Origin of the sequence: Micromonospora sp. NPDC005553 (assembly GCF_042871765.1) — a bacterium.
GTDB lineage: Bacteria > Actinomycetota > Actinomycetes > Mycobacteriales > Micromonosporaceae > Micromonospora.
On record NZ_JBIAJD010000003.1, the window covers coordinates 56,231 to 171,573 of the forward strand.

At 71.6% G+C, this 115,343-nt stretch carries 101 protein-coding genes, 1 tRNA gene and 1 pseudogene (1 of these 103 cut by a window edge); 55 read left to right on the forward strand and 48 right to left on the reverse strand.

All coding sequences use genetic code 11. From position 1 onward, the window contains the following. Positions 1-120, reverse strand: the 5' portion of a protein-coding gene (locus tag ACFYPG_RS12720; protein WP_355006026.1) for an HNH endonuclease family protein. 519 nt of this gene lie to the left of the window's left edge; 120 of the gene's 639 nt are visible here — the first part of the coding sequence; the start codon lies at positions 118-120; its stop codon lies off the left edge, out of view. Positions 121-227: 107 nt separating this feature from the next. Here ACFYPG_RS12720 and ACFYPG_RS12725 point away from each other — a divergent pair, with 107 nt between their 5' ends. Continuing rightward, positions 228-1,721: an MFS transporter gene (locus ACFYPG_RS12725; RefSeq protein ID WP_387351926.1), complete on the forward strand. Its 1,494-nt coding sequence runs from the start codon at positions 228-230 to the stop codon at positions 1,719-1,721. A gap of 31 nt (positions 1,722-1,752) precedes the next feature. On the opposite strand, the gene leuA is transcribed toward ACFYPG_RS12725, so the two are convergent. After that, on the reverse strand, positions 1,753-3,504 hold the full coding sequence (gene leuA / locus ACFYPG_RS12730; protein WP_355006024.1) for a 2-isopropylmalate synthase: 1,752 nt from the start codon (positions 3,502-3,504) through the stop codon (positions 1,753-1,755). 237 nt (positions 3,505-3,741) lie between these two features. Beyond that, the gene (locus tag ACFYPG_RS12735) at positions 3,742-5,013 is read right to left on the reverse strand and encodes an MFS transporter (RefSeq protein ID WP_355006023.1); all 1,272 of its coding nucleotides are present in this window, start codon (positions 5,011-5,013) and stop codon (positions 3,742-3,744) included. Between the two features lie 77 nt (positions 5,014-5,090). Between ACFYPG_RS12735 and ACFYPG_RS12740 the strand changes: the two genes are divergently transcribed. Further along, positions 5,091-6,077, forward strand: a complete 987-nt coding sequence (locus ACFYPG_RS12740; protein ID WP_387351929.1) for a DUF5937 family protein — start codon at positions 5,091-5,093, stop codon at positions 6,075-6,077. A gap of 13 nt (positions 6,078-6,090) precedes the next feature. On the opposite strand, the gene ACFYPG_RS12745 is transcribed toward ACFYPG_RS12740, so the two are convergent. Next, positions 6,091-6,624: a nitroreductase family protein gene (locus tag ACFYPG_RS12745; RefSeq protein ID WP_387351931.1), complete on the reverse strand. Its 534-nt coding sequence runs from the start codon at positions 6,622-6,624 to the stop codon at positions 6,091-6,093. A gap of 84 nt (positions 6,625-6,708) precedes the next feature. Further along, on the reverse strand, positions 6,709-7,497 hold the full coding sequence (locus ACFYPG_RS12750) for a hypothetical protein (protein WP_355006020.1): 789 nt from the start codon (positions 7,495-7,497) through the stop codon (positions 6,709-6,711). Positions 7,498-7,756: 259 nt separating this feature from the next. Between ACFYPG_RS12750 and ACFYPG_RS12755 the strand changes: the two genes are divergently transcribed. Next, entirely contained in the window at positions 7,757-9,022 is a 1,266-nt protein-coding gene (locus ACFYPG_RS12755) for an aspartate kinase (protein WP_151491046.1), read from the forward strand. Between the two features lie 5 nt (positions 9,023-9,027). Next, positions 9,028-10,089, forward strand: coding sequence for an aspartate-semialdehyde dehydrogenase (locus ACFYPG_RS12760; RefSeq protein ID WP_355006018.1), 1,062 nt, complete (start codon positions 9,028-9,030; stop codon positions 10,087-10,089). Between the two features lie 342 nt (positions 10,090-10,431). On the opposite strand, the gene ACFYPG_RS12765 is transcribed toward ACFYPG_RS12760, so the two are convergent. Then, positions 10,432-11,841 (reverse strand): sensor domain-containing diguanylate cyclase, encoded by a 1,410-nt coding sequence (locus ACFYPG_RS12765; protein WP_355006017.1) that lies wholly within the window; start codon positions 11,839-11,841, stop codon positions 10,432-10,434. Positions 11,842-12,036: 195 nt separating this feature from the next. Here ACFYPG_RS12765 and ACFYPG_RS12770 point away from each other — a divergent pair, with 195 nt between their 5' ends. Beyond that, a complete protein-coding gene (locus ACFYPG_RS12770; RefSeq protein ID WP_355006016.1) occupies positions 12,037-12,816 on the forward strand; it encodes a phosphodiesterase in 780 nt (259 codons plus the stop codon). Positions 12,817-12,827: 11 nt separating this feature from the next. Then, a complete protein-coding gene (locus ACFYPG_RS12775) occupies positions 12,828-13,478 on the forward strand; it encodes a histone deacetylase (protein WP_387351934.1) in 651 nt (216 codons plus the stop codon). Between the two features lie 30 nt (positions 13,479-13,508). Here the strand turns inward: ACFYPG_RS12775 and ACFYPG_RS12780 are convergent, their stop codons facing one another. Beyond that, entirely contained in the window at positions 13,509-14,306 is a 798-nt protein-coding gene (locus ACFYPG_RS12780) for an alpha/beta fold hydrolase (RefSeq protein WP_387351936.1), read from the reverse strand. Positions 14,307-14,586: 280 nt separating this feature from the next. On the opposite strand from ACFYPG_RS12780, the gene ACFYPG_RS12785 reads away from it, so the two are divergent. Beyond that, on the forward strand, positions 14,587-16,293 hold the full coding sequence (locus tag ACFYPG_RS12785) for a bifunctional metallophosphatase/5'-nucleotidase (RefSeq protein ID WP_387351938.1): 1,707 nt from the start codon (positions 14,587-14,589) through the stop codon (positions 16,291-16,293). Positions 16,294-16,685: 392 nt separating this feature from the next. Here ACFYPG_RS12785 and ACFYPG_RS12790 read toward each other — a convergent pair whose 3' ends face one another. Further along, complete coding sequence (locus tag ACFYPG_RS12790) at positions 16,686-17,969, reverse strand: MFS transporter (protein WP_355006012.1); 1,284 nt, start codon at positions 17,967-17,969, stop codon at positions 16,686-16,688. A gap of 150 nt (positions 17,970-18,119) precedes the next feature. Between ACFYPG_RS12790 and ACFYPG_RS12795 the strand changes: the two genes are divergently transcribed. Next, positions 18,120-18,593: a hypothetical protein gene (locus tag ACFYPG_RS12795; RefSeq protein ID WP_387351939.1), complete on the forward strand. Its 474-nt coding sequence runs from the start codon at positions 18,120-18,122 to the stop codon at positions 18,591-18,593. A gap of 152 nt (positions 18,594-18,745) precedes the next feature. On the opposite strand, the gene ACFYPG_RS12800 is transcribed toward ACFYPG_RS12795, so the two are convergent. The 6 genes from ACFYPG_RS12800 to ACFYPG_RS12825 form a co-directional block, all read right to left on the reverse strand. Further along, positions 18,746-19,570: a class I SAM-dependent methyltransferase gene (locus tag ACFYPG_RS12800; RefSeq protein ID WP_387351941.1), complete on the reverse strand. Its 825-nt coding sequence runs from the start codon at positions 19,568-19,570 to the stop codon at positions 18,746-18,748. Positions 19,571-19,720: 150 nt separating this feature from the next. Next, entirely contained in the window at positions 19,721-21,169 is a 1,449-nt protein-coding gene (locus tag ACFYPG_RS12805) for a hypothetical protein (RefSeq protein ID WP_387351942.1), read from the reverse strand. Further along, positions 21,166-21,684: a SigE family RNA polymerase sigma factor gene (locus tag ACFYPG_RS12810; protein WP_387351944.1), complete on the reverse strand. Its 519-nt coding sequence runs from the start codon at positions 21,682-21,684 to the stop codon at positions 21,166-21,168. The genes ACFYPG_RS12805 and ACFYPG_RS12810 overlap by 4 nt, the downstream gene beginning before the upstream one ends. Before the next feature lie 80 nt (positions 21,685-21,764). Then, positions 21,765-21,977 carry a hypothetical protein gene (locus tag ACFYPG_RS12815; protein ID WP_355006007.1) on the reverse strand — a complete coding sequence of 71 codons (213 nt, stop codon included), beginning with the start codon at positions 21,975-21,977 and terminating at the stop codon, positions 21,765-21,767. Between the two features lie 167 nt (positions 21,978-22,144). Further along, a tRNA-Pro gene (locus tag ACFYPG_RS12820) sits at positions 22,145-22,221 on the reverse strand. A 197-nt stretch (positions 22,222-22,418) separates the two neighbouring features. Next, positions 22,419-23,312 carry a metallophosphoesterase gene (locus tag ACFYPG_RS12825; protein ID WP_355006006.1) on the reverse strand — a complete coding sequence of 298 codons (894 nt, stop codon included), beginning with the start codon at positions 23,310-23,312 and terminating at the stop codon, positions 22,419-22,421. Between the two features lie 25 nt (positions 23,313-23,337). On the opposite strand from ACFYPG_RS12825, the gene ACFYPG_RS12830 reads away from it, so the two are divergent. Then, complete coding sequence (locus ACFYPG_RS12830) at positions 23,338-23,793, forward strand: GatB/YqeY domain-containing protein (protein ID WP_355006005.1); 456 nt, start codon at positions 23,338-23,340, stop codon at positions 23,791-23,793. Positions 23,794-23,906: 113 nt separating this feature from the next. On the opposite strand, the gene ACFYPG_RS12835 is transcribed toward ACFYPG_RS12830, so the two are convergent. After that, a complete protein-coding gene (locus tag ACFYPG_RS12835) occupies positions 23,907-26,324 on the reverse strand; it encodes a transglycosylase domain-containing protein (RefSeq protein WP_387351946.1) in 2,418 nt (805 codons plus the stop codon). Positions 26,325-26,731: 407 nt separating this feature from the next. Between ACFYPG_RS12835 and ACFYPG_RS12840 the strand changes: the two genes are divergently transcribed. Then, a complete protein-coding gene (locus tag ACFYPG_RS12840) occupies positions 26,732-27,052 on the forward strand; it encodes a WhiB family transcriptional regulator (protein WP_210780772.1) in 321 nt (106 codons plus the stop codon). Positions 27,053-27,058: 6 nt separating this feature from the next. On the opposite strand, the gene ACFYPG_RS12845 is transcribed toward ACFYPG_RS12840, so the two are convergent. From ACFYPG_RS12845 to ACFYPG_RS12855, 3 genes and pseudogenes are all read right to left on the reverse strand, one after another. Next, positions 27,059-28,210 (reverse strand): ArsA family ATPase, encoded by a 1,152-nt coding sequence (locus ACFYPG_RS12845; protein ID WP_387351948.1) that lies wholly within the window; start codon positions 28,208-28,210, stop codon positions 27,059-27,061. A gap of 53 nt (positions 28,211-28,263) precedes the next feature. Further along, complete coding sequence (locus tag ACFYPG_RS12850; protein WP_355006002.1) at positions 28,264-29,241, reverse strand: ArsA-related P-loop ATPase; 978 nt, start codon at positions 29,239-29,241, stop codon at positions 28,264-28,266. Positions 29,242-29,267: 26 nt separating this feature from the next. Further along, positions 29,268-29,837 (reverse strand): annotated as a pseudogene (locus tag ACFYPG_RS12855) (hypothetical protein); the annotation flags it as partial. A 656-nt stretch (positions 29,838-30,493) separates the two neighbouring features. Between ACFYPG_RS12855 and ACFYPG_RS12860 the strand changes: the two are divergent. The 7 genes from ACFYPG_RS12860 to ACFYPG_RS12890 all read left to right on the forward strand — a co-directional run bounded on the left by ACFYPG_RS12860 (position 30,494) and on the right by ACFYPG_RS12890 (position 38,429). Further along, entirely contained in the window at positions 30,494-30,976 is a 483-nt protein-coding gene (locus tag ACFYPG_RS12860) for a hypothetical protein (protein ID WP_355006001.1), read from the forward strand. Between the two features lie 44 nt (positions 30,977-31,020). Next, positions 31,021-31,176 (forward strand): DUF4177 domain-containing protein, encoded by a 156-nt coding sequence (locus ACFYPG_RS12865; RefSeq protein WP_007466198.1) that lies wholly within the window; start codon positions 31,021-31,023, stop codon positions 31,174-31,176. Further along, positions 31,173-31,634 (forward strand): RidA family protein, encoded by a 462-nt coding sequence (locus tag ACFYPG_RS12870; protein ID WP_387351950.1) that lies wholly within the window; start codon positions 31,173-31,175, stop codon positions 31,632-31,634. The genes ACFYPG_RS12865 and ACFYPG_RS12870 overlap by 4 nt, the downstream gene beginning before the upstream one ends. Before the next feature lie 113 nt (positions 31,635-31,747). Beyond that, a complete protein-coding gene (locus ACFYPG_RS12875; protein WP_355005999.1) occupies positions 31,748-32,584 on the forward strand; it encodes an MBL fold metallo-hydrolase in 837 nt (278 codons plus the stop codon). Further along, positions 32,581-36,207: an adenylate/guanylate cyclase domain-containing protein gene (locus ACFYPG_RS12880; protein ID WP_355005998.1), complete on the forward strand. Its 3,627-nt coding sequence runs from the start codon at positions 32,581-32,583 to the stop codon at positions 36,205-36,207. The genes ACFYPG_RS12875 and ACFYPG_RS12880 overlap by 4 nt, the downstream gene beginning before the upstream one ends. A 191-nt stretch (positions 36,208-36,398) precedes the next feature. Beyond that, positions 36,399-36,902 carry a hypothetical protein gene (locus ACFYPG_RS12885; protein ID WP_355005997.1) on the forward strand — a complete coding sequence of 168 codons (504 nt, stop codon included), beginning with the start codon at positions 36,399-36,401 and terminating at the stop codon, positions 36,900-36,902. Between the two features lie 30 nt (positions 36,903-36,932). Continuing rightward, complete coding sequence (locus tag ACFYPG_RS12890; RefSeq protein WP_355005996.1) at positions 36,933-38,429, forward strand: serine/threonine-protein kinase; 1,497 nt, start codon at positions 36,933-36,935, stop codon at positions 38,427-38,429. Here the strand turns inward: ACFYPG_RS12890 and ACFYPG_RS12895 are convergent. Further along, positions 38,416-38,757: a hypothetical protein gene (locus ACFYPG_RS12895; RefSeq protein WP_355005995.1), complete on the reverse strand. Its 342-nt coding sequence runs from the start codon at positions 38,755-38,757 to the stop codon at positions 38,416-38,418. The two genes, ACFYPG_RS12890 and ACFYPG_RS12895, sit on opposite strands and share 14 nt — an antisense overlap. Positions 38,758-38,925: 168 nt before the next feature. On the opposite strand from ACFYPG_RS12895, the gene ACFYPG_RS12900 reads away from it, so the two are divergent. Further along, positions 38,926-39,867, forward strand: a complete 942-nt coding sequence (locus ACFYPG_RS12900) for a transporter substrate-binding domain-containing protein (protein ID WP_355005994.1) — start codon at positions 38,926-38,928, stop codon at positions 39,865-39,867. Beyond that, a complete protein-coding gene (locus ACFYPG_RS12905) occupies positions 39,864-41,069 on the forward strand; it encodes a hypothetical protein (RefSeq protein WP_355005993.1) in 1,206 nt (401 codons plus the stop codon). Before ACFYPG_RS12900 ends, ACFYPG_RS12905 begins: the two co-directional genes overlap by 4 nt. A gap of 27 nt (positions 41,070-41,096) precedes the next feature. On the opposite strand, the gene ACFYPG_RS12910 is transcribed toward ACFYPG_RS12905, so the two are convergent. The 10 genes from ACFYPG_RS12910 to ACFYPG_RS12955 all read right to left on the reverse strand — a co-directional run bounded on the left by ACFYPG_RS12910 (position 41,097) and on the right by ACFYPG_RS12955 (position 52,648). Continuing rightward, positions 41,097-42,260: an acyl-CoA dehydrogenase family protein gene (locus tag ACFYPG_RS12910; protein WP_387351954.1), complete on the reverse strand. Its 1,164-nt coding sequence runs from the start codon at positions 42,258-42,260 to the stop codon at positions 41,097-41,099. Beyond that, positions 42,257-44,245 (reverse strand): biotin carboxylase N-terminal domain-containing protein, encoded by a 1,989-nt coding sequence (locus ACFYPG_RS12915; RefSeq protein WP_387351955.1) that lies wholly within the window; start codon positions 44,243-44,245, stop codon positions 42,257-42,259. The genes ACFYPG_RS12910 and ACFYPG_RS12915 overlap by 4 nt, the downstream gene beginning before the upstream one ends. An 11-nt stretch (positions 44,246-44,256) precedes the next feature. Next, on the reverse strand, positions 44,257-45,858 hold the full coding sequence (locus ACFYPG_RS12920; RefSeq protein ID WP_387351956.1) for an acyl-CoA carboxylase subunit beta: 1,602 nt from the start codon (positions 45,856-45,858) through the stop codon (positions 44,257-44,259). After that, positions 45,855-47,051 (reverse strand): acyl-CoA dehydrogenase family protein, encoded by a 1,197-nt coding sequence (locus tag ACFYPG_RS12925; protein ID WP_355005989.1) that lies wholly within the window; start codon positions 47,049-47,051, stop codon positions 45,855-45,857. Before ACFYPG_RS12925 ends, ACFYPG_RS12920 begins: the two co-directional genes overlap by 4 nt. 55 nt (positions 47,052-47,106) lie before the next feature. After that, positions 47,107-48,783 (reverse strand): acyclic terpene utilization AtuA family protein, encoded by a 1,677-nt coding sequence (locus ACFYPG_RS12930; RefSeq protein WP_387351959.1) that lies wholly within the window; start codon positions 48,781-48,783, stop codon positions 47,107-47,109. Then, positions 48,780-49,577 carry a TIGR03084 family metal-binding protein gene (locus ACFYPG_RS12935; protein ID WP_387351960.1) on the reverse strand — a complete coding sequence of 266 codons (798 nt, stop codon included), beginning with the start codon at positions 49,575-49,577 and terminating at the stop codon, positions 48,780-48,782. The genes ACFYPG_RS12930 and ACFYPG_RS12935 overlap by 4 nt, the downstream gene beginning before the upstream one ends. A gap of 37 nt (positions 49,578-49,614) precedes the next feature. Further along, positions 49,615-50,220, reverse strand: coding sequence for a TetR/AcrR family transcriptional regulator (locus ACFYPG_RS12940; RefSeq protein WP_387351962.1), 606 nt, complete (start codon positions 50,218-50,220; stop codon positions 49,615-49,617). 175 nt (positions 50,221-50,395) lie between these two features. Further along, positions 50,396-51,004, reverse strand: coding sequence for an AAA family ATPase (locus tag ACFYPG_RS12945; protein WP_387351964.1), 609 nt, complete (start codon positions 51,002-51,004; stop codon positions 50,396-50,398). 112 nt (positions 51,005-51,116) lie between these two features. Beyond that, positions 51,117-51,860 (reverse strand): metallophosphoesterase family protein, encoded by a 744-nt coding sequence (locus ACFYPG_RS12950; RefSeq protein WP_387351965.1) that lies wholly within the window; start codon positions 51,858-51,860, stop codon positions 51,117-51,119. Positions 51,861-51,970: 110 nt separating this feature from the next. Further along, entirely contained in the window at positions 51,971-52,648 is a 678-nt protein-coding gene (locus ACFYPG_RS12955; protein WP_007466162.1) for a Crp/Fnr family transcriptional regulator, read from the reverse strand. A gap of 143 nt (positions 52,649-52,791) precedes the next feature. On the opposite strand from ACFYPG_RS12955, the gene ACFYPG_RS12960 reads away from it, so the two are divergent. The 6 genes from ACFYPG_RS12960 (at position 52,792) to ACFYPG_RS12985 (ending at position 58,139) form a co-directional block, all read left to right on the forward strand. Continuing rightward, the gene (locus ACFYPG_RS12960; RefSeq protein WP_387351967.1) at positions 52,792-53,499 is read left to right on the forward strand and encodes an adenosylcobinamide amidohydrolase; all 708 of its coding nucleotides are present in this window, start codon (positions 52,792-52,794) and stop codon (positions 53,497-53,499) included. 11 nt (positions 53,500-53,510) lie between these two features. Next, positions 53,511-54,689, forward strand: coding sequence for a CapA family protein (locus ACFYPG_RS12965; RefSeq protein ID WP_355005982.1), 1,179 nt, complete (start codon positions 53,511-53,513; stop codon positions 54,687-54,689). Positions 54,690-54,730: 41 nt separating this feature from the next. Further along, positions 54,731-55,519 carry an endonuclease III gene (nth, locus tag ACFYPG_RS12970; RefSeq protein ID WP_387351969.1) on the forward strand — a complete coding sequence of 263 codons (789 nt, stop codon included), beginning with the start codon at positions 54,731-54,733 and terminating at the stop codon, positions 55,517-55,519. Beyond that, a complete protein-coding gene (locus ACFYPG_RS12975; protein ID WP_387351970.1) occupies positions 55,516-56,208 on the forward strand; it encodes a redoxin family protein in 693 nt (230 codons plus the stop codon). The genes nth and ACFYPG_RS12975 overlap by 4 nt, the downstream gene beginning before the upstream one ends. Further along, positions 56,205-56,897, forward strand: a complete 693-nt coding sequence (locus ACFYPG_RS12980; RefSeq protein ID WP_355005979.1) for a CoA pyrophosphatase — start codon at positions 56,205-56,207, stop codon at positions 56,895-56,897. Before ACFYPG_RS12975 ends, ACFYPG_RS12980 begins: the two co-directional genes overlap by 4 nt. Positions 56,898-56,960: 63 nt before the next feature. After that, positions 56,961-58,139 carry a MarP family serine protease gene (locus ACFYPG_RS12985; RefSeq protein ID WP_355005978.1) on the forward strand — a complete coding sequence of 393 codons (1,179 nt, stop codon included), beginning with the start codon at positions 56,961-56,963 and terminating at the stop codon, positions 58,137-58,139. Positions 58,140-58,158: 19 nt separating this feature from the next. Here ACFYPG_RS12985 and ACFYPG_RS12990 read toward each other — a convergent pair whose 3' ends face one another. The 4 genes from ACFYPG_RS12990 to eccCa all read right to left on the reverse strand — a co-directional run bounded on the left by ACFYPG_RS12990 (position 58,159) and on the right by eccCa (position 65,146). After that, complete coding sequence (locus ACFYPG_RS12990) at positions 58,159-58,863, reverse strand: phosphatase PAP2 family protein (RefSeq protein ID WP_355005977.1); 705 nt, start codon at positions 58,861-58,863, stop codon at positions 58,159-58,161. A gap of 37 nt (positions 58,864-58,900) precedes the next feature. Next, the gene (locus tag ACFYPG_RS12995; RefSeq protein ID WP_387351972.1) at positions 58,901-59,692 is read right to left on the reverse strand and encodes a phosphatase PAP2 family protein; all 792 of its coding nucleotides are present in this window, start codon (positions 59,690-59,692) and stop codon (positions 58,901-58,903) included. A gap of 52 nt (positions 59,693-59,744) precedes the next feature. Continuing rightward, positions 59,745-61,085 (reverse strand): type VII secretion-associated serine protease mycosin, encoded by a 1,341-nt coding sequence (gene mycP, locus ACFYPG_RS13000; RefSeq protein WP_387351974.1) that lies wholly within the window; start codon positions 61,083-61,085, stop codon positions 59,745-59,747. Positions 61,086-61,159: 74 nt separating this feature from the next. Continuing rightward, positions 61,160-65,146 (reverse strand): type VII secretion protein EccCa, encoded by a 3,987-nt coding sequence (eccCa, locus tag ACFYPG_RS13005; protein ID WP_387351976.1) that lies wholly within the window; start codon positions 65,144-65,146, stop codon positions 61,160-61,162. 101 nt (positions 65,147-65,247) lie between these two features. Between eccCa and eccD the strand changes: the two genes are divergently transcribed. Continuing rightward, a complete protein-coding gene (gene eccD, locus ACFYPG_RS13010; protein ID WP_387351977.1) occupies positions 65,248-66,651 on the forward strand; it encodes a type VII secretion integral membrane protein EccD in 1,404 nt (467 codons plus the stop codon). A 31-nt stretch (positions 66,652-66,682) separates the two neighbouring features. Here eccD and ACFYPG_RS13015 read toward each other — a convergent pair whose 3' ends face one another. Beyond that, positions 66,683-67,189: an inorganic diphosphatase gene (locus ACFYPG_RS13015; protein WP_099849144.1), complete on the reverse strand. Its 507-nt coding sequence runs from the start codon at positions 67,187-67,189 to the stop codon at positions 66,683-66,685. 548 nt (positions 67,190-67,737) lie between these two features. Here ACFYPG_RS13015 and dacB point away from each other — a divergent pair. From dacB to tilS, 3 genes are all read left to right on the forward strand, one after another. Then, positions 67,738-69,216: a D-alanyl-D-alanine carboxypeptidase/D-alanyl-D-alanine-endopeptidase gene (dacB, locus tag ACFYPG_RS13020; protein ID WP_387352686.1), complete on the forward strand. Its 1,479-nt coding sequence runs from the start codon at positions 67,738-67,740 to the stop codon at positions 69,214-69,216. 93 nt (positions 69,217-69,309) lie between these two features. Continuing rightward, positions 69,310-70,380 carry a zinc-dependent metalloprotease gene (locus tag ACFYPG_RS13025; protein WP_091403614.1) on the forward strand — a complete coding sequence of 357 codons (1,071 nt, stop codon included), beginning with the start codon at positions 69,310-69,312 and terminating at the stop codon, positions 70,378-70,380. A gap of 10 nt (positions 70,381-70,390) precedes the next feature. After that, a complete protein-coding gene (tilS, locus tag ACFYPG_RS13030; RefSeq protein WP_387351979.1) occupies positions 70,391-71,383 on the forward strand; it encodes a tRNA lysidine(34) synthetase TilS in 993 nt (330 codons plus the stop codon). Between the two features lie 15 nt (positions 71,384-71,398). On the opposite strand, the gene ACFYPG_RS13035 is transcribed toward tilS, so the two are convergent. Further along, positions 71,399-72,361: a GlxA family transcriptional regulator gene (locus ACFYPG_RS13035; RefSeq protein ID WP_387351981.1), complete on the reverse strand. Its 963-nt coding sequence runs from the start codon at positions 72,359-72,361 to the stop codon at positions 71,399-71,401. 99 nt (positions 72,362-72,460) lie between these two features. On the opposite strand from ACFYPG_RS13035, the gene ACFYPG_RS13040 reads away from it, so the two are divergent. From ACFYPG_RS13040 to folE, 4 genes are all read left to right on the forward strand, one after another. After that, positions 72,461-72,649: a hypothetical protein gene (locus ACFYPG_RS13040; protein WP_355006099.1), complete on the forward strand. Its 189-nt coding sequence runs from the start codon at positions 72,461-72,463 to the stop codon at positions 72,647-72,649. A 100-nt stretch (positions 72,650-72,749) separates the two neighbouring features. After that, complete coding sequence (hpt, locus tag ACFYPG_RS13045) at positions 72,750-73,325, forward strand: hypoxanthine phosphoribosyltransferase (RefSeq protein WP_091403272.1); 576 nt, start codon at positions 72,750-72,752, stop codon at positions 73,323-73,325. 529 nt (positions 73,326-73,854) lie between these two features. Continuing rightward, a complete protein-coding gene (ftsH, locus tag ACFYPG_RS13050) occupies positions 73,855-75,873 on the forward strand; it encodes an ATP-dependent zinc metalloprotease FtsH (RefSeq protein ID WP_355005970.1) in 2,019 nt (672 codons plus the stop codon). A gap of 35 nt (positions 75,874-75,908) precedes the next feature. Beyond that, complete coding sequence (gene folE, locus ACFYPG_RS13055; protein WP_091403265.1) at positions 75,909-76,574, forward strand: GTP cyclohydrolase I FolE; 666 nt, start codon at positions 75,909-75,911, stop codon at positions 76,572-76,574. A 102-nt stretch (positions 76,575-76,676) separates the two neighbouring features. Here folE and ACFYPG_RS13060 read toward each other — a convergent pair whose 3' ends face one another. Together ACFYPG_RS13060 and ACFYPG_RS13065 are read right to left on the reverse strand one after the other, a co-directional pair. Then, positions 76,677-77,396, reverse strand: coding sequence for a hypothetical protein (locus ACFYPG_RS13060; protein WP_387352688.1), 720 nt, complete (start codon positions 77,394-77,396; stop codon positions 76,677-76,679). A gap of 28 nt (positions 77,397-77,424) precedes the next feature. Beyond that, the gene (locus ACFYPG_RS13065; RefSeq protein ID WP_387351983.1) at positions 77,425-79,986 is read right to left on the reverse strand and encodes an FtsK/SpoIIIE domain-containing protein; all 2,562 of its coding nucleotides are present in this window, start codon (positions 79,984-79,986) and stop codon (positions 77,425-77,427) included. 336 nt (positions 79,987-80,322) lie between these two features. On the opposite strand from ACFYPG_RS13065, the gene ACFYPG_RS13070 reads away from it, so the two are divergent. Then, the gene (locus ACFYPG_RS13070; RefSeq protein WP_387351985.1) at positions 80,323-80,736 is read left to right on the forward strand and encodes a hypothetical protein; all 414 of its coding nucleotides are present in this window, start codon (positions 80,323-80,325) and stop codon (positions 80,734-80,736) included. Positions 80,737-80,739: 3 nt separating this feature from the next. On the opposite strand, the gene ACFYPG_RS13075 is transcribed toward ACFYPG_RS13070, so the two are convergent. From ACFYPG_RS13075 to ACFYPG_RS13105, 7 genes are all read right to left on the reverse strand, one after another. Then, the gene (locus tag ACFYPG_RS13075) at positions 80,740-81,339 is read right to left on the reverse strand and encodes a hypothetical protein (RefSeq protein WP_387351987.1); all 600 of its coding nucleotides are present in this window, start codon (positions 81,337-81,339) and stop codon (positions 80,740-80,742) included. A gap of 13 nt (positions 81,340-81,352) precedes the next feature. Beyond that, entirely contained in the window at positions 81,353-82,531 is a 1,179-nt protein-coding gene (locus tag ACFYPG_RS13080) for a M23 family metallopeptidase (protein WP_387351989.1), read from the reverse strand. Continuing rightward, positions 82,528-83,085, reverse strand: coding sequence for a hypothetical protein (locus tag ACFYPG_RS13085; RefSeq protein WP_387351991.1), 558 nt, complete (start codon positions 83,083-83,085; stop codon positions 82,528-82,530). Before ACFYPG_RS13085 ends, ACFYPG_RS13080 begins: the two co-directional genes overlap by 4 nt. Next, on the reverse strand, positions 83,082-85,031 hold the full coding sequence (locus tag ACFYPG_RS13090) for an MFS transporter (RefSeq protein ID WP_387351992.1): 1,950 nt from the start codon (positions 85,029-85,031) through the stop codon (positions 83,082-83,084). Before ACFYPG_RS13090 ends, ACFYPG_RS13085 begins: the two co-directional genes overlap by 4 nt. 1 nt (position 85,032) lies before the next feature. Next, the gene (locus ACFYPG_RS13095) at positions 85,033-88,467 is read right to left on the reverse strand and encodes an ATP-binding protein (RefSeq protein ID WP_387351993.1); all 3,435 of its coding nucleotides are present in this window, start codon (positions 88,465-88,467) and stop codon (positions 85,033-85,035) included. Positions 88,468-88,537: 70 nt separating this feature from the next. Continuing rightward, a complete protein-coding gene (locus ACFYPG_RS13100; RefSeq protein ID WP_053654782.1) occupies positions 88,538-88,900 on the reverse strand; it encodes a hypothetical protein in 363 nt (120 codons plus the stop codon). A 13-nt stretch (positions 88,901-88,913) separates the two neighbouring features. Next, the gene (locus ACFYPG_RS13105) at positions 88,914-89,228 is read right to left on the reverse strand and encodes a hypothetical protein (RefSeq protein WP_355005962.1); all 315 of its coding nucleotides are present in this window, start codon (positions 89,226-89,228) and stop codon (positions 88,914-88,916) included. Positions 89,229-89,584: 356 nt separating this feature from the next. On the opposite strand from ACFYPG_RS13105, the gene folP reads away from it, so the two are divergent. The 7 genes from folP to ACFYPG_RS13140 all read left to right on the forward strand — a co-directional run bounded on the left by folP (position 89,585) and on the right by ACFYPG_RS13140 (position 94,179). Further along, positions 89,585-90,481, forward strand: a complete 897-nt coding sequence (gene folP, locus ACFYPG_RS13110; RefSeq protein ID WP_387351994.1) for a dihydropteroate synthase — start codon at positions 89,585-89,587, stop codon at positions 90,479-90,481. Further along, complete coding sequence (gene folB, locus ACFYPG_RS13115; protein ID WP_355005960.1) at positions 90,478-90,846, forward strand: dihydroneopterin aldolase; 369 nt, start codon at positions 90,478-90,480, stop codon at positions 90,844-90,846. Before folP ends, folB begins: the two co-directional genes overlap by 4 nt. Further along, complete coding sequence (gene folK, locus ACFYPG_RS13120; RefSeq protein ID WP_387351996.1) at positions 90,843-91,370, forward strand: 2-amino-4-hydroxy-6-hydroxymethyldihydropteridine diphosphokinase; 528 nt, start codon at positions 90,843-90,845, stop codon at positions 91,368-91,370. Before folB ends, folK begins: the two co-directional genes overlap by 4 nt. A gap of 19 nt (positions 91,371-91,389) precedes the next feature. Beyond that, positions 91,390-91,926 carry a DUF3180 domain-containing protein gene (locus tag ACFYPG_RS13125; protein WP_355005958.1) on the forward strand — a complete coding sequence of 179 codons (537 nt, stop codon included), beginning with the start codon at positions 91,390-91,392 and terminating at the stop codon, positions 91,924-91,926. Between the two features lie 119 nt (positions 91,927-92,045). Next, positions 92,046-93,260 carry an ABC transporter permease gene (locus tag ACFYPG_RS13130; protein ID WP_387351997.1) on the forward strand — a complete coding sequence of 405 codons (1,215 nt, stop codon included), beginning with the start codon at positions 92,046-92,048 and terminating at the stop codon, positions 93,258-93,260. A 53-nt stretch (positions 93,261-93,313) separates the two neighbouring features. Further along, a complete protein-coding gene (locus ACFYPG_RS13135; protein WP_355005956.1) occupies positions 93,314-93,622 on the forward strand; it encodes a hypothetical protein in 309 nt (102 codons plus the stop codon). Between the two features lie 125 nt (positions 93,623-93,747). Further along, a complete protein-coding gene (locus ACFYPG_RS13140; RefSeq protein ID WP_372493575.1) occupies positions 93,748-94,179 on the forward strand; it encodes a hypothetical protein in 432 nt (143 codons plus the stop codon). Between the two features lie 73 nt (positions 94,180-94,252). Here ACFYPG_RS13140 and ACFYPG_RS13145 read toward each other — a convergent pair whose 3' ends face one another. Continuing rightward, positions 94,253-95,257, reverse strand: coding sequence for an ABC transporter ATP-binding protein (locus ACFYPG_RS13145; protein ID WP_387351998.1), 1,005 nt, complete (start codon positions 95,255-95,257; stop codon positions 94,253-94,255). A gap of 2 nt (positions 95,258-95,259) precedes the next feature. Between ACFYPG_RS13145 and ACFYPG_RS13150 the strand changes: the two genes are divergently transcribed. The 4 genes from ACFYPG_RS13150 (at position 95,260) to ACFYPG_RS13165 (ending at position 99,629) form a co-directional block, all read left to right on the forward strand. Then, the gene (locus ACFYPG_RS13150; protein ID WP_091403225.1) at positions 95,260-95,946 is read left to right on the forward strand and encodes an ABC transporter permease; all 687 of its coding nucleotides are present in this window, start codon (positions 95,260-95,262) and stop codon (positions 95,944-95,946) included. After that, on the forward strand, positions 95,943-96,683 hold the full coding sequence (locus ACFYPG_RS13155) for an ABC transporter permease (RefSeq protein WP_387352000.1): 741 nt from the start codon (positions 95,943-95,945) through the stop codon (positions 96,681-96,683). The genes ACFYPG_RS13150 and ACFYPG_RS13155 overlap by 4 nt, the downstream gene beginning before the upstream one ends. A 200-nt stretch (positions 96,684-96,883) precedes the next feature. Further along, on the forward strand, positions 96,884-97,888 hold the full coding sequence (locus ACFYPG_RS13160) for a glycine betaine ABC transporter substrate-binding protein (RefSeq protein ID WP_355005953.1): 1,005 nt from the start codon (positions 96,884-96,886) through the stop codon (positions 97,886-97,888). Positions 97,889-97,997: 109 nt separating this feature from the next. Then, entirely contained in the window at positions 97,998-99,629 is a 1,632-nt protein-coding gene (locus ACFYPG_RS13165) for a hypothetical protein (protein WP_387352002.1), read from the forward strand. A gap of 18 nt (positions 99,630-99,647) precedes the next feature. Here the strand turns inward: ACFYPG_RS13165 and ACFYPG_RS13170 are convergent, their stop codons facing one another. Both ACFYPG_RS13170 and ACFYPG_RS13175 read right to left on the reverse strand, forming a co-directional pair. Continuing rightward, complete coding sequence (locus ACFYPG_RS13170) at positions 99,648-100,835, reverse strand: NADH-quinone oxidoreductase subunit D (protein WP_355005951.1); 1,188 nt, start codon at positions 100,833-100,835, stop codon at positions 99,648-99,650. Beyond that, a complete protein-coding gene (locus ACFYPG_RS13175) occupies positions 100,832-102,130 on the reverse strand; it encodes an SAM-dependent methyltransferase (RefSeq protein WP_387352004.1) in 1,299 nt (432 codons plus the stop codon). The genes ACFYPG_RS13170 and ACFYPG_RS13175 overlap by 4 nt, the downstream gene beginning before the upstream one ends. 280 nt (positions 102,131-102,410) lie before the next feature. On the opposite strand from ACFYPG_RS13175, the gene ACFYPG_RS13180 reads away from it, so the two are divergent. The 7 genes from ACFYPG_RS13180 (at position 102,411) to ACFYPG_RS13210 (ending at position 109,398) form a co-directional block, all read left to right on the forward strand. Continuing rightward, a complete protein-coding gene (locus ACFYPG_RS13180; RefSeq protein ID WP_387352006.1) occupies positions 102,411-103,376 on the forward strand; it encodes a Rossmann-like and DUF2520 domain-containing protein in 966 nt (321 codons plus the stop codon). Positions 103,377-103,549: 173 nt separating this feature from the next. Continuing rightward, complete coding sequence (gene panC / locus ACFYPG_RS13185) at positions 103,550-104,398, forward strand: pantoate--beta-alanine ligase (protein ID WP_387352008.1); 849 nt, start codon at positions 103,550-103,552, stop codon at positions 104,396-104,398. 47 nt (positions 104,399-104,445) lie between these two features. Next, positions 104,446-104,874, forward strand: coding sequence for an aspartate 1-decarboxylase (gene panD, locus ACFYPG_RS13190; RefSeq protein WP_355005947.1), 429 nt, complete (start codon positions 104,446-104,448; stop codon positions 104,872-104,874). Positions 104,875-104,970: 96 nt separating this feature from the next. After that, positions 104,971-105,867: a septum formation family protein gene (locus tag ACFYPG_RS13195; RefSeq protein WP_387352010.1), complete on the forward strand. Its 897-nt coding sequence runs from the start codon at positions 104,971-104,973 to the stop codon at positions 105,865-105,867. A 108-nt stretch (positions 105,868-105,975) separates the two neighbouring features. Then, a complete protein-coding gene (locus ACFYPG_RS13200) occupies positions 105,976-107,685 on the forward strand; it encodes an L-aspartate oxidase (RefSeq protein WP_387352012.1) in 1,710 nt (569 codons plus the stop codon). Between the two features lie 34 nt (positions 107,686-107,719). Continuing rightward, positions 107,720-108,622 (forward strand): carboxylating nicotinate-nucleotide diphosphorylase, encoded by a 903-nt coding sequence (gene nadC, locus ACFYPG_RS13205; protein WP_387352013.1) that lies wholly within the window; start codon positions 107,720-107,722, stop codon positions 108,620-108,622. A gap of 17 nt (positions 108,623-108,639) precedes the next feature. Continuing rightward, on the forward strand, positions 108,640-109,398 hold the full coding sequence (locus ACFYPG_RS13210) for a type III pantothenate kinase (RefSeq protein ID WP_355005943.1): 759 nt from the start codon (positions 108,640-108,642) through the stop codon (positions 109,396-109,398). Positions 109,399-109,433: 35 nt separating this feature from the next. On the opposite strand, the gene ACFYPG_RS13215 is transcribed toward ACFYPG_RS13210, so the two are convergent. Continuing rightward, positions 109,434-110,174 carry a class I SAM-dependent methyltransferase gene (locus ACFYPG_RS13215; RefSeq protein ID WP_355005942.1) on the reverse strand — a complete coding sequence of 247 codons (741 nt, stop codon included), beginning with the start codon at positions 110,172-110,174 and terminating at the stop codon, positions 109,434-109,436. Between the two features lie 88 nt (positions 110,175-110,262). Between ACFYPG_RS13215 and lysS the strand changes: the two genes are divergently transcribed. From lysS to ACFYPG_RS13230, 3 genes are all read left to right on the forward strand, one after another. Beyond that, positions 110,263-111,771: a lysine--tRNA ligase gene (gene lysS / locus ACFYPG_RS13220; protein WP_355005941.1), complete on the forward strand. Its 1,509-nt coding sequence runs from the start codon at positions 110,263-110,265 to the stop codon at positions 111,769-111,771. Between the two features lie 112 nt (positions 111,772-111,883). Continuing rightward, positions 111,884-112,228: an Lsr2 family protein gene (locus tag ACFYPG_RS13225; RefSeq protein WP_036392792.1), complete on the forward strand. Its 345-nt coding sequence runs from the start codon at positions 111,884-111,886 to the stop codon at positions 112,226-112,228. A 513-nt stretch (positions 112,229-112,741) separates the two neighbouring features. Beyond that, positions 112,742-115,285: an ATP-dependent Clp protease ATP-binding subunit gene (locus ACFYPG_RS13230; protein WP_355005940.1), complete on the forward strand. Its 2,544-nt coding sequence runs from the start codon at positions 112,742-112,744 to the stop codon at positions 115,283-115,285. The last annotated feature ends 58 nt before the right edge of the window (positions 115,286-115,343 follow it).

Sequence of the window (115,343 nt, forward strand, 5' to 3'; positions counted from 1 at the left end):
GCCGCCGTCGCTCGACGGCGGTGTGGTCGGTTCATCCTGCGGGACGCAACCGGCCACGCCGAGCGCCAGCGCCGCGGTGAGCACGGCCACCGCCGCTCGCGGTCCTGATCTGGTACGCACAGACGACACCTCTCCAGCTTGGGGGCTCCCGGCGATTGCGCACAGTACCCGGGCACGGTTTCGGCGTTTCGTGGCGTCTCCCACATGATGCAAGGCAGATTGGTGGGATGACCGCACCCGTACCGGCGACCGCCCTCCGGATGGGCACCACCGCCGGCCGGGGCACGCTGCTCGCCGCCGTACTCGCCTCTGGAATGGTCTTCCTCGACAGCACCGTCGTCAACGTGGCGCTGCCGAAACTTGGGCAGGACCTCGGCGCGAACGTGGCCGATCTCCAGTGGACCATCAACGGCTACCTGCTGATGCTGGCGGCGTTCGTGCTGCTCGGCGGCGCGCTGGGCGACCGCTTCGGCCGGCGACGCATATTCCTCATCGGCGTGGTCTGGTTCACCGCCGCCTCCGTGCTCTGTGGGCTTGCCCAGGACACCGGCATGCTGATCGCCGCCCGGTTCCTCCAGGGCGCCGGTGGCGCGCTGCTCACGCCCGGGTCGCTGTCGGTGCTCCAGGCGAGCTTCCATCCCGATGACCGGGGTCGGGCGATCGGTGCCTGGGCCGGACTGTCCGGGGTCTCCACCGCGCTGGGGCCGTTCATCGGGGGCTGGCTGATCGACGCGCTCTCCTGGCGCTGGATCTTCTTCCTCAACCTGCCGATCGCCGTGCTCGTGCTACTGGCCGCCCTGCGCTGGGTGCCGGAGAGCCGGGACGAGAGTGCCTCCCGCACGGAGGAGCGGGGTCGGACCCGACGACGGTTCGACGTCGCCGGAGCCCTGCTCGGAGCGCTCGCGCTCGCCGGCGTCACCTACGCCCTGATCGACGCGCCGGCCCGCGGGTTCGACTCCGCCGAGGTGCTGATCGCCGCCCTGGTCGGGGTGCTCTCCGCAGTGGCCTTCGTCCTGCTGGAACGGCGGCGTGGCGACACCGCGATGCTGCCCACCGGCCTGTTCAGCAGCCGACTCTTCTCGGTGCTGAACATCTTCACCGTTGTCGTCTACGCGGCGCTCGGCGGCTTCACCTTCTTCTTCGCCGTCTACCTCCAGAACGTGGTCGGCTGGTCGGCCTTCCGCACCGGCATCGCGTTGCTGCCGATGACCCTGCTGCTGCTGGTCGGCTCCGCGCGCGCCGGTGCGCTGTCCGCCCGGATCGGCCCACGACTGCCGCTGGCCATCGGACCGGTGGTCGCCGCGGTCGGCCTGCTGCTGCTGCGCGGCGTCGGACCGGGCGCGTCGTACTGGCGGGACGTGCTGCCCGGGGTGCTGCTCTTCGGCATCGGGCTGACCCTGGTGGTGGCACCGCTCACCGCGTCGGTGCTGGCCGCCGTGCAGGACCGGTTCTCCGGGGTGGCCAGCGGGTTCAACAACGCCGCATCCCGCGCCGGCGGCCTGCTCGCGGTGGCGGCGCTGCCGCTGCTGGTCGGGCTCTCCGGCGGCGGGTACGAGCAGAAGGCCGAGCTGACCGACGCGTTCCGGGGCGCGATGGAGTGGTGTGCGGGGCTGCTCGTGGCCGGCGCGCTGCTGGCCCTCGTGCTGGTCCACCGACCGCCCCGGAAAGCCCTGCCGTCCCAGCCCTGCCACTCAATGCCCGCCGCGACACCCCCGAAGTAGGAAGCCACTTCGGGGGTGTCGCGCGCCAAGGTCAGCGGCGGGCGCGGTTGACGGCGCTGGTGACCGCCTTGATCGACGCGGTGACGATGTTGGCGTCGGTGCCGACACCCCAGACCGTCCTGCCGTCCACCTCACACTCCACGTACGCGGCGGCCTGCGCGTCACCACCGGAGGAGAGCGCGTGCTCGTGGTAGTCGAGCACCCGTACGCCCACCCCGACCGACTGGAGCGCGTTGACGTACGCGTCGATCGGGCCGTTGCCGACAGCGGCGAGCGAGCGCTGCTCGCCGCCCACACCGACCTGGGCCTCGATCTCGACCTTGCCGTCCACCGTGCCGATCGTGTAGCCGGCCAGCCGGACCGCCGGGTCGGGCTGGTGGTCGAGCAGGTAGTGCGTCGCGAAGATCTCCCACATGGCGGCCGGGTCGACCTCGCCGCCGTCGTGGTCGGTGACCTGCTGCACCACCCCGGAGAACTCGATCTGGAGCCGGCGCGGCAGGTCCAGTTGGTGCTCGCTCTTCATGATGTACGCGACGCCGCCCTTACCGGACTGCGAGTTGACCCGGATGACCGCCTCGTAGGTGCGGCCCAGGTCCTTCGGGTCGATCGGCAGGTACGGCACCGCCCAGGTGTGCTCGTCCACCGGCACGCCGGCCGCCTTCGCGTCGGCGGCGAGGGCGTCGAAGCCCTTCTTGATCGCGTCCTGGTGGGAACCGGAGAAGGCGGTGTAGACCAGGTCGCCCGCGTACGGGTGGCGCTCGTGCACCGGCAGTTGGTTGCAGTATTCAACCGCTCGCCGGACCTCGTCGATGTTCGAGAAGTCGATCATCGGGTCGATGCCCTGGGAGAAGATGTTGAGCCCCAGGGTCACCAGGTCGACGTTGCCGGTGCGCTCACCGTTGCCGAACAGGCAGCCCTCGATGCGATCCGCGCCGGCGAGCAGGCCCAGCTCGGCGGCGGCCACACCGGTGCCCCGGTCGTTGTGCGGGTGCAGGCTCAACACCACGCTGTCCCGGCGCGGCAGGTGCCTGTGCATCCACTCGATCGAGTCGGCGTACACGTTGGGGGTGGCCATCTCGACGGTGGCCGGCAGGTTGATGATCAGCGGCCGGTCCGGGGTCGGGTCGATCACGTCGATCACCCGGGAGCAGACCTCCAGCGCGTACTCCAGCTCGGTGCCCGTGTACGACTCCGGCGAGTACTCGTAGAAGATCTCCGTGTCCGGGGTGTGGATCTCGGCGTACTTCTGGCAGAGCCGCGCCCCGGTGGTGGCGATGTCGGCGATGCCGTCCCTGTCCAGGCCGAAGACCACCCGCCGCTGGAGGGTGGAGGTCGAGTTGTAGAAGTGCACGATGGCCCGCTTCGCGCCGCGCAGCGACTCGAACGTCCGGTCGATCAGGTGCTCCCGGCACTGCGTGAGCACCTGGATGGTGACGTCGTCCGGGATCATCTCGTCTTCGATGAGCTGCCGGACGAAGTCGAAGTCGGTCTGGCTGGCCGACGGGAAACCGACCTCGATCTCCTTGTAGCCCATCTGGACCAGCAGCTGGAACATCCGGCGCTTGCGCTCGGGCGACATCGGGTCGATCAGTGCCTGGTTGCCGTCGCGGAGATCCACGGCGCACCAGCGGGGGGCGGCCTCGACGGTGCGGGTGGGCCAGGTGCGGTCCGGGAGTTCGACCCGGAACTGCTCCCCGTACGGCTGGTAGCGGTGGTACGGCATCCGGCTCGGGCGTTGCCGGGCGATCGGATCGGTTTCAGCGTCGGTGACAGGTTGAGCCATCTCGGAGTGCTCCCTGGAACATGTGGCGTCAGCAGATCGGAAGGTGTCGGCGAGATGCCGGGCGACGGTGCGCGGCGGTGCCGAGAAGAAAATCGGATGTGCTGGACGGCGCGATGCAACTCCGCGACGAGGTGCCGGCCGGTCAGGCCTCGTCGCGGCGGCTAAGGAGGAGCAGCGCCTGCCACATGACCAAGTCACCCTACGTGATGGAACGGTGGGTGGAAAGACAGGTCCGGACTATGGGACCGGGGTCATGGCCGGCGCTGCGGCCTCGGCACCCAGCCGCGGCGTGCGTCCGGCCCAGGCCACCGCAGGCACGATCGCCAGCCCGACCAGCACGAAGATCGCTGCCGTCGGTAACCAACCCCACCCGCCGGTGGTCACGCCGAGCACGGTCAGTCCGGCCGGCGCGATCAGGTACTGCACCTGCACGCCGAGTTCGAGCGCCCCCACGTACGCGCCGCGCTGGTTGGCCGGTGGCAGGGTGGCGGTGAGCCCCCAGGTGCCGGCTGACTCGATCAGCTCGGCCAGGATGAGTACCGTCGCCGCGGTCACCAGCACCACGATGGTGAGCCAGCCCCGGGTGAACCCGGAAATCGGCAGGACCAGACAGAACAGGGCGATCAGCAGTCCACCCCGACGGGAGGCCCGCGCCGCGTCCGTGGCGGTGTCCGCGCCCCGGCTCACACGTACCTGGAGCAGCACGATCAGGACCGTGTTGAGCAGCACCAGAGCGGCGATGACCGTCTTCGGGGCGTCGGTGTGGGTGAGGATCCAGAGCGGCATGACCGTCAGGTAGAGCGCCTGGTGTGCGGTGAGCAGCCCGGAGAGCAGGGACACCGTCATGAACGGGCGGTCCCGCAGCACGGCGAGCCGACTCATCGGCTCCACCGGCCTGCGCACCTGCGGCAGTCGAGGCAGTCGGCGCACGAAGAGGGCCGTCACCAGGAAGACCGTAGAGATGAACCAGACCATCCCCCGGTACGCCTCGATCGTGTCCACCGCCAGCACCAGGCCGCTGATCACCGCGCCGAGCCCGAAGCCGACGTTCAGTGACGAGCGCTGGTACGCCATCGCCGTGACCCGTTCGGCCGGCGCGAGCGCGTTGATCGAGTAGACCTGCCGGGCCACGCCGACGGCGGCGTCCACGGCGGCCAGCGCCACCACCACGGCGAGGAACCCCGCGAAGCCACCCACGAAGGGGTAGGTCGCGAACAGCGCCGCGTTCAGCACCAGCCCCACCACCCAGACCCGCTGCGGTCCGTACCGGTCGGTGAGCCCACCCAGCGACACCGTGCCCAGCAACGTCACCCCCGCCGCGATGGAGAGCCCCAACCCCACCTGGGCGGCGCTGAGCCCGAGCGCCCGGGTGAAGAAGACGGCGCTACCGGCGTGGAACAGGCCGCTGCCGACGGCGTAGACCATGGCCTGCACGGCCAGGGCGCGGGTCAGCCCGGCCGGCGGTACGACATCTCGAACGGCGGTACGGATGGTTTCTCTGGTCCCCATGTTCGAGGAGTGAAGCGGGTCCCCATGACCTCGGTCGAATCTTTTAGGCTGGACCGAATCCTGCTCCTGGGGGGCGTGTGTCCGAGTTGCGGTTCAGCCTGGCCGACGTGGCGGGAGTGCGGCTCGCCGTGTCACCGGTCAACGAGACGGTCATGAGCATGTGGGCGCTGGCCAACCCGGTCCGCTACGCGGTGCACCTGCCCTGGATCGACCGGGCCCGGGTGACGTTGCATCGTCCCGAGGTGGCCGACCGGGTCCGGCCTCTGGTGGGGTTGGTCGTGCCGGGTCGCTGGCTGCCCGACTTCCTCACCCCGGCGGCCCGACCGAACGTGGAGATGGCCGAACAGCTCGACCAGATCGCCGCGACACCGCCGGCCGTGGTGGTCCAGGACCTGCTGGCGACGACCTGGCAGAAGCCGCTGAGCCCGTTCGGGCGGGCGCTGCTCGCCGACCCCGGCGGGCTGCTGCCGCAGGTCGTCGACGCGGTGCGGGTCTGGTACGACGAGGCGATCGCCCCGGACTGGCCGCGGATGCGGGCGCTGCTCGACGGCGATGTGGCGTATCGGGCCGCCCAGCTCGCCGAGAGCGGGGCCGGCCGGTTCTTCGAGCACCTCCACCCGAGCCTGCGCTGGCACGGCGACCGGGTGATCAGCGACGACACGTTCGAGCGGGACTTCGACCTCCGCGGTCGTGGGCTGGCGCTGATCCCGACGGTGTTCACCGAGCAGCACGTGCTGTGGAACCTGCTCGAGGATTCGCTGCCGGCCGGCGCGTACCCGGTCCGTGCCGTCGGGACGCTCTGGGAGGCGACCGCGTCGCCGCCCGGCGACCCGCTGGCACGGGTGATCGGGCCGGGTCGGACCACGCTGCTGTACCTGCTCGAGACGGCGCTGACCACCAGCGACCTGGCCCGACTCACCGGGATGTCCGCCGGAAACGTCTCCCAACACCTGGCCGCGTTGCACGGTGCCGGCCTGGTGTCCCGGTCCCGCGAGGGCCGGCACGTGCGCTACCGCAACACCGATGCCGCGGCGGTCCTGCTCCGGGCCAGCCGGGGCGAGTGAGCCCAGCGCCCGATCAACGCAGCAGCAGCAGCTCGGCGACCGGGTGGCGGTGCCGCAGGCCGGTCTCCCGGGCGTGCAGGTCGGCCGGGAGGTCGAACGGGTTGCCGAGTCGTCCGACGGCGGCGACCACCAACGGGCGGACGTCGCCGGGCAGGTCGAGTTCGGTGGCGAGGCCGGCCCGGTCGAACCGGGTGAGCTGGTGTACGTGCAGGCCGAGCGCTGTGGCCTGCACTGTCAGGTGGGCGATCGCCTGCCCCAGGTCGTACGCCGCCTGCTCGGTGTTCAGGCCGGTGTGGGCGCCGACCACCAGGGTCGCGGCGTGCCGGATCCAGATCTGGTCGTCGACCGGGAGGCTGATCAGGATCCGTTTCCAGGTCTCGTCGTCGCGGTGGCCGAGGGCGAACCGCCAGGGCTGCCCGTTCTCCGCCGACGGGGCCCAACGCGCGGCCTCAAGCAGCAAGGCGGACTCCTCCGGGGTCAGCTCGGCGCCCGGGTCGAAGGCTCGTGGACTCCAGCGGTAGGCGAGCAGCGGGGTGAGGTCGGCCATACACCGGATCGTCCTGTATGGGTGATTCGCCCCTCAGGATGGGGTGGCTGAATGTGGGCAAGAGCACCCGTAACGGGACGAAGATCAGGGCGTTCCCGCGCCCGGGCTCTCCGACGGATCCGGGGTCGGCGGCGCGGCGGTGTCGAGCGGCTCCCGGTCGATCACCACCGGGCCGGCCAGCTGCACGGTGGCCGGTGCCGGGCCGGGTGCGGCGGCCAGCCTCAGCATCCCGGCCCCGGTCTGGACGCCGGTGGGCGTGCCGTCCTGGTCGTAGCAGTAGATGCCCACATCCAGCGGGGCGTTCAGCGACGCCGAGGTGGAATCCACCGAGTAGCAGGTGCCGGTGAGGCCGTCGGGCGTCCTGGCCGGGGCGACGGCCAGGGGCGCGCGTCGGTCGGTGAGCACGTCCAGCCAGTCGGTGAGCAGGTGCTGGACCCGGGGGTCCGACCGGCGTGGAACCGCGTCGTCGCGATCACCCAGGCGTACGCAACTCGCCGACTCGGCCCGACCTGCCGCCGGCAGGGCGCACTGGAACAGCCCGTCGGCCGTGCTGGCCATCGAGACGTCGGCGGTGCCACCCAGGGCGCCCCCCGGCACGTCCACCCGCCAGCTGCCGTCGTTCGCGCTGGTGAACACGATGGTGCGATCCGATTGACCCGTCTGGCTGTAGACGTACTGGGCCACCAGGTGACGGTCCTGAGCCGCCGCGGCCAGCGCGGCCAGCTCGTCCCGTGCGGCGTCCACCTCGACCGGCCCCGGGTCGGCCGGCGGCGGAGGCGGAGGCTGCTCGCTGGTGCAGGCGACCAGGAGGGCTGGCAGGGCGAGGACGAGCGGCCCGATCACGCGGCCGGCCGAGCGGATGAGGACGGGCACCGGCCCATTCTGGTGGGTGCGGGCGGTTGGCGGGTGCCGGCGCGTACCTGGCCCGTCCCGGCGTGTCGGGCGGGGCGGCCCGGCGTACCCATCCGACCTGGTGGGACCGCCCCGGCCGGTCCCGGCCGGGCCGGATGGTGGGATCACCTGACCCGGCTTCGTTATCCGCCGGATACCCTCATGAGGTCTGACACGCGCCGCCGGCCCCGGTTCCGGCGGCGTCGGCACGCTCAGGGTCGCTGGGAGGGAGTGCACCGTCGTGGCACTCGTGGTGCAGAAGTACGGCGGGTCCTCCGTCGCCAACGCCGAGCGGATCAAGCGGGTGGCCGAGCGCATCGTCGCCGCCCGCAAGGCCGGCGACGACGTGGTGGTGGTGGTCTCCGCGATGGGTGACACCACCGACGAGCTGCTCGACCTGGCCAACCAGGTCAGCCCGCTGCCGCCGGGCCGCGAGCTGGACATGCTGCTCACCGCCGGGGAGCGGATCTCCATGGCCCTGCTGGCCATGGCCATCCACAACCTGGGGTACGAAGCCCGCTCGTTCACCGGTTCGCAGGCCGGCGTGATCACCACCTCGGTGCACGGCCGCGCCCGGATCATCGACGTCACCCCCGGGCGGCTCAAGGGAGCGCTCGACGAGGGTTCGGTGGTCATCGTGGCCGGCTTCCAGGGCGTCTCGCAGGACACCAAGGACGTCACCACGCTGGGTCGCGGTGGTTCGGACACCACCGCCGTGGCGCTCGCCGCCGCCCTGCACGCCGACGTCTGCGAGATCTACACCGATGTGGACGGCATCTTCACCGCCGACCCGCGGATCGTGCCCAACGCCCGACACATCCGGCACATCACCTACGAGGAGATGTTGGAGCTGGCCGCGTGCGGCGCGAAGGTGCTGCACCTGCGTAGCGTGGAGTACGCCCGGCGGGCGGGGTTGCCGATCCACGTCCGTTCGTCATACTCGACCAACACCGGCACGATGGTCACCGGATCGATGGAGGACCTTTCCGTGGAGCAGGCACTGATCACCGGGGTCGCGCACGACCGCAGCGAGGCCAAGATCACGATCGTCGGGGTGCCCGACGAGCCGGGTGCCGCCGCGCGGATCTTCGACACCGTCGCCGGCGCCGAGATCAACATCGACATGATCGTGCAGAACGTCTCCACCGAGGGCACCGGCCGGACGGACATCTCGTTCACCCTGCCCAAGGCCGACGGCCCCACCGCGATGGCCGCGCTCAGCAAGATCCAGGAGCCGGTCAAGTTCAAGGGCCTGCTCTACGACGACCACGTCGGCAAGGTCTCGCTGATCGGCGCGGGCATGCGCTCGCACCCCGGGGTGGCGGCCGGCTTCTTCGCCGCCCTCGGCGCGGCCGGGGTCAACATCGAGATGATCTCCACCTCCGAGATCCGGGTCTCCGTGGTCTGCCGGGACACCGACCTCGACGCCGCCGTCCGCGCCATCCACGACGCGTTCGAGCTGGGCGGCGACACCGAAGCCGTGGTCTACGCGGGGACGGGTAGGTAGCGCCGATGACGGCGCTGCCCACCCTCGCCGTGGTCGGAGCGACAGGTGCCGTCGGCACGGTGATGTGTGAGCTGCTCACCGGGCGACGCAACGTCTGGGGCGAGATCCGGCTGCTCGCCTCCGAGCGCTCCGTCGGCCGCCGGGTGCGCTGCCGGGGCGAGGAACTCGTCGTCCAGGCGCTGACCCCCGAGGCGTTCGACGGGGTCCAGGTGGCCATGTTCGACGTGCCCGACGAGGTCTCCGCCGAGTGGGCACCGATCGCCGTCGCCCGCGGCGCGATCGCTGTCGACAACTCCGGCGCGTTCCGGATGGACCGCGACGTCCCGCTGGTCGTTCCGGAGATCAACCCCGAGCAGGTCCGCAACCGGCCCCGGGGTATCATCGCCAACGCCAACTGCACAACCCTCGCGATGATCGTCGCCGTCGCGCCGCTGCACCGCGAGTACGGCCTACGAGAGCTGGTGCTCGCCTCCTACCAGGCGGTCTCCGGAGCCGGTCAGTCCGGCGTCGACATCCTGCACGACCAACTCACCAAGGTCGCCGGTGATCGGGCGCTCGGCTCGCGCACCGGCGACGTACGTCAGGCGGTCGGCGACGACCTGGGCCCGTTCCCGGCACCCATGGCGCTCAATGTGGTCCCGTGGGCCGGCTCCCCGGCGGACAGCGGCTGGTCATCGGAAGAGATGAAGATCCGCAACGAGTCGCGGAAGATCCTCGGCCTCCCCGACCTCAAGGTCTCCGCCACCTGCGTCCGGGTGCCGGTGGTCACCGCCCACTCGGTAGCGGTGCACGCGGTCTTCGCCAGTGAGGTCGACGCCGAGGGCGCCCGCGAGGCACTGCGCAACGCACCCGGGGTGATCCTGGTCGACGACCCCGCAGCCGGTGAGTTCCCGATGCCGATCGACGCCGTCGGCACCGATCCGTCCTGGGTCGGCCGGATCCGCCGCGCCCTGGACGACCCCCGCGCCCTCGACTTCTTCGTCACCGGCGACAACCTCCGCAAGGGCGCGGCCCTCAACACGGCCCAGATCGCCGAACTCCTGGCCAAAGAACTCCGCACTCCCTAACCCCCGCTGCCTCCCTGCCCCGCCCCGCTGCCTCCCTGCCCCGCCCCGCTGCCTCCCTGCCCCGCCGTGCGCCGCCCCTGCTCGCGGCGCGGTTGCCCCCTGCCGCGGCCCTGCCCTCTGACCCGCGTCGATCATGGACTTGTGGTGGGGGGCGTTCACCCCTTCCGGGGCTAAAGCGCCCACCCCAAGTCCATGATCGATCTGGTCCTGAGGCTCGGGGCCCTCCGCTGCGGCGATCTTGCAGTTTCTGTGGCGGCGTAAAGGACTAGAGCGACAAAACGACAACCGAAAGTGCAAGATCGTGGGGCGTGGGGCGTGGGGCGTGGGGCGTGGGGCTTGGGGTTAGGCGGCGGAGAGGAGGACGCCGTCTCGGCCTTGGCGTTTGACCGCGTAGAGGGCCTGGTCGGCTCGCTTCAAGGTGCGGTCGGGGGTTTCGCCGGGGCGGGGTAGTGCGACGCCCACGCTGATCGTGCGGCCGATGCGGCGGGCCGCCTCGGTGAGTCGCTCGGCGATCCGGACCGCCTCCTCCGGGCGGCTCACCTCGATCACCGCAACGAACTCGTCGCCGCCGATCCGGTACAACTCGTCGCCGTGCCGCAGCGCCCCCTCCAGCGCCCGGGCCAACCCGACCAGCACCCGGTCACCGGCCTGGTGGCCGTACGTGTCGTTCACAATCTTGAAGCCGTCCACGTCGATCGCCAGCAGGGCCGTACGGCCGGGGGTGGCCGCAGCGATCCGCTGCCCGAACGGGCCGGTGTGCTGCAACCCGGTCAGCGGGTCGGAGCTGGCCTGCTCCCGCAGCCGGGACAGCGTGCGCAGCCGGTCCACGCTCGTCCAGGCCTGCCCGGCGAGCAACTCCATCAGGCTGACCGTGGTCGGGTCCGGGCGCAGTGCGCGTTCGTCGGCGACCAGCAGCACCCCACCGGCGTCCGTGGGCCCGACCGGCACGGCGACCAGTGTGCGTACCCCCGCCTGGGTCAGCGGGCGGTAGTCCTCGGTCGGGGGATGCCCGGCCTCGCCCAGCGTGTACCCGGCGCCGTACCGGTGCGCCCGCTCAACCATCCGGTCCAGGGCGGCCGGACCCGCAGTGGTCAACTCGGCGCGGATCCGGGTCTCCAGGTCGCTCGGCGTCGCCGGGGACGGGCCGAGCTGGCCGCCGATCAACAGCAGTGCGGTGGAGAGCGTGGAGACCTCCCGGGCGGCGCGGGCGGCTGCCCCCATCACCTCCCCCTCGGTCGGCGCGGAAGAGAGCGCGGACGCGTGCCGGAGCAGCTTCTCGCTGCGGCTCTCCACCGGTGGGCCACCGAGGGCGGCGATCCGCGCACCGAGCCCGTCGGCCAGCCGCTGTGCGGTCTCCCGCCACGGCTCCAGGTCCGTCGGCTCGCTCCACTGCAGGTCGAGTACGCCGATCGCCCGGCCCGTCGGGTCCAGCACCGGTACGCACAGCTCGGCGGTCACGTCCGGGCGTACCGGCAGGTAGTCCGGGTCGACCGTGACGTCCGGGACGACGGCGGGGGAGCCGGTCGCGTACACCCGGCCGACGATGCCGATCCGCGCCGGAACCGTGGCGAAGACCTGCCACGCCCCGGTCGCCGCGACGCAGCGCAGACGGTCGTGGACCGCGAGGAGTACGGAGATTGTCGCCGGGGTGTGGCGGGACAGCGCGGTGACAGTCCACCGACACGCCTCCGGTGTGCTCGACGCCATCGGCAGGCGGACGGTGACGTCACGGATGACTCGCTGATGATCCACTCGCACGTCGTTCCAGGTAGGGGAGGGGTCCGGCTGACGCCGAACCGCTCGATCAAGCGTACTCACGGTGGCGGGCCGGCGACCTTCGTACACACGTGCTATCCACAGGCTGTGGACGCGGCCTGTGGACGCCTGCCCCCGGGATGCCGCGCCCGGCGATAGCCTGAAGCACCCCGGCGTCGAGGAGGCGAGCCCGTGCTCATCGCCCAGCTCAGTGACCCGCACCTGACCACCGGCCTGCTCGCCGCGGAACCCGCCGCCGGGTTGCACCGGGCGCTCGGTCGGGTGCTGGCGTTGCGACCCCGCCCGGAATGCGTGGTGATCACCGGCGACCTGGCCGACCACGGGAAACCCGAGGAGTACGCGGCGCTGCGCGAGGTGATCGGCGCATTCCCGCTGCCGGTGCACCTGGCCACCGGTAACCATGACGACCGGGAGTCGCTGCTCGACGCGTTCGGGGGCACGCCGTGGCTCGGCGGCGGCTTCTCGGCCTACTACCACGTCGACCACGAAGCGGTGTCGGTCGTGGTGCTCGACTCGCTCGTCCCCGGCAGCGACGGCGGCCAACTCGGCGAGGAGCAGCTCAGCTGGCTCGACGGGGTGCTGGCCGGGCGGCCCGAGGTGCCCGCCGTGCTCTTCCTGCACCACCCGCCGGTCGCGGTCGGCATTCCGGTGGCGGACACCATCCGGCTCGCCGACGGTGATGCCCTCGCCGAGGTCATCGGGCGGCACCGGCACGTCGTCCGGGTCGCCGCCGGCCACCTGCACCGCCCGGTCACCACGGCGTACGCGGGCACGGTCCTCACCGTGGCCCCCAGCACCTGGAAGCAGAGCACGCTCACCATGAGCGCCGACGAGCAGATCGGTTGGGTCCACGAGCCCACCGCCTTCCTGCTGCACTCGGTCGAGTCTGGCGGCTGCGTGACCCACACCGTGCAGGTCAGTCACTCCACCGGGCAGACCTGCGGCTTCTGAAGGGCTACGTCGTGCTGGCCTGGTACGTCTCGTACGGCTCGAACATGCACGCCGCCCGGCTGGCCTGGTACATCGGTGGCGGCTGCCCGCCCGGCGGAAAGCGGACGTACCCGGGCTGCCGCGACCGGCGCCCACCCAGCCGGTCGACGCCCGTGTCGCTGCCCGGCGGCATCTACTTCGCCGGCGAGTCCGGTGCCTGGACCGGCGGTATGGCCTTCTACGACCCGCACCTGCCGGGCGAGGCCGCGGCCCGCGCCTACCTGGTCACCCTGGAGCAGTTCACCGACATCGCGGCCCAGGAGATGTACCGCCCGCCGGGCGACACGACCGAGCTGATCCCGGCGACCGGCGCGGCCATCGCCGCCGCCGTCGCCAACGGACGGGCCACGCTCGGCCCGGGGCGGTACGAGACGCTGATCTGCCCGGGCAGCCGCGACGGTGTTCCGATGCTCACCTTCACCGCCCCCGAGGGGGCGTCAGCCGTGCCGTGCCGACCTCCGGCGTCGATCTACCTCGGCATGATCGCCCGAGGGCTGCGCGAGTCGCACGGCTGGCCCGCCGAGCGGATCGCCACCTACCTGGCGGCCCGGCCGGGCGTGGCGGGCGCCTGGCCAGCGGACGCCGTCACTGCAGTGGTCGACAAGGCGCTGGCCGACGGCTGACCCGCCGGCTCGCGCCTCCGCAGCCGCTGGTCAACCGAGCAGGAACTCGCGCAGCGCGGGGGCCAGCGTCGTCGGGGGCACGTCGTGGTAGCCGCCGTCGAGGCTCACGGACCGGCCGCCCGGCACGGCCTCGGCCGCCGCCCGACTCGCATCCCGCAACCACTGTGGACTGCCGGTGCTGTCCACTGCGAGGGTCGGCGCGGTGATGGTCGCCAGCCGGTCGGCGGGGAGTCGCCCGCCGGCCGTGACGATCGCGTCGTACACCAGGGTGTGCGCGATCGCCGTCAGCCCACCCCACATCGGTTGCGACCGCATCCCGCTGATCTGCTCGGCCGGCAGCCCCACCGAGGAGCTGAGGAAGGTCTCCACCGCGCCGTCCCGGTCGTCGGCGGCGATCAGCTCGATGAGCTGCGGTGTGATGTCCTTGCCGACGCCCACGTGCGGACCGACCCGGAACGGTGGCTCGAACATGACCAACCTGGTCACCGGTAGACCCTGTGCGGTGGCGAGGGCGGCCAGGACGGCCCCGGAGGAGATGCCGTAGACGGCGGCGGAACCACCCGCCGCCGCGATCAGGGCGGCCAGGTCGTCGATCTCGCGGCCGACCTCGTACGGTGCGGTGTCACCGCTGTAGCCCCGACCGCGACGGTCATAACTGAAGACGGTGAAATCCGGTGCCAACGCGGCACCCAGGTCGCGGGTCGCGCCGCGATCGCTGAACGCGCCCCCGACGAGGACGACCGCCGGCCCGGCACCGGACCGCTCGAACGCGATGGGCGTGCCGTCGACCGATCGCACCTGCTCCGCCACGGGTGTCGTTCCGCTCACGATGCCGTCCCCTATTCCTCGTAGGCTGCCCTGTCCTTTCTAGACCCTGGGTCTGACGTTGTCCGGCAGACCGCGTTAAACGATGATCGATAACGGCCTCGGCGTACGCGCTGCTCCGATGCGCTGCCCGGGTCGACCGGTGGGCGTCCGGATGAGAGGCTGTCGGGGCGGGGGCCATGCTCAACCACCGTCATCCGCGACCCTTTCGACGGCGTCCGTCGGCGGCCCCGGTCGACCCAGAGGCCAGGCACCGTACGCGCCGATTCTCACGAGGAGATCCATGTTCATACCCGGGATGCGTCGGGCCGCTGTCGGCCTGACCGCGCTCGCGGTGGCCGCTTTCGGCGCGGTCGCCACCAGCCCTGAACAAGCCGACGCGCGGCCGAAGCCGGTCGACGTCACCCTGCTCGCCCTCAACGACTTCCACGGCAACCTCGAACCGCCGAGCGGGTCCAGCGGCACCATCGCCGGGCAGACCGCTGGTGGCGTCGAGTTCCTGGCCACCCACCTTGCCGAGCTGCGCGCCGCAGCCAAGAAGAAGAACACCATCACCGTCGCCGCCGGCGACCTGATCGGTGCGTCCCCGCTGCTCTCGGCCGCGTTCCACGACGAGCCGACCATCGAGGCGCTGAGCATGGCCGGGCTGGACTACGCCAGCGTCGGCAACCACGAGTTCGACGAGGGAGCCGCCGAGCTCCTGCGGATCCAGAACGGCGGCTGCCACCCGGTGGACGGCTGCATCGACGGCACCCCCTACCGGGGAGCCGGCTTCCAGTACCTGTCCGCGAACGCCTTCAAGACCGCCACCGGCAAGCCGCTGATGGCGCCGTACGCGATCCACAAGGTGCAGGGCGTCAAGGTCGGCTTCATCGGCATGACCCTGGAAGGCACCCCGCAGATCGTCAGCCAGCAGGGCGTCGCCGGCCTCAGCTTCGCCGATGAGGCGGACACCGCCAACCGGTACGCGCGCGAGCTGCGCCGCAAGGGCGTACAGGCGATCGTCGTCCTGCTGCACGAGGGCGGCACTCAGGCCGCGACCGGCGGGATCAACGACTGCGTCGGCATGACCGGCCCCATCGTGGACATCACCAACCGGATGGACCCGTCGATCGACGTGGTGGTCAGCGGGCACACCCACCAGGCGTACAACTGCGACATCAACGGCAAGCTGGTCACCAGCGCCAGCTCGTTCGGTCGCCTGGTCACCGACATCGACCTGAAGATCGATCGCCGGAGCGGGGACGTGATCTCCGCCGCCGCGAACAACGTAGTGGTCACCCGCGACGTCGCCAAGGACCCGAAGCAGACCGCGCTGATCAACCGGTACAAGACAGTGCTCGGCCCGGTCGCCGGACGCCAGGTCGGCGTGACCAACCAGGCGATCACCCGGAGCCAGGAAACCCTCTTCGGTACGAGTCTAGGCGAATCGCCACTGGGCAACCTGATCGCCGACGCGCAGCTCGCCGCCACCGACGACGAACAGAACGCCGTCGCCGCCTTCATGAACCCGGGCGGGGTCCGAGCCGACCTCGACGCGGGCCCGGTCACCTACGAGGAGGCGTTCACGGTGCAGCCGTTCGCCAACAACCTGGTGACACTGGACCTCACCGGTCAGCAGCTCTACTGCGTACTGGAGCAGCAGTTCGTCACCGGTCGGACCCTGTACCCGTCGGCCACAGTGGGCTACGTGGTCGACCCGAACGGCACCACCGGTACGGTCGCCGACCCGTGCGCCGGCACCCGCGTGGTCCGGGGCAGCCTCACCCTCGGCGGCACCACCGTCGACACCGCCGCCACCTACCGGGTGACGGTGAACAACTTCCTGGCCGGCGGAGGCGACGGCTTCAGCGCCCTCACCGGCGGCACGAACCTGGTCACCGGCCAGATCGACCTGGACGCCTTCGTCGACTACCTGACCGCCCAGTCGCCGGTCTCCGCACCGACGCTGGACCGGATCCGCACCACCGCCGAGGTCCCCGCCGCCTGACGGCCGACTTTCGCGACATCGGGCCCCGGAGCACCAGCTCCGGGGCCCGACCCGTCCCAGCCCTCGCGGGGCCGCGCTTGTGCTTGCCTGCGCCTGTCTGCCCTCCCGTGCTGCCCGCGCGCGCCCCTTTTAGGGCAAGATCGCGCTCGAACATGGATGTAGTGGCATCGGTGCCGCGGGATGCCACTGCATCCAGGATTTAGCGCGATCTTGGTCCGCGACAAGATCATTGGCGGGTTCAATCAGGTAGATCCGCGCAACTTCTCCGATGTTGCTGTCTCCCGGGCGCCCGAGGCACCAACTTCCGGGAAGTTGTGCGGATCTTGGTGCAAGGGGCGGGGCGGGGCAGCGTGCTTGGTGAGGTCGGGGGCGGGGCGGAGGGTGCGTTGGGGTCAGGCGGAGGCGGGCGTGGGGGTGGGGGATGCCGGGGTGGTCGTCGCGAGACCGTCCTGCTCCGTGGTGAGCAGCCGGCGCAGGGAGAGCGCGACCAGCGAGGCGACCAGGCAGCCGCCGACCACCGTCGCCACCCAGACCATGCCGTTGGCGGCGCCGATGAGTGGGCCGGCGGTCACTGGGCCGATCACACCGCTGATTCCGAAGATCATCGAACTCATGGCGTTGTACCGGCCGCGCAGCTCGTCGGTGGCCAGCGCGTTGGTCAGTGCGGGCATCACCGGGGACAGCATCGTCTCGCCGAAGCCGAAGATCGCCGAGCAGAGCACCACGCACAGGGCGGCCAGTACGGCGTTCTCGGCACTGACCAGGCCGGCCACGCCGAGGACCAGCCAGGCGGCGGCGAACACCGCTCCCACCACTGCCAACGCCCGGGTGCGGCTGCGCCCCTCGATCCGGCGGATGACCACCAGTTGCGCGAGCACGATCATCACCGTGTTGGCCGCGAGTGCCCAGGCCACGACCCGGGGGTTCACCTCCGCCACGCGCACCGCGTACGCGGCGAAGCCCACCTCCACCTGCGCGTAGCCGCAGGTGGTGAGGATCAGCCCGAAGATCACCAGCCGTCGGAACGGGCGGTCGCGGAGCACCGTCAGGTAGCCGCCGGGCGACGGTTCGTCGACGCCTCGACGTTTGCCGAGTCGGTGGCCCACCCCGGGCAGCGTGAGCAGGATCAGCGCCGGCATCAGGTACGTCACCGCATCAAGCAGGTAGAGCGCCTGGAAGGTGCCGGGCCGGGCGGTGTCGACGATCGCGCCGGAGGTCATGCCCCCGATGCCGATGCCGAGGTTGAGCAGGGCGAAGTTCAACCCGAAGACGCGTTGCCGTTCATCGTCGTCGGTCAGCGACGCGAGGATGGTGTTCTGCCCGGACCAGATCGCCGAGCTGCCGATGGCGACCACGGTCATCACCAGCAGGGCCGAGCCGGTCGAGTGGACCAGCGCCAACGAGCCGGTGCCGATCGCTTCGATCAGCAGGCAGGGCACCACCACCCGGCGGGCGCCGATCCGGTCGATCAGCGTCCCGCCCAGCGGCGACAGGGCCAGGGTGACCACGCCGTACCAGCCGATGACGAGCCCGGCACGGGTGTCGGTGAGCCCGCGCACGTCGGTCAGGTAGATGAACAGGAACGGCAGGGTCAGACCCCGCCCGATCGCCGACAGCAGTGTGCCGAGGAGGATCCGGCGAGCTTCCGAACGGCGGGGCAGGGCACGACGCAGCATGCCGGCATTCTGTTCGGTGGGTCTGACGCCGCGCGAACCGTTTTGGCCACGACTCGCGGTCACCGGGACCATTCGGTGACCAATCCCACGTTGATCCACTCGCTGTGATCGCGGTCGGTCGGTGTCCGTCGGGTCTGCGATGCTGGCGCGATGACCGGCACCTGGCGACATCTGCCCGCTACCGCCCGCGCCATCGCGTTGACCGCGACGACGGCAGTCGCCGCCGCCCAGGCGCGCGACGGCCAGGCGTACGACGAGGCGGTCGGCGGTCTCGCCGCGGACGAGCGTTCCGGCCTGGTGCTCGGCGCCGTGGTCCGGTTGCTGCTGGAGGAGAGCCATCCGGACGGGTTGACCGGCGACGACATCCGCCAGGTGTTGACCCGCTGCGTGCAGGAGTCGACGCGGTGGCGAACGGATGTCGACCCGCACGTGGTGCTCGTCCTGCTGGCCGGCGCGTTGGGCGTGTACGACCCCGACAGCGACGAGTCACCGCCGGACGCGTCGGCGCTGGCCCGACATGCCCCGCTGCTGGTGGCCGACCTGTTGACGGCGACCAGCGTGCCGTTGGACGACTACCTGGCAGCCGCGTTCGCAGAGATCGAGCGCACCGAACGGCAGGACTGAGCGCACCGAACGGCAGGACTGAGCGCACCGCGCCGGCAGGACTGAGCGCGCCGGGCGGCAGGACTGAGCGCACCGGAGGCGGCAGGACTGAGCGCACCGAACGGCAGGACTGACCGGCCGCGCCACCTCGAACGGGGTGGCGCGGATGGGCATCAGGCCGGGTCGGGGGTCCGCCGTGCGACGACCTCCAGGTACTCCGCCGGGATGCGGACAGTGGCGTCGGTGGCACGGTTGTGGGTGCGGACCAGTTCCACCAGATCGGCGTGCAGGTCCGGGCGTCGCTCCTCGGGCAGTGCTTCGAACGCCTTCAACGTCGGCCCGTAGTTGACCCGGAAGAAGTCGGCGAACTCCTCCGGTGTGCCGAAGCGGAAGACGAACTCCTTGCGTACCGCCCGCAGTTCACTCACTGCCGCGCCGAGCAGCTCGCGGACCCGGCCCTCGTCGCCCCACTCGACCGGCGGGCGCAGCCCCGCCGGTGGCGGCACATGCCGCCCCACCGTCCGGAACAGGTCGCCGATGAAGCCCTGCGGTGTCCACGACGCCAGCGCCACCGTGCCGCCGGGCCGGCAGACCCGGGCCAACTCCGCCGCCGCCCGCTCCTGGTCCGGCGCGAACATCACCCCGACGACGGAGAGGACCGCGTCGAAGGACCCGTCGGCGTACGCCAGGCGCTCCGCGTCGCCGGTCACGAACGTGACCGGAAGTCGTTCCGCGGCGGCGCGGGCCTGGCCGCGTTCCAGCAGTTCGGGTACGTAGTCGACGCCGGTCACGACGCAGCCGCAGCGGGCTGCGGCGATGGCGGCGTTGCCGGACCCGGTCGCCACGTCGAGTACGCGGGCGCCGGCGGAAAGGTCGGCGGCGGTCACCAGAAGCTCGGAGATCGGGTGGATGAGAGCGGCGACCGCGCCGTAGTCACCGCTGGCCCACGTCACCTGCTGGCGTGCCTTCACGGCGATGAGATCGGGTGCGATGGTCATCGGTGGTCTCCCTCGGACAGTGTGGTGTGCCACTGACGTTAGGGGCGGCAGCCCCTGCGGGGATCGGTAGAAACACCTATACGAGCAGCTCAAGGCTGTTGGCGAGGTGTCCGATAGGCGTCACCGTGCCGGCGGTCCACTCGGACGCGATCACTCCTGGTTCCAGGTGTCGGTCTCAGTTGTCCGCTGGGCGCCCTGCTTGGACACCGGACCGCTGGCAATCGTCCCGCCGGAGGCGTCGAGCGCCTCCACGACAAGGCCCGCGGTGGGGCGGGGCACCTGCATGGCCGTCCCGGAGCCGCTGACGGCGCTTCTCGCCACCTCCTGCCCGTCGCGCAGGACGCGCACCGTGGTGGCGGCTGCCGGCGTCACCACGAGCAGGAACTGCTGACCCTCGCCACCGCCGTCGTCATCGTCGATGGACACGGCCAGCACGCTGTCGGGATCGGTCGGGTCGGCCGTAGCGGTGAAGGAGGTGCCAGTGCTGAGCACGCCGTCGGCCCGTGGCCGATCGAGGGCGATCGACACCTCGCCGACCCAGCCGCCGCCCACATTGGGCGCAGCCAGGACCGTCACCTTGCCGTCCTGCACCGTCGGCTCTCCAGCGGCCGGCGACGTGTCGGCTGGACCGATAGGGAGGCCAGCAACGTGCCCGCCCCACACCACGCTCGGAAGGGCGGTCAGTCGGTAACCCTCTGACTGGGCCCACTGGTACGTCAACTCCCGGGCGCGTTGCTGCTCGACACTGCCGCGTACGCGGGACATCGCCGTTGCGAGCTGGGCGTCGGTGATCGGCTTGGAGGCCAACGACCCCGGTCCGGGCATCATCTGACGGGTCACCGCGCCGCAGTCGACCCGCCACCACTCGGGTCGGTGGGTCTTCGCCGTACGAACCAGGTAGGACCCGGTCGGCTCCAGGGCCCACCGGAAGGTGTCGCCGTCGGGCAACGGTGAGCTGAGGAAGACACATCCGGCCGGGGCGATCGCCACGTGTGCCGCCTCCGGACCGTCCACGGCCAGGCTCTCGTAGGGTTCCAGGGCGTCGCTGACCGACCGGATGGCGGCGGTGCCGGCCAGTTCCCGGGCGCTGGCACCTTTGTCGGCGACCAGCCACACAGCGGCGCTCGGCCAGCCGGTGCCCGGATCGGGTTGGTTGCGGACGAAGGCGGCGAGCGCGACCCGGTGGTCGTCCACGTCGTCGGCGAAGAGGACCCTCACCCCGCTCACCGGCACCTTCAAGCGGGAGAATTCGCCCCGGGTTTGGGCGGCCAACAACTGTTCGGAGAGCTGACGGACGTAGCTGTCGTCCCCGGCGACGGCACCGCGCGGCGGCGACTGGAGAAGTCGGTCCGACCACGCCAGGACGGGCGCGATGGACTCGGACGGGTCCGCCGGTGGTGGCTGCGTGGTGCGACCCGGGCTGGCGATGGCGAAGGCCGTGCTCCCCAGGGAGACCACGAGGGCCAGAACCAGCCCGCCGAGGCGTCGCTGCCGGCTCCGTCGGAATCGCGCCCTCGCTCGGCCGTACGGGTCCGGCTGCGGGGTCAGCGTCCTGCTCAACTCGGCCAGGGCCTGGCTCAGCTCATCGTCGACAGTCATGGTGCCACCCCCGTCATCTTCGTCGTCCCGGTCGGTGCTGGATCCGCTGCCAGCGTCAGACGCAGGCGAGCCAAGCCTCGTGATGCGCGACTCTTGACCGACCCGACGGAGCAGCCGAGAGCGGCCGCGACCTCCGCCTCCGGCAGGTCGACCACGTACCGAAGCACGATCACCGCACGGGTACGAGGTGTCAGCTCCCGCATCGCCTCGTAGAGAGCGCGCCGTTCGGCAACCGTCTCAGTCATGTCCCGGGTGGGCCGCTCAGGGAAGAAGGCCGTAACCACCTCGTGCATCCGATGGCGGCGCCAGACGCTGATGTGCTGGTTGATCATGACTCGCCGCAGGTAGGCCATCGGATCGTCGACCCGCCGCCACCGACGCATCACCTTCACCAGCGCGGCCTGCACCAGGTCCTCGGCATCCTGGGCCGAGCCGGTGAGGTGGTACGCCACGCGCAAGAGATCCACGTAGCGCGTCTCGACGAACTCTCGAAAATGCTCGTCGTCAGCTGCCATGAGCCCCCGCCTTGATTGGTTACCTCTCACGACTCCGACGAGGGTCGAAAGGTTGAAGGCGAGAGCTCGGTTACCGGTCGCTACGGGTAGGTACTCCCGGTCGTTGAAACCCAGACCAGGAACACGATCGTCGCGACGACCCCGGTGACCGCGACCAGACCGGCCGCCAGGGCCGCGCGAGGTGAGTTGCGCCCGCGCAGCTCGAAAGCAGCGGTGATGGTGAACAGCAACGCGAACACGTCACACGCGGCGAGACCCAGCAGTCCGATGAAGCTCAGCAGCCCTTCGACCACGGGGTGCCCCTGCCGTGCCGTCGGGCTGGATCCACGGCGCAGGCGTCTGAGGGTGGGTCATACGCGGACGCTAGCCAAGCGGCCGTAGCGCGGGAATCGGTCGAGAGGGCTTGCCGGGGCAGACAAAAAGGCCAGGTGAGAGAAGATCTCACCTGGCCTTTTACCTCTGGTCGGGGTGGCCGGATTCGAACCGACGACCTCTTCGTCCCGAACGAAGCGCGCTACCAAGCTGCGCCACACCCCGAGGCGTGCCGACAAATAGTAGCCCACCCGCCCCGATGGTCAAACTCGGTACCCCCGCCGCCCTGACCCTGCCCAAAGAGGCCAAGATCCGCACAACTTCCGGGATGTTGCTGCCTCACGACGCGCCGAGCCAGCAACATCCCTGATGGTGCGCGAATCTCGAAGCCGCGAAGAGGCGGGGCGGCAGCGCGGCGGCGGTCAGCGGGGGATGAGGGTCAGGATGCTGGCCTCCGGGGGGCAGGCGAAGCGGATCGGGGCAGTCGGGTGGGTGCCGAGGCCGGCGGAGACGTGCAGCCAGGAGTCCGAGCCCGGCCACCGGTGCAGGCCGCGCGCCATCGAGCGGGGCAGGCCGCAGTTGGTCACGAGCGCCCCGTAGCCCGGTACGCAGACCTGACCGCCGTGGGTGTGCCCGGCCAGCAGCAGCCCGAAGCCGTCCGCCGCCATCTGGTCGAGCACCCGTGGCTCGGGTGAGTGCGTCACCGCGATGGAGAGGTCCGCCGAGGACGACACCGCGCCGGCAACGGAGGGGTAGTCGTCCCGGTCGATGTGCGGGTCGTCGACGCCGACCAGGTCGAGCTGTCGACCGCCGGCCTTCAGCATGGTCCGGGCGTTGTTGAGGTCCGCCCAGCCGGCGCCGGTGAAGACCTGACGCAACTCCTCGTACGGCAGCTCGACGCCCTCGGTGTACTCCCGGTCGGGCAGGAAGTAGGTGAAGGGGTTCTTCAGCACCGGCCCGGTGTAGTCGTTGGAGCCGAACACGAACGCGCCCGGGTAGTCCAGCAGTGGTTGCAGGGCCCGCAGCACCCCGGGCACCGCGCCAGGGTGCGCCATGTTGTCGCCGGTGACCACCACCAGGTCGGGGTCGAGGGCGGCCAGCGATGCCACCCAGCGCTGCTTGCGCGCCTGGTCGGGCATCATGTGCAGGTCCGACAGGTGCAGCACGCGCAGCGGCTCCGCGTCGGCCGGGAGCACCGGCACGTCGTACCGCCGCAGGGTGAACATGTTGCGCTCGACGAGCGACGCGTACGCGAGGGTGGCCGCGCCGATCGTGGCGGTTCCGGCGGCGAGCCGGAATAGTGTGCGCTTTCGCATGGCGTTCAGGGTAGTTTGACCGTCCATGAGCACGCTGAAGGACCGCCTCACTGCCGACATGCGTACCGCGCTCAAGGCGCGCGACGAGCTGACCACCTCCACGCTGCGGATGGCCCTGGCCGCCGTCGGCACCGCCGAGGTCGCCGGCAAGGCCAAGCGCGAGCTCACCGATGACGAGGTGCTCGCGGTGTTGACCAAGGAAGCCAAGAAGCGTCGGGAGGCGGCCACCGCCTTCGCCGACGCCGGGCGCGCCGAGCAGGCCGCGAAGGAGAGCGCCGAGGGCGAGGTGTTGGACCGCTACCTGCCCAAGCAGCTCTCGGACGCCGAGCTGACCGAGCTGGTGTCGGGGGCGCTCGCCGCGGGCGGCTTCACCGGCAAGTCCCAGATGGGCCCGGCGATGAAGGCGGCCCAGGCCGCGGTGGCCGGCCAGGCCGAGGGTGGTCGGGTGGCCGCCGAGGTACGCCGACAGCTCGGTCTCTGACCCGGCAGGGTCAGCGGCGCGGCAGGACGTGTCGTAGCTACCCGCTGGTCCGGACAGATGGAACGGGCGGGCACCCTTCAAGGGTGCCCGCCCGTTGTGTCCTACCCGTCGGTTCAGCCGCCGGGGCGACCACCTGGTCGGCCCCCGGGCTGGCCGCCCGGAGTTCCGTCGGTGTTGCCCGGCGTGCCGCCACCGCTGCTGACCTCGATGGTGACCACGCCACCCTTGATGGTGCGTCCGTCCGGGCTGGTGCCGGCCGCTTCGCCCGCCTTGCAGGAGGACGGCACCTTGGCGCTGGAGACGACCGGTTCGAAGCCGGCGCCCTTGAGCCGGGACTTCGCGGTGTCCACCGAAACGCACTTCACGTCGGGGATGCTGCGCTGGTCACCCAGGGAGATCTTCTGACCCGGCGCCTCAAAGTCGATCTTCGGCTTGCCCTTCATGGCGTCCCGCAGCGTCTCCCAGACCGGCGGGTTGATGCCGTCCTTCTCCGCGTGCTTCATCTGCACGTTGGTCTGCGGCCAGTCCGGGTCGGCCATGATGCCGGCGACCGCGTACTGCTTGGTCATCGCGACCAGCGCGGCGGTCTTCTCCGAGTCGGTGGTGCCCGACTTGCCGGCCACCGGGTAACCGACGTCGCCGCGCACGTTTCCGGCGGTCGCCCCCGCGCACCGGGAGGACGACGACTTGTCACCGACCGGGCAGCGGGCCGCGTCCACGGCGGCGCGGGCCACCTCGGTGCTGAACCGCTTCTCGCAGCGCGGGTTGGCGATGTCCAGCTTGTTGCCCTCCGGGTCGCGGATCTCCTGCACCGGGATCGGTTCGCAGTACTTGCCGTCCGCGGCCAGGGTGGCGTAGGCGTTGGCCAGGTCCAGCGGGGTGGTCTGCGAGACGCCCAGGGTGAACGCACCCCACTGGTGCGCCCCCTTCTCCAGAGTCAGATCTTCCTCGGACCGGAAGTTGATGCCCAGCCGCTTGGCGGCCTTGACCACGTTCTCGGCGCCAACCTGCTGTTGCAGCGGCACGAAGTAGGTGTTCACCGACCGGCCGAAGGCGGTCCACATGTTCTGTGGGCCGGCCATGCTCTCGGTCGAGTTGGTGGGGCAGTAGAAACTGGTCCCCGGGCAGGCTGCCGGGCCGGGGCGGATGATGTATTCCGACTTGAACTGCTTCGGTGCGTTGATCGAGTAGCTGAGCGGGATGCCCTTCTCCAGCGCCGCGACGATGGTGAACATCTTGAACGTCGACCCGGCCTGGTAGCCGGTGATGCCGTCGCCACCGGTGAGCAGCGGGTTGACAGTCGCCGGGTAGTTGCCCCGAATCTTCTTCTTGCTCTTCGCCGGATCGCTGGAGATCTTGTTCTTCGGGTTCTTCGGGTCGTCGAGCTTGAACTGCCGGTTGACCGCGAGCGCCCGCACCCGGCCGGTGCCCGGCTCGACGACCGCGACCATCGCGGCTTCCTTGCTGTTGATGCTCTTGGCCTTACGGACCGCCTTGTCCGCGGCGCTCTGCGCCTTGACGTCGATCGAGGTCACGACGGTGTAGCCACCGCTCTTGAGCCGGCGCTCCCGGTCGTACCTGGTCGAACCGAACGTCTCCTGATCCATCCACCAGCGGTAGAAGTAGTCGCAGAAGAAGCCCCAGCTGTTGACGTTGGCGGCGACGCAGCCGTTCGGGGTGCGCTTGTCCTTCACCACCAGCTTGGTCGCCTTGGCGGCGTCCGCCTCCTGCTGGGTGATGGCCTTGATGTCGACCATGTTCTGGATGACGTAGTCGCGGCGATCCAGCGCGAGCGGGTAGCCGAGCTCGGTGGTCGGGTCGTTCGTCGTGGGCGCCTTGACCATGCCGGCCAGCAGCGCCGCTTCCTCGATCTTCAGCTTGCTCGGCGGCTTACCGAAGTAGACCTGGCTGGCGGCGTAGATGCCGTACGCGCCGTTGCCGAACGAGGCGAGGTTGAGATAGCGGGTGAGGATCTCGTCCTTGGAGAATTCCTTGTCGACCTGGAGGGCCAACCGCATCTCGCGCAGCTTGCGGGCGCTGGTGTCCTCGGTCGCCGCGACGACGTCCGCCGGGTGGGTGGCCGAGTACGCGATGGCCAGCCGGACGTACTGCATGGTCAGCGTCGAGGCGCCCTGTCGGCCGGAGCCTTCGCTCTGGTTGTTGACGAACGCACGGGCGACACCGTTGATGTCGACGCCGTTGTGCTTGTAGAAGTCATGGTCCTCGGCCGCGATGATGGCCTTCTGCATGAACGGCGAGATGTCGGCGAGCTTGACGTCCCGTCGGTTCTCGTCGTACATCGTCGCGAGCGGTGTCTTGCCGTCCGATGCCATCAGGTAGCTGATCTGTGGCGCGCGGGCCACCGTCAGCTCCGTGGGTAGGGCACCGAATGTCTCGGCGCCGGCCTTCGCGGCCAGGCCGGACATCGCTACCGCGGGGAAGGCCGCCGCAGCGACCACCACGCCGGCCAGCAGGCCACACACCAGTAGCGATGCGGCGTTGGTCAGCACATTGTGGTCACGTTTCCGCATCCAGGTCACCTCAGCAGGGTACGCGAGTAGGGAACGAGGGGCGCTGGGGCGTTCTTTCCCCATTTCCTGCGCGCGCTGCCCTCGTTGTGCTAAACGCACGACCCCCGCTACTTGGTTGCGTGTGACCTGGCGTGAGTCTCCTCCGATTCAGTGGGGCGGCGCAGCGTTATCGCTGACCTCGGCGGGGTAACCGGCGGTCGAAGGCCCGGGAAGCCGGGACTGTCCGAAATGATGGATTTCGTCGACAACGTTGCGTAATCAGTCGACTACAGAGCATGATGGGGGCGGCGACAGCGCCAGATGTCGTCCGCGCCGCCTTGGGGAAGGCAGGCCGGGCGATCGGGGGGAATTGCCGGCTGACGTGCATCGACGAGGTCGGTAGGTACTGCAAGGGGGGACGTGTACACATGGGCATGATCACTGACTGGCCGTCACTGGCGGCATGTCAGAACGGGGACCCGGACGCGTTGTTCGTACAGGGCGCCGAACAGAACGTGGCGAAGCGGATCTGCCGGAGCTGCCCTGTTCGGTACGAGTGCCTGGCCGACGCCCTGGACAACCGGATCGAGTTCGGTGTGTGGGGCGGCATGACCGAACGCGAACGGCGGGCGCTGCTGCGTCGTCACCCCCAGGTGACGAGCTGGCGCAAGATGTTCGAGGCCGCGATGAAGAAGAACAGCAAGGACAAGACCGGCAAGGACAAGATTCTCGTCAGCGCGGCCAACTGACGCCGGTCACGACCGGCTGATCGCCGCGCCGATCGTCCGTAGCCCGTCGACGTCGTGCACGTCGGCGGGCTGCGCCGTGACCGAAACCGCCGGCACGGCCGGGAAGGCCTCCGTGAAGCGCGCGGCGACCTGCTGCTCGCGTACCGCCTGACGAGCCAACGCCGCGTGCGCCCGCAACACCTCGGCGGTGGCCTCATGCCCACCCAGCTGGGTCAGCCGCTCGGCGGCGACCTGGCTCTGCTCGGCGTCCAGCGCCGGGACCGCCGGGCGGTGCACCCGGTTGAGCACCAGGCCGGCCAGCGGCATCCGCTCGTCGCGCAGCCGGCCCGCGAAGTAGGCGGCCTCCCGGACCGCGTCCGGCTCCGGCGTCGCGACCAGCAGAAAGGCCGTCTCCCCAGCCTGGAGGATGCGGTACGTCTGCTCGGCGCGCTGCCGGAAACCACCGAACATCGAATCAAGTGCCGCCACGAAGCCGGACAGGTCGGTGAGCAGCTGCGCGCCGAGCACCTTCTGCACCACCTTCGAGAACATCCCGAACGAGGCCGTGACCAGGCTGAACATGCTCCGTCCGCCGCTGCGTGCCGGGGCCAGCAGCAGTCGCAGCATCCGGCCGTCGAGGAAACGGGAGAGCCGAGCCGGCGCATCCAGGAAGTCCAGTGCCGAGCGGGACGGCGGAGTGTCCACCACGATCAGGTCCCACTCGCCCCGGGCGTGCAACTGACCCAGCTTCTCCATCGCCATGTATTCCTGCGTGCCGGCGAAGGTCGAGCTCATCGCCTGGTAGAACGGGTTCGCGAAGATCTCCGCGGCCTTCGTCGGGTCGGTGTGCTGCAACACCACGTCGTCGAAGGTGCGCTTCATGTCCAGCATCATGGCGTGCAACTCGCCGCCGCTGCTCTCGACGTCGATCCCCTTGACCTGGCGAGGGGTGTTGTCCAGCTCGGTCAGGCCCAGCGACTGGGCCAGCCGGCGGGCCGGGTCGATGGTGAGCACCACAGTGCGTCGGCCGTGGTGCTCGGCGGCCCGCAGCGCCAGCGCCGCGGCCGTGGTCGTCTTTCCCACTCCGCCGGCACCGCAGCACACGATGATCCGCACGCCTGGGTCGGCGAGGATCTGGTCGACGTCCAGCTGCGGCGCCGCGTCTTCGGAAGGCACCAATCGAGCGTATCGGGCCGGTGGGTCCGCGCGCCCGTGCTGCGCTCAGGTGTGAGTCATTCGGCGCGGACGAGGGCCTGGGCCAGCGTCGAGAGCCCCGCCCGATCCACCCCGTCGGGCAGCAACGGCAGCTCGATCATCGGCAGCCCCAGCTCCACCAGGTCGGCGCGGAGCGAATCTTCCAGTTCGCGCCGGATGAGCTGGTCGCGCGCCTCATCGTGCAACCCGGCCACGGTGTCCCGATCGGCCGGCAGCCCGGCGGCGACCAGCCCGCGCTTCAACTCGGCGGCGGTGACCGCCGCTCCGGCGGGCAGCGGCGGTCGGACTCCGTTGACGAGCACCTTCCCGACGCCGAAGCCGAGGGCGGTCAGGTCGGCGATCGCGTCGACCGTCTCCTGGATCGGCATCTCCTCCAGCAGCGTGACCACGTGCACCGCTGTCATCGGGGACCGCAGCAACGCGGCGACCCCCTCGCTCTGGGTCTTGATCGGGCCCACCTTGGCCAGCCGGGCCGTCTCCGCCGTCACGTTGAGGAACCGGCCGATCCGCCCGGTCGGCGGGGCGTCCAGCACCACCGCGTCGTACGCGCGCCGCTGCCCGGTCTTGCGGGTGGTGGCCTCCTTCACCTTGCCGGTGAGGAGGACGTCCCGCAGGCCGGGCGCGATGGTGGTGGCGAAGTCGATGGCGCCGAGCTTGCGCAGTGCCCGGCCCGCCGCGCCTAGTTTGTAGAACATGTCCAGGTACTCGAGCAACGCCTCCTCGGCGTCCACGGCGAGCGCGCGCACCTCACCGCCGTCCGGCGCGTCGGCGAGGTGCCGTTCCTCGTAGGGCAGCGGCTCGATGCCGAACAGTTGGGCGATGCCCTGCCGCCCCTCGACCTCGACCAGCAGGGTGCGCCGGCCGCCAGCGGCGAGCGCCATGGCCAGCGCCGCCGCCACGCTGGTCTTACCGGTGCCGCCCTTGCCGGTCACCACGTGGAGACGGGCGGGCCACCCGGTACCGGCCGGGTCGATCGGACGCTCAGCTGCACACACCCGTCGAGCCTATCCAGGCCGGGCGGTCAGGCGACCTCGCAGACCCACCAACCCGTCTTCTGCACCACAGTGAAGCGCAACTCCTGGTCGGCCACCTTCTCGTCGGCGGTGGTCATGGTGAGCCGGGTGGAGACGGTGGCCCGTTCCCCGGTCTGGTTGTCCACCTTCGGGGTGGTCCACCGGAAGCGCGGGTTCTGGTAGGTGGAGGCGTACTTCTCCACCTCGGCCACCTTGGCGGCGATCTTGTCGTCGTCGCGGGAAGCGGCGCAGACGTGACCGGCCGCCTTGGTCGCGTCGCGATCCTTGTAGACCGCGGTGAGGAACTCGTCGACGGCGACCGCCGGCTCCTTGGCGCCCTCGCCGGTCTCGGTATCGCGCAGGGTCAGGAAGGCCACCACGCCACCCCCGACGCAGAGCACCATGATCACGACCAGGGCGATCGCCGCGATCAGCAGACCGCGCTTCTTCTTCGGCGCGGGCGTGCCCTGGTAGGGCGGATAGGCCGGCGGGGCCGGGGGGATCGACGAGGAGTTCGGAGCACCCGGCTGCGTCGGTGCGGCCGCCGAGGTGGGGCCGCCAGGCCCGTCCGGCTGCCCGGCGCCGCCGAGTTGCCCGGGGAAGGCCGGCTGCCCGGTGCCGCTGGGTTGCCCGGGGAAGGCCGGCTGCCCGGGGAAGGCCGGCTGGCTGGGGCCGCTGGGCTGCCCGGGGAAGGCTGGTGAGGTGGGGGCGGCGGGGAGTGCCGGCTGGGCGGGGGAGGCGGGGAGAGCGAGCTGCCCGGGCGGCGGCGCGGGGCTCGGCTGGCTGGGGATGGTCGGTGCGCCGGGCTGACCGGCGGGATCCGGGTGGGCCGGCGGGTGAGCGGGTGTGCCGGCCTGGTCGCCGCTGGGCGGGTGGGTCATGTCGTTCCCCCAGGGGTGCGGCGCCCGCCGCCACCCCTGGCGCCGAGCGTGATCGAGCGGGCGGCCGGGCGCTGCGCGACCGTCCGACCGGAAGGGTAGCGGTCGATGACGGGATCGGTGTCGCCCCTGCCTGTCGAGCGGGCCGGCGATCCGGTGAGCGGTACCCGCGCCGGTTTCGGTGTCGGGCCTCCGACCTGCGGTGTGTCGCATATGTGACTGTTGATGACCTCTTGTGCGCGTCCTGTTGGCGGGACCGCGGCCACAGACCTACCTTCGTCCCCGTGCGGGGGCCGGAACGGACGAATGGGTCCGGGCCGGAAGCATGGTCCGAGAGGTACGACCGGAGGCAGTGCATGCGCGACGCGGACAACATCCCTCGCACCCAGTTCCCGACGAACGAGCGGCCCCGCCGGCTCGGGTCCGTGGTCGAGGCCGGCGGGCAGGTCACCAACCAGCCGATCAACGAACGGTCGTACCGCCGGATGCCGGAGCAGGCGGAGACGGCCCGGGTGCCGAGCCAGCCCGCCGAGCGGACCCGCGAGGACGACGAGCCGGGCTTCGTCATCCACCTGCCGATCCGGGTGCCGAATCTGGCGGCGGCGACAGTGCTGGCCGGCCGGGTCGCGGTGTCCCTTGGCTTCCTGCCCGAGTTGGACGCCGGCGAGACCACCGTCTCCAACGCCGACGATCAGAACAACCGGCACCGGGTCTTCTGCGACCTGCTGCTGCCCGACCGGTCCCGCTGCCCCCAGGGGTACGAGCACGAAGGGTGCTGCGGGGAGCTGCCGGCCGCGCCGGAGCAGCGTCCCGTACCTCGTCCGGCCAGCGGACCGTAGGCTGTCCCTCGAACAATTCCGCACCGAGAGGGAGCCCTTCAGCGATGCAGAAGTGGGAATACTCCACGGTCCCGCTGCTGGTCCACGCGACCAAGCAGATCCTCGACAACTGGGGCGAGGACGGGTGGGAGCTCGTCGCCGTGGTCCCCGGCCCGAACCCGGACCAGCTGGTCGCCTACCTGAAGCGGCCCAAGGCGTGAGCAACGGTCCGCACGCGAAGCTCGCCGAGCTGGGTCTCGAACTGCCCGAGGTCGTGCCGCCGGTAGCCAGTTACGTCCCGGCCGTGCAGTCCGGGCAGCACGTGTACGTTTCCGGCCAGTTGCCGATGGCCGAGGGCAAGTTGCTGGCGACCGGCAAGGTCGGTGCCGGGATCTCCGCCGAGCAGGCGAAGGATCTGGCCCAGCGGTGCGGGCTCAACGCGCTGGCCGCTGTCGACTCGCTGGTCGGCCTGGAGAACGTGGTCAAGGTGGTCAAGGTGACCGGGTTCGTGGCCTCCGCGCCCGGCTTCACCGGTCAGCCCGCCGTGATCAACGGTGCCTCGGATCTGTTCGGCACCGTCTTCGGGGAGGCCGGCCGGCACGCGCGCAGCGCGGTGGGCGTGGCCGAGTTGCCCCTGGACGCCCCGGTGGAGATCGAGCTGATCGTCGAGGTCGGCTGAGCTAACCGCGATCTTGCACTTGCTGTCGTGACGAAAGCCGTGAAGAGGCATAAATCAGCAGCAGCAAGTGCAAGATCGCGGGGTGTGGCGAGCGGGGTCGTACGATCGCAGCCATGAGCGGGCACGTGACGGGGGCGGTGGCGGCGCTTGCCGACGAGTTGCCCCGCTGGGTTTCACTGCTGCGTGCGCCGAACCCGGGGCCGATGACCCTCGACGGCACCAACACCTGGGTGCTGCGCGCCCCGGCGGCCGAGTCCGGCATCGTTGTCGACCCGGGGCCGGCGGACGAGGGGCACCTGACCCGGATCGCCGAGCACGGCCCTGTCGGGCTGATCCTGATCACCCACGGCCACCCCGACCACACCGAGGGCGCGGCCCGGCTGAGTGAGCTGCTCGGCGGCGTGCACGTGCTCGCCGCCGACCCGGCGCACACCATCGGTGGTGAGTCGCTGACCGAGCCGGGCGAGCACTTCGGCGGCTTCGGTCTGCACATCAGGCTGTTGCAGACGCCAGGGCACACCGCCGACTCGGTCTGCTTCCTGGTCGAGCACGGCGACGAGCGGGTGGTGCTCACCGGTGACACCATCCTCGGCCGGGGCACCACCGTGGTCGCCCATCCCGACGGTCACCTCGGTGACTATCTGAGCAGCCTGGGGCTGCTGTCCGCGTACCGGGGAATCCCGGCGCTGCCGGGACACGGCCCGGCGCTGGCCGACTGCGCCGCCGCCGCCGACTTCTACCTCGCGCACCGCCGGGCCCGGCTCGACCAGGTCCGGGCGGCGGTCGCCGCCGGCGCCCACACCCCCGCTGACGTGGTGGCGACGGTCTACGCGGACGTGGACCGCTCACTCTGGTGGGCGGCCGAATGGTCGGTCCGGGCCCAGTTGGAGTATCTGGGCGTCGACGCCGGGGAATCCGCGCCCGGGGTCAGTGGGTTGGAGCACATGTGACCTGCCCCGTGTGTGGAACCGTTGCCGTTCCCGGCGCGCGGTTCTGCCACAACTGTGGCGCCGCGCTGCCGGCCGCCGCCACGTTGCCGGCGGCCGAGCGCCGGGTGGTGACAGTGCTCTTCGGCGACCTCTCCGAGTTCACCTCCTGGTCGGAGGATCTCGACCCGGAACGCGTCGGCGCCGTCACCGACCGGGTGCTCGCCGCGCTCGCCGGTGCCGTGAAGACGTTCGGCGGGCACGTCGACAAGCTGACCGGTGACGGCATCATGGCGGTCTTCGGTGCCCCGGTGGCGCACGAGGACGACGCCGAACGCGCCGTCCGGGCCGCCCTGTCCATGCAACGGGCCGTCCGCCGGGTGCTCGACGACGAGCGGGGCGGCGGCGCGCCGCTCGGGCTGCGGGTCGGGTTGAACACCGGCGACGTCATCGCGGGCATCCAGGCCGCGATCGAATACACGGTCATCGGCGACACCGTGAACACAGCGGCCCGGCTCGCCGACGCCGCCGCCGTCGGGGCCGTCTACGCCGGCGGACGCACCGCTGCGGCCACCCGGCACGTCTCCTCCTGGCGGGCGCTGCGCCCGCTGCGGCTCAAGGGCAAGCGTGAGCCGGTCGAGGCGTACGAGCTGCTGGGTCTGCTGGACGCGCCGGGCACCCGCTCGGGGCTCGGCGACGAGGCGCCGTACGTCGGCCGGGAGACGGAGGTCGGCCGGGTCGCCGGCCGGCTCGCCGAGGTGATCGACCAGGGCGACCCGCGGGTGCTGTTGATGACCGCCGAGGCGGGCATCGGCAAGTCCCGGTTCGCCGCCGAGGTGGAACGCCTCGCCGCCGGCTACGACGTCGGTGCCGGTCGGTACGCGGCGCACACCGGGGCCCGGGTGCTCTCGGTGCGCTGTGCGGCGTTCGGGGAGCGGCGACGGCTCGCGCCCCTGGCCGATCTGGTGCGGGCCGCCGTCGGTCTGCCCAGCGACGCGTCCACCGCGTTGACCCGCCCGGCGGTCGAGGAGCGGCTGCGCCGGCTCGGGCAGCGGCTCGCCCGCTCCGGTGCGGAGACACCGCCGATCGCCACGGAGCAGCTGCTGGCCCTGCTCGGCTACGCCGAACTCCCGGCGCACACCGGCGGCGACAGCGGCGAGTGGGGCGGCTCGGGCACTCCGGCCGCAGACGCCGAGGTGGTGCCGAACGCGGTCGCCGACCTGCTCAGTGGGCTCGCCTCGGAGGCGCCGCTGGTGATCGTGGTGGACGACCTGCACGATGCCACCGCCGAGACGATCAAGGTCCTCGGGTTGACCCTGTCCAAGCTCACCGGCCCGGTGCTGGTGCTGCTGCTCGGCCGCCCCGAGTTGGTGCGTACCGCTGGGGCGCTGACCCGGGTCGCGGACGCCGAGGTGCACTCGCTGCCGCCGCTGCGCGGTGCCGACGCGGCCCGGCTGCTGACGAGTTACCTCAGCGGCGGCAAGCTGCCGCAGGCCGACACCGACCGGTTGCTCGCCACCGCGCAGGGCAATCCGTTCTACCTGGCTGAGCTGGTCACCCTGCTTATCGAACGGGGCGCGCTGACCACGGAATCTGTCCGTGCCGCCGCTGATCGGCCAGGCTCCGGCGATCGGGACCAGAGTGGGGCGAACGGCTGGCGGTTGGTGCCGGGGTCGCTGGGCAGCCGGCTGCTCTCCCGGGACCTCGCCGCCGTGCTCGCGGCCCGGATCGACGCGTTGCCGCCGGACGCCCGGTCGGTGCTTCGCGACGCGGCGGTCACCGGCGACACGGTGCCGACCGGCGCGCTGGAGGCGATGCGGGAGCTGCGCGGTGGCCGCGACGGCAGGCCGTCGGCCGTGGTCGCCGTCGAGCTCGACCGAGCGGTCGAGGAGTTGCTGCAACGCCGCATGCTGCACCGTTCTCGTACCGGCTACTCGTTCGCGACGCCGCTCATGCGGGAGGCCGCGTACGCCGGGGTGAGCAAGGCCGAGTTGGCCGAGCGGCACGCCGCGCTGGCCCGGTGGGCGGCGCCGGCGGACGAGGCCACCGTCAGCACTGTGGGCGGGTTCACCGACGAGGCCCGGGACGACTTCGTGGCGATGCACGTCGAGCGGGCCGCCACGCTCGCTGACGCGGTGAAGCTGCGCCCGGACGCGCCGGCCCGTGCGGTTGTCCCGCTCGGCGTGGCCGCGCTCGGACGCGCCGCCCGCCGGTCGATCGCCGCCGGTGAGCCGGCCATGGCCGTCGAGTACGCCGAGCGCGCCACCGAACTGGCCCGCGACGGGGTGCCGGCAGCCGACCGGGTGGTGCACGCGCGGGCGTTGCTCCAGGTCGGCCGGGTCTCCGACGCGTTGGCGTACGCCGAGAAGATCGCCGCGAACGCGGGGGACGAGGTCACCCGGGTCAGTGCTCTCCTGCTGGCGGGGCAGGCCCAGGAGACCCTCGGCGATCAGGGCCGGGCGGTGACCGCCTGGCAGGAGGCGTTGCAGGTGGCCACCGAAGGCCGACTGCCCACGCAGCGCGCCACGGCGATGCGCCGGCTCGGCATGGCCGACTTCGTGGCGGGGCGGCTGAGTCAGGCGAGCAGTCGGTTGGCGGCCGCGTACCAGGTCAGCCTCGGTGCCCAGGACCGACGCGGGCAGGCGTGGTCCCTGCAGAACCTGGCCTGGGTGACCACCACCCGGGGTGACTTCGCCGGGACCGACGCGGTGCTCGGCCGCGCCGCCCGACTCTTCGCCGAGCTGAAGGACCCGTACGGGCGGGCCTGGCTGCGCGGCACCACGGCGTTCGCCCGGCTGCTCGCCGGCCGGCTGCGCGAGGCGTGTCGGATGGCGCAGGTGTTCCTGCCGTTCGGCGAGCGGGTCGGTGAGGCGTGGGCCGTGGGCACGTTGCGGGCGGTGGCGGCGTTCGCCACTGCCGAGCTGGGGGACCTGGCCGAGGCGGACCGGGAGGCGCGGCGGGCGTACCGGGAGTTCGCCGCAGCGTCCGACGACTGGGGGCGCGGGTTCGCCCTGGTGGTCCGGGCGGTGGTGGCGCGCGGCCTGGGCGAGCCGGAGCACGCGGCGGACCTGCTCACCGACGCCCTGGCGTACGCGGAGCGCACCTCGCATCCGCTGCTCACCGGAATGGCCGGCACGCTGCGCGGCTTCGTCGCGTTGGACATGGGCGACTGCGAGACGGCCGAGCGGGTTGCCCGCGCGGTGCTGATGGCTGTCGAGCCGCACAACCCGCAGGCCCCGGCGCAGGTGGCGCCCCGGGTGTTGCTGGCGACGGCCCGTCTCGCCGCCGGCGACTCGGCGACAGCGGTCGGGCTGCTCGCCCCGGTGGCCACGGCCGCCGCGAACGCACCCTCGCTGCTGTTCTCCCGCCGTCAGACGATGGCTCAGTACGCTGCGGCGCTACTCGCTCACGGTCAGCGGGAGCAGGCGTTGGACTGGGCTCGTCGAGCGGTCACCGCGCCGGCCGAGGACGTGCGCAGCCAGGTGATCGCGGCGAGTGTGCTGGCCGAGGCGTTGGCTGCCTGCGGTCGTCCGGCGGAGGCGCTGTCCTGCGCGCAGGAGGCGGTCCGCCTGGCGTACGCCACCGAGCAGCGCAGCGAACGAGCCGCAGCCGACGCCCTGCATACCCGCCTGTCCGCCCTGGTCTGACCTACTGTTGATCAAGAGGTTTCGGTCAGAGTCCGGCCCGCCGGTGACCGGAAGCTCTTGATCAACGCGACCCCGGGGGGTGCCGGGTTCTGCCGGTTCTGGGGATGTGGTGGTCGGGGGGAGCGGCTAGCGTGTCACCACCGCGTACGGGTCCACAGTGGTGACCCTCGCCGTGCCTGGGGAGGCCCTTCATGAAGCTGCCGCGATCCATCGCGGGCTGGACCATCGCGGTCTTCGGCGTGTTGGCGCTGGTGATGGGCGCGGTCGGGCTGCTCTGGCCGGAGGCGCAGCTGCGCATGCTCGGGTTCGAGGTGCCAGCGACGCGGGCCGTCGGTGATCACACCGGGACGTTCCTGCTGGCGTCCTCGATGGCGGCCTTCAACATGGGCGTCTACTACCTGCTGGCCACGGTGACCGAGTGGCGGGCGTTCTACCGGTTCACTGTGGTCTTCCGGCTGGTCACGTTCACCGTGTTCACCATCGCGGTGCTGGCCGACATAGCTCCCGACCGGTTCTTCGGGGTGGCGGCGTGGGAAGGGCTGGGCGCCGTGGCCACCGCCGTCGGTCTGCGTCTGGACGCCCGGCGGGGCATCCCGGCCGGCGGGGTCGGATCGTCCGAGGGTGCCGGGACGACTGCGGTCGCCGAGGAGGGTACCGGTCCCGCCGGTGCGGCTCCGGCGGACGCGGTGCGCTGAGCCATCGGTCGGGTTGGGTATTTTCGAGCGGTGACCGACACCCCGACCGGCGGCGTGCCAGTGCCGATCGTGCCCGGCCTGACTGATTTGCGGGTCTTTGCCCGGGGCGGGTACGCGACCGTCTACCGGGCCACTCAGATCTCCGTGGGTCGCGAGGTCGCCGTCAAAGTGGAGAACCGGACGCTGGACAGCGAGCGCGATCAGGCCCGCTTCCTGCGCGAGGCGCGGGCGGCCGGTCGGATGTCGTCCCACCCGCACGTGGTGGACCTCTTCGACGTGGGGGTCACAGTCGATCAGCACCCCTACCTGATCATGGAGCTCTGCGACGGCTCGTACGCCGAACGGATGCGCACCTCACCGCTCGGCCCGGTGGAGGCCCGCGACCTCGGCATCAAGATCGCGGACGCGCTGGCCCACTCGCACGCCGCCGGGGTGCTGCACCGGGACGTGAAACCGGCGAACATCCTCCACTCGCACTTCAACTCGGCGGTGCTCGCCGACTTCGGGCTCGCCGTCCTCGCCGAGCACCGGGACGCCTCGGTCACCCTGGAGGTGCTCACCCCGGCGTACGCGCCGCCGGAGATGTTCAGCCACAGCCCGCCGTCCCCGGCCGTCGACGTGTACGCGCTCTGCGCCACCCTCTACGCGGTGATGCACGGCCGACCGCCGCGCTGGCAGTCCGAGCGCAACCCGAGCCTGGTCACCGTGCTGGAGATGTTCAACCAGCCGCTCCCCGCGCTGCCCGGAGTGCCGGACGAGCTGATCGACGTGCTGCGCGTAGGCATGGCCAACGATCCGGGCGAGCGTCCCTCCGCCCTGGAGTTGCACGACCTGCTCAACAACCTCCCACTCGGCTCGCCGGCGGCACCCGTCAGCGGCGCTCCGGTCAGCGGTGCCGCGACGCTCTCCGGCCCGTACGCGGCCAACCAGCCGGTGCCCCGATCGCCCATCGAGGACACCCAGCGGGCGGGCCCCACCGGTCGGCGTTGGCGGCGCTGGCTCTTCGGCGGCGCCGGGGTGCTCGCGCTCGCCGCCTCCGCGACCGCCGGTGCCTGGGTCGCTGACCGGGCACCGCCACCCACCCCGTACCCGTCGGCCACCCAGATCGCCGCACCGGCGACCGGGCCGCTGCCCGGCTGCTCCACCGGCACCGGCGCGCCCACCGCCCTGCCCGAGGGTGCCCGGTGTCTGCCCGAGCTGGAGTGCTTCGGCCCGATGCGGATCCGCGGCAGCCGCGCCGAGGCGGCTCGGCTGTCCTGCGCCGGCCGACACACCTGGGAGACGTACGCCGAGGGCATCCTGCCGGTGTCGCTGGTCGGCGCCGACTACGACGAGGTGACCGCCGCTGAGCCGGTGCGGCAGGTGTGCAGCGCCACGACGTTCCGGTTGACCACCGGGATCGGCGAGGCGACCGGCTGGCACCTGGAGGTGCTACCGCCGATCGACGGCAGCATCGACCGGACCTACCGGTGTCTGGCGGGGCGCGGCGTGGACGGGCTCACCGCACCCACGCTCACCGGCCGCTGAGCCCGTTCGACCCGCGTCGGCGGTCACGCACCGCACGCAACGCGTCCCTGGGGTCGAGGGCATCGAGGGTGTCCGCGTCGATCCCGTACGGCATCAGCTCGGGCGGCCCGAAGGCTGCCGACCGGTCCGCCGGCTCCGGATCGTCGACCTGACGGGCGGCCGAGACCGCGACCCCGGCGACCATGGTCATTAGCACGCAGAGCAGCGCGAGAACCACGCCGAGGAGGTCCTGTCGGCGCCACACGACCAGCATGACCAGCGGCGCAAGGGCTCCCAGCGCCGCGAGCACCGCCACCGTGCGCGCATCGGGTCTGGACAATCGGCTCACGTGTCCAGCATGTCGCGACCTGGCCGGCTGTCAACCGCAGAGCCGACCGCCGCGCCGATCGACGTCGATCCGAGCCGTCCACTGGACAGGGCCCACCGCGCGCACACGGATTGGACAAGAACCGCTACTCTCGGTGGTCCGCAGGCCCTTCCGGTAGCGAGGTCGCCCATGAACTCAGGCAGTTCGCAGTCCCGGCTCCGCCCGATCGCGTCGACGCTGGCGGTCGCTCTCACTCTCGTGCTCGCCGCAGCGGCCGGTTGCGACAGCCGGAAGGAGCCAGACCTGCCCTCCGTGCAGGAGAAGATGCGCGAGACGCACATCTACGGTCAGTCGAAGCTGCGGATCGGTGTCGCCACCAACGAGCCGCTGATGGGTGAGTTGCGAAACGGCCAGCACGTCGGGTTCGACGTCGAGATCGCCCGGTACATCGCGGCCTCCCTCGGCTACGAGGGGGACCAGCGGCTGGAGTTCGTCTCGGTCGCGACCGAGGACCGGATCCCGTCGCTGCAAGGTGGCACCGTCGACCTGGTGGTGTCCAGCTTCTCCATGACGGAGGACCGTAAGCAGCTGGTCAGCTTCGCCGGGCCGTACTTCGTCACCACGCAGGAGGTGATGGTGCCGATCCGACTCAAGGACAGGATCCGCACCATCGAGGATCTGCGCGACCCGGCGTACAAGGTCTGCACCAGCGGCGGCTCCACCACCGAGGCCGAGTTGGAGAAGCACCAGGTCAAGACGTTCGTGGTCAAGGACGTCGGCGACTGCGTCGACGGCATCCGGAAGGGGCGGTACGACGCGGTCAGCTCCGACGAGTCGATCCTCGCCGGTTTCCTGGCCAGCTTCCCCAAGGAGTTCGAGATCGTGGACATGCCGTTCGGCACCAGCGAGTTGCTGGGCATCGGCGTGCCGATCGGTGATCCCGCGCTGCGCGACCTGGTCGCGTTCTTCCTGCAGAAGAGCTACGTACAGGGCCGCGACGGAGATGCCAGCCCCTGGCAGACCGCGTACAACCGGACCCTGGGCCCCTGGCTGAAGGCTGAGAAGCGCCAGCCGCAGCCGCTGGAGGTGCCGAAGCTTGTCGACTTCGACGACAAGGCGCCCGCGAAGTGAGCGCGGCGCCGACCGCCACCGGCGGCGACGGGCCGGTCCCGCCGCCCCGCACGTCAGTGCCCGGCGGCGACGCGTCGCCGATCGACGGTACGGCCACAGCGCCGCCGGCCGTGGATCGTCCGGTCGGCGCGGAAGGTGACGTTGCCTGGCCGGCCGCGGTGCCGGTCGCCGAACCGGCCGAGCCGGTCGTCGCCGCGGTTGAGCCGGGGCGGGTCCGCTGGGATCCGGCGGAGCGGCGTGCCCGCGCCAGCCAGTCGTTCTGGACGGCGGTGGTGGGCGTGCCGGCGATCTTCTCGGTGCTCCGCCTCGGCGTGGAGGCCGGCGGGGAGCTCCAGACCACGCTGCTGCTGGTGGCCAACGTCGGGCCGGTGAACCTGCTCGCCGGTTTCCTGACCACGGCGGCGCGGCTGCTCTCCACCGGGCTGGTCGCCGTCTTCGCGCTCGGCGCGGTACTGGCCGTCAGCGCGGACCGGCTTCCGCCCGGCACCCGTCGCCGCCCGCTCTTCGCCCGCTGGGCCGACATCACCCCGGCCTGGGTGGTGCTGGCCAGCTTCCTGCTCGCCCTGATCACCTGGCCGTTGCTCTATCTGCCGTTGCTGTTGCCGGCGTTCGTGGCCGCGTTCCAACTGAGCCCGGCGCGGCTGCACGAGCGGGTCGCGCCTCGGTTGCTGCTGATCGGCGCGCTGCTCGCCGGGTACGGCTGGCTGATGCTGCCCACGATGCGCGACGCGATGCGGCAGGGCGACGAGTGGCTGGTGCTGGCGCTCATCGTGGTGCCCCCGCTGCTCGCGCTCTTCGTCGCGGGGCCGCTGCCGGGCCTGGTGATCCGGCCGCTGGCGTCGGTGACCGAGGTGGCGGTGCTCGCCACCCTGGTCTGGGCGGCGGTGCCGGTGATCACCACACCGGTGCTGCCGCTCACCGTCACCACGGTGGGCGCGGAGAGTGGGCCCACCGAGGACGTTCGCGGGCACGTGATCACCACCGACGACGTCAACATGGTGATCCTTCAGGAACGGGGCGGGGTCCGGTATGTTCCGGTCGGTCTGGTCCGTGCCCAGGTGCTCTGCCCGAGCGAAGAGGAGCTGCCCCGCCACCAACTGCGCATTCACGACTTCCACGTCGAGGATTCGCTGTTGGAGGGCATGGGTCGACGGGTCCGCCCGGTCCACCGCATCGACGCCGCCTGCCGTACCCCGGCCTGAACCCCGCCCCGCCCGCCCAGTGCGCCGTCAGTAGGACTTGTCCTGGCCGAGGACGTGTTGGGCCACGAAGTTGAGGATCATCTCGCGGCTGACCGGGGCGATCCGGCCGGCCCGGACGGCGCCGAGCAGGGTCGCCACGCCGTACTCGGTGGTCATTCCGGCCCCGCCGAGCACCTGTACGGCAGTGTCCACGGCGAGCGCGGCGGCCTCCCCGGCCGCGTACTTGGCCATGTTGCCGGACACCCCGGCCTCCAGGTCGCGGCCGGCGTCGTACAGGGTGGCCGCCTTCTGAATCATGAGGCGGGCCAGCTCCACCTGCACCGCCGCGTGGGCCAGCGGATGCGACACCCCCTGGTGCGAGCCGATGCTCCGACCACCCCAGACCTTGCGGGTGGCGGTGTACTCACTGGCCCGCTCGATGGCGTACCGACCGGTGCCGGCACCCATCGCGGCCACCGTGATCCGCTCCGGGTTGAGCCCGGCGAAGAGCGCCGGAAGCCCGGCGTCCAACGACTCACCCAGCAGCGCCTCGGCGGGCACCCGCACGTCGTCCAGGTAGAGCAGGAACTGGTTCTCCGGAGACACGATCTCCATGTCCAACTTGGAGCGGGTCAGCCCGGCCGCGTCGGTCGGCACCAGGAACAGCGCCGGCTTCAGCTTGCCGGTGGAGGAATCCTCGGTACGCGCCACCACCAGCACATGACCGGCCTCGTCGACCCCGGAGATGTAGCACTTGCGACCGTTGAGCACCCAGTCGTCGCCGTCGCGCCGGGCCACGGTGCCGAGCCGGTGGAAGTTGGAACCGGCCTCCGGCTCGGTGATCGCGAAAACGATCTTCTGGGAGCCGTCGGCGAGGCCCGGCAGGTGCCGCTTGCGCTGCTCCTCGGTGCCGTGCCGACTGAGCACCGTCGCCGCGATGGCGGGGGAGACCACCAGCAGCAGCAGCGGGCAACCCGCCGCCGCCAACTCCTCGCAGACGATGGCCAGCTCGGTGATGCCGCCGCCCCCGCCGCCGTACTCGGTGGGGATGTTGACCCCCAGGTAGCCGAGCCGTCCGGCCTCCGCCCAGAGCTCGGTGGTGTGTTCGCCAGTCCTCGCCTTCTCGACGAAGTAGGAGTGGCCGTACCGGCGGCCGAGCGCCCGCACGGCGTCGCGCAACTGGTCCTGCTCGGGGGTGAGGTCGAAGGTCATCGGGGGTCCTTTTCGTCGACAACGGCCAACACGGCGCCCGTCTGCACCTGACCGCCGGTTGGCACCGGCAACTCGGCCACCACGCCGTCGATCGGGGCGAGCACGGGATGTTCCAGCTTCATCGCTTCCAGCGTGAGCAGCGGATCACCGGCGGCGACCCGCTGGCCGACCTTGACGTGCACCCGGGTCACCACGCCGGGCAGCGGCGCGAGCAGCGACCCGGCCGCCACCGCCGCGGTGGGCAGCGGGAGACGCGGCAGCTCGGCCAGGCTCGCCGCCCCGTCCGGGCCGTCCACGAAGACATCCGCCCCCACCCGGTGCACGCGGTACGCGCGGCGGACCCCGTCGACGTCGAGCACTGCCCGGTCCGCTGTGGCCTCGACCAGCGCCACCGTCGGTCGCTCGGTCGACTCCTCCGTCGCCGACGTGCTGGACCAGTCGGTGAGCCGGCCGACCCGGTCCAGCCGGTAGCGGATCTCGATCTCGTCGCCGTCCAGCCCGACGAAGCGGGTGGTCTGGGGAACGGCGGGCACGTTGCGCCAGCCGGAGGGGAGCCCGGAGAGCACCGGTGCTGTCGCCCGGCGCTGGGCGGCCGTGGCCAGCGCCGCGGCGAGGGCGGTGACCGGCAGCCGGTCGGCGGGCAGCAGCGGGGTGAAGACCTCCGGGTGCCGGTCCAGGAAACCCGTGTCGATCTCCACGGCGGCGAACGCGGGGCTGCGCAGCACCCGGACCAGCAGATCCCGGTTGGTGGTCACCCCGTGCAGCTCGGCCCGGGCCAACGCGCTGGCCAGCAGCCGGGTCGCCTCCGCGCGGGTACGACCCCAGGCGACCACCTTCGCGAGCATCGAGTCGTAGTGCACCCCGACCACCGAGCCGGCCAGCACACCCGAGTCGAGCCGCAGGCCTGGCCCGGCCAGCCCACCGAACTCGGTCGCCACATCGCCGACGCTGAACCGGTGCAGGGTCCCGGTGGCCGGCCGCCAACCCGCCGCCGCGTCCTCGGCGCAGAGGCGCACCTCGATCGCGTGCCCGGTGCTCGCCGGCAGGGCCGCCGGCAACGGCTCACCCTCGGCGACGAGCAGTTGCAGACCCACCAGGTCCAGTCCGGTGCACAACTCGGTGACCGGATGCTCGACCTGAAGGCGGGTGTTCATCTCCAGGAAGAAGAACTCACCGCCCGGGGCGAGCAGGAACTCCACAGTGCCCGCGCCCAGGTAGTCGACAGCGCGCCCGGCGGCCACCGCCGCCTCGTGCAACGCCGTCCGCACCCGGTCCGACACAACCGCCGGCGCCTCCTCGACGATCTTCTGGTGCCGCCGCTGGATCGAGCACTCCCGGTCGCCGAGGGCCACCACCCGACCGTGGGCGTCACCGAAGATCTGCACCTCGACGTGCCGGCCGCGCTCGACGTACCGCTCGATGAAGACAGTGCCGTCGCCGAACGCGGCAGCCGCCTCGCGGCGCGCGGAGGCCACGGCCTCGGCCAGTTCGTCGGCGGTCCGGACGATCCGCATGCCCCGGCCACCACCGCCGGCGGACGCCTTCACCAACACCGGGAAGTCGGTGATCCCGTCGGTGTCGGTCCAGCTCGGCAGCATCGGCACGCCCGCCTCGGCGAGCAACGCCTTCGCCGCCAGTTTGTCGCCCATCGCGGCGATCACCTTGGCCGGCGGGCCGACCCAGGTCAGGCCGGCGTCGGTCACCGCCGCCGCGAACTCGGCGTTCTCGGCGAGGAACCCGTAACCGGGGTGGACGGCGTCCGCGCCGCTGCGCCGGGCCGCCTCCAGGATCAGGTCGACCCGCAGGTACGTCTCGGCAGGCGTTCTCCCCGGCAGGCGTACGGCCTGGTCGGCCTCGGCCACGAACGGCGCGTCGGCGTCCGCGTCCGAGTGCACGGCAACGGTCTGCACGCCCACTGCGCGGCAGGTGGCGAAGACCCGACGGGCGATCTCGCCCCGGTTGGCCACGAGCAGTCTGTTGATCATAAGTGGCCCTTCTACATCCGGAAGACGCCGAAACCGTCGGCGCCCTTCACCGGTCCGTTGTGGATCGCCGAGAGGCAGAGCCCGAGGATGGTCCGGGTGTCCCGGGGGTCGATCACCCCGTCGTCGTAGAGCCGGCCGGAGAGGAAGAGCGCGCCGGACTGCGACTCGATCTGCTGCTCGACCATCAAACGCATCGCCGCGTCGGAATCCTCGTCGTAGTCGCGCCCTCGCGCGGCAGCCGCCTGCCGGGCCACGATCGACAGCACCCCCGCGAGCTGCGCCGGGCCCATCACCGCCGACTTCGCGTTCGGCCAGGTGAACAGGAACCTCGGCTCGTACGCCCGGCCGCACATGCCGTAGTTGCCGGCGCCGTAGGAGGCGCCCATGTTCACCGTCAGGTGCGGCACCGTCGAGTTCGACACCGCGTTGACCATCAACGCGCCGTGCTTGATGATGCCGCGCTGCTCGTACTCGGTGCCGACCATGTAGCCGGTGGTGTTCTGCAAGAAGATCAACGGGGTGTCCGAGGCGTTCGCGAGCTGGATGAACTGGGCCGCCTTCTGCGCCTCCGCGCTGAACAGCACCCCCCGGGCGTTCGCCAGCACCCCCACCGGGTATCCGTGCAGCTCGCCCCAACCGGTGACCAGCGCGTCCCCGTACGCCGGCTTGAACTCGTCGAAGTCGCTGCCGTCAAGTACCCGGGCCAGCACCTCCCGGGGGTCGAACGGCACCTTCAGGTCGGCGCTGGTGATGCCGAGCAGTTCCTCCGGGTCGTACTTCGGCGGCTGTGGCACCGCCGTCCGCGGCGACGGGCCCTGCTTTCGCCAGTTCAACCGGCGGACGCACTGCCGGGCCAGCCGGATGCCGTCCCGCTCGTCAACGGCCAGGTAGTCGGCGAGCCCGGACGTGCCGGCGTGCATCGCCGCGCCACCCAGCGACTCGTCGTCGGTGACCTCGCCGGTCGCCATCTTCACCAGCGGCGGACCGGCCAGGTAGACCTGTGACCGGTCCCGAATCATGATCACGTGGTCGGACATCCCCGGCACGTACGCACCGCCGGCCGTGGCGTTGCCGAAAACCACGCTGACAGTGGGGATGCCGGCCGCCGAGAGCCGGGTGAGGTCACGGAACACCCGACCGCCGGGAATGAAGATCTCCGCCTGGGTGGGCAGGTCCGCCCCCGCCGACTCCACCAGATTGATCATGGGTAGCCGGTTGGTCAGGGCGATCTCGCCGGCCCGCCGGGTCTTCGCCAGTGACCACGGGTTGACAGCGCCGCCGCGTACCGTCGGGTCGTTGGCGACGATCAGGCACTCCACGCCCTCGATGACCCCGATGCCGGTGACCACGCTGGCCCCGACCGGGAAGTCCGAGCCGTACGCGGCTACCGGCGACAGCTCCAGGAACGGGCTGTCGGCGTCCACCAGCAGCTCGATCCGCTCGCGGGGGAGCAGTTTGCCGCGGGCGTGGTGCCGGGTCACGTACTTCTCGCCGCCACCCGCCCGCGCCTGGTCCAGCGCGGCGTCCAACTCGGTCAACCGCTCCAGCAACGCGGCCCGGTTCGCCAGGTACGAGGGCGAGGACGGGTCGACGGTGCTGTCCAATGTGGTCATAGGCCCATGCCTTTCGCGATGATCTCGTTCATGATCTCGGTGGTGCCGCCGCCGATGCCGAGGATCCGCGCGTCGCGGTAGTGCCGCTCCACCTCGGCGTCGCGCAGGTAGCCAAACCCGCCGTGCAGCTGCAACGCCTGGTCGACGACGTGGTCGCAGGCGGCCACCGCCACGTTCTTCGCCATCGCCACCTCGGTCACCACTGGCTCGCCGGCAGCGACCCGACCTGCGACCTCGTGCACGTACGACCGGGCGGCCTCGGCCCGGGTGTGCATCTCGGCCAACCGGTGCCGGATCAGCTGCCGGCTGGCCAGCGGACGCCCGAAGGTCTCCCGGTCCCGGCACCAGCGCACCGCCAACTCGACGCAGCGCTGCGCTGTCGCGTACGCCTGGGTCGCCAGCGACAGCCGTTCCGCCGCGAAGTTCTGCATGATCGCCAGGAAGCCGGTGTCCTCCGCGCCGATCCGGTTGGCGACCGGCACCCGCACGTCAGCGAAGGACAGCTCGGCGGTGTCAGAGCAGTGCCAGCCCAGCTTCTCCAACCGGCGTCCCACTGTGAACCCGGGCGACCCCTTGTCGATGACCAGCAGGGTGAGCGAGCCGCTGCCGGGGAAGTCGGTACACACCGCAGTGGTCACGAAGTCGGCCCGGTGCCCGCTGGTGATGTACGTCTTCGACCCGTTCACCACGTAGTGGTCGCCGTCGCGGCGGGCGGTGGTGCGGATGCCGGCGACGTCCGAACCGCCGTCCGGCTCGGTGATGGCCAGCGCGCCGATCATCGTGCCGGACAGAGTGGGCCGCACGTACCGCTCGATCAGACTGTCGTCGGCCGGGGACGCGGTGCCGCCGAGCCGGCCGCCCAGCGAGCCACCGGTGCGGGCACCGGCCGCCGTGACCATGTGCGGCAACGCGATCCCGTGCGTGAACAGGGCCGCCACCAGCCCCGACGAGCCGCCGGAGCGGATCAGCTCCTCGGTCACGATGATCGAGTCGAGCAGGTCACCGCCGCTGCCACCCACCGACTCCGGAAAGCCGATGCCGAGCAGGCCGAGCTTCGCGGCGGTCGCGTGCAGCGCCCGGGGCACCTCGCCGGCCCGCTCCCAGTCGTCCAGGTGCGGCAACACCTCCCGGGTCACGAACGCCCGGGTCAGCTCGCGTAGTTGCCGGCGCTCCGGGGTGTCCACGATGCTCACCACGCCTCCTTCGTTCGCGACTGCGGGGCTCGCAGGACCGGCTCACTCCTCGCGCTCACCCGGAGGCCCCCGTCGGAAGGTCGGCCGGCAGGTCGACGATTCGGGCGCGCAGCAGCTCGCCGAGCGCCTTGGCCTGCGGGTCGAACCGCGTGGACGCGGCCACCCCGGCGCCGAGCAGGCCCTCGATCACGAAGTTGACAGCCCGCAGGTTCGACAACTCGTAGCGCCGCACCGACAGCGGGGCGGTCTCCGGCACCAGCTCGGCCAGCCGGTCGACTGTCAACCAGGTCCGCAGCCACGCGTACCCGGCGTCGGAACGCGCCCAGACACCGAGGTTGGCGTCCCCGGCCTTGTCCCCGGAGCGTGCGCCCACCACCTCGCCGAGCGCCCCGCGTCGGGTCGGGCCGTCGATGGCCGCCTCGCCACCCGGGGCCGATTCGTCCGGCGAGGTGGGGGCGGTGCGGGTCGGTGGGGCGATCGGCACCCGCTCGCCACCGGGCAGCACAGCGACGTGCGCCACCGTGTCCTGCGGCACCGCGTCGGCGGTGAAGACGCCGTACGGTGTCGCGTCACCGGGCAGTGTGGTCAGCGTGCAGCCCGGGTACGAGGCCAGGGCCAACTCCACGGCGGCGGCCGAGAACGCCCGCCCGGCCCGCGCCTTGTCGCCGTCGCGCAGGTGTACGTGCAGCAGGGCGCTGGCCGCCTCGGTGTCGACGGCGTCCGGATGGTCGGTCCGAGCGAGGGTGAACTCCAGCCCGTCCTTGCCCACCGTCTCCTCGACCTGCCCCCGGACCAGTGCCGCCTTCTCCTCGATCTGCAGGCCGCACAGGACGAACGTCATCGAGTTGCGGAAGCCGCCGAGGTTGTTGACGCCCACCTTCAGCGTGGGCGGGGGCGGGGTTCCCCGTACGCCTGCGACCCGGACCCGGTCCGCCCCGTCGGGGTGCAGCGTCACAGTGTCCAGTCGGGTGACCACGTCCGGCCCGAGGTAGGACGGCCCGCCGATCTCGTAGAGCAGTTGGGCGGTGACAGTTTCCACTGTGACCGCGCCGCCGGTGCCCGGATGCTTGGTGAGCACCGACGAGCCGTCGGGGTGCACCTCGGCGATCGGGAACCCGGGCCGGTGGCCGCCGTCGGGCAGCTCGGTGAAGAAGCTGAAGTTGCCGCCGGTGACCTGCGCGCCGCACTCGACGAGGTGCCCCGCGACGGTGGCCCCGGCCAGCTCGTCGAGGTCGTCGCGGCCCCACCCGTACCGGGCGATGGCCGGGCCGACCACCAGCGACGCGTCGGTGACCCGGCCGGTGACCACCACGTCCGCGCCCGCGTCGAGGCAGGCGGCGATCCCGAACGCGCCGAGGTAGGCGTTGGCGCTCAACGCGTCCGGTCGCTGGATCGTGTCGCCCTCGACGTACCCGACCTGAGTCGGTAGCCCGAGCCGGTCGGCGAGCTTCCCGATCGCGGCGGCCAGGCCGGCCGGGTTCAACCCGCCGGCGTTCGTCACGATCCGCACCCCTCGGTCGAGGGCGGTGCCGAGGCAGGTCTCCAGTTGCCGCAGGAACGTCTTCGCGTAGCCCAGGTCGGGGTCGCGCATACGGTCCCGGGCCAGGATCAGCATGGTCAACTCAGCGAGGTAGTCGCCGGTCAGCACGTCCAGCTCACCGCCGTCGAGCATCTCCCGCCAGGCGGTGAACCGGTCGCCGTAAAAGCCGGAGGCGTTGCCGATGCGGATCATGCCGGTACCCCGATCCCGCCGGCCGGCTGCCGGCCGTCACCTGGCGGCCCGGCGAAGGCCTGCGCCACGTCGAGCCATTCGTCGGCGACCGGCCCGGTGGCGACCAGAGCGAGGTCCGCGCGGTGCCGGCGCTGGGTGACCAGCAGGCAGAAGTCCCGAGCCGGGCCGGTGACCCGGTCGGCGGCGTCCGCCGGACCCCAGCTCCAGGTGTCGCCGCCGGGCCCGACCAGCTCGACCCGGACCGGCGCCGCCGGTGCCTCCCGGCCGTGCGCGGCGAAACCGTGCCCGAGGGTACGCACGCCCAGGTGCGCCACGTGCCGGAGTCGGTCGCTGTCGGGGCGGACCACGCCGAGGGCGTCGGCCACGTCCGCGCCGTGCGCCCAGGTCTCCATGATCCGGGCGGTGGCCATCGAGGTGGCCGACATCCGCGTGCCGTACCAGGGCAGTTTGCCGCCGGCCGGAACGGCGGCCAGTGCGTCGACGAGCGCGGTGCGCCCGGCCCGCCAGCGGGGGAGCAGCTCGGCCGGCGGGGCGAGGAACTCCTCAGCGCCGACGTCGACGAGTCGGGTCACGTCCGGCGCGGCGGTGACCGTCGCGTAGAACGCCTCGGGATCGGTCGCGGCCAACAGCGCGACGTGGTCGGTCCAGGCGAGGTGGGCGATCTGATGCCCGATGCTCCAGCCCGGCGCGGGGGTCGGCCTCGCCCAGTCGGCCACGGGCAGTGGCGCCACCAGGGCGTCCAGTTGGGCGGACTCGTCGGCCAGGTCCGTGAGCAGGTCGCTGAGGTCGACCATGGTGCCTCCGGTCGGTGGTGGCCGCTGCGGCCGGCGGTCAGGGCGTGAGCAGGGTGGCGAGCTGGCGCTTCCAGGTGGTCAGAAGAGCGGCCCGGCGGGCGGAGTCGTCGCTGAGCAGGTTGGCCACCCCGAGCCCGCGGAGCAGGTCGAGCGTGGCCTGCACCGCTTCGCGGACACCCGGTCGACGCTCGTCGACACCGAGCAGGGCGACGGTGAGCCGGTGCATTTCCCGCCCCACCCTCGCCTCCAGCGGCACCAGGGCGTCCCGCAGCTCCCGATCGGTGCGGGCGGCGACCCAGAGCTCAAGCGCGGCCACGAACAGCGGCCCGGTGAACGCCACGGCGAGCAGGTCGACGACCCGGTCCAACCGCTGCGGGCCAGCCGGCAGCGCCTCGGCCTCGGTGCGCAACTCGTCGGCCCGGCGCTCGGCCAAGTGGGCCACGGCGGCCGTCACCAGCGCCGCCTTCGTCGGGTAGTGGTGCAGCTGCGCCCCACGCGAAACACCGGCCCGCGCCGCGACGACTGTGGTCGTGGTGCCGGACCAGCCGTGCTCGATCAGGCAGTCGACGGTCGCCTCCAGCAGCCGGGCCTGGGTGGCGCGGCTGCGTTCCTGCTGGGGGACACGCGTCGATGCGGCGGGCACGGAGACAGCCTGCTGCCTACGAAACAAACAGTCAAGCCTGACTTTTTCTCGAGAGCCGTCTCCCGGCGCCCGGCGCCCCCGGGTCGATCATGCAGTTGTGGTGGTTGACAAAAGCCATTTTATAACTCGTAACGGGCACCACAACTCCATGATCCACCGGGACGGAGCGGCCTCGTCAGGGGGTGCTGCTCTGCGGACGTTCGTGGGGGCCGGGGGAAGGCGAGTCTGGAGGCGTCGGGTGCCAGGTGAATGGGAAGTGGGCCGCGGCCTCGGCGGGCGTGGCGCCCTCCCGGCGTCCGGGGACGTCGTGGACGGCGTCCGCGCCCTCGAAACGCAGATGGTTGGCGTCGGCGTGCCGGGCCATGACAGCGGCGTAAGCGCGGACGTCTGCGGCGGTGACGTCGGTGCGGCCTCGCTCGGTGTACTGGTGGAGGAGGTCGGCGACGTCCGGATTGAATCGCAGCATGGTCACCGGGGCGTCGAACCGTCTGGCGATGGCGATGAGTCGAGCACGCGCCTGCGGCGTGACGTTCGTTGACTCGGCGACCGCGCTGCGCCCGGCGGCGAGCCGGGCGACGATCCTGCGGTCGCGTTCCTCGAAGATTCGAGCGTCCGCCGCGTCGGAGTTCACGGCGGTGGGTGAGGTGCCGAATAACTCCGCGCGAATCTCGTCGCTGGAGACCACGGCATCCGCGTCGATCTGGCCGAGCGCGATCAGTGCCCGCAGGAGGCTGGTCTTGCCGGAGGCCGGCGGGCCGACGAGGAGCACGAGTCCCGCTGACACTCGGATCGGGCCGGACCCGCCCGGCGGGTGAGGTTGCTGCACGGACTCGGGCGGGTTCTTCGGCACGGCCCTATCCTGCCGTCCCTGACCGGTCCGCTGCCGTACGTAGGGCTCAGCGGCCGTCGCGGGGGCCGAAGACGGTCAGCGCGTCCGCGTCGCTGTGCTGGGAGCGCAGGTACTCGTCGGCCCAGGCGGCAGCGGCGGGGAAGGCCGACTCGGCCGCCACCCGGGCGCAGGCCGCGTCCACGTCGAAGGCGGTGCGGCGTAGCTGGACGCCCGGCCCGAGCAGCGCCCACCACGCGCCCGCGCCCCCGTACGGCATGCCGATGCTGCCCGGATTGACCACCAGGCGCCGATCGACCAACCGGGTGAAGGGCATGTGCGTGTGGCCGCAGACGACAGTGGAAACCTCGGCGGGAAGACCGTCGAACACGTCCGCCCAGCGCGCCATCCGGGAGTCGACGAGCACGACCTCCTCGTCGTCGCGGGGCGTCGCGTGGCAGAACAGCGTCCGCCCGAGGCCGTCGATGTCCAGCGTCGCCGTCGTCGGCAGTGCGGCGAGCCGGGCCACCTGGTCGTCGCGTAGCTGCCCGGCGGCCCAGTTCGACACCTCGATCGACGCCGGGCGACCGGCCCGGGCCTCGACCAGCTCGCGCTCGCAATTGCCGCCGACCCAGCACACCCGCTCGCCCAAACCGGCGAGCACGTCCAGCGCCTCGACCGGTTGCGGGCCGGCGGCGATGTCACCGGTGAGCACGATCAGATCGGCGGCGGCCACGTCCGGCTCGGCCAGGACGGCCTCCAACGCCGGCAGGACGCCGTGGATGTCGGAGAGCACCGCAACACGATTCACCATGGCCCCACCATCACCGCTGACATCCATCGAGGCCAGCGATTCTGCGCCAGGCAGACGGCAGACGTCCCCGCCTGCGGCCGGTGACGGCAGGCGGGGACGCGTTGTACTGCTCAGACGCGGGCGCGGCGGGCCAGGCGCTCCGGGTCCAGGATGATGATGCTCTTGCCGTCCAACCGCAGCCAGCCGCGCGAGGCGAAGTCGGCCAGCGCCTTGTTGACGGTCTCCCGGGAGGCGCCGACGAGCTGGGCGATCTCCTCCTGGGTGAGGTCGTGGGTCACCCGCAGAACGCCGCCGTCGCGGGTGCCGAAGCGGCCCGCCATCTGGAGCAGGTTCTTGGCGACCCGACCCGGCACGTCCGTGAAGATCAGGTCGGCGAGCGAGTCGTTGGTCCGACGCAGCCGTCGGGCGAGCACCCGCAGCAGCTGCTCGGCGATCTCCGGGCGGTTGTTGAGCCACGGCCGCAGCGCCTGCTTACGCAGCCGCACCAGCCGGGTGTCGGTCACCGCGGTGGCGGTCGCCGTACGCGGACCCGGGTCGAAGAGCGACAGCTCACCGACCATGTCCGACGGCCCCATCACCGCGATGAGGTTCTGCCGGCCGTCCGCTGCGCGGCGACCAACCTTGATCTTCCCGGACAGCAGGATGTAGAGGCTGTCACCGGGCTCGCCCTCATTGAAGACGATCTCGCCCTTGCGGACCTCGATCGTCTCCATCTCCTTGGCAAGCGCCTCGGCAGCTTCCGGGTCAACACCCTGGAAGATCCCGCTGCGGGCCAGTACCTCGTCCATTGCGCACCTCCGGTTGCGCGTGCCGTCCGTCGGCCGGGGCCGCCGTCCGCTGATCCCCTCGCGCGCCGCCAAGTCTAGGCGCACGTGAGCACGAATCAGAGGTCGCCCCTGGAATCTTGATCGGTGGGCGTAACCTGCCGGACGTGCTGAGCGAGCCGACTCTGACCAGCCGCGCCGAGGACGGGCGGCACGTACCGCTGCTCGTCTGGCGTGCGGACGTGCCCCTGCGGGCGGCCAGCAGTGCCCCGCTGGGCGGTGGCATCGGGGTCCGGGGGTGGGTGTTGAACGCGACGGTCCCGATGTCGTACGACCGGGAGGACCCCGCGGCGCACCTGGCCTCGCTCGCCGCCGAGCTGACCCTCGACGGGCCCGGGATCGGCCTGCTGACCGGCGTCGATGTGGCCGAGGTGGTGGCGCGTAGCGACGCCGGGGTGCGGGCCTGGGCGACGGTCGGGCTCGGCACACCGGTGCCCGCTGCCGCGCCGACGCCGGCCGCGCTCGGCCCCCGCGTCGGCACTGTCAACATCGTGGTGTACGTGCCGGCCCGGCTCGCCGACTCCGCGCTGGTCAACGCGGTGTCCACCGCGACCGAGGCGAAGACCCAGGCGATCGCCGAGCTGGGGTTGCCGGGGACCGGCACGCCCACCGACGCGGTCACGGTGCTCTGCCCGGTGGGCGGGCCGGAGGCCGCGTACGGCGGGCCGCGCTCCACCTGGGGCGCCCCGCTCGCCCGAGCGGTGCACGCTGCGGTGCTCGCCGGCGGTTCCCGGCCGGTGGTGCCGTGGTCCGACCAGCTCAGGGGCCCAAAGTCCAACCGATCGGCTGTCGTTGGCGCGTTTAACGACCGGTAGGGTCGCGGGCGATGTATGCTCCCGCCCCCCTCGCGTCCCGCCCGCGCCGCCGCGTCGCCCTCGGCCTCGCCGCGCTGCTGGCCGCCCTCCTCGTGGCCGGCTGTGCCGACCCCGGTGGTGAGGCACCCGTCTGGCAGCCCGGCGCGGGAGGTGGTGGGACCGGCGCGCCGGTCTCCACGACCGGCCCGAAGGCCACCGGGCCCGCGTCGTCCGGTCAGGGTGGCGCGATCTCGCTCTCCGCCACCGGCGACATCATCATGGGCAACGCGCCCAGTCGGCTGCCCGCCGCCGGCGGTAAGGGCTTCTTCAACTCGGTCACCGACGCGCTCAAGGCCGACCTGGTGATGGGCAACCTGGAGGAGCCGCTGACTGTCGACACGGGCACCGGCAAGTGCGGGGCGAACTCCACCCGCTGCTTCCAGTTCCGCGCCCCGCCGGAGTACGCCGCCCACCTGCGTGACGCCGGCTTCGACGTGCTCAACCAGGCCAACAACCATGGCTACGACTACGGGCCCAAGGGCTACGAGAACACCCAGAAGGCGCTGAAGAAGTACGACCTGGAGCACACCGGCGCGCCGAACGAGATCACCGTGGTCGACGTCAAGGGCGTCAAGGTCGCCGTCGCCGGCTTCTCGTCGTACGTCTGGTCCAACAGCCTCGTCGACATCGACAAGGCCAAGGCGGTGGTCGCCAAGGCCGCCACCATGGCCGACCTGGTCGTGGTGCAGGTGCACATGGGTGGCGAGGGTGTCGACAAGACCCGGGTGAAGCCGGGCACCGAGATGTTCCTGGGCGAGAACCGGGGCGATCCGGTGAAGTTCTCGCACGCGATGATCGACGCTGGCGCCGACCTGATCGTCGGGCACGGCCCGCACGTGTTGCGCGGGATGGAGTTCTACAAGGGGCGCCTGATCGCGTACAGCCTGGGCAACTTCGCCGGCGGCGGCAACTCGCTGAGCAACGACGGTCGCCTCGGCTGGGGCGGGGTGCTGAAGGTGTCGCTCAAGCCGGACGGCAGCTGGGCCGGCGGCTCGTTCACCTCCACGTACATGAACTCCGCGGGCAAGCCGACCATGGACCCGGACGACCGGGGCCTGGGCCTGGTCACCGAGTTGAGTCGCGCCGACTTCCCGAAGGGCGGCGCTCGCCTCGACGGGCAGGGGAAGATCACGGCGCCGACCGCCGGCTGACCCGACGGGGAACGTCCGGGGTGCGACGTAGGCTGACCGTCGTGACCAGTAGCCCTCCCGGTGCCAGCGAGACCGATCTCGGGCGCAAACGCCGTGCTCGCAAGATCGGCCGGGTGCTGGCCGAGACGCATCCCGACGCGCATTGTGAGCTGGACCACTCCAACGCCCTGGAGTTGGCCGTCGCCACGATCCTGTCCGCCCAGTGCACGGACAAGAAGGTCAACGAGGTCACCCCGAAGCTCTTCGCCCGCTACCCGAGCGCTGCCGCGTACGCCGGCGCCGACCGGGGCGAGATGGAGGAGTTGATCCGGCCCACCGGCTTCTACCGCAACAAGACCGACTCACTGCTCAAGCTCGGTCAGGCCCTTCTCGACCGGTACGACGGCAGGGTTCCGGGGCGGCTCGTCGACCTGGTGACGCTCCCGGGCATCGGCCGCAAGACCGCCAACGTGATCCTGGGCAACGCCTTCGATGTCCCGGGCATCACCGTCGACACGCACTTTCAGCGGCTGGTCCACCGGTGGCGGCTGACCACCGAGACCGACCCGGTCAAGATCGAGCACGCGATCGGCGCGCTGTACGACAAGCGCGACTGGACCATGCTCTCGCACCGGATCATCTTCCACGGGCGACGGGTCTGCCACGCCCGCAAGCCGGCCTGCGGCGCCTGCACGCTCGCGAAGCTCTGCCCTTCGTACGGCACCGGCCCGACCGAGCCGGCGGCCGCCGCCAAGCTGCTCAAGGGCCCTCGGGCGCGCGACCTCGCGGTGGCTGCCGGGGTCGACCCGGGTCTGGTGCCCGCGCAGGCGGTCGCTGCGGAGGTGCCGTGAACCGCCGCCTCGCCCTCGCCGTCCTGCCGCTGCTGCTGGCGGTCACCGGTTGCACCAGCGGCACTGCCGACGACGAGCCAGCTCCCCGCCCGGCCGCCGCTGAGCGACCATCGCCGTTCCGGGACTGTTCGACGCTGAGCACGGCGCCCACGGCACCGTCGCCCGGCTCCGGCGCGGCGACCCCGGCAACGGCGATTCCGCCGTCGCCCGGCTCGGGCCCGACGGCCTCCGGTACGCCTGGCACGACGGCCCCCGCCGCTGGCGGGTCGGCGCTGCCGGAGCTGACGCTCTCCTGCTTCACCGGCGGGGCCCCCGTCGTGCTGCGGGAGGTGGCCGGGCCGGCGGTGATCAACGTGTGGGCCTCCTGGTGCCCGCCGTGCCGCAAGGAGCTGCCCGCCTTCCAACGCCTCAGCGAGCGGGCCACCGGTCAGCTCCAGGTGATCGGGGTCAACAGTCGGGACAGCCGGGGCGGCGCCCAGTCCATCGGTGAGGACTTCGGCGTCCGGTTCCCGATCCTGGTGGACCAGGGCGAGGCGCTACAGCGCGAGCTGAAGCGCAACGCCATTCCGCTGACCCTCTTCGTCGACGGCGACGGTCAGGTCCGGCACATCGACGCCAGCGGCGCTCTCGACGACACCAAGCTCGCCGAGCTGGTCCGCCAGCACCTCGGCCTGGCGGTGCCGGCGTGACCCGTCGGCCACCCGGATGGATCGATCCGTTGCTGACCCGGCTGGGCACCGCCCGCGCCGAGGACTTCACCCGGCTGACCACGCCGACCGAGGGCGGTCGGGAGAGCGCCGTGCTGGTGCTGCTCGGTGAGCAGCCCGGCGCGGGTCCCGACGTGCTGGTCCTGCAACGCGCCGCCACCCTGCGCAACCACGCCGGCCAGCCTGCCTTTCCCGGGGGTGCGGCCGACCCGGAGGACGCCGACGTCCGCGCCACCGCCCTGCGTGAGGCGAACGAGGAGGTCGGTCTCGACCCGGCCAGCGTGACAGTGCTGGCCGAGCTGCCGAAACTGTGGATCCCGGTCAGCGACTTCGTGGTCACGCCGGTGCTGGCCTGGTGGCACGACCCGCACCCGGTGCACCCACGGGAGCCGGCCGAGGTGGCGCACGTCGCCCGCCTGCCGGTCAGCGAGCTGGTCGACCCGGCCAACCGACTGCGGGTCCGGCACCCGAGCGGCTGGATCGGGCCGGCGTTCTCGGCGCGCGGGATGCTCGTCTGGGGCTTCACCGCCGGGGTGCTCGCCACCCTGCTCGAGATGGGCGGCTGGGCTCGCCCGTGGTCGCTCGACCGGGTAGTGGAGCTTCCGCCGACCAGGGCGACACCGGCCCCGTCCGCCGGCACCGACGAGGCTGACGAGAACGCCCTGCGCTGACCGCGCGGTCACCATCCGCAAGCGATGGTCATCCGGCGGGCACACTGCCCGTACGCTTGACCCGTGTCCGTCGTGGATCTCGTCCTGCTGCTGCTCATGCTCGTGTTCGCGATCAGCGGATACCGCCAGGGTTTCGTCATCGGCGTCACGTCGTTGTCCGGCTTCTTCCTGGGTCTGCTGCTGGGTCTCCAGCTCGGGCCGCTGTTCGCCAGACAGTTCGTGGACGCCGGCACCCGTGTGCTGATCTCGCTGGTGGCCATCTTCGGGCTGGCAGTGGTCGGGCAGGCACTCGCCGGTTGGCTCGGCTCGCACCTGCGCAAGACGATCACCAGCGACGTGGGCAAACGGGCCGACGACGTCGGTGGGGCGCTCGTCTCGCTGTTCGCGGTGCTCCTGCTCGCCTGGCTGGTCGCCGTGCCGCTCGGCTCGTCCTCGGTGCCCTGGCTCGCCGCCTCGGTCCGCAACAGCGCGTTGATCACGGTGGTCAACCAGGTCCTGCCGGAGCAGGCCCACCAGCTGTCCACGGCGCTGGAGGACACCGTCGACACCGACGGGTTCCCGGACGTCTTCGGTGACCTCGCGCCCACCCGGGCCCGGCAGGTCGACCCGCCGGACCCGGCACTGGCCGGCTCGCAGGTGGTGGTCAGCGGTCGGCAGTCGGTCGTGAAGGTGCTCGGCTCCGCGCCCAGCTGCTCACGCCGGATCGAGGGTTCCGGCTTCGTGTACGCGGACGACCGGGTGATGACCAACGCGCACGTGGTGGCCGGCACCCGTTCGGTCGCCGTGGAGCTGGGCGGCGAGCGGTACGACGGCAAGGTGGTGGTCTACGACCCGAGCCGGGATCTGGCGGTGCTGCTCGTGCCCGGGCTGCCCGGGCCGTCCCTGCGGTTCGCCGCCGGCAACGCGGGCAGTGGCTCCGACGCGATAGTGCTCGGCTTCCCGCTCGACGGCCCGTACAACGCGCAGTCGGCGCGGGTCCGGGACGTCGACCGGATCAAGGGCCCGGACATCTACTCGTCCAACGAGGTGACCCGGGAGATCTACACGATCCGGGCGCTGGTCCGCAGCGGTAACTCGGGGGGTCCGCTGCTCTCCGCCAATGGCCTGGTGCTCGGTGTCATCTTCGCGGCGGCGTCCGACGACCCGAACACCGGCTTCGCCGTGACGGCGGCCGAGGCCCGCCCGGTGGCGTTGGCCGGTGCCGAACGCAACAGGCAGGTCGGCACCGGCGAGTGCACCTGAGCGTCGCCGCGAGGTCGGCTCAGCTTTGAGCCGGGGCGGGACGCCTGACGGCCGGTAGCTTCGCCCGGCCCCACCGCAGCCCCCGGTCCAGCACGGCACGGGCCATGATCGCGACGCACGTGCCGCCGTTGACGAAGGACGCCACCACGTCGCTCGGGTGGTGCATGCCCCGGTACATCCGGGTCAGCGCCACGCCCAGCGGCACCATCAGCAGCAGCGTCCACCAGGCGACCTTCGCGCCGGTGCTCCGTGCCCGCAGCGCCAGCAGCACGGCGATGCCGACGTAGAGCGCCACCGCCGCCGAGGTGTGCCCGGACGGGAAGCTCGACGTGGGTGGCGAGACGTCCATGTGCTCCACCGCCGGCCGCCGCCGGTCGATCGCCAGCGTGGTCAGAAGGAACACCAGTGCCTGGGCGGTCACCGCCGCGCACAGGAACAGCGGCTCGCGCCAGCGCTTCAGCCAGAGCCGTAGCGCCAACGCCACCAGCACTGTGACCACGACGATCATCTGGGTGCTGGCCAGCGTGCTGAACACCAGCGAGACGTTGTTCCAGCCGCCGGTGCGGTCGGCGGCCAACTCTCGGTTCACCGCGTCCTCGACGGTGAACGGCCAGGTACGGGAGAACACCCGGGTGACCAGCACCCCGAGCAGCACCATGAGCCCCAGCAGGAGGGACACCGGCAGCAGCACCCGCCGGAGGATCTGGACCACGGTCTCGGACATGGGTCGCCCAGTACCCGGCCGAGCTCGTCGTCACTCCTCAGGCCGCTCCCGGGTGCCGTTCGACCTCGGGAGCAACGCCGTCGCGGGTCGGCCGGACCGGCCGAAGACCGGTGTGTGCGCGCCAACTGGTGAACGCGGCGGTGGTGGCAGCGACCACCGCCACACCGAGCAACCATCCACCCACCACGTCGCTGGTGAAGTGCACGCCCAGCGTCACCCTGCTCAGCCCGGTCACCACTGTGAGCAGGACCGCCGCCACCCAGAGCGCGGCCCGCGCCACCCCACGCCGGGCGTAGGGCAGGAGCACCAGCAGCAGCACCCCGGCGGTCAGGGTGGCGTTCAGCGCGTGCCCGGAGGGGAACGAGTAGCCGGCGGCCCGGGCCACCGGGTCCAGCAACTCCGGTCGGTCCCGGCCGACCAGCAACTTGAGCAGCGGACCGACCAACCCGCCGACGACCATTGTGGTGGCCGCCCAGAGGGCCAGCCGACGGGCTCCCCGGCGCAGCAACCAGACCACCAGGAGCAGGACCACGGCGCGCAGTGGCATCGGTGCGAACACCTCGGTCCAGCCTCGCATCAGCGCGACCCAGGCCGGGTGATCCTGGGCGTAGCCGTGCAGCGCGTCGGTGACCGCCGCGTCCAGCCGGTGCAGCGGTGCCCAGGCACCGAGCACCAGCAGGGTGAGCAGCGCGAACGGCACCAGCACCAGGAACGCCGCTGTCGCGGCGAGAGTGAGCCGCAGACCCAGCGCATGGTCCGGGTCGAATCGGCGGCGCCGCCAGGACGGCTGGCCGGTGGGAGCGAGGGTGGGCGGCCGGTGCGTACTCATGGGTCCGTTCTACCCGGCCGGGCAGCCGCTCAGGCCTGCCGGCCGGTCGCGATCAACGGGTCCGCTGACGCAACCGGCGCACCATCAGGGCCGCACCGCCGACCAGAGCGGCGAGGAGCACGACAGTGACCCACATCTGCTCCGGCGCTGACGTGTCCTGACCGCCCGCCGCCCGAGCCGTCCAGCGGCTCTGCTGACCGGCTGCGGCGAGACCGAGTGGATCGGCGCCCGCTCCGGCCACCGGATCATCATCGACCGAGCCGGGCGCCGGGCCGAACCCGGTCACGCCCGGCGACGTCTGGTCGTCCAACGGGTTGGCGGTCACCGGCGGCACCTGAGCGGTCAACGCGGCGACCGGGTCGACCACCCCGTACCCGAAGCGGTCGTCCCGCCCGGTCGGGCCCAGGTCCCGGGCGGTGGCCAACAACCGGTTGACCACCTCACCGGCGGGCATCCGCGGATAGCGGGACCGGACCAGTGCGGCGGTCGCCGCCACCAGTGGCGCGGCGAAGCTGGTGCCCTGCACCCGCCAGTACCCGCCCGGAGGCTTGGCGCCGACCAGGCCGCTGGCGGGAGCGGTGAGCACCGTCGCCCGGCCGGTGATCGAGCCGGACCACAGGTTGTCGCTGCTGCGTTCGAGACCGGACACCGCGATCACACCCGGCTCCCGAGCCGGGTACCAGACCTTGGTGCTGGTGGAGGTGGCCAGGTTGCCGGTGCAGGCGATCACGACCACGTCCCGGACGAACGCGTAGTCCAGAGCGGCGGCCAGGGCCGGGCTGTCACCGCTGCCGCCCAGCGACAGGTTGATCACACGCGCGCCGTTGTCGACCGCCCAGCGGACCCCCTGGGCGACGATCAGCGCGTCGTCGTAACGGTTCTCCTCGTCCAGCACGCGGACCGGCAGGATCCGGGCGTCCGGTGCGAGGCCGACCACGCCCCGCTTGTCGTCGTTGCGCCCGGCGATCAGGCCGGCGACGGTGGTGCCGTGACCCACCGGATCCGGGCCCGGCGCACCACCGGGGCCGACCAGGTCCTTGCCAGGAAGCACCTGACCAACCAGGTCGGGGTGGTTGCCGTCCACTCCGGAGTCGACCACCGCCACTGTCACGCCCCGGCCGGTCGAGCTGCGCCACGCCGTTTCGGCCTGCAACTCGTCGAGCTGCCACTGCTCGTCGCGAACCTGGTCGGTGCGGGCGACGGCGTCACCGGGGGCGAACGCCATCGGCGCGCCGGCGAGCTGTCCACCGTTCGTGGGCGCGGCGACCGGCACGACTGCCGCGGTCGGAGCCACGACAGCAAGCGCCGCGGCCACGCCGAGCAGCGCCCTGCTGGTCGCTCGTCGGGCCGCCGACGGACCGCTGTGCCGCACCCCAGTCACATACCCAGCCATTCATCCCGACGGAACCATGACGATCGGAGATTACCGGTTTCCCCACCCGTCACGGGAAGAACCGGCGAGTCAGGTCATTGCGGCGGCAGTTGTGCCAGCTGAACAAGGCGTACGCCCTCCCGTCGGGTGACCAGCCGACCACGCCCCGGCGGCAGCGGTCCGGGTCGCACCGCCCCGACGAGTGCGCCCTCCTCGGGGCTGCCCGCCATCACCAGGCCGGCGGTGGACAGCTCCCGCAGGCGCTGCACGATCGGCTCGTACTGGGCCCGGCTCGCCCCACCGGACCGGCGGGCCAGCACCAGGTGCAGCCCGATGTCCCGGGCGTGCGGCAGGTGCTCCTCCAGTGCGCGTAACGGGTTCGCCGGCCCGGCCGCCACCAGGTCGTAGTCGTCCACCAGCACGAACAGCTCCGGCCCGGACCACCAGGACCGGTCCCGCAACTGCTGCGGGGTGACCTCCGGCCCGGGAGCCCGCCGCTCCAGGTACCCGGCGGCCGACTCGACCAGGTCGGCGGTGTGAGCCGCCGCGGTGCCGTACCCGATCAGGTGTGGCGTCTCGATGGCACCGAGCAGGCTGCGCCGGTAGTCCACGAGGATCACCCGGGCCTGCTCGGGAGTGAACCGGGCGATGATCGACGTGGCCAGCGCGCGCAGGAACGACGACTTGCCGCACTCCGAGTCCCCGAAGACCACGAAGTGCGGCTCGGTGGCGAAGTCGATCGACACCGGGCGCAGGTCCGCCTCCGCGATCCCGATCGGCAGCCGCAGCCCGGTCGTCGAGGTGAGGTCCAGATCGGCGTACGGCAGCACCGGCGGGAGCAGCCGCACCCGGGGCGCCCGAGCACCCGCCCACCCGTCGGCGGCCCTCTTGACCAGGTCGGCGGTGTCTCCGCCGGCGGTACCAAGCTGCGGCAGCGCGGTGAGGAAGTGCAGGCCCTCCGCGGTCACCCCTCGGCCGGAGCGCTCCGGCACGTTGGCGGCCGCACGCCGGGCCACCAACGAGTCGGCCGGGTCACCGAGGCGCAGCTCCAGCCGGGAGCCGAACAGGTCCCGGATCGCCGGGCGGAAGTCCAGCCACCGCAGCCCGGTGGCGACCACGTGCAGCCCGTACGACAGGCCCCGGGTGGCCAGGTCGGTGACGAGTGGCTCCAGGTCGTCGTACTCGCCGCGGATGGTGGTCCACCCGTCGATCACCAGGAACACGTCGCCGTACGGGTCGGTGCCCGGCTGGCCCACGGTCCCCGCTGCCGCTCGACGCTGCCGGTACGCGGCCATCGACTCCACGCCCAGCTCGGCGAAGCGGCGTTCCCGGTCGACCAGCAGGGTGGTCATCTCGCCGACGGTGCGTCGTACGGCGGTCGGGTCGGCGCGGCTGGTCACCCCGCCGACGTGCGGAAGGTCGCGCAGCGCGGCCAACCCGCCGCCGCCGAAGTCGAGACAGTAGACCTGCACCTCGGCCGGTGTGTGGGTGAGCGCCAGCGCGCAGATCAGCGTGCGCAGGGCGGTGGACTTGCCGCTCTGCGGCGCGCCGACCACCGCGACGTGGCCGGCAGCGCCGTCCAGCGCCAGCCAGAGCAGGTCCCGGCGCTGCTCCAATGGTTTGTCCACCACCGCCATCGGCACACCGAGTGCCCCGTGCAGCTCAGGGTTGCCCACTGTCAGCCCGCGTTTCGGGTGCACCTCGACCGGACCGAGCAACTCGTCCAGGGCGGGCGGCTGGCCGAGCGGCGGAAGCCAGACCTGGTGCGCCGGCGGGCCCTGCCCGACGAGCCGGTCCACCAGCAGGTCGAGCAGCGTCCTGGTGCCCTCCTCCTCCGCCACGACGGGCAGGGCCGGGGTCGCCGGCTCGGGCACCGGTACGACGTGGGTGCTGAAGGTGAGCAGCCGTGCGCCTCCCTCGGTGGCGACGCCGCCCGGCGCGGGCCGACGGCGGACGGCACCGGAGACGTACGCGGCCTTGAAGCGGGCCAGCGGGTCGGTGCCGGCACGCAGGTAGCCGTGGCCCGGTGAGCGGGGCAGCTCGTGCGCGTCGGCCACGCCGAGCACCGTCCGGGACTCCAACGCCGAGAAGGTGCGCAACCCGATCCGGTACGAGAGGTGGGTGTCCAACCCGCGGAGCCGGCCCTCCTCCAGGCGCTGGCTGGCGAGCAGCAGGTGCACGCCGAGCGACCGGCCCAGCCGGCCGATCTGCACGAACAGGTCGATGAAGTCGGGCTTGGCGGAAAGCAGCTCCGAGAATTCGTCGCAGATCAGCAGCAACGACGGCAGCGGGGCGAGGGGACTGCCGGCCGCCCTGGCCCGCTCGTAGTCGCGCACGCTGGCGAAGTTGCCCGCCCTCCGCAGCAGCTCCTGGCGGCGGACCAACTCCCCGTTGATCGCGTCCACCATGCGATCGACAAGGGGCAACGCGTCGGCCAGGTTGGTGATCACGGCCGCGGTGTGCGGCAGCCGGTCGAACGAGGTGAAGGTGGCGCCACCCTTGAAGTCGACGAGCACGAAGTTGAGCTGCTCGGAGCTGTGCGTGGCGGCGAGCCCCAGCACCAGCGTGCGGAGCAGCTCGGACTTGCCGGAGCCGGTCGCCCCGATGAGCAGGCCGTGCGGGCCCATGCCGTCCTGGGCGGACTCTTTGAGGTCCAGCTCGATGGCGCCGCCGTCCGCGCCCACACCGATCGGCACCCGCAACCGGTCCCGTGCCGAGCGCGGCAACCAGCCCTGTTCCGCGCTGAAGCTCTCCGGGTCACCGAGGCCGAGCAGCTCGGGGAGGCCCAGGTCGGCCTGGAGTGGGGAGTCCGGCCCGCGGGCCGCGCCGGCGAGCCGCAGCGGTGCCAACCGTCGGGCGACCGCCTCGGCGTCGGCCAGGTCCAACTGGTCGGCGGTGCCCACCTCGGCATGCCCGTCGGACGACCGCGAGTGCAGCCGCCGGCCGTGCAACTCCAGCAGCAGCGCGTACCGGTCCAGCAGTCGGGGCGGCGGGGTGTCCAGGTCCAGCACTGTGACCGCGTCGATGCCGCCGTCGCCGGTCAGGTCACTGGCACCGGTCAGGTCGCCGCCGTCGAGGACCACCACCACGTGCTGGCCGTCGGTGGCCGGGCCGGCCGGGCTGAACCGGGACCGGGTGGCCAGGACATCGGCCAGCAGCGACTCCAACTCGGCGGCCGAGCTGGTGACCAGGCGTACCGGGCCGAGCGCGTCGGCGCGGCCGGGATGGTGGGCGTGCGGGAGCCACTTCACCCACTCCCAGCAGGCGCGGCGCTCCGGCCCGGCACAGACCGCGACGAGCAGCTCGTCGGGGGCGTGGAAGACGGCCAACTGGGTCAGCACGGCCCGGACCAGCGCCTGCGCCGCCGGGTCGCCGGTGGGTGGCCCGCCGGTGGTCGGAGTGGTCGCGGCCCGGCCACGGGCGGCGGAACGCACGTGCACCCGGGCGAAGCTGCGCAGCGACAGCGCCACCGGCAGATCCGGCACCACTGAGTACGCGTCCAGGAAGCGGCGCAGCGCGCCGGCGGTCATCGGCTCGAGCTCCTCCAGCGGCCGGGTGACCGGTGGGACCAGTGGGGTGGCCAGGGTCTGCGGCCCGACGGCGACCCGCACCACAGCGAAGTCGGGGTCGGCGGGGCGCCGTTCCCAGACCCGGTGGCTGTCCACCGTCGACCACAGCCGGCCCGGATCCGGGTGCCGGTAGTAGAGCCCGGCCCGTTGCTGGCCCGCGGTCCGCCGTACCCGCCGCCGCAGTGTGGCCAGGTGGCGCAGGTACTCCCTGCGGGCGGCCATCATCTCGGACTTCTTCGGGGTGCCGGAGGCGCTGCCCCAGGACGTCACCAGCATCGCCAACGAGGAGAGCCCGAACATCCCGCCCACCACGTACGAGTAGGCGCCGCCGCCCCGGCCGAACATCATCGCCATCGCCACGGTGCCGCCGAGCATGGGCAGCAGCATGAGCAGTTGCTGCCACCGCCCGCCGGTCACCACGGGGATCTCCGGTGGCGCGTCGACCGACAGCTCACCGGCGGGAATCTCCGGCGCTGGTCGGCGCGGTGGGCGCTTGATGACGACGGTGGACACTCGGCCTCCTGACAGCGCTCGGTAACCCGAGCCTGGCTCATGGTAGGTAAAGTCCTGTCGTCCGCGCAGCCTCCGATCCCAGTCGATATGGAGACCAGTCGATGACTACCGGGCTGGCACGCGTCACCATCAGCGCGCCGCAACGACGGGTGGACGTCGCCCTGCCGGAGCAGGTGCCCCTGGCTGAGCTGCTGCCCGACGTGCTCCGGCACGCCGGTGTCGGGCTCGCCGACGACGGCGAGCAGCACGGCGGTTGGGTCCTCCGCCGCACCGACGGGGCGCTGCTGGTGACCGCACAGGCCCTGCTGCCGCAGGGGGTCCGCGACGGTGAGGTGCTGCACCTCGTGCCGGCCCGCGCGCACTGGCCCGAGTTGGAGTACGACGACGTCATCGAGGCCATCGCCGACGGTGCTCGCCGCCGCGGCGGCGCCTGGTCGCCCACCGCCACCCGGGCCGCCGGTCTGGCCGGTGCCGCCGTACCGCTCGCGGTCGGACTGCTCGCGCTGCTCGCCGGCGGTCCGACGCACCGGGCCGGCTGGCTGGCGGCCGTCGCGGTGGCGCTGGTGCTCACCGTGGCCGGCACGGTGGCCTCCCGCGCCAACGGCGACGGCACCGCCGGGGCGACGCTCGGCGGCTACGCCCTGCCCTACGCTTTCACGGCCGGTGCCCTGGCCGTCGGCTCCGGTGATCCGGTCGGGCCGATCGGACCGGCCCGCTGGGTGGGCGCTCCCGAACTGCTGGCCGGCTCGGTAGCGCTGCTGCTGGTGGCGTTGATCGGTCTCCTCGGAGTGGCCAGTCGGCTGCGGATCTTCGTGGCCGGCGTCACTGTCGGCCTGATCGGCGCGGGGGCCGCGCTCGGTGGGCTGCTGACGACCACTGCCGGTACGGCGGCGGTGCTGCTCAGCGCACTGGTCTTCGCCGTCGGCGTCATCCCGCTGCTGGCCATCCGGCTGGGCAAGCTGCCGCTGCCGCCGATCACCCTGCCGGCCGCCACCCCCGCCGAGGAGCCGGAGCGGGTCCGGGATCTGCCGGACCGGGGCCGGGTGCTCGCCGCGGTGATCCGCACCGAGGAGATGCTCACCGGGATGCTCATCGGCCACGCGCTGCTGGTGGTGGCCACAGCGGTGGTCCTCGTGGTCGCCGGTGGCACGGCGGGCCGGGTGCTGGTGGCGGTCACCTCGGCTGTGCTGCTGCTGCGGTCGCGGCTGTTCGTGGCGCTGCGACACCGGGTGCCGACGGTGCTCGCCGGGCTGGCCGGCTACGCGGCGCTGGGCGCCGTGCTGGTCGGTCCGGCCGACGAGACATGGCGACTGGTGCTGGTTCTGGGCGGGGCGGCGCTGGCCCTGGTGGCGGTCGCCAGCGGCACCGGGTACGCCCGCCGGCCGGTCTCGCCGTACCTCGGGAGGGTCGCGGACCTCACCGACACGGCCCTGGTGGTCGCCGTGGTGCCGATCGCCTGCGCGGTGCTCGACCTGTACGACAGGGCCCGAGGGCTGCTCGGTTGAGCGACCCTCGGGCCCTGTGCGTCAGTGATCGTCAGTGCATGGATTCGCCGCGCGCCTCGGCGTCGCGGGCCCGCTTGTAGGAGGCGTGGATCTCGGCCTCGGCCTCGGTGCGGCCGACCCAGGTCGCGCCCTCCACCGACTTGCCGGGCTCCAGGTCCTTGTAGACCTCGAAGAAGTGCTGGATCTCCAGGCGGTCGAACTCGCCCAGGTGGTGGATGTCGCGCAGGTGCTCCTGGCGAGGGTCCTCGTAGGGCACGCAGAGGACCTTGTCGTCCCCGCCCTTCTCGTCGGTCATCCGGAACATGCCGATGGTGCGGCAGCGGATCAGACAGCCCGGGAAGGTCGGCTCGGGGACCAGCACGAGGGCGTCCAGCGGGTCGCCGTCCTCGCCCAGGGTGCCCTCGATGAACCCGTAGTCGGCCGGGTACTGGGTGGAGGTGAAGAGGGTGCGGTCCAACCGGATCCGGCCGGTCTTGTGGTCCACCTCGTACTTGTTCCGGTGACCCTTGGGGATCTCAACCGTCACGTCGAAATCCATCTGCACGCTCCCTCGTCTGCCCACGCTGGCTAACGGAACCACTGGCGGCCCTCCGGACAGGTGAATGCCCACCCGCCGACTCCGGCCGCCGCATAGTCTTCGGACCGAAGTAGTGTCACCCAAGCCGATTTTCGCTGGGGGAGGAGGGGGTCGTGGGGAGGGAAGATTCACACTACCGCCCGGATGGGGGCTCCGCGCACGGTACCGGACGATCCGGCTCCGGCAGCGCCAAGGGGCGGGTCCCGGTGCCGGAGGCGCACCTCCCACGGGCTCCCGAAGTAACGACCCCGGCACCGGACGAAGTAACGACCCCGGCACCGGAGACGGTGCCCGAGCGGCCCCCGCCGCTGCCCTGGCGCCCACCCGTGGGGCCGGCGTCGCCCGCTCCGAACGCGGGTCGGTTCCCGGTAGCCGGTGGTGACCAACCGGTGAGCGGCCCACCGCGCGGCAGTGCCACGGTCCCGGTGAGCCCTGCGCCGGTCAGCCCGTCGTTCGGTCCCGGGCCGACCGCCCCCGACCCAGGTGAGGTCCCCCCGGTGGGGCCGCCGATCTCCGCGTTGCCGGCACCCGCCGACGCCGCGCCAGCGCCCGTACCTGCCGCGCCGCGCCGCCGGAGGCGGCTGCCGGTGGTGCTGGCCGCTGTGCTCCTGCTGGTGCTCGCCAGCGTCGGAGTCGTGATCACCCGTCCCGGCCCGGTCGCCGGGTGGCTGGGCGACGATGCCGGGTCCGGGCCGAACGCGGTCGGCGTGACTCCGGAACCCGCCCCGTCGGACGTGCTGGGCGGCCCGGATTCGAACGCCCCGGTGCCCACCCCGGACGGGGTTCGGGCAGTGCTCGATCCACTGGTCGGCGTCGCCGCCCTGGGCGACCGGGTGAACGTCTCGGTCGCCGACGTGATCACCGGTCAGACGTTGTTCGCCAAGGGGGCGGACGACGGCACAGTGCCCGCCTCGGTGACGAAGCTGGCGACCGCGGTGACGGTGCTGGCGGCCCGGGGTCCCGGCTACCGGATTCCCACTCGTGCCGTGGCCGGCGCGAAGGCTGGCGAGGTGGTGATCATCGGGGGTGGTGACCCGACCCTCGCGATCAACAAGAAGGGTTACTACCCGGGCGCGGCGCGCCTCGACGATCTGGCCGCCCAGGTGCGTACCGCGCTCGGCGGCACGCCCCCGACCAGTGTCACCGTCGACGGTTCGGTCTACTCCGGCCCGGTCTACGGCCCCGGCTGGGACGACGACATCCCCACCGGCGGTTCGGGGGGCGCGGTGACCGCGCTGATGACCGACGGCGCGCGTACCGACCCGGGCGTCGAGCACGGGTCCGCCCCGCGGTTCGCCGAGCCGGACCTGGCCGCCGGCAAGGCGTTCGCCCGGTTGCTCGGGGTGCCGACCGACTCCGTGAAGCGGGGCGCGGCCCCGCCCCAGGCGGCGGCCGGTGCCAGCCCGGCACCGGGCACCGAACTGGGCGTGGTGCAGTCCCCGCCGCTGATCAGGCTGGTCGACGTCATGATCAGCGAGAGTGACAACCTGGTGGCCGAGGCGCTCGCCCGGCAGGTCGCGTTGGCCCGCGGTCAACCCGCCTCGTTCGACGGCGGCGCCGCCGCCATGGACGCCGAGGTGGCTGAGCTTGGCCTGCCCGCCGACGAGATCAGCGTCTCCGACGGCAGCGGCCTGTCCCGGCTCAACCGGATCAGCCCGTCGCTGCTGACCGATCTGATCCGCCTGGCTGCCAGTCCGGACCATCCGGACCTGGCCGGCGTCTTCGGTGGTCTGCCGGTGGGCGGTTGGTCCGGGACTCTGAACGAGCGCTACCGCACCGCTGCGGGCACGGCCGCGGGCGCGGGCAGCGTCCGGGCCAAGACCGGCACCCTGACTGGCGTGCACTCCGTCGCGGGCCTGGTCACCACCGCCGACGGTCGGCTGTTGACCTTCGCGGTGCTCACCGACAAGGTGCCGGGGGACCGGGACACCGCCCAGCCGGCACTGGATCGGATCGCCGCTGCGCTGGCCGGTTGCGGCTGCGGCTGACCGTCGCCGGTTCGGGGGCGACGGGGTCGTCATCGGCGTCGATCGAGGGCGCGAGCCCGGGCCGGGGTGTCGCGGCGCGGGTACGGTGGGTTCATGGCGCAGTTCGTGGACTGGGATCTGGCCGCCGCCACTGCGGGGGCGTTGAGCAAGTCTGGCCCCCGCGTGTCGTACGCGGAAGCCACCGACGTGGTCGGCGACCTGCGTCGGCTGACCGACGAGGCGGCCGGGCACGTGGCCGACTACACGGGGTTGCGGGCGCAGGTGTCGCATCCGCCGGTCCGGGTGGTCGACCGCCGCGACTGGGCCGCGACCAACATCGCCGGTCTCCGCGAGGTGATCACACCGCTGGTGAGTCGGCTCTCCGGCGACAAACAACCGGGCGCGTTGACCGAGGCGATCGGGTCCCGGCTCACCGGGGTGCAGGCCGGGACGGTGCTGGCCTACCTCTCCGGCCGGGTGCTCGGCCAGTACGAGGTCTTCTCGGCCGACCCGGGCCAGCTGCTGCTGGTCGCGCCGAACATCGTCGAGGTGGAGCGCAAGCTCGGCGCCGACCCTCGGGACTTCCGGCTCTGGGTGTGTCTGCACGAGGTCACCCACCGCACCCAGTTCACGGCGGTGCCGTGGATGCGGGCCTACTTCCTCAGCGAGGTGCAGGCGTTCGTCGACGCCTCGTCCAGCGGAAGCGAGCACCTGGTCGAGCGGTTGCGGCGCGGGGTGGCCACGTTGTCCGACGCGGTCCGTGATCCGGAGAGCCGCACCAGCGTGCTGGACATCGTGCAGACCCCGGCGCAGCGGGCCGTACTGGACCGGCTCACCGCGTTGATGACCCTGCTGGAGGGGCACGCCGAGTTCGTGATGGACGGCGTCGGCCCGCAGGTGATCCCGAGCGTGGAGCGGATCCGGGCGTCGTTCAACCGACGCCGGGAGGCGGGCAACCCGCTGGAGAAGGCGATCCGCCGGCTGCTCGGCGTGGACGTCAAGATGCGCCAGTACGCCGAGGGGCGCAAGTTCGTGCACGGGGTGGTGGAACGCGTCGGAATGGACGGCTTCAACTCGATCTTCAACTCGCCGCTGACCCTGCCTCGGCTGTCGGAGTTGGGTGACCCGGACGCCTGGGTCGCCCGGGTGCACGGCCCCGCCGGCACCATTCCGGCCGCTGGCTGACCACCCGCCGGTGGCCGCGCTCGCTCCGCCGGTGGCCGCGATCCGGGTGGCGGTTCGCCGCGCCCTGACCGGCCTGCCGTCCGGCGGGCCGGTGCTGGTCGCCTGCTCCGGTGGTGCCGACTCGCTCGCGCTCGCGGCGGCCACCGCCTTCGTGGCACCACGGCTGGGCCGCGTCGCGGGGCTCGTCACCGTCGACCACGGCTTGCAGGACGGCTCCGCGGAGCGCGCCGAGGCGGTAGCCACGTGGGGGCGAGGGGTCGGCTTCGTGTCGGCGACGGTGGCCCGGGTGGAGGTGGCCGGGCGTCCCGGCGGGCCGGAGGCGGCCGCCCGGGAGGCCCGCTACCAGGCGCTGACCGAGGCGGCCCGGCAACAGAACGCCGTCGCGGTGCTCACCGGGCACACCCGTGACGACCAGGCGGAAACGGTGCTGCTCGCGCTCGCCCGGGGCGCCGGCCCACGGGGGCTGGCCGGAATGCCCGCCCGCCGCGACCTGGGCGGGGTGCCACTGCTGCGTCCGCTGCTGGAGATCGGTCGGGACCAGACCCGCGCCGCCTGCGCCGTCCTCGGGCTGAGCCCGTGGCAGGACCCGCACAACCGCGACCCGTCGTACGCCCGGTCGAGGGTGCGGGGCGACCTCCTGCCGGCGCTGGTGCGGGCGCTCGGGCCAGGTGTGGTGGACAACCTGGCGCGTACCGCCCGGCTGGTGGCCGCCGACAACGCCGCGCTCGACGAGTTGGCGGGGACGGCTCTGGCGGCGGCCCGGTGCCCCGACGGAGGGCTGTCCGTACCGGCCCTGCTCGGCCTGGTTCCCGCCGTACGCGGCCGGGTGCTGCACTCCTGGGCCCGCGAGTTGGGTGCGCTGCCCGGTGCCCTGTCGCACCGGCACGTGGCCGCTCTGGACGCCCTGGTGACCGATTGGCACGGTCAGGGCCCGACCGACCTGCCCGGCGGTGTCCGGGTGCTCCGCCGCGACGGCCGGCTGGCATCGGTGCGCCCCGCCTGACCTGACCGGCCGGTCTCAGCCGCTGTGTGCCCGGTCCCGGAAGGTGGTCCGGTAACTGTGTGGGGTGGCACCGACCCGGCGACTGAAGTGGTGGCGCAACGCGGCCGCGTCGCCGAAGCCGGCCTGGTCGGCGACCGCCTCCACGCTCAACGGGGTCTCCTCCAGCAGCCGCCGGGCGAGTAGCACCCGCTGGTTGGTGAGCCAGTCGTGCGGGGTGGTGCCGGTCTCGGCGCGGAACCGGCGGGCGAACGTGCGGGGCGCCATATCGGCGCGGGCGGCCAACTCCTCTACGGTGATCGTCCGGTCCAGGTGGCCCATCAGCCACTCCAGCACCGGTTCGAGGGTGGGTGCCTCGGGCGCCTTCGGGATGGGCGCCTCGACGTACTGGGACTGGCCACCGTCGCGGTGCGGTGGGACCACCATCCGCCGGGCCAGCCGGGTCGCGGTGGCCGAGCCGTGCTCCTGGCGGATCAGGTGCAGGCACGCGTCGATGCCGGCCGCCGTGCCTGCGCTGGTGAGCAACCGACCGTCCTGGACGTAGAGCGAGTTGCACCGCACCCGGGCGCGCGGGTGCCGGCGTTGCAGTTCGTCCACGTACCGCCAGTGGGTAGTGCACTCGCGGTCGTCGAGCAGCCCGGCCTCGCCGAGCAGGAAGGCTCCGGAGCAGACGCTGAACAGGTGCGCTCCGCGGGCGTCGGCCCGACGGAGCGCGTCGAGCACCGGGCCGGGGACCGTGGTGCCCTGGCTGTGCGCGGGGATGGCCACCAGGTCGGCCTCGTCGACCGGGCCGAGGTCGGCGTGTGGGGTGAGGTGGAAGCCGGACGAGGTACGCACGGGAGCGCCGTCCGGGCTGCACACCTGGAAGCGGTAGGCGGGGAAACCGTCGGCTGTCCGGTCGGTGCCGAACACCTCGGCGAGCACGCCGAGCTCGAAGGGAGCGACCTGGTCGAGGGCGAGGACGGCAACGGACCGCAGCATGTGACGAGGGTAACCCGACAGGTGGCAGTAAATCGATGACCACTGGCATTCCTGCCACTGTCCGATCGCTTCGCGAGGTCGCAGACTTGTCTCAGTCCGGTGCGCACCGGCGGCGAAACCGACAGCAATCATGCGAAAGCGAGCGCCGCCATGGAGTTCCTGTTCATCCTCCTGTTCCTCGTCCTCCTCGCCACCGCCTCGGCGGCCGGCCTCACCGTCGACAGCCACGATTCGGCCGACTGGAAGCCGAGCGACGATGGCCGCCGCTGGCGGTCACGCACCAACTGATGTGATTAGCGTTGTTTGCGCAGAAAATCCTCGGCGGGACTGCGCCAAAAGGTGCGGCCCCGCCGACGGAGGCCATCCGACGTACGGCAGGCTAGGAGTCATGGCTGACGGCTCCTGGTACGACGCCGACATCGACCACGTGATCATCTCTGAGGCGCAGATCCGCGAGAAGACGGCGGAGCTGGCCAAGCAGGTCTCCGCCGACTACTCCCACGTGGGCGACGGGCTGCTGCTGGTGTGCGTACTCAAGGGCGCGGTGATGTTCATGGCGGACTTCGCCCGGGCGCTGGGCCGCAACGGCCCGCCGGCGGAGCTCGACTTCATGGCCATCTCGTCCTACGGCCAGGGCACCACCTCCTCCGGGGTGGTCCGCATCCTCAAGGATCTGGACCGGGACATCGCCGGTCGGCACGTGATCGTCGTCGAGGACATCGTCGACTCCGGGCTCACGCTCTCCTGGCTGCTGCGCTACCTCGAGTCGCGCTCGGCGGCGAGCGTCGAGGTGGTCGCCCTGTTCCGCAAGCCGGACGCGGTGAAGGTGCCGGTACCGGTGAAGTACGTCGGCTTCGACATCCCCACCGAGTTCGTGGTCGGGTACGGCCTCGACTTCGCTGAGCGCTACCGGGAGCTGCCGTACGTCGGGGTGCTCAAGCCCGAGGTCTACGCCCGCTCCTGACGCCGGGCCGACCCGTCGCGGGCGGCCCGCGGGTCGACATGAGCCCGACTTCTATCGGCATCCATCAAGCCGACGTTCAGCGCGCTCTCAGCTGATGCGGTTACCGTGTAGCACGGTGGCCCGGAGGTTCCTCCGCGCTCGACCCACTCGATCGCGTGACCGGGCGCTCGGGTGGCCGAGCCGGACTCCCCGCCACGCCGGCTTCCACCCGGACTCGCCGTACGTTGGCTGCGGGGCTGGTGGGCCTGCCCACGGTGCGTGTCGTCGATGTCGAAGGCGCGTGAAGTGCGGAGGCTCGCAGGTTCGCTGCTGGCGTACACGGTCTTTTGATGGTGCACGACTGCGGGGCTCGCAAGCTCACGCCTCGCGTACACGGTGTACCGTCGAATGACCGCGGCGCGGTAGTTTTCGCGCCTCGGGGTCGAGTCGGCCCGCACGGCGGCTCCGGCCGCCGCTCAATGCGGCGACACCATCAGACGGTCAGGACGTCGATCAGGAGGATGCGGGCGCCCCGGCGCTCGACAACAGTATGGAACGTACGCGTTTCTTCCGCCGACCGGTGGTCTGGATCATCCTGGTCATCCTCGGCGCCGTTGTGCTCAGTCAGCTGTTCACCAGTGGTCCCAGCTACCACCGCGTGGACACTTCCGTTGCGCTCGATCAACTGCACACCGCCAAGATCAACAAGGTGGTCTTCCAGGACAAGGAGCAGACGCTCCAGCTGGACCTGGCCCAGAAGACCAAGTTCGGCAAGACCGAGACCAACAAGATCGAGGCCCAGTTCCCGTACCAGGCTGGCGACCAGATCTGGAACGAGGTGCTGGACGCCAAGGCGAACAACCGGGTCACCGGCCCGGCCGACGCCAAGGTCTCCTCGGACAGCATCTGGGTGAGCCTGCTGGTCAACCTGCTGCCGATCGCGCTGCTCGTGCTCCTGCTGCTGTTCTTCATGTCGCAGATGCAGGGCGGCGGCTCCCGGGTGCTCAACTTCGGCAAGTCCAAGGCCAAGATGATCACCAAGGACACTCCGAAGACGACCTTCGCGGACGTCGCGGGTTCCGAGGAGGCCGTCGAAGAGCTGTACGAGATCAAGGACTTCCTGCAGAACCCGGCCAAGTACCAGGCCCTGGGCGCCAAGATCCCGAAGGGCGTGCTGCTGTTCGGCCCGCCCGGCACCGGCAAGACGCTGCTGGCCCGCGCGGTCGCCGGCGAGGCCGGGGTGCCCTTCTACTCCATCTCCGGCTCCGACTTCGTGGAGATGTTCGTCGGCGTCGGCGCCAGCCGGGTCCGTGACCTGTTCGAGCAGGCCAAGACGAACGCCCCGGCGATCGTCTTCGTCGACGAGATCGACGCCGTCGGCCGGCACCGTGGCGCCGGCATGGGTGGCGGCCACGACGAGCGGGAGCAGACGCTCAACCAGCTGCTCGTCGAGATGGACGGCTTCGACACCAAGGGCGGCGTCATCCTGATCGCGGCCACCAACCGGCCGGACATCCTCGACCCGGCGCTGCTGCGCCCGGGCCGGTTCGACCGGCAGATCCCGGTGGACGCCCCCGACATGGAGGGCCGCAAGGCCATCCTGCGGGTGCACGCCAAGGGCAAGCCGTTCACGCCCGACGTCGACCTCGACGCGGTGGCCCGTCGCACGCCGGGCTTCAGCGGTGCCGACCTGGCCAACGTGATCAACGAGTCGGCCCTGCTCACCGCTCGTAAGGAGCAGCGCGCGATCTCCAACGACTCGCTCGAAGAGTCGATCGACCGGGTGGTCGCCGGTCCGCAGCGGCGGACCCGCGTCATGAGCGACAACGAAAAGAAGATCACCGCGTACCACGAGGGTGGCCACGCGTTGGTCGCCTGGGCGCTGCCGCACGCCGCGCCGGTGCACAAGGTGACGATCCTGTCCCGTGGCCGCTCGCTGGGCCACACCCTGGTGCTCCCCACCGAAGACAAGTACACGCAGACCCGCGCCGAAATGATCGACACCCTGGCGTACGCGCTGGGCGGTCGCGCTGCCGAGGAACTGGTCTTCCACGAGCCGACCACCGGCGCCGGCAACGACATCGAGAAGGCCACCCAACTGGCCCGCGCGATGATCACCCAGTACGGCATGAGCTCCAAGCTCGGCGCGATCAAGTACGGCACCAGCGGGGACGAGCCGTTCCTCGGCCGCAACATGGGCCACGAGCGGGACTACTCGGACTCGGTGGCCGCCGAGATCGACGGCGAGATGCGGGCACTGGTCGAGCTGGCGCACGACGAGGCCTGGGAGATCCTGGTGGAATACCGGGACGTCCTGGACAACATCGTGCTCGAGCTGATGGAGAAGGAAACCCTCTCCACGGCCGACATGGCGCGGATCTGCTCCCGGGTGGTCAAGCGCCCGCCGCTGGCGCCGTACAACGGCTTCGGCAAGCGTCAGCCCTCCACCGAGCCGCCCGTGCTCACCCCTGCGGAGAAGGACAAGCTCAAGGCGCAGGCCCAGGCCGACGGCGCGCAGGCGTCGGTTGGGGGCGTGGCGCCGTCCAACAACTCGGACGGCACGCACTGAGCAACGACCCGACGGCCAGCTCCCCACACCGGGAGCTGGCCGTCTCCGCGACCGAACCCGACGGCGACGACGAGCTGGACTACGTGGCCGCGCGGCTGATCAGCGGCAAACTGACCGGCCGGCCCGTCGAGGACGCCGTCGACCTCGGCCGGATCGAGAAGGCCGTCCGCGAGATCCTGATCGCCGTCGGCGAGGACCCGGACCGCGACGGACTCCAGCAGACCCCTGCCCGGGTCGCCCGTGCGTACGCCGAACTCTTCGCCGGCCTTCGGGTCGACCCGGCCCAGGTGCTCAGCACCACCTTCGAGGCCAACCACGAAGAGCTGGTCATCGTCCGGGACATCGACGTGATGAGCCTCTGTGAGCACCACCTGCTGCCCTTCCGGGGCAGCGCGCACATCGGCTACATCCCGGGCCCCGACGGGCGGATCACCGGCCTGTCCAAGTTGGCCCGACTCGTCGAGGTCTTCGCCCGTCGTCCGCAGGTGCAGGAACGGCTCACCTCACAGGTCGCCGACCTGCTGATGAGCAAACTCGCGCCCCGCGGCGTCGTCGTCGTGCTCGAATGCGAACACATGTGCATGGCGATGCGCGGCATCCAGAAGTCCGGTGCCAAGACCATCACGTCGGCAGTACGCGGCATCCTGCAGTCGGACTCCAAGTCGCGGGCCGAGGCGATGGCGCTGATCATCCCCCGCTGAGATCCCGTCGCACCACGGCCGGCCGCCACCCCAACCGGGACGGCCGGCCGTCGCGTTTCCGCACCAGCTCGGGCAGTGCCCCGGCCGAGCGGGTCCCGCCCGTCAGCCAGCGAGCAGGGCCAGCAGCAGCCCGGCCGTGGCCAGCACCGCCGGCACCAGGCACACCAACGCGCCGAAACGCACCGTACGGTCCAGCCGCTCGGTGGGGCTGACCCGGAACAACCGGCCAATGCCGATCCAACCGGCGACGAACGCGACCGCCGGCATCGGCAGCCCGCAGATCAACGCCGCCACGGTGGCCGGTCCCACCCCCGTCGCCGCCAGAACCACGACCTGGATCAGCGGCACCAACAGCGCGAACGGCCCGTACACCAGGAGGTTGCGCGCCCTCGCGGGCCAGGACCCCGGCCGGAACCGGCGGCGCGCGGCCAGCGCCCCTTCCGCCGCCTCGGCCCAGCCACGCGCGGTCCGCAGCGCCGCCAACACGGCCGCCGGGCCGCCCGCCATCGACCGGGCCGCCTCGGTCAGCTCCGGCGGTGACGGCACCAGGGAGATCGCCGGTACGCCCAACTCGCGCAACCGTTCCTGCTGACTCGCCAGCCCGGTACGGAGCACCGTCAACTCCTCCCGGGCGGCCTCCGCCGACCGGGCCTGCTCACCGGCGGCGGCAGCCGCACCCCGGCGTACCCCGTCCAGCTGGCGGGCGGCCGCAAGATACTCAGTCCAGGCATTGCCGGGCTCGACCGCCCCCGGCGTGGCGTCCCCGATCACCGCAGCTGCCCGCTGCCGCCCCGGCCCGGTCACCGTCGCGATCGAATCCACCTCGACACCCTCCACGTGCGCCACCCGATCAGCCGGCCACGTCGGCGAACGGCACCAGGACCGTGCCCCGCTCGTCCGGGCCGTCCCAGAGCACCGCCCGGTCGGGGCGCACCTGCCACTCGACCGGCCGACCGAAGACCGCCGTGAGCTGCGCGACCGGCACGTCCAGCACGGCCACCGCAGCCAGCTTGTCGACCTCACCCGCCGGCTCGAACAACGCGGCGAACGGCGGCACCGCACGCCACCAGCCCAGCAGATGCCGCCCCGCCGGCGGCCCGTCCCGTAGGAGCGACCGCAGCCGGTCCAGCGGCAGCTCCCGGGGCCCCGGCCGGTCCAGCCCGAAGACCACCAGATACGTCGGCAGGTCGTGGGCCGCGTCCGCGAGCAGCATCGGCAGATCCACCAACTCGGCCGAATGCCGGGCCGCCAGATCGGCCGTCAACGCCTCCGCCAGGACCCGGGCCCCGGGATCCGGCGCCGCCACCAGGAAGCGGGCACTGCCCGGCGCGTGATGAGCCGACGTGCTCCGCGCCGCCGTCGCCAACAGCCCGCCCGCCGCGGTGCCCGACCCCAACACCGCGAGGTTGCGCCCAGCCGCCGGCCCCAACGGCACGGCGACCGTCGAGCGGGCCACGTCCACCGCCCGGCCCAACAGGGCGGCCGGCCCGTGAGCCTGTCCCGCCAGGGCCGCCCGGTGGCGCGGATCATTGCCCAGCAGCGGGCGGGCGTAACCCGCGAAGACCACCGGCGGCACCGACCCCGCCGGACGGGCCTCCCACAACTCGTGCCGCAGCTTCTCCACGACCTCCGGATGATCCTGCGGGTCCGGGTGACGGATCAACCGCTCGTGACCCCGGATCGCGCCCCGTGGGCCGCCGAGCCCGCCGGCCGTGTTCACCACCGCGCTGCCCACCGGCAGGCCGGCCGCCGAGTCGTTTGTCGGCTCCAACACCGGACTGCCACCCGGCAGCGCCACCCGCACCGGGAACTGCCCGAGCACCGAATCCCGATGACCAGCATCCGCCCGCGCACTCAGCCCCAACTCGCCAGCACCCGCCAGGACCAGATGCACGCCGTACGCCCGACCCGCCCGGGCCAGCCCGTCCAACTGGGCGGCCACCTCGGCGGCCAGCCGGTCCCGCTCGGCGAAGAGCAGCGGAACATTGTCCACCACACAGACGATCCGGGGCAGCGACTGGTGCTGACGCAGCTCCGCGAAGCGTTGCCCCCCGGCCCGAGCACCCGCCTCCGTGCGGCGATGGACCTCGGCCGCCAACTCGTCCAGCAGATCCCGGACGTACTCCCGGTCGGCGGCCATCGCCGCCGCGCGCACCTGCGGAACCCACGACCTGTCCCGCTCGGTCTGCAGGAACTCCACGAAGGACTCGCCGTCGCCGAGATCCGCCAGGTAGAACGCCACGTCGTCCGGGCCGTACCGGGCGGCCAGGCCGAGCAACGCGGTGGTCAGGAACGCCGCCCGGCCCGCCGCGGACCGGCCGCTCACCAGCCAGTGCGGGGTCAACTCGGTGAAGCCCAACGGCACCGACCGGCCTCCGGCATCGCCGACGGTCGTGGTCAGCCCGTCGGCCGAGTCCGATTCCCACAGTCGCTCACCCGTCGGCGGTAGCAGCGCACCCAACGCCAACCGGGAGCCCGCCTCCACCTGCTCGGCGAGCCGCCGACAAACCGCGTCGACCAGCTCGGCCGGCGGGTCCGACTCGACGAAGACCGGCGAGTTCAAACCGCCCGGCGGATCAGCGCCCGGCCCGGCGAACGACGCCCCCGGCGGATCGCCGAGCAGCGCGTACGCATTCCGCAACGCCAGTGCAGTGGTGTGCGGCAGCGGTGCCCGGGCCGAGTACGGGCCGGCGGGCGGCCAACCCGCCACCACCAGGTGCAGCCCAGCGGCCGGCCCCTGCTCGGCCAACGTCTCGATACGCGCCAGATCGGTCGGGCCTGTCGACTCCGGAAGCGCGGCCACCACCAGCAACAGCGTCCGATCGTGGCGGCGTCGCCCACTCGCCCCCGGCGTCACCCACTGCTCCGCCTCGGTCAGCACCGCGCGCAGACCCACCACGTCCACCGCCGGTGGCGGCAACAGGCCAGCATCCGCGAGTGCCCCGAACGGTGTCAGCACAGCCCCGGTGGCATCCACAGCGCGAATCAGCAGGGCACCCGCCGGGGCCGCACCCAACAACCGCAGGAGTACGGCCCGGAGCAACCCCGCAACCCGTGGCTCCCGTGCGTCAGCGTCCACGCTGAGGTGACCGGTGCCGACAAGTGGCACCAACGCGGGGAAACGAGCGTCGTCCAACGGCGCCGCAGTACCGACCCGAACGAACGGTGGCGGACCATCACCGGCCGGCGAGTCCACGGTGAGTGAGTCCAGTGCAGCACCCGACCAGCCCGGCGCCAGCAAGGCCGCAGATGTCCGCAACCGGTCGGCCACCTCGTACTGGCGGCGCTGATCGGCCGGAGCCGGCCGCGTCTCGTCCAGGATCCCGGCAGCCGCGGTCGCGACGGCCGACGCCCGACGGTGCAGGGCTGCGGCGCGGTTCGTGCGAGCCTTCGGACCGGCCACCGCGTCCACCCCCTCTACCCGAGGTTGGCAACCCCTCCCCGAGCAGAGACGGTATCCCAGCCGACGGTCCTCCTCCGGGAGGTGCCTCGGCGCTGCGCCGGTGTTGTCGTGGATCTCACCGGTGGGGAGGGGTCCGTCACGATCCGCTGGATCTGAGGCATTGGCTCCGGAGCGTCCAGCCGATAACTTCAGGAGGTGGAATCAGTGCAGCCCCCCGCCGGTTCCCAGGTCTCCCGCGTACCGGCCCAGCGGACACCGTCCGAGCAGCTGCCGCCCGCCCCGGCAACGCCGGCACCGCAGCCGCCACGCCGCCGAACGCGGACGGTGCTCACAGTCGTCGCTGGCGTGCTCGCCCTGCTCTGCCTCGGAGGCATCGCCACCGCCGTGGTCTGGTACAACCGCGCCTCGACACCCGACCGCAGCACCCCCGACGTCGCGGTGATCAATTACCTTCAGGCGACGCTCGTCTCTCGCGACCCGAACCGAGCGGGGTTGTTCACCTGCGAGGGCGCGGTCCCCTCGGTCGATGAGTTCGCTGCGGATGTTGCCGGACGTGAGCGGGAACTTGGCGTCTCTTTTTCGATCAACATCGAGGACGTTGCCGTTACTGAGACTGCCGGCGCCGACGCCACCGTTGTCGCTGTCATCCGGCGGAGCGCCGCAATTGACGGAATTCATCAGAGCTTGGCAGACACGTGGCAGTTCGATTTGAACAACCGGGACGGCTGGCGTGTTTGTGCTGGCTCCCGGATTAGTTAACTTTCATTCAATCCACAAGAGATGAACCGGCACCTCCAGCGTGGTGGGTGACTGGCCTCGCCAGGCCCAGCGGTACCACTCCACCTCGGGTGTGACTCGCACGCAGATGTCCCCTTCGGCGCCTGAGTAGGTCTCGGTGACCGCTCGAAGGTCACGGTGCTCCAGGCCGCCCTCGACGTGCACCACCCGTCGACCGGTGACCGCGTCCGCTTCGAAGACCGGCGTGGGGGTCCGGTGTGCCGGGCCGTCCAGCGAGACCAACCGGATGCCCGTGTCACGGGCGTCGTCCACTGCCGGACGGCTGCCGACCGTCTCCACCCAGACCCGCTCCACCGGCACCAGAGGCGCGAACACCTCGACCTGGTCGGCTTCGGCCCGGTACCACTCGTGCTCGGGGATCACGGGAACGTAGGTCCGGGCGCTCTGCACGACCCGGTCGTCCGCGCGCAGGTCCCCGCGCCAACCCATCCCGGGAAGCCCGACCAGCACCCGTTGGCCGCGCAGCTCGACCCGCTCAGTCGCAGGGACGATGGTCAGCGGTCTCGGCGGCTGCGGCGCCCAGTCCGGCTGGTCGGCGAAGGGATCAGGTAACGGCCCGGTCATACAGGTGCTGGCCTCACTCAGCGGCGCGCAGCGGGGCACCCCGCCCGCGCATGAACGGGACCGGATTCACCGCGCCAGACGCGTTACGGTCGTTGCGCAGGTGCACCTCGAAGTGCAGGTGCGGGCCGGAGGAGTTGCCACTGCTGCCGACCTTGCCGATCACCTGACCGGCCGTCACGATCTGGTCCTTCTTGACGAAGGGCTGAACCACCATGTGGCAGTACCGGGTGATGTAGCCGCCCGCGTGCAGCAGGTCGACGAACCAGCCGCAGCCCCCCTTTCCGGGAAATCCGTCCACGTTGCAGTCCTGCCGGCCGCGGCGGTCCTCGTCGCAGGTCGAGACCAGCACCCGGCCAGTCGCTGCGGCGCGGATCTCGGTACCCTTGGCCGCGCCGATGTCGACTCCGTTGTGGCTGGGTCGGCTGGCGGTGCGGAAACCGGAGCCGACTCCGCCGGGGATCGGCGCGGTCCAGCCGGAGGCGGCGATCTGACCGCGTTCGGCCGCGTTGCACACCGCCTTGCCGTTGATCTCGACGGTGCGGGCCGCCCCGCCGGCCAGTGCGTCCACGATCCGGCTGGCTACCTCTTCGTGCTTGGCGTACGCGTCCGGGTAGGCGCTGACCTGGACCCGCTGCGCGACCACGGTCAGCGGTCGTTGTTGCCAGCTCTCCACCTTCACGAGCTTCTCGTAGAACTTGCGGGCCGCGTACGCGGGGTTCAACCGCTCGGCGACACTGCCCCACCCCGGCCGCTGCTGGAACAGGCCCAGCGAGTCGTGGTCCGCGCCAACACCCTCGTGTGGCAGGGCCAGGGATTCGGGTACGCCGCTGTTGGCGAGGTTGCGCAGCGCGGACTCCTGCATGGCGGTGGCGAGGGCGACCACCCAGCCTCGCGAGGGCACGCCCATGTCCTGGCCGACCTTGATGATGATCGCGGCATTGCGGACCTGTGTGTCGCCGTACTGGGCGAATCGCGGCAGCTTGCCCGCGATGTTCACCGCTCGGACCGGCCCGCACTCCTTGCCTGCCATGGTGTCGCCGTTCTCGGCGTCGTCGCCTCCGAGCCCGGTGAGGAAGAACGCCGCGGTGCCGCCGGTGCAGCAGAGCAGAAGCAGCATCCCGGTGAGCACCGCGGCGACCACACCGAGCCGGAGGGGGCCGCGGCGGGTTCCGGCGTTACCAACGTCGCTCATGGCCGCTCCCAGTCCAGAACGTCGACCAGCCAACCATCGTCGGAGGTGACCAACTCCAACCGGAGCCCGCCGGCATCAAGGGGAAGCAGCAATTCGACGAACGTCTCGGTCCGCTCTCGCATGGCTGGAGGACCGGTGACCTTCTCGGCCGGCACGCTCTCGGGCTCGGCGCCAGTTAACTTCTCCCTCAGCGCCGGCGTGGAAAGCGGCCGCAGGCCAGCCTGCCACTCTTCGGTGGTCATCCCGGGACTGCCCAGCCAGGCCTTGGCGAAGCGGTCGGCGGTCTGTTCGGGCGTGCGGGCGCCGGGCGACGTCACGGGTCGCGGCGGAGCCGCGCTGTTGAGCAGGCCGTCGTCCCCGGCCGTCGGGTCCACCGTGATGATCGGCCCATCCGGACGGCTGCTCAACCCATCGGCTGAGTCACCCGGGCTGGAGATCAGCCTGGCCGCCCCGAGCACACCGACGACCACCACCCCGATCACGAGCGCAACGCCCAGCCGGGACCGCAGCGCCCGGGTGAAGAGAAATTCCAGCGCCCGTCGCATCGCCGTCACCTCGCCTCTGAGCGCACCCGAGGTCCGGTGCGATCCGGTACACGCTCGGTGGAGCCTGGGCGGTAGACAACGAACGACGGGTTCTCAGCCGGAACATCCGGCTCGGTCCAGGTCGCCGGCTGTCGGCGTCGGGGCTGCGGGGCGGTTGGGCGGCTCTGACCTTTGCCCTCCTCCGCCGGCGCCTCGTCGGGCCGCTCTCGGCCGTCGGGGCGCGCCGTGTCTGCGCGCCGGCCCTCGGCCGCGGCTGTCGGCACCGGAGCCGGGTCCTCCCGCCGCGCCTCCGGGCGTAGTCGGGTCTGTTCCGCGTTGGGTGACCGTCGACGTCCGCCCACCGGCTCGGCGGTCCCGCCCGGCTCGGCTACGTCCAGCCGAGCGGCGGTCCGCATGTCGCGAAAGAACCGGCGGTGCCAGGATCCGGCCGAACTGACCGCTTCGCTGCTGTCCTTGCCGCCGAGTTGCGTGATCCGCCGGTACGGCCGCAGCAGCAGCCACCCGACCACCCCGCAGAGCCAGACCAGCACCACCTGAAGCCAACCCGCCATGGTGGGAGTGCTCATGATCAGGTCGACGGCGAACAGGTAGATCGCTGCCCCGGTACCGAAGATGGCGATATTGAACAGCGCGGCGACCACGGCGTTCGCCAATCGCCGCAGACCGGCGCTGGCCGGCCGCAGCAGACCGATGGTGCCCAGGATCGGTGCCGCGATCACCGCCCACCGGAAGATCAGGAAACCCAGCAGGACCAGTAGCGACGCGGTCAGGTCGAACATCGCAAAGAGCAGAGCCGCGAGCACGGCGATGAAACCTGCGCCGACCCGATCCATATCGCGGACACCCTGGAGATATTCGTACGCCTCTGGGTCCTCGGCCTTGATTTGCTGCGCCACCCGGGCCCACTGCTGCTGCTTGGCCTTGATCGTCGCTTCTCGGGCCGCCGAGCTGGCGCGCATTGACTTGGCTTCGCCCCACGTCAAAGATTTTGCATCGTAGAGTGCGGGGCCGTATTTGATCGCGGTCTCGCTTTCTGCTGAACCTAATACGCCCCGGAGCCAATTCCGGTACAGCATTGTCTCGGTAGCGGTGTCGCTGGCTCGGACGGCGGGGGTTCGAAGGTCCTTGCAGCGGTCAGGATCGATGCAGCGCCCAGGGTCCGGCTCCTTCGCCTGCGGCCCAACGGCGTCATGCACCACTCCCAGACTGGTGACAAGTGCGCCGTCGGCGATGTTCGCTGACTTGACCGGCCACGCAGCCAGCGCCGTGACCGCGACCATCACCAGCAGAGCCCAGCCCGCGGTGGTCATCGCGTTGCTCATGTCTGACTGTCGGGACCGCCAGAGTAGATAGAGTCCCACTACACACAGGGTGACGATTCCGAAGACGCTGAACACCTTCTGGTACACGGCCTTAGTCGCCTGTTCGACAAGCGGGTCAGCCCATCCCCACATCGAACCGGGGTCCCAGGCGCGCTCTCTGAGCGCATTTGACGCACCGATGATCGCCGTTGCGGCCATGAACTCGCCATTGGCGATCGTCGTGGTGAACTTGTAGTCCGGATGAAGCACGCTTGAGGCGCAGCCACCGTCGATGTCATAGGTGTTATAGCTGTAGCCGCCGTAGCCATAGAGGCTGTACCGACCAGCTACTCCATTCGCGGCCTCCGTCGGTGGCGCGGCGGCGAACCAGCCGGCGAGCCCGGAGTCCGGCGTACCCGGGGTTGGTGCGTTGCGGCACGTGACCTGGTCTTCGCTGACCGCTTGTAGCTTTGCCACGCAGGCGCGGAAGTCGGCTTGCCATTCGGCGGTCGTGCAGAGGTCGGCGCGGGCCTGGGCGGCGGGCGGTGCGGCGGCTGCGGCCTCCGCGCCGATCAGCGGCCAGGTGAGGGTAGCCCCGGCCAGTACGCCAAGGGCGAGCAGGAACGACGCGGTCCTTGCCCAGGCCCTAGCCATGTCACGCCTCCAGATCCGGCAGGGGAATGCTCGGCAGGACTCCGGCCGCCGCGGCTATCGCGGCTGGCGTCGTGTCGAGGTGGTCCAGTAGCCCTTCGACGTACGAGACGTCGACTCGGACCTTCTGCACTCGTCCGTCTACGTCGCGCATCACGAACTCGCGGAAGCCGAGCCGGCTGGACGAGCTGGCGTCGGCGGCGGAGAGCGAGGCGAGGGTGGCCTCGTACCCGTCGTTGACCGGCACACGCAGCAGTCGTAGCGCTTCGGAGGCGATCTCGGCGTCCTCGGCGATGCGGCCGACGAAGACGGTGGAGACGAGGTTCTGCACGTCGAGGCCGAGGATGTCGCGGGGGTTCTGGGAGGCGACCAGTGCGGCCAGGTTCCATTTGCGGGAGTCGCGGGCGAGTCGGACCAGGAAGGACCGCCCGGACCGCCAGCCTTCCATGAAGTGCGCCTCGTCGAGGCCGACGAGTTTGCGGGATGACATCGAGCCGCCGTAGCAGCGCCGGACGGCGAGCCGGTGCGCTGTGTGCAGCATCGGCAGGGCCAGTGCTTCCTCGGCTGACCAGTACTCGCGTTCAATCTTGAGGTCGGGCAACCGTAGCCCGGCCATGGTGATCACGGTGAGTGCCGCGTCGGCACCGAGCAGCCCTTCCGGCGGTCGGCCGAAGAAGAGCATGGCCAGTGGCATCTCGGCGGTGTCCAGCAGGAGGTTGGCCAGTTCCTTGCCGGCGTCGTCGTCGAGCCGTCCGAGGCAGCTCACCACGTCGTCGAGGGTGGAGGTCTCCTCGGCGGGGACCTGGCGGACGGCGTGCCGGAAGAGGGTGGCGGTCGACGCCTCCCTGGCCACCTGCGGCGGGACGAGCATCATGCAGATGTCCTGGACCAGCATCCGCCGCTCGGCCCGGGCGTTGGAGACGGCGATCTCGAACTCGCGGTCGCCGGCGGCCCCTGTGCCGAACTCGGAGCGCAGCGGCGTCGGGATCAGCGAGTAGGGCGCCAGGGTGCCGTGTTCCGAGCCGGTCAGGTTCAACACCCGGGAGTACGGCCGCAGCTCGGGCATCGCGCAGAGGCGGGCCAGTGGGCCGGACGGGTCGAGCAGAGTCACCTGGACACCTCGGCGGGCGGCCAGGTAGCCCAGGGCGCCGAGCAGGGTGGACTTGCCACCGCCCGGTTCGGCGACGAAGACCGCGAGCCCGGAGCGTTCCCGGACCTCCATGGGGAAGTGCAGGTCGAGGAAGACCGGGCGGCGGCAGGTGCCGGCGGTACGGCCGATCAGGTCGCCCCGCCGGTCGCCCACGTTGGACGCGGCCTGGGGGAGCGCGGCGGCGAGCAACGGCACCGGCATGCGACGCACGTAGCCGGTGTTGGCGATCGGCTCGCCGGGGATGAACTCGCGGGCCAGCCAGTCCTGGTTCTTCGGGTGCTGCAGCGAGATGCGCAGCTCCCGGGAGTAGAGCTGAATGAGCCGACGGGCCCGCTCCAGGCATTCCTCTCTGGTCCGGCCGCCGACTGCGATGCGGTGCCAGCCGTGCGCACGGGCCGAGTCGACCGGGAGACCGGTGGTCATCTCGTCGCCGATCACCAGGGCGCGCTTGGCCAGTCGTTCCAGCTCCGGGGGCGCGTCGATGCCGTGTTCGGCGTAGTCGAGCTGTTGCGAGCGGATCATCCGCAGCCGGTGTTCCAGGTTACGGAAGGAGTCGCCGGAGCCGAGGATGTCGACGCGGGTGGAGATCTCCATCGGCCAGGGCAGCCGCTCGTGGAAGTGCAGCCAGGGCTCGTGTCGTTCGGGGATCTCCAGCGGCTCCATCCGACCGACGGCGAGCACTGCCACGTGCCGCTCCTCGCCGGTCATCCGGTTGACCAGCTTGACCGTCGAGCCGTACGGGGTGCGGTAGCGCTCTACCTGCTCGGTCATGGCGAGCAGGTCGCCGCGCTCCCAGCGCCCGTCGGTCACGGGGGAGAGGGTGCTCGGCGGTGACATGCACAGCGCCACCGAGCGGTAGAGCAGCCATTCCAGCTCCTGGGCGGTGACCCGTCGGCCGCGCATGCCGAATGCCCCGAGCACCTCGTCGAACTGTTCGACGGTGCGGCCGAGCTTGCGGCGCTCGCCATCGGCGGTGCCTCGTCCGAAGGTGCGCAGCAGCCGCTCGGTGAGCGAGTCGCCGAGGGAACGTCGGGCGAAGGTGACACCGAGGTAGGTCTGGCCCTCGGCGTGGTTGACCGCCATCAGGTGGCGTTGGGCGGCGACCAGGTGGTCGGCCCAGCCGGTGGTGCCGGGAACGTCGGGCAGCGGCGCCGCCGTGTGCGTGTCGATGGTGCGAGCCCACTCGTCAGCGGGGAACGGCCGGGTGGTGCGGCGCAGGTGCAGTCGGAAGCCGGCCAGGCCGGCGTACTGCTCGGAGATCGCCGACAGCAGCGCCTCGCGTTCGGCGTCCGGCCGGAACGCCCAGCGGACCTCGGGCAGCCAGTACCAGGCAGTGACGGTGTTCGGTGTGAAGGTGAGGTGGCCGGCGATCTCGGTGATGGCCAGTTCGACCGACGGATCCCGATCACCGAACTTGATCTTCGGAGCGCGAACCCGGGTCGGCTTGATCGGTCGGTCCGGTCGGCTCGCCGTGCGCTGTCGGGGTGCGGCTATCTCCTTACCGGGGGCCGCGGTGCCGGTGCCTCTGGGTCGTTCCGGGTCGGTGGACCGACGCGCGGTGCGCTCGAGAGCTGGCCGATTCGCAGATGTGATCATCGCCGGCTGCTCCGGCGGAGCCGTGGACCGGCTGGCGGCCGTCGGCTGGGGCTGCGCCTGAGCAGCCGGTCGGGCCGCCGGCGTCGCTGGGGGGCGGCCACTCGGCGCGGTGCTGGCGGGTCGGCGGGCGGGGCCGGTGGTCGCGGACGGACCGCCGGCGGACGGATCGGGCTCATCGGACAATCGCCCCATCGGCCGTCGATCCCCGGCCTGATGCGGCACCCGGGACTCGCTGGCCTGGTGGCCGCCCCCGTGCCGAGGGTCGGCGGGTAGGCCACCGTTGTCGGCGGGGGTCCACGGTGGCTCAAGCTCGGGAACCGCGCGAGCGGGTGCCGGGCCGGCGGTTGGTGGCGGCTGATGCGGGATCGCCGGCTGCTCGCGGGTGCTCGGGCCGGCCGTGACGGCTCGCGCCGTGCCGGGTCGCCCTCCGCCACCGAAGAGGTCCAGGAAGGGGGAGTCGATGTCGGCGTTCTCGCCGGCCGACACGGCGGTGGGCTCGGCCGGTGGCGGCCGGCGGGGAACCGGCCGGGGTGCCTGGAACACGCCGACGGCACCGTGGCCGGGCGACGTCACCAGCGCGGGGTCGAGGGCAACCTCGTCCTCGTCCTCGATGTAGTCGAACGAGTGCGCACGGTGACCGACCGGTGCGCCAGGGCGGCCGGCCGGGGAGCCCGGCGTGGAGGAGCGGCTCATGCGATCGCCTCGGCGGCTGCCGGCAGACCCATGCCCGCGTCCTGCGACGGACCGTTCGACATACGTCCGGTCATGCCAGTTCCTCCCGAATCCTGATCCGGCTGCCGACCAGGCGCGGATCGCGCTGCTCGACCGCCGGCTCCCGGGTGCGTCGCCAGTCGGTCAGCGCGGTGCGGATGACCACCCGCGCCGGCCGATCGGGGTCGACGTGCCGGAAGATGAACGACGTGGTCACGATGGCGAGCGCGATCTCCCAGGCGGGGAAGAGCTCGACCGTCAACGTGAACAGCCAGTGGATGAACATGTAGAGGGGGACCAGCAACATGAAGAGCCCGTACTGGGCGTAGGGCAGGTGGACCGGAAGGGTGTAACCGGGCGGCCCGAGGTAGACCAGGCGGGCCCGGTAGATGTCGTCGTCGGTGCGCAGCCGCATCTGGTGAACGCGCCTATTCGAAGATCAGGTCGATCAGGTAATCGCCGACGAAGAAGAGTGTTGCCGCGCCCGCGATGAAGGCGAGCCCGACGATGGCGATCGCGGAGCTGGTCAGCACCTTGGAGATCTCGCCTCGGCTGGCACGGCCGATGAAGATGACGCCCAGGACTGCGAGCAGGATCGGCGCGATCTTGCTGGCGAAGAAGGTGACGACACTGTTGGTGTCGATCCCCTTCGGTGCCGGCTCCGCGAGTGGAGTCGACGCCAGGGTGGAGAGCGCGTGGGCGACGCCGGACGACGCCGTCTCCATGAGCTCGTAGGCGATCACTGGAACCTCCCCATAGCGCGGCCGGCGATGCCGCGGCGGTGCAATAGGCAAGCCTGGCGGGAAAAGTGCTCCACAGGGCATGGCGTTCTTGACCCTGTGTTCGTTACTCACCACGGAGGGTGGCGAGGTTTGGGCGGATTTTCCCCGCTTCGGCCCTCCCTCCAAGCTTCGCCATCTCGATGCTGGCCAATTCCAAAGCGTACGGGCCGCCCCGGATTGCGACAAGCCGCGAAGGGACTGCCTGATACTGCCCGGATGACCGATCGTACACCTGTTCTAATCGGCACGTCAGGGGTAGTGGTGCGGGGCCCACCCGGGTCGCTGGGCGCCGCCGCCGCGACCGGTACCGTCTAGTCGTGACCGATCTGGTGCGGGCTTCGGGCCCGGTGGTGATGGGCGTCCTCAACGTCACACCGGACTCCTTCTCCGACGGCGGACGGTACGCCGACCTGGATGCCGCCGTCGGACACGGCGTCCGTCTGCGGGACGCCGGAGCGCAGCTGGTCGACATCGGCGGCGAGTCGACCCGTCCGGGTGCCGCGCGGATCGACGCCGAGACCGAGGCCGAACGGGTGTTGCCGGTCATTCGCGAACTGACCGCCGCCGGTGTGGCGGTCAGCGTCGACACCAGCCGCGCGCGGGTCGCGGAGGCCGCCCTGGCCGCCGGCGCGGCGGTGGTCAACGACGTCTCCGGTGGCCTGGCCGACCCGGACATGGCCCGGGTGGTCCGCGACGCGCACTGCCCCTGGGTGCTGATGCACTGGCGAGGGCACTCCAGGGCCATGCGCGACCTGGCCACCTACACGGACGTGGTGGCCGACGTCCGGGCCGAGCTGTCCCAACGGATCGACACGGCGCTGGCCGCCGGGGTGGCCGCCGACCGCCTCATCGTCGACCCCGGGCTCGGCTTCGCCAAGACGGCCGCGCACAACTGGGAGCTCAGCGCCCGCCTGCCGGAGTTGCTGGATCTCGGCTACCCGCTGCTCTTCGGGGCGAGCCGCAAGTCGTACCTCGGTGGGTTGCTCGCCGCCGCGGACGGTACGCCGCGACCGACCGCCCAGCGGGAGGCGGCCACCGTGGCCACCAGTGTGCTGGCGGTCGCCGCGGGCGCCTGGGGCGTACGCGTGCACGACGTGCGGGCCACCGCCGACGCGCTCGCCGTCTGGGCGGCGACCGGCAGCCCTCGTCTGGCCGTGCCGCAGCACGACAGGAAGCTGACCCACCACGATCACGAGCATGGGGTACGGCGATGACGACGGACCGGATCCAGCTGACCGGCCTGCGGGCGCACGGCCGGCACGGGGTGTACGACTTCGAGCGCGAACAGGGGCAGGACTTCGTGGTCGACGCCGTCCTGGAGCTGGACCTCGGCCCGGCCGCCGCCAGTGACGACGTTGCCGCCACGGTGCACTACGGCGAGTTGGCCGAACGCCTGGTCGCGGTGGTGACCGGCGAGCCGGTCAACCTGATCGAGACCCTGGCGGACCGGCTCCTCGCGGTCTGCCTGGCAGACGTTCGGGTCGACGCCGCGACGATCACAGTGCACAAGCCCGAGGCGCCGGTGCCGCACACCTTCACCGACGTGGCCGTCACGATGACCCGGGCGCGTACCCGGTGACCCGGGCGGTTCTCTCGCTCGGCAGCAACCTGGGCGACCGCCTGGAGCACCTGCGCACGGCCGTCGCCACCCTCGGCGACGCGGTGCTCGTGCTCTCCGGGGTGTACGAGACTCCACCGTGGGGCGACACCGATCAGCCCGCGTACCTCAACGCGGTGGTGCTCGTGCAGGACGAGAGCGCGACCCCGCGCGACTGGCTGGAACGGGCCCGCGACGCGGAGCGCGCGGCCGGCCGGGTCCGTGACCCGCAGCGGCGGTTCGGGCCGCGCACCCTCGACGTGGACGTGATCGCGGTCTGGGGCGACGACGACGAGCCGGTGCTCAGCGACGACCCGGAGTTGACCCTGCCGCACCCCCGGGCGCACCTGCGCGCCTTCGTGCTGCGTCCGTGGATCGACATCCAGCCGTACGGACGGCTGCCCGGTCACGGCTGGCTGACCGACCTGCTGACCGCCGGCCCTGCGGCGGACGGGGCGTTGGAACTGCGTCCCCGGCCGGAGTTGGCGTTAGAGTCGACGGCATGACCGAGCGGAACCGGCCGGCATGACGCAGGCGAAGCCCCCACCCCGCGGGTCGGGCCCGGACGGGTCGCGGATGGGCCCCACCCGGATCTCGACCCTGGTCGTGGCCGGCCTGGCTGCGGCCGCGGTTGCCTGGCTGCTGATCAGCACCCTCTACTACAGCGGGATTCCCCGGCTGCCCTGGCTGCCGGTGGTGACGCTGGCCGGGCTCGCCGTGCTGGAGGCGTACGCCGCGATCAACACCCGGGGCCGGATCGAGCGCAAACCGGGTCGGGAGCCGGTCAATCCGCTGTTGGTCGCCCGCTTCGTGGTGCTGGCCAAGGCGTCGGCGCTGGCCGCCGCGATCTTCGCGGGCTTCTACGCGGGGCTCACCGGCTGGCTCTTCGTGGAGACCACCCGCGCCGCCCTGGACGATCGGCCGGCCGCCGGCGGAGGCCTGCTCGCCTCGCTGGCACTGGTCGGCGCCGCGCTCTGGTTGGAGCGCTCCTGCCGGGTGCCGGAACGCCCGGACGACGAGCACGAGCAGGACCCGCGGGAGAGCCGCCCCGGCCAGCGCTGAGCAGGGGGTTACGCCCGGCTGCGGTCGCGGGTACGGTGCCTGCGATCGGGGAGCAAGGGCCGCCCAGGGTCCGTCCGTGCGCCGGACTGGGGACGGTCGGCCACTGGGGAGGCGGCGTCATGGGTTACGAAGAAGCGGGCCGGGACCGGTCGGCCGAACCCTCTTCCGGGGTGCCGGCCGCCGTCCTGGACAACGTCTTCGACGATCCCACCCACGGTGAGCCCGGCCGGGATCGGATCGGCGTACACCTGGGGTGGGAGCTGCTGCTGCTGGCCGGGCTGGCCGTCGTGAGCTGGCTGCTCTGGCGGGAGGATCCGGCTGCGGTGCGCGACGAGAACCTGCGCACGCTCCTGATCGACGCGGTCGGGCTGGGGTTGCTCGCACTGGCCGCAGGGTTGAGCTTGCGGACTGCCGCGCCTAACTTGGCCGTCGGCCCGATCGCGGTGGCCGCCGCCCTGCACTACGCCGAGCAGGGTGACCGGGGTCTGCCGGAGTCGCTCGGCCCGGCCGTGGCGGTCGCCGCGGTGGGCGGGCTGGCGCTGGCGCTGGCCGTGGTGGTGCTGCACGTGCCGGGCTGGGCGGCCAGCCTGGCCGGCGCCGCCGCCGTGGTGGTGTACATCGAACGTCGATCGGCGCCCGTGCTGGTACAGGGCGACTACGACCCCAGGGGCAGCGCCGGTTACCTGTTCGCCGGGTTCGCCGCGGTGGCCGTCCTGGGTGGGTTGTTCGGCGCGATCCGGGCGATCCGTCGGCTCGTCGGCCGATACCGACCGATCGCCGATCCGGCCCGTCGGCGGGGCGCGGTCGCCGCCGTCGTGACCGCCGCCGCGCTTGTCGTCTCCACCGTGCTGGCCGCTCTGGCCGGCATACTGCTCGCCGCCAACGACCCCGGGCCGGTGGCGCCCACCTCGGGGCTGGACTGGACGGTGCTGGCCGTCGGCGTGGCCATGCTCGCCGGCACCAGCGCGTACGGCCGCCGGGGCGGTGTGTTCGGCATGCTGTTGGCGGTCGGCCTGGTCACCGTCTTCCAGGTGTACGCCTCGGAGCGCGGCTGGACGCTGAGCAACTGGGTGGTCGGTGGGGCCGCGCTCGGCGTCGGGCTGCTGGCGACTCGGCTGGTCGAGACGCTGGGGCGGCCCCGAACGGGCAGGCCCGAGCGGCCCGAGCCGGTCGGCGACGGCACGATCAGCTCGGGCTGGACCACGCCGCAGCCGCAGTCCGTCGACAACTGGCCTCCCACGCTGCCGACCCAGGCCGCGCCGCAGCCGATCGACCCGTGGCGGGATCCGCGGTGGGAGGACGGCCCGCGACGGTGGGACACCGACGAGCGGTGAGCCGCGCCGCGTCCGCCGAGCCGGAGCTGATCTCGACCGTTAGGCTCGGCGACATGACCGACTCACCTGCCGCCACCCCGGGCGGAACCTCGTTCGAGGAGCTTGACGCGCTGTCCACCGAGGAGTTGCGGGAGCGGGCGTTCGCCCGGGCCCGGGACAATCGGGACGTGGGCTTCTTCTGGTCGGTGCTGCGCCACCTGCCGAACGCGGACGAGGCAACGGTGCTGGATGGCGCCCCGAACTCGATTGGCCCGACGATCGACGAGGCCAACGCGCTGTGGCGGGAGCTGACCGGTCACGGCTACGAGGAGTCGGCGCCGCTGCTGCGGGCCGCCTTCATCGACTACCTGATGAAGCACTGAGCCGCTCGGGGCAGCCCAGGTCCGCCCGATCCACCGGTTCGGGGCCTGGGCGGATCGCGTCGCTGGTCCACCGTTCCGGCCCGGTCAGCCGCTACGGCACGGCCGCCGGCACCGGCGCGCTCGCCGTGTTGCTGCTGGTCGGCATCTGCGGCAGTCCGGCGTACACCGGGTGGGCCGTCACCCTGACCGACCCGGAGTCGGCCGGGGCCTTCTACGCGCGCCTGCTCGCCTGGCCGGCCTGGCGGCTCGACGCGGACGGGCAGGCCGGCGGGTTGTTCGCCGCCGACCTGCGAGCCGTCCTGCTGGTGGTCCTCGCGGTGGCGCTGCTCTACCTGTTGCCCGCCGCCCAGGTCGCCCGGGTGCCCGGCCCGGTCAGCCAGTTCTTCTCCGGCTGGGCCGCGTACGTGCTGGCTGGCGGGTTGGCCGCGGTGTTGGCGGCGCTGCTCGGCCCGGCACCGTCACTGCTGGGGGCCCTTCAGGACGCCAGCACCGGCGCCGGTTACGGCTTCCTCACCGGGTGGATCATCGGCATCGCCAGCCTCGGCGGTCGCGCCTGACCCCGCCTCGACAGTCGCCCTGACCACACCGAGGTGGGGTCAGGCGCGACTGTCGTACGTGCGCCGGGGCGAGTCAGCTGGTCGGGCGGCCGAGGTCGAGGAGGCGCTGTCGGCTGAGCGCGCCCACCGGCCGGCCGGCGTCGGTCACGAGGAGCCGGTCCCGGCCCGAGGTGAGCAGGACCGCCAACGCGTCGTACGCCGAGCCGTCCACGGCGACGGTGGGCAGGTCCGGTGCGGCGTCCTCGGGCACCGGCTCCAGCGCCTCCCGGTCGAGCGGGGTGACCGCCAACCGGCGGATGCCCCGGTCGGCGCCGACGAACTCGCGTACGAACGCGGTGGCGGGTGCGCCGAGCAGCGCGGCCGGGGTGTCGTACTGCTCCAGGTGCCCGCCCTCGGAGAGGACGGCGATCCGGTCACCGAGTCGGACGGCCTCGTCGAGGTCGTGGGTGACCAGCACGATCGTCTTGCGCACCTCGGCCTGGAGGCGCAGGAACTCCTCCTGGAGGCGGGACCGGACGATCGGGTCGACGGCCGAGAACGGTTCGTCCATCAACAGCACCACCGGGTCGGCAGCGAGCGCCCGGGCCACCCCGACCCGCTGCCGCTGGCCACCCGACAGCTCGTGCGGGTAGCGACCGCCGAACTCGGCAGGGTCCAGCCCGACGAGGTCGAGCAACTCGTCGACCCGGGCCCGGGTCTGGCCCTTGGGCCAGCGGAGCAGGCCCGGCACGGTGGCCACGTTGGCCCGCACGGTCTGGTGTGGAAAGAGGCCGACGTTCTGGATCACGTATCCGATTCGACGGCGCAGTCGCACCGGGTCGACGTTCGTAACGTCCTCGTCGCCGAGCGTGATGCGACCGGCGGTCGGTTCGATCAGGCGATTGATCATCCGCAGCACCGTCGACTTGCCGCAGCCGGACGGGCCGATCAGCACCACCAGCTCGCCGGCCCGGACCTCCAGGCTGAGGTCCCGGACAGCTTCGGTGCCGTTCGGGTAGCGCTTCTGGATGCCCTCCAGGGAGATCGACGCCGCGCGAGGGGATTGGGTCACGTCGGTAGCCTCCGGGGTAACGTCCACGTATGTCCTTCCGCCTGAGCTACCGGGCCGACCCGGGTAACCCCTGGTTCTCCTGGCAGTACGTGCGGGACAACTCTGACACGATCCTCGCCGCGGTGCGCGAACACGCCTCCCTCACCGGGCGAGCGGTGTTGATCGCGGTGTTGATCGCCCTGCCGTTGTCCGTGTTGGCGTACTGGGTCCGTCCGCTCGCCGGTCCGATCCTCGCTGTCAGCGGGGTTGTCTACACCATCCCGTCGTTGGCGCTCTTCGCGTTCATCGCCCCCTACCTGGGCACCGGTGCGACCACGGTGCTGGTCGGGCTGGTCCTCTACGCGTTGCTGCTGATCGTGCGCAACGTGGTGGCCGGCCTCAACCAGGTGCCCCCGGAGGTTCGCGAGGCCGCCGAGGGCATGGGTTACGGCCGCTGGAGGCGGCTGTTCCGGATCGACCTCCCGCTGGCGTTGCCGGGCATCGTGACCGGTGTACGGCTGGCGACCGTCTCGACGGTGGCGTTGGTCACGGTCGGGGTGCTGGTCGGGCACGGCGGGCTCGGGCAGCTCATCTTCGCGGGCTTCCAGAACAACCTCTACAAGGCCGAGATCATGACGGCCGCACTGCTCTGCGTTGCGCTTGCGGTCGTGCTCGACCTGTTGCTCATCCTGGTCGCCCGACTGGTGACCCCCTGGTCCACCCGGAGGGCACGGTGACCGTCGCGGAGAACCCGATCGGGCAGGCCGTCACCTGGATCAACGACCCACTGAACTGGACCAACCCCGGCGGCATGCTGGACCGGCTCGGCGAGCACCTGACGATCTCCGCCCTGGCCGTGGCGCTCGGCTGCCTGGTGGCCTGGCCGCTCGGGCTCTGGTTGGGGCACCTCGGTCGAGGTGGCGGCCTTGTGGTGCTGATCTCCAACGCCACCCTGGCCATCCCCACCCTGGCGCTGCTGACCATCCTCCCGGTGATCTTCGCCAGCGGCTTCGGGAAGACGCCGGTCGTGGTGGCGCTCGCCGTCTTCGCCGTGCCACCGCTGCTGGCCAACGCGTACACCGGGGTGCGGCAGGTGGACCCTGAGGCCCGCGACGCGGCCCGGGGGATGGGCCTGTCCAGCACGCAGCTGTTGCGCCGGGTGGAGTTGCCGCTCGCGGTGCCCTATCTGGCGGCCGGCTTCCGCACCGCGGCGGTTCAGGTGATCGCGACCGCCGCGCTGGCCTCCTTCGTCAACGGCGGCGGCCTGGGCCAGATCATCCGGACGGGCTTCGGCATCGGAATCGCGGCCGGCGGCGGGCAGATCGTCGCCGGTGGTGTGCTGGTGGCCGGGCTCGCGCTGCTGGCCGAGGTGGTCCTCGGCGGCGTCGAACGGCTGGTCACCCCCAAGCCGCTGCGGCGTGGGCGGCAGCGCCTCGGGCGGCCCCGGGCCGCCGACGCCACCGGGAGCGCCTGACCCGTCCGGGTGAGCCCGCGTCGAGCTGGCGACCCACAGCCGTCAAATCGGTGACGATGGGGTGACGAAGTCCATCCCAAGTTGTCGGTCGGTTCCGGAGCATGTTGGGTGGACATTCGCGGGCGGCCGACAGTCAGGATCGCCCGTCGGACACGCGGCCGGCCCGGGACGGGCCGCGCCGGGACACGGAAGGCGGGCACATGCGCGCACGTACACGCCTGGCGATCGGGGCGGTCAGCGCCGTCGCCGGGGCAGCACTGCTCACCGGCTGCGGTGACGCCGGCTCGTCCGGCACCGACGCACCCCAGACGAGCGCCTCCGGCGCCGGGTGCGCCCCGGTCGCCGGCCAGCAGCTCATCGCTCTGCAGGACGACAAGAAGCTCCAGAACTCCGACAACGTCATCCCGGCGGTCAACAGCAAGGCGGCCAACCCGCAGCTGATCGCCGCACTGGACAAAGTTTCCGCAGCACTCGACACCCCGAAGCTGATCCAGCTCAACAAGGCCGTCAACGAGGACCGCAAGACCCCCAAGGTGGCGGCCGAGGAGTTCGCCAGCGCGAACAACCTCACCGCCGGCATCGCCAAGGGCCCGGGCGGCGACATCACTGTGGGCGCCGGCAACTTCGCCGAGAGTCAGATCCTGGGTGAGCTGTACCGGATCGCGCTCAGCGCCGCCGGCTACCAGGTCAAGGTGCAGCAGATCGGCAACCGGGAGCTCTACGCGCCGGCTCTGGAGAAGGGCGAGATCCAGGTCGTCCCGGAGTATGCGGCGACGATGGCCGAGTTCCTCAACACCAAGGCCAACGGCCAGAACGCCCAGCCGATCTCCTCGCCGGACATCAACACGACGGTGACCGCGCTGAAGACCGAGGGCGACAAGGCCGGCCTCACCTTCGGCACCCCGGCCGCCGCACAGGACCAGAACGCCTTCGCGGTGACCCAGGCATTCGCCGACAAGTACGGCGTGCGGACCCTCTCCGAGTTGGCGGCGAAGTGCTCCGGCAGCGCGACAGTGCTGGGTGGCCCGCCGGAGTGCGAGCAGCGTCCGTTCTGCAAGCCGGGCCTGGAGAAGACCTACGGGCTGTCGGTCGGCAAGTTCTCCTCCCTGGACCAGGGCGGGCCGCTGACCAAGAGCGGGCTCCGCGACGGTTCGATCAGCGTGGGTCTGATCTTCTCGTCGGATGGCGCCTTCGCCACCAGCTGAGCCCCTTTCCGCAGGTGCTGAGGACGCCCCCGCCCCGACCGGGCGGGGGCGTCCGCGCGTCCGGGGACCCCGTTCCCTCCGCTGGATATCGTGGGTAGGCTGCACATCCATGCCAGCCCCGGCCACCTCTGACGCCCGGCGTCAACCAACGCTGCTGACCATGCTCTTCTGGGCGGGCGTCGCTCTCGCGCCGGTGGCGGCGCTGATCCTGCTGGTGGCCGACGGCAATGGCCCGTTGCGTTTCGCTGCGGTGCTCGCCATCCTCGCGGTGGTGCTGATCGGCCTCTCCATCGCCTTGCGGCCCGACAACGAGGGCGCCTCTGCGCGGACCGACGAGTTGCTGGACGAGATCGAGGAGCTGCGTCGGGAGTTGCGCGGCGAGATCGTGGCCGCCGCCCAGCGCGGTAACCAGGCACTCGACCAGGCGCAACGGGCCCATGAGGGGATCGCCGCGGTGCACCGCCGTCTCGACGCCAGTGGTGCCGCCCTCGCCGGTGCCGCCCCCGCCGTCGAGCCGGCGGGTGCCGCACGGGCCCGGGTGGCTGCCGTCGAGCCGCCGGTGGACGACACGCCGGTGGCCCGTAACCGAGCCGAGGCGCCGGCCGGCCGCGCCCGGGTTTCCGGCCCCGACGACGCGCCCCGGTGGGGGCGCCCCGGGCACCCGGACGACGACGAGCCGGCGTACGCCCGGGAGGCCCCCGAGAAGCCCGCCGCCGGGATGTACGGCGGGGAACGACCGGCTGCCACCGCGTACGGCTCAGCGCGCCCCCGGGAGCACGACCGCCCCGAGGCGGCGCACCGGCCGGGTGGCGTGGTCCGGCACACCGAGACCGTGCACGTCACCACCCGACACACAGTTGTGGACGGCGGCCCGGCCGAGCCGGCCGGGCGCTACGGCGGCGGGTACGCCGGCCAGTGGACCCCACCCGCGCAGGAGTGGACCCGGGGCGGCGACGCCGATCAGCCCCCTCGCCCGGCCGGCCGGGCGAGGAGCGAGCCGGAGCAGCACCCCCGAGCCGGGTACGGCGACGAGGCGGGCTGGACGGGCCGCCGCGACGAACCGGAGTGGACGGATCAGCGCGACGCGTACGCCCAGCCCGACGAGCCGGCCCCGCTGGCCCGGTCACACCGCAGCCCGGAGAGGCCGGCGGCGGAATCCTGGGACAGCCCGGACGATCGGGGCTGGTCGGAGCAGCGCGACCGGGCGGGCGCCCCGGCGCCACAGGCCGGGCCGCCGTTGCGAGCCGACGACACCGGCGAGTACTGGTCTCAGCTGCGGGCCGGTGACCGGTGGGCTGCCGTCCGCGACGACGAGAACGGTCGAGAGCTGCGCGTCGGCGAACGTCGGGCCGAGGTGCACGCCGACGCCACCGGCACCGAGTACCGGGTGGCCGACCGCTGGGCCGCCGTCCGTCACGAGGAGCCGCGCCGTCACGAGGAGCCGCGCCGTCACGAGGAGCCGCGCCGTCACGAGGAGCCGCGCCGTCACGAGGACGCCGGCCGGTATGAGGAACCGCGCCGCCACGACGGCGGTCGGCGGCCCGAGCCGGAAAGGCCCGCGCTGCCGGTGGGCGGTGTGCCGATGCCGGACGAGTGGCGCCCACCGCGCCAACGCGGGCACCAGGCGGAACCCGCGCCGGAGCGGACCGGCCGGCGGCGGGTCGACGAGCGTTACGGCTACCCGCCGCAGGACGACGTGCCGCGTGCCGGGGGCGCGCCGCCCACCGACCGCTGGCGGTGACCGGTCAGGCGGCTCCGGTCACTTGTCGATGTCGCCGACCACGAAGAACATCGAGCCGAGGATCGCGATCAGGTCGGGGACCAGGCAGCCCGGGAGCAGGGTGGCCAACGCCTGCACGTTCGCGTACGAGGCGGTGCGCAGCTTCAACCGCCACGGCGTCTTCTCACCCCGCGACACCAGGTAGTAGCCGTTGATGCCGAGCGGGTTCTCCGTCCAGGCGTACGTGTGCCCCTCCGGCGCCTTGAGCACCTTCGGCAGCCGGGTGTTGATCGGCCCGGTCAGCCGGTCCACCCGGTCGAGGCACTGCTCGGCGAGGTCCAGTGACGCGTACACCTGGTCGAGCAGTACCTCGAAACGGGCGTGGCAGTCGCCGGCGGTCTTGGTGACCACCGGCACGTCCAGCTCGTCGTAGGCCAGGTAGGGGTCGTCGCGGCGCAGGTCCAGGTCCAGCCCGGACGCGCGGGCCACCGGCCCGGACGCGCCGAACGCGGCGGCGTCCGCGGCGGACAGCACGCCCACGCCGACGGTGCGGGCCAGGAAGATCTCGTTACGCCGGATCAGGTGGTCCAGGTCGGGCAACCGGCGGCGTACCTCGCCGATCGCCGCGCGGGCCCGCCCGGTCCACCCGTACGGGACCTCTTCCTTGAGGCCACCCACCCGGTTGAACATGTAGTGGATCCGGCCGCCGGAGACCTCCTCCATCACCGCCTGGATGGTCTCGCGTTCACGGAAGGCGTAGAAGATCGGCGTGATCGCCCCGATCTCCAACGGGTACGAGCCGAGGAACATCAGGTGGTTCAGCACCCGGTTCAGCTCCGCCAGGGCCATTCGCAGCCAGGTGGCCCGCTCCGGCACCTCCATGCCCATCAGGCGTTCCACAGCGAGCACCACGCCCAGCTCGTTGGAGAACGCCGAGAGCCAGTCGTGCCGGTTGGCCAGCACGATGATCTGCCGGTAGTCACGCACCTCGAAGAGCTTCTCCGCGCCCCGGTGCATGTAACCGACGATCGGTTCACAGGCGACCACCCGCTCGCCGTCGAGCACCAGCTTCAACCGCAGCACGCCATGTGTGGAGGGGTGCTGCGGACCGATGTTCAGCACCATGTCGGTGCCGAGTTGCTGATCACCTGTGCCGGGGATCAGCCCGGCCCCGGTGCCGACGGTCAGTTCACGGAGGTCCCCGGCGTCGGTGGTCATGCCCGTCATCGTGCCACGGCCGACCCGAGCGGGATGCCGACCGGCTGGCGCAACCACCAGTGCCCACCGAGCCCGGCCGGGTCGGTCAGCTCGGCCACCGTCGACGCGGCGGCCAGCGCCCGCACGTAGCCGACCGGGTCGGTGCCGGCCAGACTGAGTGGTGGTCGCCCGCCGTCGGCCCCGAGCGCCCGCAGCGCCTCCCTTTGCAGGACCAGGGAGTACGCGCACCGGGCGACCGCCGCACCAGCGGAGGCGATCGAGTCCATGGCCACGTGCGCTGTGACGTCACTCGACCCGTCGGGCACCGGAGGCACCTGCCGCCCACCCCGGTACCCGGTCAACGTCCCGTCCACAGGTCGGTCGCCGATCAGGTGCCCGTAGTCGACTGCCACCGCCAGCCCTCGGCTGATCTTTCGCACCGCGTCGGCCCAGGCCTCATCTCTGCTGCGGCCGATCTCGGCTCGTAGGTAGTCACCGGCGGGGGTTTCGGGGCAGCCCGGCCGGCTCCGGGCGGTCAGGCTTGATCCCTGCGCCGGCCGGGCTGCCCCGAAACCCGACTCGCTGTCGCTGGTCGAGTCCGTCCAGGTCACCTCCGGATTCGGCGCACGGTCCGTACTGGGCAGGCTCGTGGGGCTGGGCCACCACTGTTTGAGCCAATCAAGATCGTCAGGGCTGACCTGCTCACCAATCGATTCGGCACCACTCTCCGGGTCGACCAGCACGTATCGCCAGCCATCTTCGGAATGCACAGCCACGTCGAGGGGGACGTTGTCCAGCCACTCGGTGGCGAGCAGCACTCCCGTGATCCCGGCAGGGATCTCAGACGTCCAGTTGATCTCTTTGGGCAGGTTCTCCGGGCGGGGCGCGTACTCGACGGCTGTGAAGCGGACGCGTTCGGCGAGCGACGGAGCGACGGCGGCCAACGACGGCCCGTCGGGTGCCGGACGGGCGGAGGTCGTGGGAGTCAGGGTTTCCGGGGAGCCCGACCACGCAGGGATCAAGCCTGACGGCCCGGAGTGGGCGGGCTCCCCGAAAACCCCCACCGCGAGCCCGGCGGGATCGTGAGCGAGCCCGGCGGAATCGTGAGCGAGCCCGGCGAGAGCCCGTAGCAGCTCGCCCCGCCCCGCCCCCACGTCGACCACGTCGAACCGCGACGGATGCCCGAGGGCCGCGTCGACCTGGGTGAGCAGGCGCAGCAGCGCGGTGGCGAAGGCCGGGGACGCGTGCACGCTGGTGCGGAAGTGTTCGGCCGGGCCGGTGCCGGCGACGAAGAAGCCGCCCGGCCCATAGAGGGCTTGGCTCATTGCGTCTCGCCAGGCGATCGACATCAGTTCACTCCGAATGCAGCGGGCGCGGCGCACGGTGATCAGGTGATGAAAAGTAGGTCAGAAACGCTCCGGTTACCTACTTTTCAGCACTTGATCATGGTGGCACGGGGACGCGCTGGCCTGGGGCGGTCGGGGACGGTGGTGAAGGGCACTTGAGGCGGTGGTGAAGGTTTTCACACATGCTTGTCCGGGTTCGGTGGGCCGGGCGCATACTTGCGATCGACCGGTACCCCTTCTCGAGGACTGGATCATCGACATGAGCGCACCGATGCGCCCGCGTTCGGCCGCCCCGCAGGGGCCCGCCGCTCTCGGTGCCTCCGCCACTCCCCGCACCTCCCGTCTGCTCACCGTCGGTGTCATTGGCGCCGGTCGGGTCGGCGCCGTGCTGGGCGCTGCGCTCGCCGCCGCCGGGCACCGGGTGGTCGCCGTCTCCGGCAGCTCCGGAGCCAGCCGCGCCCGCCTCGCCCTGCTGTTGCCCGAGGTGCCCCGCCGCCCGGTCACCGCCGTGGCCCACGCCGCCGCCGACCTGCTGCTGATCGCGGTGCCCGACGACAGGCTGGCCGGTGTGGTGACCGACCTCGCCGAGCGGGGCGCTCTGCACCCGGGTCAGGTCGTCGCGCACACCTCGGGGGCTCACGGCCTGGCCGTGCTCGGGCCGGCCGTCGCGGCCGGCGCCCGGCCACTCGCCCTGCACCCCGCGATGACCTTCACCGGTACGCCGGACGACCTGGCCCGTCTGGACGGTATCTCGTACGGGGTGACCGCCCCGGCGGAGCTGCGCCCGCTGGCTGCCCGACTGGTCGCCGACCTCGGCGGCGTGCCCGAGTGGGTGATCGAGTCGGACCGCCCGCTCTACCACGCCGCGCTGGCCCACGGCGCGAACCACCTGGTGACCCTTGTCAACGAGGCGGCCGACCGGTTGCGGGACGCCGGGGTGTCCCGGCCGGAGAAGGTGCTCGCCCCGCTGCTGCGGGCCGCCCTGGAGAACGCGCTGCGGCTCGGTGACGACGCGTTGACCGGTCCGGTCTCCCGTGGCGACGCGGGCACCGTGCAGCGGCACCTGGCCCGGTTGGCGGCCACCGCACCGGAATCCGTCCCCGCGTACCTGGCGTTGGCCCGTCGGACCGCCGACCGGGCTATCGCCGCCGGCCGGTTGCGGCCGGTGGACGCACAGTCGCTGCTCGGCGTGCTGGCCGACAGCGGTCGGGAGGTGGCCGCGTGAGCGCGAGGAGTGAGCCGATCGTGCGAGCCCCGCAGTCGCGAACCGAGGTGTCGCTGTGAGCGCGAGGAGTGAGTCGATCTTGCGAGCCCCGCAGTCGCGAACCGAGGCGTCGCTGTGAGCGCGAGGAGTGAGTCGATCTTGCGAGCCCCGCAGTCGCGAACCGAGGCGGCCCTGTGACCCGGGTGGTGCACACGCGCGCCGAGTTGGCCGAGGCCCGGGCCGGGCTGAAGGGCACTGTCGGGGTGGTGATGACCATGGGTGCGCTGCACTCCGGCCACGGGACGTTGCTGCGCGCGGCCCGGGAACAGGCCGACCACGTGCTGGTTACGGTCTTCGTGAACCCGTTGCAGTTCGGGCCGAACGAGGACTTCGACCGCTACCCGCGCACCCTTGAGGCCGATCTGGAGGTGTGCCGGCGGGCGGGCGCGGATCTGGTCTTCGCCCCGTCGGTGGCGGACATGTACCCGGACGGTCAGCCCCGCGTACGCCTCGATCCAGGCCAGCTCGGCGGCGAGCTGGAGGGGGCGAGCCGCCCCGGCTTCTTTCACGGGGTGCTCACTGTGGTGCTGAAGCTGCTCCAGCTCACCCGGCCGGACCTGGCGTTCTTCGGCGAGAAGGACTACCAGCAGCTGACCCTGGTCCGGCGGATGACCCGGGACCTGGACGTGCCGGTCGAGGTGGTCGGCGTGCCGACCGTGCGGGAGCCGGATGGGCTGGCCCTCTCCAGTCGCAACCGTTACCTGAGTGAGCCGGAGCGGGCCGCCGCGCTGAGTCTGTCCGCCGCGCTGCGGGCCGGCGCGCAGGCCGCCGACGACGGCTTGGACGCGGCCGCGGTGCTGACCGCCGCGCACGCCGCGTTCGGCGCCGGTACGCCCGGTGCCCGCCTCGACTACCTGGTGCTCACCGATCCCGAGTTGGAACCGGGGCCGGTGGCTGGGCCGGCTCGGCTGGTGATCGCCGCCTGGGTGGGCGCCACCCGGTTGATCGACAACGCGGCGATCCACCTCGCCCCGCGCCCCTGACCCGGCCGTACCACCCGCCCCCGAATACCCGCGAAAGGCCACTGAAGATGTTGCGGACCATGCTCAAGTCGAAGATCCACCGAGCCACGGTGACCCAGGCCGACCTGCACTACGTCGGTTCGGTGACCGTGGACGAGGATCTGCTCGACGCCGCCGACCTGCTCCCCGGCGAGCAGGTGGCGATCGTGGACATCACCAACGGCGCCCGGCTGGAGACGTACGTGATCCCGGGCGAGCGGGGCAGCGGCGTGATCGGCATCAACGGCGCCGCCGCGCACCTGGTGCACCCCGGTGACCTGGTCATCCTGATCTCGTACGGGCAGATGGACGATGCCGAGGCCCGGACGTACCGGCCACGGGTCGTGCACGTCGACGCCGACAACCGGGTGATCGAGTTGGGTACCGATCCGGCTGCGGCGGCGCCTGGCACGGCCGGTAGCCCGGTGCCCAGCCCGTTGGCCGTGTCCGGAGTCTGATCCCCCGTACCGTGATTCCGGTCTGTTACCGGAAGGTCATTTCCGGTTACCCTGGGCACGCTGGCGGAAGCCGGTCGGTGGCTGGGGGAGGCCGCGATGAGCCGTGCCATGACGACAGTGTTCGCCGCTGCCGTGACGGCAGTGCTGCTGGTGGGCTGCGCCGGGTCCGGCGGCCTGGACGGTGATCTGACCGACGACTGGGCGGCGTTACCGGCACCGTCGGCGTTCACTCCGGCCGCCGGTGTGTGTCACGCCGGCGACTTCACCGATCTGGTCAGCCTGGCCAGTTATGAGCCGGTGGACTGCGCCGGGCCGCACCGCTTGGAGACGGTGCACGTCGGGGCTTTCCCGGCCGAGCGGGTGGCCGCTCCGGCGGGTGGTTCGGCCGAGCTGCGGGGTGCGTTCGCCGAGTGCGACACCCGTGCGACCCGCTACGTGGGTGACGAATGGCGGTCCGGGCGGCTGCGGCTGTCAGTGGCGCTGCCCAACGGGCCGGGGTGGACGGCGGGTTCCCGGTGGTTCCGCTGCGACCTCACCGAGCTGACCACCGTCGAGGCGGCGGCGACAGTGGTGGTCCGGTCGGGCAGTCTGCGGGACGCGTTGAAGGGGCCCGCCGGGCTGCGCCTCGGCTGCCAGCAGACCCGCGGTGGCGCCGGCCGGGGTGTGCAGACGCTGACGCCGGTGGAGTGCGGCAGACAGCACGACGCCGAGTTCGTCGGGGTGTGGCGCGCGCCGGACCTGGCGTACCCGACCCGGGACGCCGACTGGCTGCCGCTCTACACGGGTTGTCGTAGCGTCCTGGCCCGGTACGCGGGCGTACCTGACGACGCCACGTTGCGCTTCCGCAGCGGTGTGGTGGTCCGTCCGCCGGGGGCGGGGCGTTGGAAGGTCGGTGATCGGGGCGTCCGCTGCTATCTGTGGCTCAGCGACCGTACGGTGACCGCTTCGCTGAAGGGCGCGGGCCCGGCTGGTCTGCCGGTCCGGACGAAGTGACCACGGCCTGACGGTCGGCGCGGCGCGGCGCGGGGCGGACGGGGTCGCCCAAAACACTCGTCCCGCCCCCGCCGCCCCGGGCGAGGATGGTTCGGGTTGACTGGGGGGATGGACCTTCCGACCGTCGACCTGCCTGCCCTGCCCGCGCTGCTGGCCGCGCCCGCGCCCGGGTGGGTGGAGACCACCGACGTGATCGTGGTGGGTTCCGGCGTGGCCGGGTTGACCGCGGCGCTGCACCTGCGTGAGGCCGGTCTGCACGTCACGGTGGTCACCAAGGTCAACATTGACGACGGCTCGACCCGGTGGGCGCAGGGTGGCATCGCCGCCGTGCTCGACCCGGCCGACACCGCGGCGGCGCATGCCCGGGACACCGAGGTCGCCGGGGTCGGGCTGTGTGACCCGGCGGCGGTCCGGGTGCTGGTCGAGGAGGGCCCGACCCGCCTCCGTGAGTTGATCCGGATCGGCGCCGAGTTCGATCGGCACCCGGACGGCTCGCTGATGCTGACCCGCGAGGGCGGGCACCGGGCGGACCGGATCGTGCACGCCGGCGGCGACGCCACCGGCGCGGAGGTGCAGCGGGCCCTGCATGCCGCGGTGCAGCGCGATCCGTGGATCCGGCTGTTCGAGCACGCCCTCGTGCTGGATCTCCTGCGCGCGCCCGGCGACGGCCCGGACGGGCTCGGCCCGGCCTGCGGGATCACCCTGCACGTGTTGGGTGAGGGCAGCGAGGACGGCGTCGGCGCGCTGCTGGCCCGTGCAGTGGTGCTCGCCACCGGTGGCATGGGGCAGATCTTCTCGGCCACCACCAACCCGGCGGTCTCCACCGGGGACGGGGTGGCGCTGGCGCTGCGGGCCGGCGCGGCCGTGACCGACGTGGAGTTCGTCCAGTTCCACCCGACTGCCCTGATCACCCCGTCCGGCGCGGGGGTGCCCGGGGCGGGGCACGCGCAGCAGCCGCTGGTCTCGGAGGCGTTGCGTGGCGAGGGCGCGTACCTGGTGGACGGGGACGGCAAGAGGTTCATGGTGGGCCAGCACGAGTTGGCTGAGCTGGCACCCCGGGACGTGGTGGCCAAGGGCATCCACCGGGTGCTGCTGGCCACCGGTGCGGACCACGTCTTCCTCGACGCACGGCACCTGGGCGGCGATTTCCTGGCCGGTCGGTTCCCCACCATCGTGGCGTCCTGCCTGGCGATCGGCGTGGACCCGGCGACCGATCTGATCCCGGTGGCGCCGGCCGCCCACTACGCCTCCGGCGGGGTCCGGACCGACCTGCGCGGCCGTACCTCCATTCCGGGCCTGTACGCCTGCGGCGAGGTGGCCTGCACGGGTGTGCACGGCGCGAACCGGCTGGCCAGCAACTCGCTGCTGGAGGGTCTGGTCTTCTCCCGGCGGATCGCCGAGGACATCGCCGCCGGCCTGCCCGAGCAGGCCCAGCCGGCGGAAACCGGCGCGTGGCGTGGCGGGACAGGTTGGGTGCTGCCCGCGGAGGTGACGCCGACCCTGCAACGGGCGATGACCCGGGGGGCGGGGGTGCTCCGATCCGCGGCGACGTTGGCCGGGACGGCCGGCACGTTGACCGACCTGGGCGTGGCCCGGGGCCGGCCGCGGACCGCCGACTGGGAGGCGACGAACCTGCTCACCGTGGCGTCGACGCTGGTTGCCGCCGCGTACGCCCGTGGTGAGACCCGGGGCTGCCACTGGCGGGAGGACTTCCCGACGGCCGACGAACGGTGGCTGGGCCATCTGGTCGGTGCGGTCGGGGCGCAGGGCCGGGTGACGCAACAGTGGGAGGGGAAGCACAGTGAGCGCGAGGAGTGAGCCGGTTTTGCGAGCCCCGCAGTCGCGAACGGAGATGGCATTGATCGAGTCGACGGAGACGGCGTTGCGGGCGGCGGGGTTGGATCCGGCGCACGTACGGCAGGTGATCGAGGGCGCGCTGGTGGAGGATCTGGGCCCGGATTTCCTGGACGTCACAAGCGTGGCCACCATTCCGGCGGATCAGACCGACACCGCCGACCTGGTGGCCCGCGCGGACGGGGTGTTGGCCGGGATGGCGGTGGCTGCTGCCGTGTTCGAGCTGGTGGGCGAGGTGACTGGCTTCGGTCGTACCGTCGAGGTGTCGGTGCTGGCCCGCGACGGCGAGCGGGTGGCCCGCGGCGACGTGCTGGCGACGGTGACCGGCCCGACCAGGCTGCTGTTGACGGCCGAGCGGACGGCGCTCAACCTGCTCTGCCGGATGTCCGGGGTGGCCACCCACACCCGCGCCTGGGCGGACGCGCTGGCCGGCTCGAAGGCGATGGTGCTGGACACCCGCAAGACGACGCCGGGCCTGCGGGCGCTGGAGAAGTACGCGGTGCGGGCCGGCGGCGGCACCAACAAACGGATGGGCCTCTACGACGTGGCCATGATCAAGGACAACCACAAGCTGGCGGCCGGGGGCATCACCGCTGCCTTCCGGCGGGTCCGGGATGCTTTCCCGGAGGTGCCGGTGCAGGTCGAGGTGACCACAGTCGACGAGGCGGTGGAGGCGGTGGAGGCCGGCGCGGACTTCCTGCTCTGCGACAACATGACGCCGGAGGTGCTGGCCGGGGCGGTGGCCGCGGTGGGTGACCGGGCCGAGTTGGAGGCGACCGGCGGGCTGACCCTGGAGGTGGCCGGCCGGTACGCGGCCACCGGCGTGGACTTCCTCTCGGTGGGCGCGCTGACGCACTCGTCGCCGATCCTGGACATCGCGCTGGACCTGCGCAGCGAGTAGTTGTCTAGGCTGCGTGCGTGCTGCTCTGCATCGACATCGGAAACACCAACACCGTGCTGGCGACCTTTGACGGCGACAAGCTGGTGCACTCCTGGCGGATCAAGACCGATGCCCGTTCGACGGCGGACGAGCTGGGCCTGATGTTCCGGGGTCTGCTCGCCGGGGACAACGTCGAGATCACCGGTGTGGCCGCCTGCTCGACGGTGCCGGCCGCGCTGCGGTCGTTGCGCACCATGCTCAGCCGCTACTACGCGGAGGTGCCGAGCGTCGTCGTCGAGCCGGGCGTGCGGACCGGCGTGCAGTTGGCGATCGACAACCCCAAGGAGGTGGGCTCCGACCGGGTGGTGAACACCTTGGCGGCGTACACCCTCTACGGCGGTCCGTCGATCGTTGTGGACTTCGGCACCACCACCAACTTCGACGTGATCAGTGAGCGTGGTGAGTTCCTCGGCGGCGCGTTCGCCCCGGGCATCGAGATCTCCTTCGACGCGCTGGCCGCCCGGGCCGCGCAACTGCGCAAGGTCGAGGCCACCAAGCCCCGCTCGGTGATCGGCAAGAACACCGTGGAGTGCCTCCAGGCCGGCCTGTACTTCGGCTTCGCCGGGCAGGTGGACCGGATCGTCGAGCGGATGACCGAGGAGTTGGGCGAGGTGCGGGCGGTGATCGCCACCGGCGGCCTCGCCTCTCTGGTGATCAACGAGTGTCGCAGCATCACCCACCACGAGCCGATGATCACCTTGATCGGTCTGCGGATGGTCTACGACCGCAACACCTGACCCCGGCCGCCGTAGGGCCGGCCTCCGTGCGGGCGTCAGAGCCGCCGGGCGCGCAGCACCAGCGTCCGGTACGGCAGTTCGATGGTGTCCCGGCCAGCCAGGGCGGGGTGCGTGTTCAGGAGGTCGGTCAGCTCCCGCTCGACCCGCCGCTGAACGTCGGTGGAGGCGGTGAGCCAGTACGAGCGGGTGCGGACCATGCCCAGCAGCTCGTCCGGCGTGAGCGTGGTGCGGTGGGTGAACTCGCGCTTCTCGACGGCGTCGAACGCGGGGCCGAAGTCGGCGCCCTCGCCGAAGACCTGACTGGTCGACTTGTCCCCGAAGTGGGCGATGCGACCCAGCTCGGCCACCCAGTCGACGCTGCCGTCCCGGATGTTCCAGATGGGGGCGAAGGTGCCGCCGGGGCGGAGCACCCGGGCGATCTCGGCGTGCGCGGGCCCCCGGTCGAACCAGTGGTACGCCGTCCCCACCAGCACCGCGTCCACCGTCGTGTCGGGCAGCGGCATGGCCTCGGCGCTGCCCGCCAGCGCCGTCGTGCCCGGGGTGCTGGCCGCAAGCTGCGCCCGCATCCCCGGATCGGGCTCGACCGGTACGACCTCGTGACCCAGGGCCAGCACAGCGCGGGTCAGGATGCCGGTGCCCGCCGCGAGATCGACCACCCGGGCTTCGCTCAGCCCGTCGAGTGCCCAGCTGACCGCAGCCTCGGGATAGCGTGGCCGAAACCGGTCGTAATCACTCGCAGCGACACCGAACGACAGGGCGTGAGTGTGATCGACCATGACGGGCAGGTTATCCCGTAACGCCCTCCGGCACGCTTGAGTACGCTCGGCCCTGACCCCCTGTATCTCCGTGACGAGGAAGCGTGCCGTGACCGAGCAGAACCCCGTGCCAGTGGACCCCGCCGACGACCTTCCCGAGCAGATGAAGGTCCGCCGGGAGAAGCGGGACCGGATGCTCGCCGAGGGCGTCGAGCCCTACCCGGTCGGCTTCCCCCGCACGACGACCCTGGCGCAGGTCCGGGCGGCCTACGCCGACCTGCCCACCGACACCGCGACCGGCGACCAGGTCGCTGTCACCGGCCGGGTGATCTTCGTACGCAACACGGGCAAGCTCTGCTTCGCCACCCTCCGGGACGGCGACGGCACCGAGTTGCAGGCGATGCTCTCACTGGACCGGGTCGGGCCGGAGCGGCTGGAGGCGTGGAAGCGCCTCGTCGACCTCGGCGACCACGTCGGCGTCACCGGCGAGGTGATCACCAGCCGTCGGGGTGAGCTGTCGGTGTTGGCCCAGCAATGGGAAATGACCGCCAAGGCGTTGCGACCGTTGCCGGTTGCCCACAAGCCCCTCTCCGAGGAGGCACGCGTCCGGCAGCGTTATGTCGACCTGATTGTCCGGCCGCAGGCGCGGCAGATGGTGCGTACCCGGGCAGCCGCGGTGCGCAGTCTGCGCGATTCACTGCACGGGCAGGGCTTCATCGAGGTGGAAACGCCGATGTTGCAACTGCTGCATGGCGGTGCGACGGCCCGACCGTTCGTGACCCACAGCAATGCGTTGAACACCGATCTGTATCTGCGAATCGCTCCCGAACTGTTTCTCAAGCGCGCTGTGGTCGGCGGCGTCGACCGCGTCTTCGAGATCAACCGCAACTTCCGTAATGAGGGTGTCGACTCTTCGCACTCGCCGGAGTTCGCGATGCTGGAGACGTACCAGGCGTACGGCGACTACGACACGATCGGCGAGCTGACCCGTAATCTCGTGCAACAGGCGGCGATCGCGGTGAGTGGTTCGACGGTGGTGACCCACGCCGACGGGCGGGAGTTCGACCTGGGTGGTGAGTGGCGGTCGGTGACACTCTTCGGCGTGCTTTCCGAAGCGCTCGGCGAGGAGGTCACGGTCCGCACCGACCGGACCCGTCTGGTGGAGTACGCGGACAAGGTGGGATTGGCGGTCGACCCGAAGTGGGGGCCGGGCAAGCTGGCCGAGGAACTGTTCGAGGAACTGGTCGTTCCCAGCCTTGAGGCACCCACCTTCGTGCGGGACTACCCGGAGGAGACCAGCCCGCTCACCCGAGGCCACCGCAGCGAGCCGGGTCTGGCCGAGAAGTGGGACCTCTACGTGCTCGGTTTCGAGCTGGGCACCGGGTACTCCGAGCTGGTCGACCCGATCGTGCAGCGGGAGCGGCTGGTGGCCCAGGCGCAGCTCGCGGCTCGCGGCGACGACGAGGCGATGCGTCTCGACGAGGACTTTCTTCGGGCGATGGAGTACGGAATGCCGCCGGCCGGCGGTATGGGAATGGGAATCGACCGCCTCTTGATGGCCCTGACCGGCCTCGGAATTCGGGAAACGATCCTCTTCCCGTTGGTCCGCCAGGAGTAGTCCCGTCCGCTCGTACGCCGAGCCGTAACCGGAGCCTATTGACGCGACGAGCAGCGCGGGGGTTATTGTGCTCTCGTTAGCAGGAGCACCCTGCTCGAAAGGAATGTGGGACGTGGCCAAGCAGATCATTCACAAGCTGGTCGATGACCTGGACGGCGGGGACGCGGACGAGACCGTCAAGTTCGCCCTCGACGGCGTTCAGTACGAGATCGACCTGTCGAGCGCCAACGCCGCGAAATTGCGCGATGCATTTGCGTCGTACGTGGGTGCCGGCACCAAGGTCGGCCGCGGCGGTGTCGTGATCGGTGGGCGGGCTGCCCGCGGTCGGGGTGGCGCGACCGCCGATCGGGAACAGAACAAGGCGATCCGGGAGTGGGCCAAGAAGGCCGGCAAGGACATCTCGGACCGGGGTCGTATCCCGCAGGAGATCGTGGACGAGTTCCACGCGAAGCGCTGATCAGTCAGCAGCTTGGTGGCGAGCCGCCACCGCAGGCGACACCGACGCCGGGCCGGAGGAGTCCTCCGGGCCGGCGTCGCCGTATCCGGACGGCGTCGTCGTGCCCGTTCGGGGCCGGGAAGCATTCCGGGCCCACCGGCGTTGTCCACAACCAGTGGAACAGCTGTCCACAGCCTGTGGATAACCTTCCCGAAGGGCCGGCGCGGCGCTCGTCGCGACCGCTGGTCCGCCCTCCGGGGCCTCCCGGAGCGCTTCGGGACCCCGGATCGGGCTTCCGTCGAGTCAGTCGGATTTCGCTCTGCGCGTAGCGACAGGGCTACCGGAACACCTCCTGAGCGCGGACGGTTGTTCAAAACGACGTGGAACCGACCCAGAGCAGAGACACACGACCTCAGCGGAGTCGGTCAGCGACGATAGAGTAAGGAGGCACGGACGCCCGTCCTGGACGTTCGTGCACCGGCCCCGCCAAGATCTTGACCATCAAGGCGCACGGCACGTGAGGAGCACGAGGGCATGTTCGAGCGGTTCACCGACCGAGCGCGACGGGTTGTCGTCCTGGCCCAAGAAGAGGCCCGGATGCTCAACCACAACTACATCGGTACGGAACACATCCTGCTGGGCCTGATCCACGAAGGTGAAGGCGTCGCGGCAAAGGCCCTGGAGAGCCTCGGCATCTCCCTGGAGGGCGTCCGCCAGCAGGTCGAGGAGATCATCGGCCAGGGCCAGCAGGCGCCGAGCGGGCACATCCCGTTCACGCCGCGGGCCAAGAAGGTGCTGGAGCTGTCGCTGCGCGAGGCGCTGCAGCTCGGCCACAACTACATCGGCACCGAGCACATCCTGCTCGGGCTGATCCGTGAGGGCGAGGGCGTCGCCGCCCAGGTGCTGGTCAAGCTCGGCGCCGACCTCAACCGGGTCCGCCAGCAGGTGATCCAGCTGCTCTCCGGCTACCAGGGCAAGGAGCCTGCCGCGGCGGGCGCCGCGCCGGGTGAGGCCGCGCCGTCGACCAGCCTGGTGCTGGACCAGTTCGGCCGTAACCTGACCCAGGCCGCCCGCGAGGGCAAGCTCGACCCGGTCATCGGGCGCGAGAAGGAAATCGAGCGGGTCATGCAGGTGCTCTCCCGCCGTACCAAGAACAACCCGGTCCTGATCGGTGAGCCCGGCGTCGGTAAGACCGCCGTGGTGGAGGGCCTGTCCCAGAAGATCATCAAGGGCGAGGTGCCCGAGACCCTCAAGGACAAGCAGCTCTACACGCTCGACCTGGGCGCGCTCGTCGCCGGTTCCCGCTACCGCGGTGACTTCGAGGAGCGCCTCAAGAAGGTGCTCAAGGAGATCCGCACCCGCGGTGACATCATCCTGTTCATCGACGAGATCCACACCCTGGTGGGTGCGGGTGCCGCCGAGGGCGCGATCGACGCCGCGAGCATCCTCAAGCCGATGCTGGCCCGTGGTGAGCTGCAGACCATCGGTGCCACCACGCTCGACGAGTACCGCAAGCACCTGGAGAAGGACGCCGCTCTCGAGCGCCGCTTCCAGCCGATCCAGGTGGGTGAGCCGTCGCTGGCCCACACCATCGAGATCCTCAAGGGCCTGCGGGACCGCTACGAGGCTCACCACCGTGTCTCGATCACGGACGCCGCCCTCGTTGCTGCCGCGACTCTGGCCGACAGGTACATCTCCGACCGCTTCCTCCCGGACAAGGCGATCGACCTGATCGACGAGGCCGGTGCCCGGATGCGGATCCGTCGGATGACCGCGCCGCCAGACCTGCGTGACTTCGACGAGCGCATCGCCCAGGTGCGTCGCGACAAGGAGTCCGCGATCGACGCGCAGGACTTCGAGCGCGCCGCCCAGCTGCGCGACAAGGAGAAGCAGCTCCTCGGCCAGAAGGCTCAGCGGGAGAAGGAGTGGAAGGCCGGTGACCTGGACGTCGTCAGCGAGGTCGACGACGAGCAGATCGCCGAGGTTCTCGGCAACTGGACCGGCATCCCGGTCTACAAGCTGACCGAGGAGGAGACCTCGCGCCTGCTGCGCATGGAGGACGAGCTGCACAAGCGCGTCATCGGCCAGGAGGACGCGGTCAAGGCGGTCTCGAAGGCGATCCGGCGTACCCGGGCCGGCCTGAAGGACCCGAAGCGCCCGTCGGGCTCGTTCATCTTCGCCGGCCCGTCCGGTGTCGGTAAGACCGAGCTGTCCAAGGCGCTCGCCGAGTTCCTCTTCGGCAGCGAGGACGCCCTCATCCAGCTGGACATGTCCGAGTTCCACGACCGTTACACGGTCTCCCGGCTCGTGGGTGCCCCTCCCGGCTACGTCGGCTACGACGAGGGCGGGCAGCTGACCGAGAAGGTGCGGCGTCGGCCGTTCTCGGTGGTCCTCTTCGACGAGATCGAGAAGGCCCACCCGGACGTGTTCAACACGCTCCTGCAGATCCTCGAAGACGGTCGGCTCACCGACGGTCAGGGTCGGATCGTGGACTTCAAGAACACGGTCATCATATTGACCACCAACCTGGGCACCCGTGACGTTGCCAAGGCGGTGTCGCTGGGCTTCCAGCAGTCGGAGGACTCCGAGTCCACCTACGACCGGATGAAGCAGAAGGTCAACGACGAGCTCAAGCAGCACTTCCGGCCTGAGTTCCTCAACCGGATCGACGACACCATCGTCTTCCACCAGCTGCGCCAGAGCGAGATCCTCTCGATCGTGGACATCATGATCCAGCGGATCGAGGGCCAGCTGCGGAACAAGGACATGGGTCTGGAGCTGACCGACAACGCCAAGAAGTACCTGGCCGCGAAGGGCTTCGACCCGGTGCTCGGTGCCCGTCCGCTTCGTCGCACGATCCAGCGCGACATCGAGGACAACCTCTCCGAGCGGATCCTGTTCAACGAGCTGATCCCGGGTCAGATCATTGTGGTGGACTGCGAGGGCGACCCGGACGACATCGACAAGTCCAAGCTCGTTTTCCGGGGCTCGGAAAAGCCGATCGAAGTTCCGGACGCCGTCCCGGCCGACCTCGGTGGCACTGCCGCTGGCACCGCCGCCGCGGGCGTGGACGAGTAACACAACCAGCAAGGGGCGGGGCCCCGGTGGCGCAAGCCACCGGTGCCCCGCCTTTTCG

Bases quoted from the DNA above. Each gene is read 5' to 3' on its own strand.
- ACFYPG_RS12725 (WP_387351926.1), top strand. From the start codon at position 228: ATGACCGCACCCGTACCGGCGACCGCCCTCCGGATGGGCACCACCGCC.
- leuA (WP_355006024.1), bottom strand. From the start codon at position 3,504: ATGGCTCAACCTGTCACCGACGCTGAAACCGATCCGATCGCCCGGCAA.
- ACFYPG_RS12735 (WP_355006023.1), bottom strand. From the start codon at position 5,013: ATGGGGACCAGAGAAACCATCCGTACCGCCGTTCGAGATGTCGTACCG.
- ACFYPG_RS12745 (WP_387351931.1), bottom strand. From the start codon at position 6,624: ATGGCCGACCTCACCCCGCTGCTCGCCTACCGCTGGAGTCCACGAGCC.
- ACFYPG_RS12760 (WP_355006018.1), top strand. From the start codon at position 9,028: ATGACGGCGCTGCCCACCCTCGCCGTGGTCGGAGCGACAGGTGCCGTC.
- ACFYPG_RS12785 (WP_387351938.1), top strand. From the start codon at position 14,587: ATGTTCATACCCGGGATGCGTCGGGCCGCTGTCGGCCTGACCGCGCTC.
- ACFYPG_RS12790 (WP_355006012.1), bottom strand. From the start codon at position 17,969: ATGCTGCGTCGTGCCCTGCCCCGCCGTTCGGAAGCTCGCCGGATCCTC.
- ACFYPG_RS12795 (WP_387351939.1), top strand. From the start codon at position 18,120: ATGACCGGCACCTGGCGACATCTGCCCGCTACCGCCCGCGCCATCGCG.
- ACFYPG_RS12800 (WP_387351941.1), bottom strand. From the start codon at position 19,570: ATGACCATCGCACCCGATCTCATCGCCGTGAAGGCACGCCAGCAGGTG.
- ACFYPG_RS12805 (WP_387351942.1), bottom strand. From the start codon at position 21,169: ATGACTGTCGACGATGAGCTGAGCCAGGCCCTGGCCGAGTTGAGCAGG.
- ACFYPG_RS12810 (WP_387351944.1), bottom strand. From the start codon at position 21,684: ATGGCAGCTGACGACGAGCATTTTCGAGAGTTCGTCGAGACGCGCTAC.
- ACFYPG_RS12825 (WP_355006006.1), bottom strand. From the start codon at position 23,312: ATGCGAAAGCGCACACTATTCCGGCTCGCCGCCGGAACCGCCACGATC.
- ACFYPG_RS12830 (WP_355006005.1), top strand. From the start codon at position 23,338: ATGAGCACGCTGAAGGACCGCCTCACTGCCGACATGCGTACCGCGCTC.
- ACFYPG_RS12835 (WP_387351946.1), bottom strand. From the start codon at position 26,324: ATGCGGAAACGTGACCACAATGTGCTGACCAACGCCGCATCGCTACTG.
- ACFYPG_RS12840 (WP_210780772.1), top strand. From the start codon at position 26,732: ATGGGCATGATCACTGACTGGCCGTCACTGGCGGCATGTCAGAACGGG.
- ACFYPG_RS12860 (WP_355006001.1), top strand. From the start codon at position 30,494: ATGCGCGACGCGGACAACATCCCTCGCACCCAGTTCCCGACGAACGAG.
- ACFYPG_RS12865 (WP_007466198.1), top strand. From the start codon at position 31,021: ATGCAGAAGTGGGAATACTCCACGGTCCCGCTGCTGGTCCACGCGACC.
- ACFYPG_RS12875 (WP_355005999.1), top strand. From the start codon at position 31,748: ATGAGCGGGCACGTGACGGGGGCGGTGGCGGCGCTTGCCGACGAGTTG.
- ACFYPG_RS12885 (WP_355005997.1), top strand. From the start codon at position 36,399: ATGAAGCTGCCGCGATCCATCGCGGGCTGGACCATCGCGGTCTTCGGC.
- ACFYPG_RS12900 (WP_355005994.1), top strand. From the start codon at position 38,926: ATGAACTCAGGCAGTTCGCAGTCCCGGCTCCGCCCGATCGCGTCGACG.
- ACFYPG_RS12910 (WP_387351954.1), bottom strand. From the start codon at position 42,260: ATGACCTTCGACCTCACCCCCGAGCAGGACCAGTTGCGCGACGCCGTG.
- ACFYPG_RS12915 (WP_387351955.1), bottom strand. From the start codon at position 44,245: ATGATCAACAGACTGCTCGTGGCCAACCGGGGCGAGATCGCCCGTCGG.
- ACFYPG_RS12920 (WP_387351956.1), bottom strand. From the start codon at position 45,858: ATGACCACATTGGACAGCACCGTCGACCCGTCCTCGCCCTCGTACCTG.
- ACFYPG_RS12930 (WP_387351959.1), bottom strand. From the start codon at position 48,783: ATGATCCGCATCGGCAACGCCTCCGGCTTTTACGGCGACCGGTTCACC.
- ACFYPG_RS12935 (WP_387351960.1), bottom strand. From the start codon at position 49,577: ATGGTCGACCTCAGCGACCTGCTCACGGACCTGGCCGACGAGTCCGCC.
- ACFYPG_RS12950 (WP_387351965.1), bottom strand. From the start codon at position 51,860: ATGGTGAATCGTGTTGCGGTGCTCTCCGACATCCACGGCGTCCTGCCG.
- ACFYPG_RS12955 (WP_007466162.1), bottom strand. From the start codon at position 52,648: ATGGACGAGGTACTGGCCCGCAGCGGGATCTTCCAGGGTGTTGACCCG.
- ACFYPG_RS12965 (WP_355005982.1), top strand. From the start codon at position 53,511: ATGTATGCTCCCGCCCCCCTCGCGTCCCGCCCGCGCCGCCGCGTCGCC.
- ACFYPG_RS12990 (WP_355005977.1), bottom strand. From the start codon at position 58,863: ATGTCCGAGACCGTGGTCCAGATCCTCCGGCGGGTGCTGCTGCCGGTG.
- ACFYPG_RS12995 (WP_387351972.1), bottom strand. From the start codon at position 59,692: ATGAGTACGCACCGGCCGCCCACCCTCGCTCCCACCGGCCAGCCGTCC.
- mycP (WP_387351974.1), bottom strand. From the start codon at position 61,085: ATGGCTGGGTATGTGACTGGGGTGCGGCACAGCGGTCCGTCGGCGGCC.
- eccD (WP_387351977.1), top strand. From the start codon at position 65,248: ATGACTACCGGGCTGGCACGCGTCACCATCAGCGCGCCGCAACGACGG.
- ACFYPG_RS13015 (WP_099849144.1), bottom strand. From the start codon at position 67,189: ATGGATTTCGACGTGACGGTTGAGATCCCCAAGGGTCACCGGAACAAG.
- ACFYPG_RS13025 (WP_091403614.1), top strand. From the start codon at position 69,310: ATGGCGCAGTTCGTGGACTGGGATCTGGCCGCCGCCACTGCGGGGGCG.
- ACFYPG_RS13035 (WP_387351981.1), bottom strand. From the start codon at position 72,361: ATGCTGCGGTCCGTTGCCGTCCTCGCCCTCGACCAGGTCGCTCCCTTC.
- hpt (WP_091403272.1), top strand. From the start codon at position 72,750: ATGGCTGACGGCTCCTGGTACGACGCCGACATCGACCACGTGATCATC.
- ftsH (WP_355005970.1), top strand. From the start codon at position 73,855: ATGGAACGTACGCGTTTCTTCCGCCGACCGGTGGTCTGGATCATCCTG.
- ACFYPG_RS13075 (WP_387351987.1), bottom strand. From the start codon at position 81,339: ATGACCGGGCCGTTACCTGATCCCTTCGCCGACCAGCCGGACTGGGCG.
- ACFYPG_RS13080 (WP_387351989.1), bottom strand. From the start codon at position 82,531: ATGAGCGACGTTGGTAACGCCGGAACCCGCCGCGGCCCCCTCCGGCTC.
- ACFYPG_RS13090 (WP_387351992.1), bottom strand. From the start codon at position 85,031: ATGGCTAGGGCCTGGGCAAGGACCGCGTCGTTCCTGCTCGCCCTTGGC.
- ACFYPG_RS13095 (WP_387351993.1), bottom strand. From the start codon at position 88,467: ATGAGCCGCTCCTCCACGCCGGGCTCCCCGGCCGGCCGCCCTGGCGCA.
- ACFYPG_RS13100 (WP_053654782.1), bottom strand. From the start codon at position 88,900: ATGCGGCTGCGCACCGACGACGACATCTACCGGGCCCGCCTGGTCTAC.
- folB (WP_355005960.1), top strand. From the start codon at position 90,478: ATGACGACGGACCGGATCCAGCTGACCGGCCTGCGGGCGCACGGCCGG.
- ACFYPG_RS13125 (WP_355005958.1), top strand. From the start codon at position 91,390: ATGACGCAGGCGAAGCCCCCACCCCGCGGGTCGGGCCCGGACGGGTCG.
- ACFYPG_RS13130 (WP_387351997.1), top strand. From the start codon at position 92,046: ATGGGTTACGAAGAAGCGGGCCGGGACCGGTCGGCCGAACCCTCTTCC.
- ACFYPG_RS13135 (WP_355005956.1), top strand. From the start codon at position 93,314: ATGACCGACTCACCTGCCGCCACCCCGGGCGGAACCTCGTTCGAGGAG.
- ACFYPG_RS13150 (WP_091403225.1), top strand. From the start codon at position 95,260: ATGTCCTTCCGCCTGAGCTACCGGGCCGACCCGGGTAACCCCTGGTTC.
- ACFYPG_RS13160 (WP_355005953.1), top strand. From the start codon at position 96,884: ATGCGCGCACGTACACGCCTGGCGATCGGGGCGGTCAGCGCCGTCGCC.
- ACFYPG_RS13165 (WP_387352002.1), top strand. From the start codon at position 97,998: ATGCCAGCCCCGGCCACCTCTGACGCCCGGCGTCAACCAACGCTGCTG.
- ACFYPG_RS13170 (WP_355005951.1), bottom strand. From the start codon at position 100,835: ATGACGGGCATGACCACCGACGCCGGGGACCTCCGTGAACTGACCGTC.
- ACFYPG_RS13175 (WP_387352004.1), bottom strand. From the start codon at position 102,130: ATGAGCCAAGCCCTCTATGGGCCGGGCGGCTTCTTCGTCGCCGGCACC.
- ACFYPG_RS13180 (WP_387352006.1), top strand. From the start codon at position 102,411: ATGAGCGCACCGATGCGCCCGCGTTCGGCCGCCCCGCAGGGGCCCGCC.
- panD (WP_355005947.1), top strand. From the start codon at position 104,446: ATGTTGCGGACCATGCTCAAGTCGAAGATCCACCGAGCCACGGTGACC.
- ACFYPG_RS13195 (WP_387352010.1), top strand. From the start codon at position 104,971: ATGAGCCGTGCCATGACGACAGTGTTCGCCGCTGCCGTGACGGCAGTG.
- ACFYPG_RS13200 (WP_387352012.1), top strand. From the start codon at position 105,976: ATGGACCTTCCGACCGTCGACCTGCCTGCCCTGCCCGCGCTGCTGGCC.
- nadC (WP_387352013.1), top strand. From the start codon at position 107,720: ATGGCATTGATCGAGTCGACGGAGACGGCGTTGCGGGCGGCGGGGTTG.
- ACFYPG_RS13215 (WP_355005942.1), bottom strand. From the start codon at position 110,174: ATGGTCGATCACACTCACGCCCTGTCGTTCGGTGTCGCTGCGAGTGAT.
- ACFYPG_RS13230 (WP_355005940.1), top strand. From the start codon at position 112,742: ATGTTCGAGCGGTTCACCGACCGAGCGCGACGGGTTGTCGTCCTGGCC.